91 protein-coding genes, 10 pseudogenes and 1 riboswitch (1 of these 102 running past the window's edge) are annotated in these 115,343 nt (G+C 38.2%); of the genes and pseudogenes, 57 read left to right on the top strand and 44 right to left on the bottom strand.

Annotation, left to right across the window (positions count from 1 at the left end):
* Positions 1-803 carry the 3' portion of a molybdenum ABC transporter ATP-binding protein ModC gene (gene modC / locus PVK70_RS04975; protein ID WP_130047627.1) on the top strand. Its footprint begins 292 nt before the window's first position, so only the last 803 of its 1,095 coding nucleotides appear in the window; its start codon lies off the left edge, out of view; its stop codon occupies positions 801-803.
* A gap of 37 nt (positions 804-840) precedes the next feature.
* Entirely contained in the window at positions 841-1,521 is a 681-nt protein-coding gene (yjjG, locus tag PVK70_RS04970) for a pyrimidine 5'-nucleotidase (protein ID WP_130047628.1), read from the top strand.
* A gap of 91 nt (positions 1,522-1,612) precedes the next feature.
* Here yjjG and PVK70_RS04965 read toward each other — a convergent pair whose 3' ends face one another.
* Positions 1,613-1,801, bottom strand: a complete 189-nt coding sequence (locus PVK70_RS04965) for a DUF2986 domain-containing protein (protein WP_130047629.1) — start codon at positions 1,799-1,801, stop codon at positions 1,613-1,615.
* 4 nt (positions 1,802-1,805) lie between these two features.
* On the bottom strand, positions 1,806-2,324 hold the full coding sequence (locus PVK70_RS04960; RefSeq protein WP_130047630.1) for a DUF2058 domain-containing protein: 519 nt from the start codon (positions 2,322-2,324) through the stop codon (positions 1,806-1,808).
* An 86-nt stretch (positions 2,325-2,410) separates the two neighbouring features.
* On the opposite strand from PVK70_RS04960, the gene PVK70_RS04955 reads away from it, so the two are divergent.
* The 6 genes from PVK70_RS04955 to PVK70_RS04930 all read left to right on the top strand — a co-directional run bounded on the left by PVK70_RS04955 (position 2,411) and on the right by PVK70_RS04930 (position 11,097).
* Positions 2,411-2,719 (top strand): cysteine-rich CWC family protein, encoded by a 309-nt coding sequence (locus PVK70_RS04955; RefSeq protein WP_130047631.1) that lies wholly within the window; start codon positions 2,411-2,413, stop codon positions 2,717-2,719.
* Between the two features lie 329 nt (positions 2,720-3,048).
* The gene (torE, locus tag PVK70_RS04950) at positions 3,049-3,225 is read left to right on the top strand and encodes a trimethylamine N-oxide reductase system protein TorE (protein WP_130045382.1); all 177 of its coding nucleotides are present in this window, start codon (positions 3,049-3,051) and stop codon (positions 3,223-3,225) included.
* 57 nt (positions 3,226-3,282) lie between these two features.
* A complete protein-coding gene (gene torC / locus PVK70_RS04945) occupies positions 3,283-4,461 on the top strand; it encodes a pentaheme c-type cytochrome TorC (RefSeq protein ID WP_130047632.1) in 1,179 nt (392 codons plus the stop codon).
* A 23-nt stretch (positions 4,462-4,484) separates the two neighbouring features.
* A complete protein-coding gene (gene torA / locus PVK70_RS04940) occupies positions 4,485-6,947 on the top strand; it encodes a trimethylamine-N-oxide reductase TorA (RefSeq protein ID WP_130047633.1) in 2,463 nt (820 codons plus the stop codon).
* A gap of 243 nt (positions 6,948-7,190) precedes the next feature.
* Positions 7,191-9,176 (top strand): methyl-accepting chemotaxis protein, encoded by a 1,986-nt coding sequence (locus PVK70_RS04935; RefSeq protein WP_130047634.1) that lies wholly within the window; start codon positions 7,191-7,193, stop codon positions 9,174-9,176.
* A gap of 181 nt (positions 9,177-9,357) precedes the next feature.
* Positions 9,358-11,097 carry a glycoside hydrolase family 36 protein gene (locus PVK70_RS04930; RefSeq protein WP_130047635.1) on the top strand — a complete coding sequence of 580 codons (1,740 nt, stop codon included), beginning with the start codon at positions 9,358-9,360 and terminating at the stop codon, positions 11,095-11,097.
* Between the two features lie 251 nt (positions 11,098-11,348).
* Here PVK70_RS04930 and PVK70_RS04925 read toward each other — a convergent pair whose 3' ends face one another.
* The 6 genes from PVK70_RS04925 to pspF form a co-directional block, all read right to left on the bottom strand.
* Entirely contained in the window at positions 11,349-12,173 is an 825-nt protein-coding gene (locus tag PVK70_RS04925) for a peptide ABC transporter ATP-binding protein (RefSeq protein ID WP_130047636.1), read from the bottom strand.
* Positions 12,157-13,170 (bottom strand): peptide ABC transporter ATP-binding protein, encoded by a 1,014-nt coding sequence (locus tag PVK70_RS04920; RefSeq protein ID WP_130045388.1) that lies wholly within the window; start codon positions 13,168-13,170, stop codon positions 12,157-12,159. The genes PVK70_RS04925 and PVK70_RS04920 overlap by 17 nt, the downstream gene beginning before the upstream one ends.
* Positions 13,170-14,057, bottom strand: a complete 888-nt coding sequence (gene sapC / locus PVK70_RS04915) for a putrescine export ABC transporter permease SapC (RefSeq protein ID WP_130047637.1) — start codon at positions 14,055-14,057, stop codon at positions 13,170-13,172. Before sapC ends, PVK70_RS04920 begins: the two co-directional genes overlap by 1 nt.
* Positions 14,044-15,006: an ABC transporter permease gene (locus PVK70_RS04910; protein WP_130045390.1), complete on the bottom strand. Its 963-nt coding sequence runs from the start codon at positions 15,004-15,006 to the stop codon at positions 14,044-14,046. The genes sapC and PVK70_RS04910 overlap by 14 nt, the downstream gene beginning before the upstream one ends.
* Positions 15,006-16,631, bottom strand: coding sequence for an ABC transporter substrate-binding protein SapA (sapA, locus tag PVK70_RS04905; RefSeq protein WP_130047638.1), 1,626 nt, complete (start codon positions 16,629-16,631; stop codon positions 15,006-15,008). The genes PVK70_RS04910 and sapA overlap by 1 nt, the downstream gene beginning before the upstream one ends.
* An 85-nt stretch (positions 16,632-16,716) precedes the next feature.
* The gene (gene pspF, locus PVK70_RS04900; RefSeq protein ID WP_130047639.1) at positions 16,717-17,733 is read right to left on the bottom strand and encodes a phage shock protein operon transcriptional activator; all 1,017 of its coding nucleotides are present in this window, start codon (positions 17,731-17,733) and stop codon (positions 16,717-16,719) included.
* Between the two features lie 191 nt (positions 17,734-17,924).
* Between pspF and pspA the strand changes: the two genes are divergently transcribed.
* The 6 genes from pspA (at position 17,925) to thiD (ending at position 22,899) form a co-directional block, all read left to right on the top strand.
* Positions 17,925-18,590, top strand: a complete 666-nt coding sequence (gene pspA / locus PVK70_RS04895) for a phage shock protein PspA (RefSeq protein ID WP_130047640.1) — start codon at positions 17,925-17,927, stop codon at positions 18,588-18,590.
* A 45-nt stretch (positions 18,591-18,635) separates the two neighbouring features.
* Positions 18,636-18,860, top strand: a complete 225-nt coding sequence (gene pspB, locus PVK70_RS04890) for an envelope stress response membrane protein PspB (RefSeq protein WP_012551815.1) — start codon at positions 18,636-18,638, stop codon at positions 18,858-18,860.
* Complete coding sequence (pspC, locus tag PVK70_RS04885) at positions 18,860-19,246, top strand: envelope stress response membrane protein PspC (RefSeq protein WP_130047641.1); 387 nt, start codon at positions 18,860-18,862, stop codon at positions 19,244-19,246. The genes pspB and pspC overlap by 1 nt, the downstream gene beginning before the upstream one ends.
* Before the next feature lie 88 nt (positions 19,247-19,334).
* On the top strand, positions 19,335-20,732 hold the full coding sequence (locus PVK70_RS04880; protein WP_130047642.1) for a YcjX family protein: 1,398 nt from the start codon (positions 19,335-19,337) through the stop codon (positions 20,730-20,732).
* The gene (locus tag PVK70_RS04875) at positions 20,729-21,766 is read left to right on the top strand and encodes a YcjF family protein (protein ID WP_130047643.1); all 1,038 of its coding nucleotides are present in this window, start codon (positions 20,729-20,731) and stop codon (positions 21,764-21,766) included. The genes PVK70_RS04880 and PVK70_RS04875 overlap by 4 nt, the downstream gene beginning before the upstream one ends.
* A gap of 62 nt (positions 21,767-21,828) precedes the next feature.
* A riboswitch (TPP riboswitch) is annotated at positions 21,829-21,926 on the top strand.
* 103 nt (positions 21,927-22,029) lie between these two features.
* A complete protein-coding gene (gene thiD / locus PVK70_RS04870; RefSeq protein WP_130047644.1) occupies positions 22,030-22,899 on the top strand; it encodes a bifunctional hydroxymethylpyrimidine kinase/phosphomethylpyrimidine kinase in 870 nt (289 codons plus the stop codon).
* An 11-nt stretch (positions 22,900-22,910) separates the two neighbouring features.
* On the opposite strand, the gene PVK70_RS04865 is transcribed toward thiD, so the two are convergent.
* The 5 genes from PVK70_RS04865 to PVK70_RS04845 form a co-directional block, all read right to left on the bottom strand.
* On the bottom strand, positions 22,911-23,726 hold the full coding sequence (locus PVK70_RS04865) for a GGDEF domain-containing protein (RefSeq protein ID WP_130047645.1): 816 nt from the start codon (positions 23,724-23,726) through the stop codon (positions 22,911-22,913).
* 180 nt (positions 23,727-23,906) lie between these two features.
* On the bottom strand, positions 23,907-24,632 hold the full coding sequence (locus PVK70_RS04860) for a DsbA family protein (RefSeq protein ID WP_130047646.1): 726 nt from the start codon (positions 24,630-24,632) through the stop codon (positions 23,907-23,909).
* A 13-nt stretch (positions 24,633-24,645) separates the two neighbouring features.
* The gene (locus tag PVK70_RS04855; RefSeq protein ID WP_130047647.1) at positions 24,646-25,170 is read right to left on the bottom strand and encodes a protein disulfide oxidoreductase; all 525 of its coding nucleotides are present in this window, start codon (positions 25,168-25,170) and stop codon (positions 24,646-24,648) included.
* Positions 25,170-27,275 (bottom strand): protein-disulfide reductase DsbD family protein, encoded by a 2,106-nt coding sequence (locus PVK70_RS04850; RefSeq protein WP_242504762.1) that lies wholly within the window; start codon positions 27,273-27,275, stop codon positions 25,170-25,172. The genes PVK70_RS04855 and PVK70_RS04850 overlap by 1 nt, the downstream gene beginning before the upstream one ends.
* Before the next feature lie 64 nt (positions 27,276-27,339).
* Positions 27,340-27,726 (bottom strand): hypothetical protein, encoded by a 387-nt coding sequence (locus PVK70_RS04845; RefSeq protein WP_130047649.1) that lies wholly within the window; start codon positions 27,724-27,726, stop codon positions 27,340-27,342.
* A 232-nt stretch (positions 27,727-27,958) separates the two neighbouring features.
* On the opposite strand from PVK70_RS04845, the gene PVK70_RS04840 reads away from it, so the two are divergent.
* Positions 27,959-29,620, top strand: a complete 1,662-nt coding sequence (locus PVK70_RS04840; protein WP_165367146.1) for a methyl-accepting chemotaxis protein — start codon at positions 27,959-27,961, stop codon at positions 29,618-29,620.
* A 76-nt stretch (positions 29,621-29,696) separates the two neighbouring features.
* Here the strand turns inward: PVK70_RS04840 and PVK70_RS04835 are convergent, their stop codons facing one another.
* A complete protein-coding gene (locus tag PVK70_RS04835) occupies positions 29,697-30,395 on the bottom strand; it encodes a metal-dependent hydrolase (RefSeq protein WP_130048287.1) in 699 nt (232 codons plus the stop codon).
* A gap of 56 nt (positions 30,396-30,451) precedes the next feature.
* Here PVK70_RS04835 and PVK70_RS04830 point away from each other — a divergent pair, with 56 nt between their 5' ends.
* A complete protein-coding gene (locus PVK70_RS04830) occupies positions 30,452-30,622 on the top strand; it encodes a hypothetical protein (RefSeq protein WP_122032018.1) in 171 nt (56 codons plus the stop codon).
* Positions 30,623-30,766: 144 nt separating this feature from the next.
* Here the strand turns inward: PVK70_RS04830 and PVK70_RS04825 are convergent, their stop codons facing one another.
* Together PVK70_RS04825 and PVK70_RS04820 are read right to left on the bottom strand one after the other, a co-directional pair.
* Positions 30,767-31,435, bottom strand: coding sequence for an OmpA family protein (locus PVK70_RS04825; RefSeq protein WP_130045401.1), 669 nt, complete (start codon positions 31,433-31,435; stop codon positions 30,767-30,769).
* A 113-nt stretch (positions 31,436-31,548) separates the two neighbouring features.
* Positions 31,549-32,025 carry a MarR family winged helix-turn-helix transcriptional regulator gene (locus tag PVK70_RS04820; protein WP_130048288.1) on the bottom strand — a complete coding sequence of 159 codons (477 nt, stop codon included), beginning with the start codon at positions 32,023-32,025 and terminating at the stop codon, positions 31,549-31,551.
* Positions 32,026-32,170: 145 nt separating this feature from the next.
* Between PVK70_RS04820 and PVK70_RS04815 the strand changes: the two genes are divergently transcribed.
* Both PVK70_RS04815 and PVK70_RS04810 read left to right on the top strand, forming a co-directional pair.
* Positions 32,171-32,593 (top strand): organic hydroperoxide resistance protein, encoded by a 423-nt coding sequence (locus PVK70_RS04815; protein WP_130048289.1) that lies wholly within the window; start codon positions 32,171-32,173, stop codon positions 32,591-32,593.
* Positions 32,594-32,611: 18 nt separating this feature from the next.
* Positions 32,612-33,010, top strand: a complete 399-nt coding sequence (locus PVK70_RS04810) for a DoxX family protein (protein ID WP_130048290.1) — start codon at positions 32,612-32,614, stop codon at positions 33,008-33,010.
* Between the two features lie 82 nt (positions 33,011-33,092).
* Here the strand turns inward: PVK70_RS04810 and ygjK are convergent, their stop codons facing one another.
* The 8 genes from ygjK to PVK70_RS04770 form a co-directional block, all read right to left on the bottom strand.
* On the bottom strand, positions 33,093-35,474 hold the full coding sequence (gene ygjK, locus PVK70_RS04805) for an alpha-glucosidase (RefSeq protein ID WP_130048291.1): 2,382 nt from the start codon (positions 35,472-35,474) through the stop codon (positions 33,093-33,095).
* Positions 35,475-35,705: 231 nt separating this feature from the next.
* On the bottom strand, positions 35,706-37,127 hold the full coding sequence (locus tag PVK70_RS04800) for an amino acid permease (RefSeq protein WP_130048292.1): 1,422 nt from the start codon (positions 37,125-37,127) through the stop codon (positions 35,706-35,708).
* A 239-nt stretch (positions 37,128-37,366) separates the two neighbouring features.
* On the bottom strand, positions 37,367-38,794 hold the full coding sequence (locus PVK70_RS04795) for an amino acid permease (RefSeq protein WP_130048293.1): 1,428 nt from the start codon (positions 38,792-38,794) through the stop codon (positions 37,367-37,369).
* A 92-nt stretch (positions 38,795-38,886) separates the two neighbouring features.
* Positions 38,887-39,339, bottom strand: a complete 453-nt coding sequence (locus PVK70_RS04790) for a beta-galactosidase subunit beta (protein WP_130048294.1) — start codon at positions 39,337-39,339, stop codon at positions 38,887-38,889.
* Positions 39,339-42,440 (bottom strand): beta-galactosidase subunit alpha, encoded by a 3,102-nt coding sequence (gene ebgA, locus PVK70_RS04785; RefSeq protein ID WP_130048295.1) that lies wholly within the window; start codon positions 42,438-42,440, stop codon positions 39,339-39,341. Before ebgA ends, PVK70_RS04790 begins: the two co-directional genes overlap by 1 nt.
* 336 nt (positions 42,441-42,776) lie before the next feature.
* Complete coding sequence (ebgR, locus tag PVK70_RS04780; protein ID WP_130048296.1) at positions 42,777-43,772, bottom strand: transcriptional regulator EbgR; 996 nt, start codon at positions 43,770-43,772, stop codon at positions 42,777-42,779.
* A 164-nt stretch (positions 43,773-43,936) separates the two neighbouring features.
* Entirely contained in the window at positions 43,937-44,947 is a 1,011-nt protein-coding gene (locus PVK70_RS04775; RefSeq protein WP_130048297.1) for a substrate-binding domain-containing protein, read from the bottom strand.
* A 174-nt stretch (positions 44,948-45,121) separates the two neighbouring features.
* Positions 45,122-48,214, bottom strand: a complete 3,093-nt coding sequence (locus PVK70_RS04770; protein ID WP_130048298.1) for a beta-galactosidase — start codon at positions 48,212-48,214, stop codon at positions 45,122-45,124.
* Positions 48,215-48,551: 337 nt separating this feature from the next.
* Between PVK70_RS04770 and PVK70_RS04765 the strand changes: the two genes are divergently transcribed.
* The 7 genes from PVK70_RS04765 (at position 48,552) to PVK70_RS04735 (ending at position 59,867) form a co-directional block, all read left to right on the top strand.
* Positions 48,552-50,666 (top strand): alpha-galactosidase, encoded by a 2,115-nt coding sequence (locus tag PVK70_RS04765; RefSeq protein WP_130048299.1) that lies wholly within the window; start codon positions 48,552-48,554, stop codon positions 50,664-50,666.
* 272 nt (positions 50,667-50,938) lie between these two features.
* A complete protein-coding gene (melB, locus tag PVK70_RS04760) occupies positions 50,939-52,318 on the top strand; it encodes a melibiose:sodium transporter MelB (RefSeq protein WP_130048300.1) in 1,380 nt (459 codons plus the stop codon).
* Between the two features lie 191 nt (positions 52,319-52,509).
* Positions 52,510-53,520, top strand: a complete 1,011-nt coding sequence (galE, locus tag PVK70_RS04755) for a UDP-glucose 4-epimerase GalE (RefSeq protein WP_130045414.1) — start codon at positions 52,510-52,512, stop codon at positions 53,518-53,520.
* Positions 53,521-53,659: 139 nt separating this feature from the next.
* Positions 53,660-54,712 (top strand): UDP-glucose--hexose-1-phosphate uridylyltransferase, encoded by a 1,053-nt coding sequence (locus tag PVK70_RS04750; RefSeq protein WP_130048301.1) that lies wholly within the window; start codon positions 53,660-53,662, stop codon positions 54,710-54,712.
* 177 nt (positions 54,713-54,889) lie between these two features.
* Complete coding sequence (galK, locus tag PVK70_RS04745) at positions 54,890-56,050, top strand: galactokinase (RefSeq protein WP_130048302.1); 1,161 nt, start codon at positions 54,890-54,892, stop codon at positions 56,048-56,050.
* Between the two features lie 9 nt (positions 56,051-56,059).
* Positions 56,060-57,121 carry a galactose-1-epimerase gene (galM, locus tag PVK70_RS04740; protein WP_130048303.1) on the top strand — a complete coding sequence of 354 codons (1,062 nt, stop codon included), beginning with the start codon at positions 56,060-56,062 and terminating at the stop codon, positions 57,119-57,121.
* A gap of 187 nt (positions 57,122-57,308) precedes the next feature.
* Positions 57,309-59,867 carry a sensor histidine kinase gene (locus tag PVK70_RS04735; protein WP_242504790.1) on the top strand — a complete coding sequence of 853 codons (2,559 nt, stop codon included), beginning with the start codon at positions 57,309-57,311 and terminating at the stop codon, positions 59,865-59,867.
* Positions 59,868-59,930: 63 nt separating this feature from the next.
* Here PVK70_RS04735 and PVK70_RS04730 read toward each other — a convergent pair whose 3' ends face one another.
* On the bottom strand, positions 59,931-60,944 hold the full coding sequence (locus PVK70_RS04730) for a substrate-binding domain-containing protein (protein WP_130048305.1): 1,014 nt from the start codon (positions 60,942-60,944) through the stop codon (positions 59,931-59,933).
* A 148-nt stretch (positions 60,945-61,092) separates the two neighbouring features.
* Here PVK70_RS04730 and PVK70_RS04725 point away from each other — a divergent pair, with 148 nt between their 5' ends.
* From PVK70_RS04725 to brnQ, 10 genes are all read left to right on the top strand, one after another.
* A complete protein-coding gene (locus tag PVK70_RS04725) occupies positions 61,093-61,425 on the top strand; it encodes a tRNA-binding protein (protein ID WP_130045420.1) in 333 nt (110 codons plus the stop codon).
* A gap of 216 nt (positions 61,426-61,641) precedes the next feature.
* Positions 61,642-63,150, top strand: coding sequence for an alanine/glycine:cation symporter family protein (locus PVK70_RS04720; protein ID WP_130048306.1), 1,509 nt, complete (start codon positions 61,642-61,644; stop codon positions 63,148-63,150).
* A gap of 136 nt (positions 63,151-63,286) precedes the next feature.
* On the top strand, positions 63,287-63,823 hold the full coding sequence (locus PVK70_RS04715) for a DUF924 family protein (protein WP_130048307.1): 537 nt from the start codon (positions 63,287-63,289) through the stop codon (positions 63,821-63,823).
* 267 nt (positions 63,824-64,090) lie between these two features.
* The gene (locus PVK70_RS04710) at positions 64,091-65,323 is read left to right on the top strand and encodes a hypothetical protein (protein ID WP_130048308.1); all 1,233 of its coding nucleotides are present in this window, start codon (positions 64,091-64,093) and stop codon (positions 65,321-65,323) included.
* 197 nt (positions 65,324-65,520) lie between these two features.
* Positions 65,521-65,832, top strand: a complete 312-nt coding sequence (locus tag PVK70_RS04705) for a type II toxin-antitoxin system HigB family toxin (protein ID WP_130048309.1) — start codon at positions 65,521-65,523, stop codon at positions 65,830-65,832.
* Positions 65,829-66,257: a helix-turn-helix domain-containing protein gene (locus PVK70_RS04700; RefSeq protein ID WP_130048310.1), complete on the top strand. Its 429-nt coding sequence runs from the start codon at positions 65,829-65,831 to the stop codon at positions 66,255-66,257. Before PVK70_RS04705 ends, PVK70_RS04700 begins: the two co-directional genes overlap by 4 nt.
* Positions 66,258-66,414: 157 nt before the next feature.
* A complete protein-coding gene (locus tag PVK70_RS04695) occupies positions 66,415-67,068 on the top strand; it encodes a class I SAM-dependent methyltransferase (RefSeq protein WP_130048311.1) in 654 nt (217 codons plus the stop codon).
* Positions 67,069-67,205: 137 nt separating this feature from the next.
* A complete protein-coding gene (locus PVK70_RS04690; RefSeq protein WP_130048312.1) occupies positions 67,206-67,601 on the top strand; it encodes a DUF3465 domain-containing protein in 396 nt (131 codons plus the stop codon).
* A 200-nt stretch (positions 67,602-67,801) separates the two neighbouring features.
* Positions 67,802-68,254, top strand: coding sequence for a hypothetical protein (locus PVK70_RS04685; protein WP_130048313.1), 453 nt, complete (start codon positions 67,802-67,804; stop codon positions 68,252-68,254).
* Positions 68,255-68,546: 292 nt separating this feature from the next.
* On the top strand, positions 68,547-69,863 hold the full coding sequence (brnQ, locus tag PVK70_RS04680; protein ID WP_130048314.1) for a branched-chain amino acid transport system II carrier protein: 1,317 nt from the start codon (positions 68,547-68,549) through the stop codon (positions 69,861-69,863).
* A gap of 110 nt (positions 69,864-69,973) precedes the next feature.
* Here the strand turns inward: brnQ and PVK70_RS04675 are convergent, their stop codons facing one another.
* Positions 69,974-71,872 carry a fructose-specific PTS transporter subunit EIIC gene (locus PVK70_RS04675; protein WP_130048315.1) on the bottom strand — a complete coding sequence of 633 codons (1,899 nt, stop codon included), beginning with the start codon at positions 71,870-71,872 and terminating at the stop codon, positions 69,974-69,976.
* A 247-nt stretch (positions 71,873-72,119) separates the two neighbouring features.
* Between PVK70_RS04675 and PVK70_RS04670 the strand changes: the two genes are divergently transcribed.
* Together PVK70_RS04670 and PVK70_RS04665 are read left to right on the top strand one after the other, a co-directional pair.
* A complete protein-coding gene (locus PVK70_RS04670; protein WP_122031986.1) occupies positions 72,120-72,419 on the top strand; it encodes a PTS fructose transporter subunit IIB in 300 nt (99 codons plus the stop codon).
* Positions 72,419-73,204: a PTS sugar transporter subunit IIA gene (locus PVK70_RS04665; RefSeq protein WP_130048316.1), complete on the top strand. Its 786-nt coding sequence runs from the start codon at positions 72,419-72,421 to the stop codon at positions 73,202-73,204. The genes PVK70_RS04670 and PVK70_RS04665 overlap by 1 nt, the downstream gene beginning before the upstream one ends.
* A gap of 61 nt (positions 73,205-73,265) precedes the next feature.
* Here the strand turns inward: PVK70_RS04665 and manA are convergent, their stop codons facing one another.
* Both manA and PVK70_RS04655 read right to left on the bottom strand, forming a co-directional pair.
* Positions 73,266-74,465 carry a mannose-6-phosphate isomerase, class I gene (gene manA / locus PVK70_RS04660; protein ID WP_130048317.1) on the bottom strand — a complete coding sequence of 400 codons (1,200 nt, stop codon included), beginning with the start codon at positions 74,463-74,465 and terminating at the stop codon, positions 73,266-73,268.
* 93 nt (positions 74,466-74,558) lie between these two features.
* Positions 74,559-76,460 (bottom strand): PTS fructose transporter subunit IIABC, encoded by a 1,902-nt coding sequence (locus PVK70_RS04655; protein ID WP_130048318.1) that lies wholly within the window; start codon positions 76,458-76,460, stop codon positions 74,559-74,561.
* Positions 76,461-76,758: 298 nt separating this feature from the next.
* Between PVK70_RS04655 and PVK70_RS04650 the strand changes: the two genes are divergently transcribed.
* The 6 genes and pseudogenes from PVK70_RS04650 (at position 76,759) to PVK70_RS04625 (ending at position 85,312) form a co-directional block, all read left to right on the top strand.
* On the top strand, positions 76,759-77,613 hold the full coding sequence (locus PVK70_RS04650) for a helix-turn-helix transcriptional regulator (RefSeq protein ID WP_130048319.1): 855 nt from the start codon (positions 76,759-76,761) through the stop codon (positions 77,611-77,613).
* Positions 77,614-77,716: 103 nt separating this feature from the next.
* Positions 77,717-79,003: a GGDEF domain-containing protein gene (locus PVK70_RS04645; protein WP_242504791.1), complete on the top strand. Its 1,287-nt coding sequence runs from the start codon at positions 77,717-77,719 to the stop codon at positions 79,001-79,003.
* Positions 78,967-79,374 (top strand): GGDEF domain-containing protein, encoded by a 408-nt coding sequence (locus PVK70_RS04640; protein WP_242504792.1) that lies wholly within the window; start codon positions 78,967-78,969, stop codon positions 79,372-79,374. Before PVK70_RS04645 ends, PVK70_RS04640 begins: the two co-directional genes overlap by 37 nt.
* 456 nt (positions 79,375-79,830) lie before the next feature.
* Positions 79,831-80,244, top strand: a pseudogene (locus PVK70_RS04635) (PTS sugar transporter subunit IIA); the annotation flags it as partial.
* Between the two features lie 195 nt (positions 80,245-80,439).
* A complete protein-coding gene (locus tag PVK70_RS04630) occupies positions 80,440-81,831 on the top strand; it encodes a fructose-specific PTS transporter subunit EIIC (RefSeq protein WP_130048321.1) in 1,392 nt (463 codons plus the stop codon).
* Positions 81,832-82,045: 214 nt separating this feature from the next.
* Positions 82,046-85,312, top strand: coding sequence for a M66 family metalloprotease (locus PVK70_RS04625; protein WP_130048322.1), 3,267 nt, complete (start codon positions 82,046-82,048; stop codon positions 85,310-85,312).
* Between the two features lie 102 nt (positions 85,313-85,414).
* Here the strand turns inward: PVK70_RS04625 and PVK70_RS04620 are convergent, their stop codons facing one another.
* Complete coding sequence (locus PVK70_RS04620; RefSeq protein WP_130048323.1) at positions 85,415-85,978, bottom strand: HdeD family acid-resistance protein; 564 nt, start codon at positions 85,976-85,978, stop codon at positions 85,415-85,417.
* A 269-nt stretch (positions 85,979-86,247) separates the two neighbouring features.
* Here PVK70_RS04620 and PVK70_RS04615 point away from each other — a divergent pair, with 269 nt between their 5' ends.
* On the top strand, positions 86,248-87,513 hold the full coding sequence (locus tag PVK70_RS04615) for a mechanosensitive ion channel family protein (protein ID WP_130048324.1): 1,266 nt from the start codon (positions 86,248-86,250) through the stop codon (positions 87,511-87,513).
* Between the two features lie 691 nt (positions 87,514-88,204).
* Here the strand turns inward: PVK70_RS04615 and PVK70_RS04610 are convergent.
* The 6 genes and pseudogenes from PVK70_RS04610 to PVK70_RS04585 all read right to left on the bottom strand — a co-directional run bounded on the left by PVK70_RS04610 (position 88,205) and on the right by PVK70_RS04585 (position 93,771).
* On the bottom strand, positions 88,205-89,437 hold the full coding sequence (locus PVK70_RS04610) for an OmpA family protein (RefSeq protein WP_130048325.1): 1,233 nt from the start codon (positions 89,435-89,437) through the stop codon (positions 88,205-88,207).
* 60 nt (positions 89,438-89,497) lie between these two features.
* A complete protein-coding gene (locus tag PVK70_RS04605; protein WP_130048326.1) occupies positions 89,498-90,334 on the bottom strand; it encodes a hypothetical protein in 837 nt (278 codons plus the stop codon).
* A 4-nt stretch (positions 90,335-90,338) separates the two neighbouring features.
* The gene (locus PVK70_RS04600; protein WP_242504793.1) at positions 90,339-91,847 is read right to left on the bottom strand and encodes a hypothetical protein; all 1,509 of its coding nucleotides are present in this window, start codon (positions 91,845-91,847) and stop codon (positions 90,339-90,341) included.
* A gap of 180 nt (positions 91,848-92,027) precedes the next feature.
* Positions 92,028-92,515 (bottom strand): annotated as a pseudogene (locus PVK70_RS04595) (IS1 family transposase); the annotation flags it as partial.
* A gap of 5 nt (positions 92,516-92,520) precedes the next feature.
* Positions 92,521-92,853: a hypothetical protein gene (locus PVK70_RS04590; RefSeq protein ID WP_130048327.1), complete on the bottom strand. Its 333-nt coding sequence runs from the start codon at positions 92,851-92,853 to the stop codon at positions 92,521-92,523.
* A 357-nt stretch (positions 92,854-93,210) separates the two neighbouring features.
* Positions 93,211-93,771: a DUF6538 domain-containing protein gene (locus PVK70_RS04585; RefSeq protein WP_242504794.1), complete on the bottom strand. Its 561-nt coding sequence runs from the start codon at positions 93,769-93,771 to the stop codon at positions 93,211-93,213.
* An 857-nt stretch (positions 93,772-94,628) separates the two neighbouring features.
* On the opposite strand from PVK70_RS04585, the gene PVK70_RS04580 reads away from it, so the two are divergent.
* The 3 genes from PVK70_RS04580 to PVK70_RS04570 all read left to right on the top strand — a co-directional run bounded on the left by PVK70_RS04580 (position 94,629) and on the right by PVK70_RS04570 (position 95,813).
* Complete coding sequence (locus PVK70_RS04580) at positions 94,629-95,219, top strand: hypothetical protein (protein WP_130048328.1); 591 nt, start codon at positions 94,629-94,631, stop codon at positions 95,217-95,219.
* Complete coding sequence (locus PVK70_RS04575; RefSeq protein WP_130048329.1) at positions 95,206-95,388, top strand: hypothetical protein; 183 nt, start codon at positions 95,206-95,208, stop codon at positions 95,386-95,388. Before PVK70_RS04580 ends, PVK70_RS04575 begins: the two co-directional genes overlap by 14 nt.
* Before the next feature lie 227 nt (positions 95,389-95,615).
* Positions 95,616-95,813, top strand: a complete 198-nt coding sequence (locus PVK70_RS04570; RefSeq protein ID WP_130048330.1) for an MbcA/ParS/Xre antitoxin family protein — start codon at positions 95,616-95,618, stop codon at positions 95,811-95,813.
* Between the two features lie 91 nt (positions 95,814-95,904).
* Here PVK70_RS04570 and PVK70_RS04565 read toward each other — a convergent pair whose 3' ends face one another.
* From PVK70_RS04565 to PVK70_RS04540, 6 genes and pseudogenes are all read right to left on the bottom strand, one after another.
* The gene (locus tag PVK70_RS04565; protein ID WP_130048331.1) at positions 95,905-96,411 is read right to left on the bottom strand and encodes a hypothetical protein; all 507 of its coding nucleotides are present in this window, start codon (positions 96,409-96,411) and stop codon (positions 95,905-95,907) included.
* A 429-nt stretch (positions 96,412-96,840) separates the two neighbouring features.
* Complete coding sequence (locus tag PVK70_RS04560; RefSeq protein ID WP_130048332.1) at positions 96,841-97,794, bottom strand: hypothetical protein; 954 nt, start codon at positions 97,792-97,794, stop codon at positions 96,841-96,843.
* A gap of 109 nt (positions 97,795-97,903) precedes the next feature.
* The gene (locus tag PVK70_RS04555) at positions 97,904-99,382 is read right to left on the bottom strand and encodes a hypothetical protein (protein WP_130048333.1); all 1,479 of its coding nucleotides are present in this window, start codon (positions 99,380-99,382) and stop codon (positions 97,904-97,906) included.
* A gap of 169 nt (positions 99,383-99,551) precedes the next feature.
* Positions 99,552-100,646 carry a tyrosine-type recombinase/integrase gene (locus PVK70_RS04550; RefSeq protein WP_130048334.1) on the bottom strand — a complete coding sequence of 365 codons (1,095 nt, stop codon included), beginning with the start codon at positions 100,644-100,646 and terminating at the stop codon, positions 99,552-99,554.
* Between the two features lie 664 nt (positions 100,647-101,310).
* Positions 101,311-101,697, bottom strand: a pseudogene (locus tag PVK70_RS04545) (transposase); the annotation flags it as partial.
* A gap of 215 nt (positions 101,698-101,912) precedes the next feature.
* Positions 101,913-103,661 (bottom strand): methyl-accepting chemotaxis protein, encoded by a 1,749-nt coding sequence (locus PVK70_RS04540; protein WP_165367182.1) that lies wholly within the window; start codon positions 103,659-103,661, stop codon positions 101,913-101,915.
* Between the two features lie 307 nt (positions 103,662-103,968).
* Here PVK70_RS04540 and PVK70_RS04535 point away from each other — a divergent pair, with 307 nt between their 5' ends.
* Entirely contained in the window at positions 103,969-104,208 is a 240-nt protein-coding gene (locus tag PVK70_RS04535) for a hypothetical protein (RefSeq protein ID WP_130048336.1), read from the top strand.
* Positions 104,209-104,247: 39 nt separating this feature from the next.
* On the opposite strand, the pseudogene PVK70_RS04530 reads toward PVK70_RS04535, so the two are convergent.
* A pseudogene (locus PVK70_RS04530) lies at positions 104,248-104,389 on the bottom strand (DUF4277 domain-containing protein); the annotation flags it as partial.
* Positions 104,390-104,539: 150 nt separating this feature from the next.
* Between PVK70_RS04530 and tnpC the strand changes: the two are divergent.
* Positions 104,540-105,661: pseudogene (gene tnpC / locus PVK70_RS04525) on the top strand (IS66 family transposase); the annotation flags it as partial.
* Between the two features lie 459 nt (positions 105,662-106,120).
* Complete coding sequence (locus PVK70_RS04520; RefSeq protein ID WP_130048337.1) at positions 106,121-106,501, top strand: YgiW/YdeI family stress tolerance OB fold protein; 381 nt, start codon at positions 106,121-106,123, stop codon at positions 106,499-106,501.
* A 286-nt stretch (positions 106,502-106,787) separates the two neighbouring features.
* On the opposite strand, the gene PVK70_RS04515 is transcribed toward PVK70_RS04520, so the two are convergent.
* Both PVK70_RS04515 and PVK70_RS04510 read right to left on the bottom strand, forming a co-directional pair.
* Entirely contained in the window at positions 106,788-108,122 is a 1,335-nt protein-coding gene (locus PVK70_RS04515; RefSeq protein WP_242504795.1) for a methyl-accepting chemotaxis protein, read from the bottom strand.
* A gap of 36 nt (positions 108,123-108,158) precedes the next feature.
* Positions 108,159-108,626, bottom strand: a complete 468-nt coding sequence (locus tag PVK70_RS04510; RefSeq protein ID WP_130048338.1) for a PDC sensor domain-containing protein — start codon at positions 108,624-108,626, stop codon at positions 108,159-108,161.
* A gap of 174 nt (positions 108,627-108,800) precedes the next feature.
* Between PVK70_RS04510 and PVK70_RS04505 the strand changes: the two are divergent.
* From PVK70_RS04505 to PVK70_RS04475, 7 genes and pseudogenes are all read left to right on the top strand, one after another.
* Positions 108,801-109,564, top strand: a pseudogene (locus PVK70_RS04505) (IS5 family transposase); the annotation flags it as partial.
* A gap of 39 nt (positions 109,565-109,603) precedes the next feature.
* A pseudogene (locus PVK70_RS04500) lies at positions 109,604-109,830 on the top strand (ISAs1 family transposase); the annotation flags it as partial.
* 154 nt (positions 109,831-109,984) lie between these two features.
* A complete protein-coding gene (locus tag PVK70_RS04495; protein ID WP_130048339.1) occupies positions 109,985-111,601 on the top strand; it encodes a methyl-accepting chemotaxis protein in 1,617 nt (538 codons plus the stop codon).
* Positions 111,602-111,850: 249 nt separating this feature from the next.
* Positions 111,851-112,522, top strand: a pseudogene (locus PVK70_RS19065) (methyl-accepting chemotaxis protein); the annotation flags it as partial.
* A gap of 6 nt (positions 112,523-112,528) precedes the next feature.
* Entirely contained in the window at positions 112,529-112,933 is a 405-nt protein-coding gene (locus tag PVK70_RS04485; protein WP_242504796.1) for a CZB domain-containing protein, read from the top strand.
* Positions 112,934-112,963: 30 nt separating this feature from the next.
* A pseudogene (locus PVK70_RS04480) lies at positions 112,964-113,584 on the top strand (IS5 family transposase); the annotation flags it as partial.
* 733 nt (positions 113,585-114,317) lie between these two features.
* Positions 114,318-115,226 (top strand): annotated as a pseudogene (locus PVK70_RS04475) (IS5 family transposase).
* Positions 115,227-115,343: the final 117 nt, after the last annotated feature.

Genomic DNA, 115,343 nt, shown 5'->3' with positions numbered 1-115,343 from the left:
TGTATGGATGCAATGGAAAAAGAACGCATTTATTTGATGATGTCGTAAAGCTGTTAGACATTGAATCTCTGCTGCAACGTTATCCGCATTCATTGTCTGGTGGTGAGAAACAAAGAGTGGCGATTGGCCGAGCTATCTTATCAGAGCCTGCATTACTTATTATGGATGAGCCATTAGCCTCTTTAGATCTACCAAGAAAACATGAAGTAATGCCTTATTTAGAAAGGTTAGCAAAAGAAATCCAAACCCCAATTATTTATGTCACCCACAGTTTAGATGAAATTTTACGTTTAGCCGATCACATGGTTTTATTGAACCAAGGTAAAGTGAGTCTATCTGGAGACATTACTGATGTATGGGGATCGCCATTAATGCGCCCTTGGTTAAATGCATCAGAACATTCTGCATTATTAGAAGGATTTATTACTGAGTTACATTCAGATCACCCTATGACATTAGTCACCTTAAATAATTCTCAGCAGGGTATCTGGGTTAAGGCGCCTTGCAAGTGTACGGAAGAAGGGCAAAAAATTCGATTACGTATTCGAGCTAATGATGTTTCTTTAATTAAACAGCAACCAGAACAAAGTTCTATTCGTAATATTCTTCCAGTAATCATCGACAGTTTAACGGAAGATAAAGAAAACGATGTAGTGGCAGTTAAATTGAATTTATCTGGACATATACTGTGGGCCAATATTACACGTTGGGCACAAGAAGAACTGGCATTAGACGTTGGGCAACACTGGTTTGCACAAATTAAAGGTGTAAGTGTGACTCAATCAGACTTATGCTCAAAATAAAGATCTTGAAAATATAAGCCTCATAAAGGAAGTAAATATGAAGTACCAATGGATATTATTTGATGCCGATGAAACACTCTTTCATTTCGATGCGTTTGCAGGTTTGCAACGTATGTTTGAAGGATACGGCATTCATTTCAGTAAAGAACAATTCATTGAATATCAATTGGTAAATAAACCATTGTGGGTGCAATACCAAGATAATGAAATTACCGCTCAGCAGCTACAAGAAACGCGATTTGAAGAGTGGGCAAAGAAAGTCGGCGTTACACCAAAAGCGATGAACAGTGCTTTTATGATGGCAATGGCAGATATTTGCACACCATTAGATGGCGCAAGAGAATTACTTGATTCTTTGTTAGCGAATAATGTGAAGATGGGGATCATAACTAATGGATTTACTGAGCTACAGAAAATTCGTTTAGAAAAAACAGAGTTTAGCCACTACTTTGAGTTGATTATTATCTCTGAACAAGTTGGTGTAGCGAAACCTGATAAGCGTATTTTTGAGCATACGTTTTCTCAAATGGGTGAAGTAAACTTACCTGGAGTATTAATGGTAGGGGATAACCCAGACTCAGATGTTCTTGGTGGTATGAATGTAGGTATTGACACATGCTGGTTAAATGCAACACAACAAGCGTGCCCTGAAGGGGTTAAACCAACCTATACAGTTAAGAACCTGAATGAGTTACAAGTACTGTTACATAATGCTTAGAAGGCTTTTGATGCAGTAAACTGTATTATTATAAAGCACCTCATTGTTTATTATAGCAATGAGGTGTTTTTGTATCACTTGACCAGAAATATTACTCTTCTGATGGTGTTACTTGTTCTGTGTTTTCAGGCTCTACTGTTGTTTGTTCTGCTTCAAGAGCCATTTTTTCACGATCAGCTTTACTGATGTATTTTGGCTTATTATGCGAACGGCTATTTTTTGTTTGGGTTCTGCGGTGTTTCTTTAAAAGAGTCTCTTTAACTTTGTTTTTACGGCTCATTGTATTACCACATTAAATCATCAGGAATAACGAATTCCGCATACGGGTCGTCTTCATCCTGTGCATCTTCCGCTATTACGTTGTTAAGCACAACAACTGATTCATCACGCAAGGTAATCTTATCAGCCACACCAGCAGGGACAATTTCATAATCGTCATTAAAGTGCACGATAGCAAGACGGCCAGCAACTAATTGCGTTTGCATTGTTTTATCAACATACATTTTTTTGACTAGTGTACCGTCAGTAAAGTTATAACCAATGTCACCGTGAGAGCGATCTAGTTTATTTGCAGTGATCAATTGTTTGATTTGAGCGGTTAATTCTTTCTGATCTTTCTCGGCTTTGTGTTTCAAGCTTAGTTCTTTGTCTTTTTCAGCTTGAGCTGCTTTGTTCAATTCTACAGCCGCTTTTGCTTCACGATTTTGAACGCGTGATTTTTTTGAAGCTTTTTTTGCTTTTGCTACTTTCTTTTGGTTCACTAACCCAGCTTTTAGCATTTGCTCTTGTAAGCTTAGTGCCATAAATCATTCCTAATAATAACGATATTGAATTCCAATGATTATCCCATGACTTGTATGGGATTTAAAGGATATAGAGAGAAGTAAAGATGAAAACACCCTGTATTGCAGCTTGTAAAAACGAAGATGGCATTTGTATTGGTTGTAAACGTACCATTACTGAGATCATAGAGTGGAAATCAATGACTGATGAAGAAAGAGACAGAGTAATGGATAGATTATCAGGAAAAACAACAACACATACTTGTCCCGAATGCACAAAGCCAGCTCAATGTGATATCAAAATGGGTAAAGAAACGTGTTGGTGTTTTGAGGTCGAAACTCGCGATGTAGGTATTGTTTCTGAGAATTCTGAATGTTTATGCCAAGATTGTTTAACAAAGAAACCGATAGCGTGATATTTACGTGCTACCTTATAAATAGGGTCCTAAATTTGATATAGATCAATTGGTAAAGTTATCAAAGTTACCTATCCTTTAGAGGTATTTAACATCGTTAACAATATTTACATAAAATTAATTTGTCACAAGTATTAATATTTTTATACATTATTTTTCAATTAAATACATCTCTGGATGAACGCAAAAAACTAGTCAATAAAAGGGTTTATCTTAAAAATTTAATTGAAGCACTATTTGTGAGGGATTAAAATCTATGTCAGATAGGTTCGACAACTTGTTAACATTTTCTATATTTATAAAGTAGAAAGATAACTAGGAATAAAATTATGAGCAATGCAATAAAGCAAAACGATGGAGCAGAACGTTCTTCTGAATGGAAAGCATTTTTCTTCATTACGGTTGTTCTTTTCCCAATTCTAAGTGTGGGTGTGGTTGGTGCTTACGGTTTCTCTGTATGGTTCATGCAGATGCTGTTTTTTGGTATGCCAGGTCACGGTGGTTGATTCTTTTTTAAGTATCACCAGCTATAACAAATTAGAATTATTTAAAGAGAAGCAATTATGATGTCATTACTTAAAAAAGCTTGGTCGGTTTTTGCCCGTCCGAGTGTTCATATCAGCTTGGGTGTACTTACCCTTGGTGGTTTCATCGCAGGTGTTATTTTCTGGGGTGGCTTTAATGTTGCGTTAGAAGCAACGAACACTGAAGAGTTCTGTGTAAGCTGTCACGCTGATAACATTGTACCTGAATACGCAGGTACTATTCATGATAAAAACCGTTCAGGTGTTCGTGCTACATGTCCTGACTGTCACGTTCCTCATGAATGGACTTCAAAGATTGCTCGTAAAATGCAAGCAAGTAAGGAAGTATTCGCACACGTATTCGGTTTTATTGATACTCCAGAGAAATTTGAAGAGCGTCGTATCGTTTTAGCCCAGCATGAATGGGATCGCTTTAGCGCAAACAAATCTCTTGAGTGCCGTAACTGTCATGACTATGACGGCATGGATTTCTCTAAAATGCAACCTACAGCACGTATTCAAATGCAAGGTGCAAAAGAGCGTGATCAAAGTTGTGTAGATTGTCATAAAGGTATTGCACATAGCCTTCCTGCAAATATGGATAGCTCTGGCGGTATGGTTAGTGAGTTAACTCAACTAGCAAGCAACACTAAATACGAAGATGGCCAAACTTATGTTTCTGTTCGTCACCTTCCAATGTATGAAGACGCTAAATTAACAATTGAAGCAGGCCTATTAAATCCAGCCTCTCAAGTAACTGTACTTGAAGAGAAAGGCGATGCAATGAAAGTTGCCATTGAAGGTTGGCGTAAAGTTAAAGGCTTCGGTCGTGTTATCCAAGAAGATTTTGGTATGAACATTGCGGTAGGTGCTTTACTTAAAGATGCAGCTCAGAACGATAAATTTGTTCAGAAATTTGAAACTAAAGAAGATGATCTAACAGGTCTACCTTGGCAGCGTGTAACTGTAAATCTATGGATGAAGAAAGAAGACTTCTTACCTGATTACACTACAGTTTGGCAGAAAGCGGAAGAGTCATACAAAACAAACTGTTCTGTATGTCACACACAACCAGCTGAAGCGCACTTCGATTCTAACACATGGCCTGGTATGTTTGACGGTATGATGGCATTCGTTAACTTCGATACAGACAGTAAGTCACTTGTATTGAAATACCTACAAAAACACTCTTCAGATTTTTCTGACGAAAAACACTAAGAATTAATGGAGTAGATAGAATTATGTCTATTAGCAGAAGAAGTTTTCTAAAAGGTGTTGCAACAACAAGTGCAGTATCTTTAGTAGGTCCAAGCCTACTAATGTCTTCAAAAGCCAATGCTGCAGAAACAACTGGCACATGGCGTACATCTGGCTCACACTGGGGTGCGTTCCGTGCGCACATCTATGGTGGCAAAGTACAAGAAATTACAGCGCTAGAAATGGATAAGCATCCAACAGATATGTTGAATGGTATCAAAGGGATTATTTATAGCCCAAGCCGTGTACGTTACCCAATGGTACGTTTAGATTGGCTGAAAAAACATAAGTACTCAGCTGAGACTCGTGGTAACAACCGTTTTGTGCGTGTAACTTGGGATGAAGCGTTAGATTTATTCTACCGTGAGCTTGAGCGTGTTCAAAAAGACTACGGTCCATGGGCGCTTCATGCTGGTCAAACTGGTTGGAACCAAACAGGTTCTTTCCACAACTGTACTGCTCAAATGCAACGTGCTGTTGGTATGCATGGTAACTTCATCAAGAAAGTAGGTGACTACTCGACGGGTGCAGGTCAAACAATCATGCCTTATGTTCTTGGTTCTACAGAAGTATATGCACAAGGTACTTCTTGGTCTGAGATCATCGAGCATTCAGATAACATTATTTTATGGGCAACGGATCCAGTTAAAAACCTACAAGTAGGTTGGAACTGTGAGACTCATGAATCTTACGCATACCTTGAAAAGCTAAAAGAAAAAGTAGCTGCAGGTAAAGTAAATGTGCTTTCTGTTGATCCAGTTAAAAACAAAACACAGCGTTACCTACAAAATGACCACATGTACTTAAACCCACAAACTGATGTGGCGTTCATGCTGGCTGTGGCTTACACGCTATATACAGAGAACTTGTACGACAAAGCATTCATTGATACTTACTGCCTAGGCTTTGATGAGTTTATGCAATACGTGCTTGGTGAAACTAAAGATAAAGTAGTTAAAACTCCTGAGTGGGCTTCTGAAATCTGTGGCGTATCACCTGAGCAAATTCGTGACTTTGCAAAAATGATGGCAACTGGTCGTACACAGATCCTATTTGGATGGTGTATCCAGCGTCAGCAGCACGGTGAACAACCATACTGGATGGGTACCGTTCTATCTGCAATGACGGGTCAAATTGGTCTTGCTGGTGGTGGTGTATCTTACAGTCACCACTACTCAAGTGTTGGTGTTCCTTCTACTGGTTTTGCAGGTCCTGGTGGCTTCCCACGTAACGTGGATCAAGGTCATGAGCCTAAGTGGAATAACAACGACTTCAATGGTTACAGCAATACTATTCCTGTAGCACGTTGGATCGACTGTCTATTAGAACCAGGTAAAGAGATCCGTTATAACGGTTCTAAAGTTGTACTGCCTGATTTCAAAATGATGGTTATTTCTGGTAACAACCCTTGGCATCACCACCAAGATCGTAACCGTATGAAGCAAGCATTCCAAAAACTTCAAACGGTTGTAACGATTGACTTTGCTTGGACGGCAACATGTCGTTTCTCTGATATCGTACTTCCAGCATGTACGCAATGGGAACGTAACGATATTGACCAATACGGTTCATACTCTGCACGTGGCTTAATTGCAATGCATAAGCTTGTCGATCCTTTATATCAATCACGATCTGACTTTGAGATCATGACTGAACTGACTCGTCGTTTTGGCCGTCATAAAGAATATACTCGTGGTATGGATGAAATGGAGTGGGTTCGTTCACTTTATGCTGAATGTCGTACAGCAAACGAAGGCAAATTTGATATGCCTGAATTTGATGTATTCTGGGAAAAAGGCGTTCTAGACTTCGGTGAAGGTAAACCATGGGTTCGTCACGCTGATTTCCGTAAAGACCCAGAAGTAAATGCACTAGGTACACCTTCTGGTTTCATTGAAATCACAAGCCGTAAGATTGCACGTTTTGGCTACGAAGAATGTCAAGGTCACCCTATGTGGTTCGAGAAATCAGAACGTTCACATGGCGGTCCAGGTTCTAAAGAACACCCATTCTGGATGCAATCTTGTCACCCTGACAAGCGTCTGCATTCACAAATGTGTGAATCTGAAGAGTTCCGTGCAACCTACGCTGTTCAAGGTCGTGAGCCTGTATACATTAACCCTCAAGATGCTAAAGAAAAAGGCATTAAAGATGGTGATTTAGTTCGCGTATTTAATGGCCGTGGCCAGCTTCTTGCTGGTGCTGTTCTTACTGATAGTTACCCTCGTGGTGTTATCCGTATCGAAGAAGGTGCATGGTACGGTCCATTGAATGAAAAAGTGGGCGCAATCTGTACTTATGGTGATCCAAATACACTAACACAAGATATTCCATCATCTGAGCTTGCTCAGGCGACATCAGCGAATACATGTCTAGTTAACTTTGAGAAATTCAAAGGTAAAGTACCACCAGTAACTTCATTTGGCGGCCCAATTATTGTTGAATAAGACAATAAAAGTAAATTAATTTAAAAAGCACCTATGTTTGGGTGCTTTTTTTATATATATATTTTATATATTACTAATTTATATATTTAAAAGGTTGCCAATATATAAAATAAATATAAAAACAATACTATTTTATAATAAGAGCGTTCTATTTTTTATTGATTTTACTATGAGAAAATCAAAATATGTATTATCCTCTCGCCGAAAATTTCACATAGGTGAAATCATTAGGATAATGCAAGAATGCTGCAAAAGTTACTTTCAAATTTAAAAACAAAATATCAAATATTAGTACCAGTTCTAGCTACTATCGTGGTAATGATGTTAGCTATCTATTTGGTTAATTCAAAATTAGAATCAACTAACCGTAATGTTCAAATATCAGATCATCGAAGTTATCAACTGAGTAATGTTTCTATTGCTGAGTCACGCTTACTGTTTCTTCGATTAAGTGTATCTGCAGGATTTACAAATATTGAATCATTAAAAACAATCGATTTTGATGGAATTAATTCTGAACTGAATTCTAATTTTACTAATATGGTAAATCAACAACGAACGTTGCAAAATATGGGGGCAGCCGTTAAGACTCCTGAGCAGCTTCAATCTGAATTGAATTTATTAATATCTCAATTGAATGATTACAAAAAGTACTCAGATGAGATTGTAAAATATAATGATAAAAAGATAAAAGAATGGGGCAACTCACTGTATCTAACGACGCCAATTCAACAGGCAAGTGAGCTAATATTCTCACAATCACAAAGTGAAGAATCACAGCTATATTGGGGAAAGGTAGTACCTGAAGTATACAATAAAGCAAGTAGCATCGAAATTCAGATGACTTCTCTATTTAATGACGATTTATATACATCGGTAAGTAAAACACCAAGAATAGATATCGTTAATAGAGACTTTGATGCATTAGCTAAACTGATTGAACCATTAGAGAATGAAGAAGCTAAAAGTATTCTTGTTTCTGCATTCAAGTCTCAATCTGAAATGAATATTGTATTATGGAATGCGACTAACGAAATAAATAAAAATAAGAAAGCATTAAGTACTCTTGGAAATACAATATATCAAGAGTTAAATGATGAAAGAGTTCGTCTAACTAAGATGAATGGCAGTATTTCAGAAGACAATATGGCATTAATTTCTGAAAGTCAGACATTACTGTTAACTGCTCTAATGGTTACTGTAATTATTTCTTTAATTATTGGTGTTGTTATTGCTCAGATCGTAACTAAACCAATTTTAGTACTTCAAGAGCAGATGTCAGATATTTCAAATGGCCGTCTAGATTCATTGAATAATCAATCAAGTGACAATGAAATTGGTGAGCTATGTAAAAATACAGACAGCACAGTAGTTCGCTTACAAGATATGATTAGTAGTTTACGTAACGTTGGTGAAGAAGTGTCTTCATCGTCAACGGAACTCGCTGCAATTATGGTACAAAGTGAAGCGAATGCATCAGATCAAAAATCTCAAGTTGATTTGATTGCAACGGCAATTACTGAATTGGCTGCTTCTGCAAATCAAGTAGATGCATCTGCAAATCAGGCGGATATTAAAGCTAAAGAAGTATTAGGAATGAGCAGAGATGGCGCTCAATCTGCTGCAGAAGGCGTGAAATTAAGTCAAGATCTTGCGATTCAGATGGATGAAACCTCTTCTGAAGTAATGATACTGAAAGATCAAACGGATCGCATTAGTGAAGTGATTACGGTTATCGATTCTATTTCTGAGCAAACGAATCTACTAGCATTAAACGCAGCGATTGAAGCGGCACGTGCTGGTGAGAGTGGTCGAGGTTTCGCGGTTGTTGCTGATGAAGTTCGCGTACTTGCTGCTAAGACTCAACAATCAACTCAGAATATTCAAGATATCATTAATAACTTGCAGCAAAAATCATTGACTGTGGTTGATTCAGTTAATCAGTCTATTAATATGATTCATAAAACTGCTCAGATGAGTCTTGATACTAATAATCAATTATTAAGTATTTCTGATTCAATAGAGCTTATCTCTCAAACTAATGCAGAAATGGCAACAGCTGCCAACGAGCAAAGTAGAGCGATAGAGTCTATTAGTGAAAACGTTAATGTGATCACTGAGAGTATTAATCAGAACGTAGAAGGGATTAAAGAATCTGCGCAAGCTAGCCAGCATTTATCTGAACTTTCTGAAAACCAAAGAGAACAATTGTTATTCTTTAAAGTATAAATTTATTGATTAGTTTACCAAGTCAGTATGAATGATACTGGCTTGGTATTTTTAATATTTACCCCCTCCAAACTCTCGCCCTTCATCTGTTATTGTTGCTTGTATCTTGAATAGTAGTATTCTATGGAAATTACACAGTTATCTGATTAATTTCGTTATAGAAACGAGCAGTAGGAAGTGCATGATGAACCCATTATTTTTCTTATGCGGACAAGAAACCATTCCTGTTCAAACCGATTTAGTTTATGAACTGCAAGACGACCAAGTTACTATGTGTTTTGCTGGCATTCATAACCTGCCTATCAATGATCATTATCTTGTTTTACAGTTCCCTACACAATTAGAGCATAACGCTAAGATTTTAGGTGATGGCTTTCAAATGCTATCTCAAACGGGTGGTCAGGTTAGCTCTCCTCAAGATATAGGTCGTTGCCCAGATAATAACGCCAGTTATCGTTTATATTCAGAAAAAGCCAAAAAACGTTTCTACAATTATTTAGTCATTGAGCAGTCCGATGGTTTTACATTATTTGGGTTCACGTCGTGCTATCGCTTTGCTGGTTATTTTGAAATCCATCAACATCAAGGTGAAATGAACGTAATGGCATTTCTTGATGGGGAACATACTCACCCTCAGGATTGGGCGAGTAATGAAATGGAAGCGGTTACCGTTATTCAAGCGGATTCACTTGATGAAATGTATGAACTTTATGCCGCAAAAGTACAGCAACAGCACCCGATTAGAGCAGGAGTAAAGCAAAATGCGCCTGTCGGATGGTGTTCATGGTATGCCTATTATGCAGATGTAACCGAACAAAACGTCTTAGATAACCTTGAAGTGATGAGTGATGAACAAGCTGAGCTTGAGTGGGTCTTACTGGATGATGGTTACCAAGCATTTATGGGGGATTGGTTAACACCGTCAAATAAATTCCCTAATGGCATTGAAAGCTTATTAGCGGCAATAAAAAGTAAAGGTAAAAAGCCCGCTATTTGGATTGCTCCGTTTATTGCTCAACCAGAGTCAGAGATCTTTAAAAATCATCCAGATTGGTTTGTACGTCATGAAAACGGTGAGTTATTAAAAGCGGAAGATATCACTTATGGAGGTTGGCGTTGCACACCTTGGTATATTCTTGATACTTCAAAACAAGCCGTGCAGATTCATTTAACAGAAGTGATTCGAACCATGAGAGAGGAGTGGGGAGTTGAACTTTTCAAATTGGATGCAAATTACTGGGGCTCATTAAAAGGTGCTCGTGTTCAGTCTGGGATCACAGGAATTGAAGCCTATCGTTTAGGTATGCAAGCCATTATTAATGGTGCTGGAGAGGCGTTGATTCTAGGGTGTAATGCGCCAATGTGGCCATCCTTAGGTCTTGTGGATGCAATGCGCGTTTCTGATGACGTAGAAAGGAAAGCTGAGCGATTTGAGCAAATTGCAAAAGAAACATTTTATCGTAGCTGGCAACATCGTAAATTATGGCAAATTGATCCGGATTGCATCACGTTAGTTTCCTTACCTAATCAAGGGGCGGAACGAAAAGATTATGAATTTCACCGCAATGTGATCTTAGCCGCTGGCGGATTAGCCTTATCTGGAGATCCGTTACCTGAGTTGAATAACTTTGCGAAGAAGACATGGAAGAATCTATTGTCACGTCATCGCCTAACACAAGATTCAGCCCAGTTTAAATCATTATCGAATCGTCACTGTACACTTCGACTTAATCATCAGCATGAGCTCCATTGTGTCTTTAACTATGATGATGAGCCAATGGAGCACACGTTAGTGGCTGATCAGCCTTCAATTTGGCGTGATTTTTGGACCGGTGAGCAACTGAATGACGAGCCTGCGCAGATGTTATTACTGACCTTAGAAAGTGGCTTAAGTAGCCGCGCAATCTTGGTATCGATCTAAATAACCTCAACTCGGGATAATCTAAGCCATTCAGTACTGTTTCTTTAGCGCCTAACTGCGTTAAAATCAACGTAATAGGCAAGCTATTGACTTGTGATTTTGCCTTGTTATGCATCTAAATTAACATTACTGACTTATTGGTTTAATTTAAGTGCATGAAAAATTTACTACTCGACTTTCTTATCCCGAGTTGAGGTTACATAGTCCCATCTTTATTATTGATAATAGAGATGGGATTTATTTAGTCTAATCTAGCACTCAATTTTAGGTGTCGCTGCACTAATACGCTGTTTTCTATCATGTGTAGGGGCATCAAAATGGCTCGCTAAAAGGCGCTGTGTAATAGAGTGTTGAGGGTTTGCAAAGATCTCTTGGGTTGGACCTTTCTCTACCACTTCCCCTTCATGCATCACCATCACTTTGTCGGTAATATGTTTTACTACACCAATATGTTGCGATACGTAGATAAATGAAATCGCCATCTCTTGTTGAAGCTCTAAAAACAGGTTAATGATTTGAGAACGCATCGCCATATCGAGTCCATTCAACGCTTCATCTGCAACAATAATAGACGGCTGTAAGATTAGAGCACGAGCCAAACAGACCCGCTGTTTTTGGCCTGTCGCCAGCATTTGTGGGTAGAAGTAAGCGTGTTCAGGTAACAAGCCAACACGTTGCAGAGTATCTTTAACACGGCGTTCTCTTGCTTCTGGAGGCATGCTGGTATTACGCTTCAATGGACCTTCTAGAATTCGGCCTATTTGAATTCGAGGATTTAACGATGAGTTAGGGTCCTGAAAAATCATACGTATTAATTTACAACGAGTTTGAAAATCTTTGTAATCTAAAACCTCACCATTAACTTTAATGATGCCAGAAGTAGGTTCTACGACACCTGCAAGCATTCTTGCTAAGGTTGATTTACCTGAGCCGTTCGCACCAATAAAACCTATTGTTTGTCCTGCTTCTAACGAAAAGCTGACGGGTTTAACCGCTTCTCGTACTTGTTTGCGAAATAACCCAGTACGAAAAACGTAATCTTTTTTAAGATCAGTGACCTCAAGAAGCGCAGTCATTCTTCTTCTCCTCAAAGTTTAATGGGAAATGGCAGCTAAATTTGTGATCTTTCACTTTACGACCTTCAGGGACTTGCACGCATTTTCTTTGAGCATAAGGACAACGAGGACCTAAACGACAGCCAATAGGTAAATGCTGTAATGGTGGAATTGTTCCAGGCAATGATTCTAACTTGGCCTTATGGGGGATCCCATCTTTGCTAAAATCAGGCATGGCCCGTAAAAGCGCATTAGTATAAGGATGTTTTGGTGCTTCTAAAATATCTTTACGACAAGCAGACTCAACCGATTGACCGCAGTACATTACGGTGATTCTATCTACCCATTGCGTTAAAGTGATTAAGTCATGACTGATTAGCAGAATCGTTGTGTTATTAACTTGATTCATGCGGCTTAATAAACGGAATATTTGTGACTGGGTCACAGCATCCAATTCATCGGTTGGTTCATCAGCAATTAAGATACGAGGCTTATTGGCAATAGCCATAGCGATCATTACTTTTTGACATTCACCATCCGTTAACTCATATGGATAACATTTCATGATGTGTTTATGATCTTTGATCCCTACTTTATGAAGTAGAGCAATAGCGCCTTTCGTACGCCAATTCCAACGCTGCCACCAACTGCCAGTAAAGTACTTTGATGGAATTGCTTCTTTTAATTGGTTACCTACTTGCTCTGATGGATCGAGACAGGTCGACGGTTCTTGAAAGATCATCGCCATTTCACGCCCAATTACTCGGCGGCGTTCTTTTGGAGACAATGCAAGAAGGTCAATATTACCTAATCGCATTCTATCAGCACTGATCTTCCAGTTATCTTTGGTGATCCCTAAAATTGCTTTAGCGACAAGAGACTTACCTGAACCTGATTCACCTACCAACCCACGAATTTCACCTTCATTAAGTGTTAGGCTCATACGGTCGACAGCTTTTACCATACCTTGGGGCGTTTCAAGCTCAATGGTTAAGTGACGAATATCTAATAAAGGCATTACTCAGTCCCCGCATTTAGTGCACGCTGAATACCATCACCAACTAAGTTAATGATAATAACCGTAAAGGTAATGACGATACCAGGTAACGTTACTGTCCACGGAGCGGTATAAATTAACTCAATAGAGTCACCTAACATTACTCCCCATTCAGGACTTGGTGCTTGTGCGCCTAAACCGAGAAAACCCAGAGCGGTAATATCTAAAATAGCCACTGAAATCGCTAATGTCATTTCTGCGACGATAACAATGAGAATATTTGGAAGTACAGAATTCCATAAAAGGTAGAAGTCGTTCGCACCATCAAGTCGGGCAGCAAGGACATAATCTTTTTCTACCTCATTATGAACCGCAGTGTATACAGCGCGAATAAAACGAGGAATGAGAGCTAACCAGATTGCCAACAAAATATTAAATTCCCCAAACCCTAAGAAAGCAACAAAAATAATAGCGAGCAATAGGGAAGGAATAGAGAGAATGGTATCTAATAGGTGATTTAAAGCACTTGATAATAACCCTTTAGTCATACCAGCAAAAATACCAATGGTGCAGCCAACAAAGCCAGAAAATAGCGCCACAATTACAGCATAGCCAAAAGTTAATTGTGATCCCATTAATAAACGAGAGAGAATATCTCGACCTAAATCATCGGTACCCAAGAAGAACGCAACATCGCCTTCAGAACTCCATGATGGCGGCATTAATAGATTCTCTGATTGCCATTGAGGATCATAAGGACTCAGCCATGGTGAAGTGATGGTTATTATAATAATTAATAATAAACACCAAAATCCAAACATAGCTAAGGAATTCGTTCGAAAACTTAACCAAAAACGTTCCATTTGCGTTGGAATATGTTCTTCTTGATAAACACTATTTGAGAGCATAGAACTCTTTCCTTACTAATGGATTTACTGCGGCACCTAATAAATCAGACAGAATATTTGCGAATAAAATAAATGAAGCAACAGTAATTACCCCTGCTTGAACAGCAACAAAATCTTGATTAATAATAGCATCCAAAAGCCAGCGGCCAATACCAGGCCAGTTAAAAATAGATTCAGTTAAAATAGCCGCAGTAAATAGGCCTGATAGTTGTATGCCTAGTTTCGGGATAATAGGCGGGAGCGCATTACGAATAATATGCTTAATCATAATTTGAAATTTAGACAGCCCTTTTGTATGAGCGACTTTAATGTAATTTTGAGTAATTACCGTAGAAACAGAAGAGCGCATCAAGCGAATGACCTCTGTCATTGGTGCAATTGAAAGTACCAACGTAGGCAATATTAAGTGCTGAATAATGTTTTCGAGCATTTCTGCACGGTACGGAGAGTTAGAAGCTAATACATCGATAAAGGCAAACCCTGTTTTAGTATCAAATTCATACAACAAACTGTAACGACCAGAAACAGGAGTAATACCAAGCTGCAAGCTAAAAAACATGAGTAATATTAATGCTATCCAAAACAAAGGCATAGCGTAGCCAAGTAAAGCAATGGATGAAATAAAGGTATCCATTGGTTTACCTTGACGCATACCTGCAATGGTCCCAACAGGGGTCCCTATGATAAGGGCGATAAAAAAGGCAAAGAAGCACAATTCAATGGTAGCAGGGAAAACACGCAGAATTTCATCTAGCATATTTACACCGTATTCGTTCACACCAAGGTTTCCGCTAGTTAATTGGCCCAAGTAGGTGAACCAGCCAGAGAAGAAAGAGGTTTGCGCCCATGCAGAGCTATCGTCAAGACGTAGAATATTGAAACCGATTAAGGTTAGGATCAATAGCGTAATAATGAATAAATTAAAACGTCGTATCGTGTAAATCCACATTATATCTCCTCCTTAATTCTGATAATGTTATGGAATGGATAGGTATTGAATGGACTTAATGTAAAACCGTGTAACGAAGATTGGTTCGCTTGATATTTTACGCCATGTGCTAATGGTATTATTGGCATTTCTTCGCTCAATAGATTTTGGATCTGACGATATAAGTTAATACGATAGCGAGGTTGATTCGTTTCTTTTGCTAAATCAAGCAAGAAATCAAATTCCTCATTACACCAATTGGCAACACCAAATCCCGCTTGTTTTGCGTCACATGAAAGCAATGGTCGAAGCATAGTATCAGGGTCTGAGCTGTTAGCATTCCAGCCTGTTAATACTAAATCGATGTTATTCTCTGCGAGTTCATTACGGTTTAACAAATCGCTAGTAATTAATTTAAGCTTAATCCCGATGTCTGAAAAATTGCTCTGAATAATTTCAGCTGACTTTTTAGGGCTTGGATTATAAGAGTTATTATCAAGAGGCACCCACATCGTCAGTTCAATTTCATCTTCTATACCAGCTTCACGTAATAATCCTTTTGCGTAATTTAGGTTATAGCGAATAAAAGAGCTGTCATTACCATAAGCCCAAGAAGCTGGAGGTAAGATCGACTTTGCCTCAATACCTGAATTATAGTAAACCGAGTTAATTAAGCTTGAACGGTCAATCGCAAAATTGAGCGCTTTACGCACACGTTGATCTTGTAATAATGGGTTTTCTGTATTAATAGCAATAAAAGCAACGTTAGTTGCCGTTTGTGAATACAAAGTCAATTCGTCATTTTCAATAATAATAGGTAATTGACTGGATATAGGGTTTGCTACCACATCGCACTCTTGGCGCAGTAGTTTTGCTAATGAACCTGTCCCTCTACTTGATATATCAAATACCACTTGCGACATCTTAGCCTTACCTTGCCAGTAGTTGTCGTGTCGTTTTAAACGCACCATTTCACTTTTTTGAAATTGCGACAGTTTAAAAGGACCAGTACCGACAGGTAGTGAATCAATTAGGTTTTTATCGTCAGAGGCCGCAAGTTGCTGGGCATATTCTTTTGAGAGAATAACCGCGTAAGAGGTTGCTAAAGAAGATAAAAAGGTATTATCAGGTGAAGAAAGCGTGAATTGAACCTGATGCGGGTTAATGGCTTCTATTGAGGTCACTGTTTGAGGGAAATTGATACTATCAAACCATGGGTAATGTCCTGAATTGACATTGTGATATGAATTATCAGGGTTTATTATGCGCTCAAAACTAAAAACAACGTCATTTGCATTTAAAAAGCGTGTTGGTGTAAATAAGTCAGTAGTATGAAATGCAACGTTAGGTTGTAAAGTAAAAGTGTAAACCGTTCCAGTCTTATCAACTTGCCATTCGCTGGCTAAATTTGGCGATGGCTTTTGCGTAACGGGATCAATTATAAGCAGGCGATCATAGATCTGAGCGCTAACGGCTTCCAGAATGCTGTTTTCATCAGAGATTTGTGGATTAAAAGTATCCAGATTTCCTGACTCACAGTAAACGAACCCTGTTTCATGGATTGTTTGTTTAATCCCCGCATCATAACAACCAACAAGACTAAATAATCCTGTTGCCGTTATGAGTATGCGCGCAATAATTTTCATAATGACCGCAGCTTTTTATCGATTTTAATTAATGAACCTGCCATTTTATACCCAAGTGACTGGTTCTGCACTTAAATATCTAAGATTATCCCTTGATTGTGGTCAAGAGTTGGTGCTTTTTCAATAATCCACGAAATTGATGGTAAGTAATGCCTAATTCTTCAGCAGCTTTTCGTTGATGATGTTGTGATTTTAATAGCGCTTGTTCAAGTAGTGCTTTCTCTTGATCTATTTGAAATTGTTTTAAATTCAATGGTAGCGATATCGCTTGTTCTTCTCTTTCTTGAGCATTGAGTATAGCTGAAGGAGAAGAGGTTAACTGAGAGTCTGCCCAGGGAGAAACAAAAGGGTTGAGCTGAATTGACTCGATTTGAGCCTCTTCATGATTATGCTTAAACACGGCTCTTTCAATACAGTTTCTTAACTCACGGACGTTACCGGGCCAGTCATAACCTAAGATTTGATGCTGAGCATAACGTGAAAATCCTACAAAATACGTTAAGTTCATTTCTTGGCACATCTTTATTGCAAAATGTTCGGCAAGTAACAGTACGTCTTGCTCTCGGTATCGTAGCGGGGGTAAATGAATCACATCAAAAGATAATCGATCTAATAAATCAGCTCTAAATTTATTTTCTGCTATTAAGTCTTGCGGGTTTTGGTTGGTCGCACAAATCAAGCGAACGTCTGCTTTTAAGGTTTGAGATCCACCAACGCGTTCATATTCACCATACTCAATCACTCGAAGCAACTTTTCTTGTACGGTTAAAGGCGCGGTTCCTAGTTCATCTAAAAAGAGGGAACCACCATCAGCACGTTCGAATCGACCTTGGTGACGCTGTTTTGCTCCCGTAAATGAGCCTGCGTCATGACCAAAAAGTTCAGAATCTAATGTGCCAGAGCTTAAGGCGGCACAGTTTAAACTCACTAGTGGCTCATCCCATCGCTTTGATAGAAAGTGAAGTCGTTGAGCAATTAACTCTTTTCCGGTTCCGCGTTCACCAAGAATTAGGATTGGTCTATCTATCGTCGCCAATTGAGATGCCTGGTCTAACGCAGATAAAAACGCATCCGATTCGCCGATTAAGCTGTCTTTTCTCATGCTTTACCTTAACTTAATTGGTCAATATTACTAAATAATGGTTATTTTAATCATATCCTAAAATGGCACACTCGTCGATTTGTTGTAAGTTATTGATTTTTAATGAGTGAAAACTTGGCATGTATTGTGTAATAGTCATAGTAGATTTAAAAATAGTTATCTAAATTGATATTAATTGAGAGGAATAAATTATGGGTATTTTTTCACGCTTTGCAGACATCGTTAATGCCAATGTAACTTCTTTACTGGATAAAGCCGAGAATCCAGAAAAAATGATCCGTTTAATTATTCAAGAGATGGAAGACACATTAGTTGAGGTTCGAACTGCATCAGCAAAAGCAATCGCAGATAAAAAAGAGCTGACACGCAAAATTGGTTCAATTGAAGCGCAAGTGATCGATTGGCAAGAAAAGGCAAGTTTAGCCTTAGTTAAACAACGTGAAGACTTAGCGCGTTCAGCATTGATTGAAAAACAAAAAGTACAAGACGTACTATCAAGCCTAAAAACAGAATTCATCCTTGTAGAAGAAAGCATTGAGAAGTTGACCACAGAATTAACTGAGTTAGAGACTAAACTGACAGAAACTCGTGCGCGTCAACAAGCGCTTGTTATTCGTCAACAAACGGCGCAGCATCGTAATGATATTAAAGCCCATACACATTCAGGAAAAACAGAACGTGCAATGGCAAAGTTTGAACAATATGAGCGTCGTATTGACGAATTGGATGCAAAGGCAGACACTTACTCAATGGGTAAAGCAAACTCACTAGAACAAGAATTTGCAGAGCTGCAAGCGCAAGATGAAATTGAAAAAGAATTAGAGCGTCTAAAAGAACAAATGAAAAAAGACGCATAATAGATTACAAGAGTTGATCGAATTTGAATTACTAAGGAGAAAACAATGAGCGGCTTTTTTGCTTTCCCATTGGTTATATTTTTTATTTTTGTTGCCCCGTTATGGCTGTTTTTACATTACCGAAGCAAAGGTAAAACAGCACAAGGTCTGTCACATGAAGATACACAGTTATTAAAAACAATGACAGAACGTGCGGATAAAATGCAACGTCGTGTTGAAACATTAGAGAAAATTCTGGATGCAGAATCCCCGAGTTGGAGGGAGCGCTAATGTCAAAAGAACTGTATAGAGATACTCGAAATGGAAAGATTGGTGGTGTCTGCGCAGGTATCGCTCAGTACTTTGGTATTGAACCTTGGATAGTGCGTATTTTGGTGGTATCCGCGGCATTGTTTAGCGCAGGTTTTTTAGTCATGTTGGCGTACTTTGCAGCCATGCTGTTTTTAGATAAAGCACCGGTTGAAATGTACTACCGAACAGAAGAGAAGCGTGAGCACACAGTAAAAAGTAAACCATGGCAAGCGGGTCAATCAGCATCAGAAGTGATTAAGCGTGTTGATAAAGACATGGCCAGAATGGAAGAGAAGATCCGCCGAATGGAAGGGTATGTTACTTCTTCTGAATACAAGGTTCGCCGCGAATTTCGTAACCTTTAATTAAGCAATAACTAAGACCTTGTTCATGGGGTGTTCAGATTCAGTTCTGTACACTCCATTTGTTGTTTGTAGAAAGAGAGAAATATGAATGAGTAGATTAACCAAAGAAATGAATAAATTAGTCAGCCGCAGTATGGATCGTCACGTCAAATTGGCGGTTACAGGGTTGTCGCGCGCAGGTAAGACGGCGTTTATTACCTCTTTGGTTAATCAGTGCTTACATGCCGCTTCAAGCGATAAATTACCTTTATTATCAGTGACCCGTGAAGGGCGAATGATTGGTGCGAAACGCATACCGCAATCAAATCTTTCTATTCCTAGTTTTACATATGATGAAGGGATGGATTCATTACTTGCTGAGCCGCCAACCTGGCCTGAACCTACACGGGATGTGAGTGAATTACGTTTAGCTATTAAATTTAAACCTAAATCGGGGTTGTTAAAACATTTGCAAGACAGCGCGACTTTATACGTTGATATTGTCGATTATCCGGGAGAGTGGCTATTGGATCTTCCATTACTGGATATGGATTATCTTGAATGGTCAAAGCAACAGCAGGTTAACTTAACTGGGCATAGAAAAATACTCTCTGAAGCATGGCTAAAAGAGGCGAAAAAGTTAGATCCTTTAGCGCCTGTCGATGAAAAACAAATCAGTCATATTGCAGAGTTATTTACTCAGTATCTTCATAGCTGTAAAGATTCTCAGGGTCTGCACTGGGTACAACCGGGGCGTTTTGTATTACCTGGAGAACTAGCGGGTGCACCGGTCTTGCAGTTTTTCCCATTTATGTTTTTGCATAAATACACAGAAGAAGAGCTAGCAAAAGCGAAGAAAGATTCGAATATTTCGATACTAAAAAAACGCTATAAACATTATCAACAGCACGTTGTGAAGAAGTTTTATAACGAGCATTTTAGACATTTTGATCGTCAAATTGTCTTGGTCGACTGTTTACAGCCATTAAATGCAGGTGAACAGTCATTTAATGATATGCGCCAAGCGGTTGATCAACTGATGCACAGCTTTCAATATGGTAAAAGTTCGATGTTAAAACGTCTGTTTTCGCCAAAAATTGATAAGGTACTATTTGCGGCAACCAAGGCAGATCATGTGACACCAGAGCAACACCCAAATATGGTTTTGTTACTGCAACAGATGATCCATCAAACATGGCAAGAAACGGCGTACGAAGGCATTAAAATGGAGTGCATGAGCATTGCGTCCATTCAGGCGACAACGGCCGGTATGATTGAAGATAATGGTGAGTTATGTGCTGCAATTTCTGGGATTAACAGTGAACAAAAACCATTAATGATGTTCCCGGGAGAGGTGCCAAAACGCATCCCGAGTAAAGCCTACTGGGAAACAGAGCCATTTAACTTTATGAGCTTTCAACCGTTGCACAATGAGAATGACAAACCGCTGCAACACATCCGAATGGATAAGGCGATGCAATTCTTGTTAGGGGATAAATTAGTATGAGTGAGTTAAAAAAACAGCGTATCTTTCAAGCCTCGTCTCAAGAACTAGAGCAAGATACCGAAACCCTTGATAACCTTCAAACTCAAAAGCTATTTGAAGAGAATGTTAAATTTGTTCCTCAAGCTATCGAAGAAGAGGAATTGGATGGTGTGGATATTGAAACGCCATTAATCAAAAAGAAAACCCATTGGAGTATTAAAACGTTAATTGGTGGCTTCCTTGGTTTAACGGTGTGGCAAAGTGTTGATCATGTGATTACTGCCATTCAATCGGCTGATTTCTTATCGCTGGGCTGGGCTGGGTTAATTAGTCTGGCGGCTGTTATGGGAGTGACAGCGATTGGTCGTGAATTATGGACATTACATAAGCTTAAAAAACGAGCAGAAGTTCAACAGCAAGTGACTGAATTAGTCGAAGGTAATGGTATTGGGCAAGCCAAATCGTTTTGTGAAGATTTAGCGAAAAAGGGCTCAACGGCAAAAACAGCTGAGTATACTCGTTGGCAAAACAGCATTGAATCTCATCACAATAACGCTGAAGTATTTGAAATGTATGACAGCATGGTGGTGGCAGAGCAAGATAAACGCGCAAGAGCTTTAATCAGTAAACACGCAGGTGAGTCAGCATTAATGGTGGCATTAAGCCCATTAGCTGTCGTCGATATGCTATTAGTGGCATGGCGAAATATTCGATTAATCGAGCAAGTGTCCCAAGTGTACGGAGTAGAGCTTGGTTACTGGGGACGTTTACGTTTGTTCAAAATGGTTTTGCAAAACATGGCTTTTGCCGGGGCAACAGAAATGGCGACCGATGTTGGTGTGGATATGTTATCAACGGGGTTGGCAGGCAAGCTCTCTACTCGTGCAGCACAAGGATTGGGGATTGGTTTATTAACGGCCCGTTTTGGATTAAGAACAATGAGTCTAATGCGTCCATTACCATGGCAAGTGGGTGAAGCACCAAAGCTCTCAGATATGCGTAAAACCATCGTTAGTCAATTAGCGTCTAAATTGGGTTCTCAGCATAAAAATTAATCCATACAGATAACATTCTTATAAAAATCATATTATCTCAAAATTAATTAGTGATAGTATGACCTCATTAGTCGGGGAGCCAATAGGCTGAGATCGCAATAGCGAACCCGTTGAACCTGATTCAGTTAGTACTGACGTAGGGAACTAATGGTCCTCTTGACTCGATCGCCTCTGATCCGTTTCTTTAGGTGAGATCTTGCGTACCAACGTAGAGATATTCTCATTCGACTGTTTTTCCTGAGCGTTAGTTAGGGAAAATAATTATGTCTACATTCGTTACTACAGCACCTTTGGCATCACCTGTTTTAAATAAGTTATCTACTATTACTCCTATTGTATTAACTATTGCAGGGTCTGATAGTGGTGGTGGCGCAGGGATCCAAGCTGATATTAAAGCCATCTCAGCAACTGGAGGCTATGCGTGCTCTGTTATTACCGCATTAACGGCTCAAAACACCCAAGGCGTTACGGGCATTTATTCAATCAGCAGTGAATTTGTAGAACAGCAGCTTGATGCCGTTTTTTCTGATCTAAATGTGATTGCCGTTAAAGTCGGAATGCTAAGTGATTCTGATGTCATTCATTCTGTCGCAAAAAAAATCAAACAATATTCTCCTCAATACGTGGTGGTTGATCCCGTAATGGTCGCCACCAGTGGCGATTTGCTACTTCAGGCATCTGCTATTGATAGCCTTAAATCTGAACTTCTTCCTCTTGCTGATGTGATCACACCAAATCTTCCTGAAGCTTCGGCATTAATTGGTGTTAAAGTTCCTAAAAATGAAGGTGAAATGACAGCCATCATTGATGAACTTCGTCAATTAGGTGCAAAATCAGTGTTACTAAAAGGAGGGCATTTAGAGGAAAGTACCAATAGTACGGATTTATTTATTGGTGCCGATTCAGTTGAGCGTTTGTCGGCGGCACGTATTAATACTCATAATACACACGGGACAGGTTGCACTCTATCTTCAGCCATTGCATCTTATTTGGCTCAAGGTTATGAGCTGCATGCTGCAGTTAGGCTAGGTAAGGAATATATCACCCAAGCAATTGTTCATGCAGATGAGTTAATTATTGGGAAAGGGCATGGACCAGTCAATCATTTCTTTGATAGAAATAAAGCAATTTAAATTATATAAATTCAATAGGTTGTCTGCTGTTGTACGAGGTGTTGTTGGCGGTTTTTCTTCTGTTGGGCTTTCATCTCATACATATGTTTATCTGAGTTTATAAGTGCCTCTTCTAGTCCTTCTCTTGTTGTTGATTTTATGCCATACGCAAAGGAAATTTGTTCATTCTCTAGCTGTTTACAAACATTGTTAATAAATGGCATTGAGCGATCTTTATGAGTGATGACAACAAATTCATCTCCTCCAACTCGAAGAGCCATTTCTTGCTTAATGCATGAGTTTCTCAGCACCTGAGCAAATCGAATAATCATTAGATCTCCTACTTGATGCCCTTTTAAATCATTAACTTTTTTCAAGTCATTTAGATCAAAATAAATAAGATCAAATGCATCTAATTCGATTTCAGAGAGTTTTCTTCTGTTATATAAATTAGTCAGTTCATCTTTCATGTTTTGTTTAGCCAATCTTTTCATCATATGAGTAATGCCAATAGCGATGAGTAGAAAAGCAATAAATAGAGAACCGTCGTCCAATAAAGTATCGATGATTTCGAACTTATCAGCGTGATATTCTATTTGAGGGAATTCTGTTAGTAGGTCATAAGCTTTATTAAATAGTAAAAGTGCGCCACCAGCAGTCAGAAAAGCATAAGGTGTTAAAAACTGGTAGGCTGTTAGATAGATATAGACCAATAAAATAAGTGTTAAACCTTCAAACCAAAGATCAGAAGCTGACTCAAAACCGATAACGTCATAGAGAAATGCGCAGAGAGCAAGAAGCGAAGAAAGAATAGCAACCGCAATTCGTGGCGTTGTTTTGTTCTGCATTATATTCATCCAGAGTTAATGGGACGTCATTCAGATAAGGTACTTAATTTTCAGATAAAAATAAATAGCCCTAAAGAAATAAATTAGAAGCATTCGACTAAAAGATAACTAACATGTATTAAAAAGCCACTATCTCTAATATTAGATAGCAGCTTTTTATTAATATATCTTTATTGCGATTTATAACTGTTTATCAATAATGGCTTTTAAGTCCTCAGTAGGTATAAATCCTGGAATGATTTCGTTGCCAATAATCAAACTTGGAGTTCCCCTTAAGCCAAGTTGAGTAAAGATCTTTTCATTCTTTTCTACCATTTTTACCTTTTCTTGATTTGGAGTCAGTTCTTGCTGTGTTCCTGTTAACTCCGCTATTTTCAGTATGGATTTACTGTCATGACGGGATGGTTTTGCCATCATTAAACGATGTACTTCAGCGTATTGGTCTGGTTTTTTCTCCCAAACATTTAAGGCATACCAAGCTGTATTAGTTTTAAGCCCTGGAATCATTCGTTGTTGGAAAGGTAAAAAGACATTTACAATGCGGATTTCTGGATACGATTTAAGCACATCAATTAAGCCTGACTCTAAGCGTTTACAGTAAGGACAATTATAGTCAGTAAAATTGATAATGGTTAATTTCGGATTTTCAGCACCAAAATAAGGATGTTTAGGGTTGTTGTATAGATAGTCATGATTCAGCGTCAAGATGCTGCTTAGTGACTGTTGGCTATCAAGATATTGCAATAAATTACTATGTAGTCCTTCAATGATTTCGGGGTTTTCACGAAGTAAAGCAGAGATCTTCGCTAATTGTTTTTCTTGAACAGAAGAAATAGTTTCTGCAGTGACAAGCGGTGATAGAAATAAACTTGCTGCGATTGATACTGATAATAATAATGATTTCATGAGAATAGTAACCTTAAGCAAAAAATAAACGTAACCACAGACCAATAGGGGTCGTTACGCCAGTTGTGATAGACGATATTTCACCGTTTTTAACGATGACGATAGATGGGGTTGCGGTGACTCCCCATTCTCGGCCAATATTTCCCGTAGAATCATTAATAACAGGGAAATCATAATCTTTGTAATTCATATACTTAACTAAGCGGTTATTATCGCCAGAGGTAATCGCAACAGAAACGACTTGATGGTCGTTAGCTAACCAGCTCACACTAGGGCTTACCATGGTGCAAACTGGACACCAAGTCGCCCAAAAATAAACTAGAACAGGTTCTTTATAGCTCATTTTTGTAATATCAACCCATTCTCCACCTATAGTGTTAATAGACAGTTTAGGTGGGATTTCTGATGGCATATCTTGGCTTCGCCAATAATCTACGGCAACAGAAAATAGTGTAATAAAGACCGTGAATTTTATGATCTCCTTTAGCCAGTAAATGGCCTTTTGTTTTTTTCCTGTAGCTATCTTCTTTGCCGTCATTAGTTTGCTCTCCCTGCATATTCAATTGCTTGAATAACATCGTTACTCGTTAAAATAACAGGTAAAGGTAACCCTCGCGGTGCATTCGGCCCATAAACAACATTAAGTGGAACCCCAAAACGTTGATGACTTTTTAGGTAATTGGTTACCTTTTCACTTGGGTGAGTCCAGTCTCCTTTCATCGCAATAACGTTTTCTTGATGCAGTGTTGAATAGACTGGATCTTGTAAAATTACACCTATCTTGTTGGCTTTACAGGTAATGCACCAATCGGCGGTAACATCGACAAAGACGGTTTTCCCTTGAGCTACATATTCATTTATAGAGTGTTGTTCCAAAGATTGCCAAGGGATATCGTCGACAATAGGTGTAACCCAATGCTTTGTTGTCATACTGCCAATAATCAGTAATGCGCTACTAGAGAAAACGATAATAGCTAAGATAGCAATAACGGTATTCTTGCCGTGTTTTTTACCTACTTTATATAATAAGAAAATAATTAGTAATGCAGTAATAATCCAAACAGTAGTGCTACCGAGAAAGGGAGAAAGTAAGCTAAGTAACCATAAAGTTGTTACTAGCATCATCAAACCAAAAATAATTTTGACCTTGTTCATCCACATTCCAGGCTTTGGCATAAATGAAACGAGTTCCGGAAATAAAGCGAACAGTATCCAAGGAAGAGCCATTCCAAGCCCTAGCGAAGTAAATATCACCCACATTTCAAAAACATTAGCACCTAATGCGAAAGCAACCGCGGTACCTAAGAAAGGTGCACTACATGGAGTCGCAAGTAGTGTTGCAAACATACCCTGAACGAAGTGTCCAAGTGTTGTGTTATTGCCTTTACTCGCAATAGAGGTTGAGAATCGGCTTGGTAATTGGATCTCGAATATGCCAAATAAATTAGCGGTAAACAAGGCGGTAATGATAACCATAAAGCCAATGAATATAGGGCTTTGGAACTGGATCCCCCAACCAATGGCACTGCCTGTAAATTTTAAAATAAGCAAACCAGTCGCAAGTAACCAGAAAGACGTTAAGATCCCTGCGGCAGAAGCAAAAAACTGTAAGCGAATAGAACGTTTACTTGAGGTTGATGAAGTAACCATGCTGTTGAGTTTCATGCCTAATACAGGCAACACACACGGCATAATATTAAGAATTAATCCGCCTAAAAAAGCAAAAACAATCATGGTAATAATGCTGGTGTCTTTACTTTGGATTAGAGGTTTTGTATCGACAATCGCTGTTAATTCATGAGCAAATAACTCATCAGACGCAGTAATTGAAATTGTTTTTCCAGCTAAATCCGTATCTCCTAACCAATTCGTAACGTTATAGGTTGCGGTAATTAAACTACCATCAACCTCTACTACCGGTTGAGAGAAGTAATCATCCGTTATTTCTGGGCCATCAATTAGAATTTGAGGGGTTACCCAGCCTGCATCATGATTAAGTTGAACTTGCAGTTTTTGTGATAAAGCATCAAATGAAGCACTAACTAGTGTTGTTGAATCACTTTGTTTTGGAACAGAAGCTAACCCTTGCTGGAATAAGTGCTGAGCGCTTGCTTCGGTTTCTAGCTTATTAATCTCGATTGGAGGTAGCTCTAAATCGTAATCAGTAAGAACACAGATATTAGTACACGTTGGCAAGGTTAATTTTCCTGAAAAATGTAACGGTTGATTGATATCTTCAAACGTTAATTCCATTGGAAAAACAACATTATGCTTATAGCCAAGGGTCATTAATCCCGATTGCTCATAAAAAGCAGGGGTTGGCCAAAACCATTCTAGATTAGATAGGTTTTGAGATTGACTCAAATCAAGAACAGGAGATACACCTCCTTCACCAGGTGATCGCCAATAGGTTTTCCACTCATCATCGAGTTTTACCTCTAATAAACCTTGTGCTTTATTATTTGATTTATCTACTTCACCAGTCAGCATAAAACGAACTTGTGCTGGAGGATGATCAGGATGAGTTAACCAACCTGTAGATATTGATTGCTCTGTAGCAGATAAAGAAAAAGCAGACAACAGCAACGCTGATGCCAATAGCACCGCAGATCGAAATCGAGCGATGACTTTAATTTGTTTAATTGTAAACACGGTTTTACTCCGAAAATAATTATATTAAGTAAAGATATAAGTACTTACGGTGTGGTTATTCTTGGAAGGTACAAAACGCGAGATGTCGCCGAACACCATAAGAGGTGGGCGGTTCTGTAAAAAAGTAAGTTGATCCAGCTTGTTTAAGGATCGCCGCAACAATAAGAAGGGCTAAGATAAACATCGGGATAGCAAAATCTAGATGAATGGTGTGAGCATTAACTAATTGTTCACTACTACTGCATTGTGAAGCATCATCGTTCTGAACTTGGTTTGAATTGACAGTGTGGATTTGCTCAATATTGTCAGGTTGAGATGATAAAGGGCAGGTTTTTGATAAACCAAGATTTTGAGAAAAACAAACAAATAGCACAATACACACTAACAATAGTGACCACGAAGCGATACTTTGGCGCTTGTATTGTAATAATGAAAATCTCAAAGAAGTCAGCCTATTTTCAAGTGATAGATATCTCTCATATTTTATTGATAAAAGCAAAAAGGTCAATGCCGGTTCTCAGTGAACCGGCTCTTTAAATGTAAGGGTAAATAAATAGTAGTGGTGTTTTTATTAATAACTGGCATAGAAATTGATACATTAAAAAAACAATAATAATTACATTTTTGATAAACGTATTAATTGAAGATATAACTTGAGCCTAGAGAGAATACAAATGAACCTATCAATTAAAGCAAGATTGTACTTACTTGCGATTCTGCCTATTGTATTAACATCATTGTTGATAATGGCGATGACCTATAAGGAAGCCAGATCATTAAACCAAGCTCAAGTGGACATGACACGTTCGCAGATGATGCAAATGAAGCGAGTCGAGCTGAAGTCTTATTTGGATATTGTATCGTCAGAGTTAAAGCATTTTGCTGAACAAGATAAAACCAAAGAAGAAGTGTTAGAGTCATTAAAGCCAGTACAATTTGCAGATACAGGTTATTTATTTGGCTTTACCTCTAATGGTGTTCGTATTTTGCAAGGAAATACCAATGATATTGGTAATAATATGTGGAATATGAAAGATAAAAGGGGCAATTATTTTATTCAAGATATTATTACGGCGGCCAAAAAATCTTCTGGTTACTCTACGTATTATTATCCTAAATTAAATGAAACAGTGGCATTACCAAAATTGGCTTACAGTGTTTATTTTTCAAAGTGGGATCTAATCGTGGGCACTGGTTTCTATACCGATGACGTCGATGCTGTGATTAATAATATGAAAGCGTTAAGCGATAAACAGTTATCAGAGAGTATGCAAGTTATTGTTTTGTTTACTCTTGTTATTATTGCGGTAGTTACAATACTTGGCTCATTGATTAATAAAAGTATTATGACCCCAATCCAGCAGTTTGATGCATCAATCAAATCGTTTGCTTCAGGCGATGCCGATTTAACAGCACGTATGCCTCACTTTACTGTTTCTGAGTTCAATCAACTAAGCACGAATTTTAATTTATTTGTTAAATCACTGCATGAAATCATTACGAATGTATCGCACGTAAGCCGTGATGTCGTAGCTGAAACAACCAATATGTCAGAGCGCTCTTCTCAAGTGAATGCCGTTGTTATTAATCAGCGCTCAGAAACAGAGCAAATTGCGACGGCGATGACCGAGTTAACTACATCATCGCATGAGATTTCTTCAAATGCAGAGCAAGCGGCAAACTCAGCTCAAGATGCGGATAATAATGCTCAAGTGGCAATGCAAACCGTAAATGAAGCGTCAGAGTCAGTGAAAACATTAGCAGCAGAACTCGATGAAGCAAGCAATGTTATCTCGAAACTAGAAGGTGATGTGCAGAACATCGCAAGCACCTTATCTGTAATTCAAGATATTGCAGAGCAAACTAACCTATTGGCTCTAAATGCGGCAATTGAAGCGGCAAGGGCAGGTGAGCAAGGGCGTGGTTTTGCCGTTGTTGCCGATGAAGTTCGTAAGTTAGCGAGTCGTACTCAAGAGAGCACTGCGCAAATACATCAACGTATTGAGGCGTTGAAGTCAGGCTCTGATTCTGCGGTTCAAGTCATGGAATCTAGCAAAAACTTCAGTACACTGACTGTAAATAAAGCGGTGGCTGCGTCTGAATCATTAGGTCACATTTTAGTATCAGTAAATACTATTATGGAAATGAACTCATTAATTGCAACGGCTACTCAAGAGCAGAGCATTGTAGGCCAAGAGATCTCTGAGCGTATTGTTTCTGTATCAGATCAAAGTTCAGAGTCAGCAGAACTAGCGAGCCAAAACCGTGCTGGTGGTATTTTGTTGAATCAGAAAGCAAACGAGTTATCTGAACTAGTCGCTCGATTTACTTTGTAATTACATACAGCAATAAATTGATTAAAGCACAAGAATTGAAAAGTTCTTGTGCTTTTTTATGTGCGCTAGTGGCTTATTACCATAATTTAAAGAAACGCCAATCACTTAGTGCGATAATAGTGGAGTGAACAGGTGGTGCAAACCAAAAGAGTATCGCGTTGGCTATAATAAACAAAGCAGATAAAGGTCGATTAGAAAAATCGGTTAGTTTTAAGGCTGAGCCAAAGGAACGTTTGATACGAACGTTTGCTAAATCAACACTGTAGAGCTCATCTAAAAGCAAATGAACTACCCCTCCAGCGAAAACAAATGCCCCAGAAAGCCAAGCAATATGATCCCAGCCTTTAACATCATCACTCAGAATAAAACACGTAATATTCGTCGTGAATAGTCCACAAAATAACAGAAATAATAAAGAGTGACAGATACCACGATGAATAGTCTGCCATTCAAATACATTACGTATGCCGAATTTGATAAACAGATGAATCACAACAGGTAAACCAATGAGAAGTAAAAACTGCCTTTCATCGATAGCATCACTAGTAAAGTAACGTATGCTCAGTAGTACTATACAAATAGTAAATAGATTAAATATGATATCTAACGAGGTTGAATTATCAGAGTCGATATCAGGTAATAGGCCACCAATAGTGCCTAAAAACCACAACCATAATGCGGTATTAAGTTCGATGTGATTCGCTGACAATAGGGCAGCGGAAGTCACACCTGATGCCAATGCGGCAACATTTAAATGAGTACTGAAATTTGCCATAGGTTTTCTAAGAATTCTTTTGTAAAATGAAGGCTGAATTATTGAGATAAGTGATTATGTTTAAAATATTTGCATTACTGTTCATCGCGTTAGGAATTTATATTGGTATGAACTATGGCGATGAAGTTCAAAATGTTATGGATTCGGATGCCTTTGAGAAAGTACAAGAAACTATCGTTGATGGGAAAGATCTTGTTGTCGATAAAATAGAAGACGCAGTTCAATAAGAAATAGAATTTAGCCTTCAAATAAAAATCCCCCTTGATGCTTAACATCTCGGGGGATTTTTGATTCTATAACAGTAAATACTGAAAGCCAATAAATAACTGTGTTTATATACAGTTACCTTGTGGTTTTATTGTTATTAACAATTATTTAAGTGGAAGAATGGTGATTTCTACGCGGCGGTTACAAGCACGGCCTTGCGATGTAGAATTATCACAAACAGGGTAACGCTCACCGTAGCCACGGGCATGAACACGTCCAGCGGCTACTTTTTGTTTGATTAGGTAAGTACGAACAGAATCAGCACGTTGCTCTGATAGTGTTTGGTTTTTTGTTGCATTGCCAGAACTGTCTGTATGACCGTCAATTTGAAGAGCTGTATCTGGGTATTCAACAAGAATACGAGCAACACCATTTAATGTATTGTAAATACTAGAATCTAATTGGTAAGAGCTTGATTGAAAACCAATGCCGTTATCCATTACTAGCTTCAACTCGTTTTCACCCACACGTTCAACTTGAACACCAGAGCTTTTTAGCTCGTTACGTAATGCTTTTTCTTGGCTATCAAAGTAATAGCCAACACCGCCTCCAACCGCGCCACCAGCTGCAGCGCCAATAAGTGCATTTTTACGACGCTCTTTTGCGTTGTCGCCGCTAGCAAGGCCAATAGCAACACCCGCAAGAACACCAGCAAGAGCGCCTTTGGTAGCTGAGTTTGTTTCTGTTTCACCGGTGGTTGCATTTTGACGTTGAGTAGCCTGACAACCAGTTAAAGTGATAAGTAGTGCAAGCGCAATAGTGATTTTTTTCATTTTTTTCTCTAGTTATATACATCTGTGTCGCGCAGTGTACTCCTAGATGATCAAAAATCAATGCCTTGAAAAGCTCTTTATTGATAGAAGAGCTTATAATTATGTGAAATAAGTCACTTAAAATTATTTTCTAGATTTATTAGTAACGCTTCACAAGTTGCTTTTAATTGTTGTAGCTCTTCAATCTCTAATTGGCTTTTGCAAAAAATAGCATTAGGAACAGTGAGTGCTTGCTCCTTTAACTTGACGCCTTTAGTTGTGAGAAACACTTGTCGAATACGTTCATCTTGAGTGCTGCGTTGGCGAGTAATGATTTCTTTCACTTCTAGACGTTTTAATAAAGGCGTTAAGGTTCCTGAGTCTAGGTGCAGCTCTTGACCTAATTCTTTTACATTGATGCCATTTCTTTCCCAAATAACCATCATTGCTAAGTATTGTGGATAAGTAAGATCCAGTTTGCTTAGGAGTGGGCGGTAAGCTCTGATCATTGCGTTTGAGGCGCTATAAAGAGAAAAACAAACTTGATTTTTAAGCAATAGTTGGGGGGAATCACTCTCTTCTTGAATAGATAGTTCAAGGTTATTATTCATATTCATACCAAAAATAAAACTAGATTGTGCACAATATACTTGTTTTTTATCTTTAAATCGACTTATACTTACCGAAAGAAAATTGTGCACAATTTAATTGTGGTCAATTAAATTTCTCAGTGCTATTCGATAAAAGGACATCATTATGACAACGTTATACACAACAACAGCAACCGCTTCAGCAGGACGCAACGGTCAAGTAACAACAGACGATAACATGCTTGATCTTGCGCTAAGTTACCCAAAAGAGATGGGTGGAACCGGTGAAGCAACCAATCCTGAACAGTTGTTTGCAGCTGGTTATTCTGCGTGTTTCTCAAATGCGATTCTGCACGTGGCTCGTGAGATGAAAATCAAACTGACTCAAGCGCCAGTATCAGCTGAAGTGGGTATTGGTCCAAATGCAACTGGCGGTTTTGCATTAACCGTTGCTTTAGCAGTGACGTTAGAATTAGATGAAGAACAAGCTCAACAATTAGTGAAAACAGCACACCAAGTTTGCCCGTACTCAAATGCCGTGAAAGGCAATATTGATGTGAAATTATCAGTTAATGGTGTTGCACTTTAATTCATAGGGATTGATTAAATGAATACTCTATTACTAACCGTAGGGCGTGTACTTCTGGCACTGTATTTCTTGGTTCCAGGTATCATGAAATTTGTGTCGTGGGATATGCACATCCAATTAATGGAAAAGCATGACATGCCATTTGTTCCTGTCCTATTGGGGCTTGCAGGTATCTTTCAAATTGGTGCTGCTATTTTATTAATAGCAAACCGTTTTACATGGATAGTTGCCTTACTACTGGCAGGATTAGTATTAGTCATTAATGTATCGCTGCATGATTTCTGGAATTATTCAGGATTGGAAGGCGCGCATGAGATGCAAAATTTCATTAAAAATCTAGGTATTTTTGCTGGTTTGTTAGTACTTTCAGGGCATTCAATGCCGGAGTGCTGTAAAGCAAAATCAGTATCACAATGATGAAATAATATAGAGTATAAAAGCAAAAGGGATATGAGGTGATTCATATCCCTTTTTTTTATTTGTTATTTAATACATTCAATTACTTTTCAGAAGTAAAGAAATCATTATAAAGCATGTAAAGGTGAGCTGAACTCCAAGAGAAATTTGGTGCACCTTGCTGATCGCCCGTTAATGGATTGTAGTTTTCACGGATTGGACCGTCACCAACTAGACCATCTGCGTGATCAAAGAATGCGCCTGCCATTTCAACCGCATCATCACGGTAGCCGTAGCTTTCCATGCCTTTTAGGCCAAAGTAGAACTGGTCAACCCAAACGCGCCCGCGCCAATAGATATCAGGACCAAATGCAGGGCTAGATAGTGCTGCCGTACCTAGTGGAATATAAGTATTGAATTCAGAGGTATCCTTCATCACTTTAACAACAGCGTCAGCGTTTGCTTGGGTTGCCGCTTTATTGAAGAGTGGTGACCAACCTTCAGGGCCTTTGCCACGCTCAACAATTGGTTTACCTGCACAGCCGTTTGCTAATGGTTTGTCTTCAATACGGATATCGTAGAAGAAGCCAGTACCTTCATCAAACATACAAGTGTTGATGTAACTTGCTAACTTATCGGCTTTTTCACGGAACTCTTTTGCATCAGTATCTTTACCTAGAATATCGGCCATTTGAGCTAGATACTGGTTGTCACTGAACATGTAGCTTGCTTGGTCAACAGACTCTTGCAGTAGAGAATAACCCAGTAGCGTGCCATCTTTATCTCGGTTTTGTGCGAATTTCACTTCCCAATCCGAGCGTTTACCACCATTTGCAACATAAGCGTCTAATTGATCTTTATCGATAAAACCAAAGGCTGCGGCATCATCACGACCAGACTCCCAAGACGCTGCCGTTTGTGCAGGGATCTCAATGTGGTCATAGTTACCAGATTTTATGATCTCTTGGTATTTATCCAAGCCTGCAAGTTCTTCTTTCTTATCACCACGCTCAACCGTAAACAGCATATCGCCATTATCTGTATTGTGCGCCTTATCGCGTGAAGCGCCATACTCAGGCACACCGTTACCATTGTTATCACGATTACGTAACCACCAATCATGATAAGCAACCAATTTAGGGTACATTTCTTCTAACCACGCTTTATCTTCAGTGGTTTTGTATACTTCCATTACTGCCCATGCAGCAAGACTTGGTTTTGTGTTTCGCTCATTCCAGTTACCACCGTCACCACCACGCTCAGGGCTTGTGTTGTAGGCTAATAAATCAGGAATAAAACCGGCATCCCAAGGGCGAACAGCATCGTCAGCTTGGATTTGGTAAGCAAACATAGCGCGAATATTATCTTTTGCTACTTCAGGGTTGAAGTGTGCCATTGCATACGCTTGTTTCCACGTATCCCAAGGCCATGTTTGGTTACCTGAGAACCAACGAGCGGTTACAGATGGTGTTACTGAGTCAAACTCCATTGCACCAGCCGCACCGCGCCAGTTACCATTAAGCGTTTCCATTGCTTTTACTGCAACGCGCTCTTGTTCAGGGGTTGCATTTGGGTTGGTTAAACCTTTATCAAGGTATTCTTCCCAACGTTTTTCAGTCGCAACTAAATATTGATTCGGATTTGCTAGAATGTCAGTGATTTTAGCTTGCTCTGCTTGGTTCTCTTCAGCGGTTAATATATGAGAATACGTAGTATAAATTGTGGTGGATTGCTCAATGTTTGCTTTAGAGGTAAAGCTTAAGCCATCAACGGTAGTCGTCGTAGGAATAGATTTATGAACTTGGTACTCAGAGTCGCCAGAAGTTAATAATGACCATGTCGCGCGAACCTCACCAAAAGTCACTTTTAGACCATCATCTGTTGCTTCAATGTGACGATCATAATTAGGGTATGCTTCAGCAATGGTTTTATCTGATTGAGATTTTTCTTCTTTTGCGTGATTACCTTCGATTAGCTCACCATCCCAAACAAGCTCAACAGGTGAGTTGGTTGTGATTTTAGTTTCAACTAAAGAAGTGCGGTTTGTTGCAAAGCGCAGTGTCATTTCTATTTTTACGCCATCAGAGCTTAATACTTGCACTAATGCACCAGGAAGGCTGTACGCTTCCATAGTAAATTCAACTTTCTTGCCATCTTTAAATACACTTAGGCGATCGAAATTGTTTGCCATGAAATTAATGTATTCTTCGGTAAGTAAAGCCGTTCCAGGAAAACCACCCATACCATCATCGTTGTCTGGTAGTAGATGGCCGTGCCAAGAGCCCATGTCAAAGAATGGGTTAAAACGTTGGTGATCATCAAAATCGTAATCACGCATATATTCAGGGGAACCCGTGCGATCAATCACGTCTTTAAATTGTGCCGCTTTAAGCTCAGTAGAGTTAAGGTCTGTAGGTGATGTTTGTGCGCAGCCCACAGCAAAAAGGGCAGTAGCAACAGCAAGTGCAGAAATTTTTAAATTCATAATTAAATTCTTATAATTGATTTAGTAAAGGTTTAGTAAATTTAACTTTGTGCATGGTATTAATAAATAGAGTGACTGTCCGTGAACTCAGTCTCATTTAATAAGGTGATATAAAGATGGAGTGTGATTCAGTTGGCATAACGAAAGTAGATATTAAAAAGGCACTGAGGGGGATCAGTGCCTTTTGCTTTAGGTATGGTATGGAAAACTAAATGCTAATTTGATTTCTACCTATTTTACTGTAGCTGTTTTTGGTTCAATGGCTTTTGCTTGCTTCTTTTCAAAGCGAGAGATCCACCAGTATGCAAGAGCGGAGAATACCATCGTCATAAATACATTAATGAAGAATGCTTGAACTAAATCAACACCCGTTGGGAAGGCTGATGCTGTCATACTTACTACAAAGATAGTGATAAGCACAGACACAACACCCATGCCTACTTTACGCGAGCCCATACGGAAATCACGAGGAGTATCATCATGCTTCAAGCGGAAAACAAAGTAAGCAACCATGATGAAGATTGGTGGAAGCATTGCTGTTCCGGCTGTTAGGTTAATAGCCGTGCTCATCATTTCTTGTACTGACTCAGAACCAAAGCCGTTAACAACTAGCATCACAACTACAAAAGCAAATTGCCACCATGCTGCACGAACAGGAACACCGTGTTCATTTAGTTCTGTCGTTTTTTCACCGTATACACCTTGAGGGATTTCAGAGAAGTGAATTTTAACAGGCGCTGCAGTCCACATCATCATAGAACCAAACATTGCGATGAAAAGAACAATACCCACAAAGCGACCAACTAATGATTCAGAGATATTGAAGAATTGAGCCATACCCGTAAATATTTCAACCATACCGCCTGCGTAGGTTAGGCTTTCGCGTGGTACGAATACGTTGACAAGTAAAGAGCCTACAGCGTACATAGCACCAATTAAGATACCTGCTGCGATGATAACTTTAATAAACGTCTTTTGACCGCCTTTTACATCTTTCAAATAAGCAGCGGCAGTTTCTGCACCACCGGCGGCTTGGAAAATCCAACACATAATACCCAGTGTTGCCCAGTTAATCGTTGGGGTCATGGCTTCCATTGTGATTGGTTGAGCTGGAGTATGGTCGCCTCCTAGTGCCATTAGTGCACCGATAACGTAAATACCAAATAGAGCAAAGACACCATAAGCAACCATTTCAGATATCTTACCTAACCAAGATGCACCTTTGGTGGAGATATGCGTCGCAGCTGCAAATAAAATAATCGAGATAACAGAAGTGACAACAGGAGAGAAAGCATACTCATAACCTAACATTGCATAAGAAGCATAAGCAATTACGTTAGGAAGTAGAGAGACAAACCAGAATAGATTTACAAACCAATAAAGGAACGAGCCTAGGTAAGCCATTTTGGTACCAAGAGGTTGCTTTAACCAATCGTACATTCCAGATTCTGAGTTTTTATTGGCAGACACAAATTCTGCAATGATAAAAACAAAAGGGATAAAGTAAACTAACGTTGCGAATAAAAAGATAGGAGCAGAGCTTAATCCTAGCTCAATATTGTTATTAACAATGTTACGAACGTTGAATACCGCCGCCATTGTCATCGACAGCAAGGCAAATTTGCCAATTGTCCCTCGTAAAGAATCAGACATAATAATTGTATCCCTAGTATGTTTGCGTTTGGGTTATGAGTTTATAATTTTAGTTAATAAAATTTGGGTGTTTTTAGTAAAATTATAGTAATAAGTTTTACTAAGGGTTACTGTGAGATATGTCATTAAATCAAGATTAAGAAAACAGCAAAATGTGATGGTGATCTACTCTGGTGTTGTTTTTATTTTAGACAAAAAAAACGCCCATGACGGGCGCTTCAATTATGTAGTTTCTTTAATTACTGAGCCGCAGGTTTTGATTCCTCAATAAGCTCTTCTTTGCTTAGTGATTTCTCGTATTGGCTGTATTTCCACCATGCGTAACCAAGGAAGATAACAATGCCGCCAACGTTGTAGAAGATAATCGTCATGATATCAGCACCTGTTGGGAAGGTTGACGCAAAGAAACCTACCGTGAAAATACCAATTAGAATAGAAACAATCGTGATACCAGTAAGACGAGATCCCATTCTAAAATCACGCTCTAGGTGATCCAGTTTTAAACGTAGATTCAAGTATGCAATCATGATGAACAGTGGTGGAAGCATAGAAGCCGCCGCTGTCATGTTAATGATAGTACTCATTAAATCTTGTACCGTATCAGACGCTAATGTAGGAATAAACATCAGTGGAATAACGATTAAGAACTGAATCCATGCTGCACGCTCAGGCACACCTTGTTTGTTTAGTGCAACCGTCTTTTCACCGAAGATGCCTTTTGGAATTTCAGAGAAGAAGATCTTAACTGGAGTTGCAGTCCACATTAGAAGAGAGCCAAGCATTGCCGTAAATGAAACCACACCAACAAAACGGTTCATTAAGATTTCAGATAAACCATAGTGTCTTGCTAAACCTTCAAATACTTGTACTGAGCCACCTGTAAATTTCAATACTTCACGAGGGACAAATACGTTCGCTAAGATAGATCCCACAGAGTAAAGCGCACCAATGAAGATACCCGCAATGATGATAACCTTCACGAAAGACTTGTGACCGCCTTTAATGTCGTTTACATAAACCGCTACCGATTCTGCACCCCCAGCCGCCATGAAGATCCACGTGATTACGCCAAGAAAAGCCCAGTTAAATGATGGGGTCATTGCTTCGATTGTGATTGGATCTGCTGGCTCAATACCACCAATTAACGCGCCGCCTGATAACAGAATGTAAGACAGAGTAAGCAGAAGCATTAATGATGAGGTTAGCGAGGTAATTGGACCTAGTAATTTCGCACCATTGTTTGATACATGAGTCGCTACCGCAAACAGTAGGGTACTTAATACCGCGGTCGTTAATGGTGTAAAAATGTATTCAAACCCTAAGAATGCATAAGAGGCATAAGCGATGATTCTTGGCAGCAAAGAGGTAAAGAAGAATAGATTAACGAACCAGTAAGTATACGCGGTGATGAATGCCCAACGACCGCCTAATGAGCTTTTTACCCAAGCATAAACGCCAGCCTCAGAGCTTTTATTAAGCGATACAAATTCAGCAACAATTAAACAGAATGGAACAAAGTAGAACAGGGTAGCCAAGAAGAACATAGGTGCAGAAGATAGCCCGATTTCAATATTATTATTGATGATATTATTGAAGCTATAAACTGCAGCAAAAGTCATAGACAGTAAGGCGAACTTGCCTATTGTGCCTCGAGTTGATGTAGACATAAGGTACTCCGATGAATCACATATTGTAGGGTAGGAGGGGTTTGGTCGGTTAAGATCCAACCCCTCTCATAGTTTTTTATTTCAGGTATTACTTATTTATTCAGGAAGTAGCCATCTTCGATAGTGACTTTTAGAACCACTTTACGAACACGACTATCGCCATGGAATTTATAGGCTTTGCTGTTATCAAATACAGCAACTTGACCTTCACAAAGTTGGTGTATTTGACCGTTGCCATTTAGGTGTTCACGATCCGTTTCATCGGAATACGCTTGCACGCTTTCTAGTTCAGACTTATTTGCAACCTCTACGGTTTCACGGCCTTCTAGGTAGTAATGAATATCAAAGTATCGGCGGTTACCAACAAAGGTTTCTGTGTTTTTAGCCACGCCATCTTCAATCATGTACACCAGAGAATCACCAATTGAATACATGATCCCATCTCTTAGGTTGCCAATGTTTTCAATCGCTTCAACACAACGGTTCCATTTACGACCGTCACGATATACCACTTTAAATTGTTCTAGATTGTCTAAAATGATCATTACTTTTCTCCGCCTTCAATTGTTGTTTTTGAAGTGAATGCTGTGTTTGAGATGAATGTGTGGTTTGCCAATGCTTTTGGTGAACAGCCACCTTGTTGAAATGGAACCAAAGTCAGTGCGTATTGGAATTTATCCATGTAAACACGGTATGAATCCAACACCTCAGAGCCCCAAGAGTTTGAGCCTAAGCCCATTAGTTTATGGTCAAGGTTAAGTGTGATGTAACCACTCTTCTCAAGTTCAATCGTGTGCTGCGCTTCATGAATGTTCTGATTAGTGTAGAACCAAGCGCTAAAGTTAATCTCTTGCTCAGGTTTAACAAACAGACCACTACCATGTCGGTTAGCTAGCGATGCCCAACGAACATGCTGACGGTTACCATTGTTTTGTGGGAACGGGTAGTTCTCAAACATATCAGCAACGGTGGTTTGGTATACATCAATCATGTTTGCTTGTTGGCTGTCTTGATAATTCTCTTCTGGGCCACGACCATAATATTGAACTTGGTCAAACTCATTATTGATGCCAAGATCTAAACCAATCACAGGGATAACATGAGGGTAATCACCGTAACGTTCACCAGATAACTGAATATTTAACTGGCCTTCTTTATTGATTTCATAAACGTAAGTACAACGCATACCAAAATCAAACACAGGTGGCGCAATAATGCTGGTTACCGTGAAAGTGGCTTTACCGTTTGAGGCATCAAGTTCGATAGAGCGGAAGTGCTCTTGCATGATTTGAAGGTGTGCAGGCTCCCATAGACCTTCATGCTCTTGCTTATGGTTATCCACCATTGGTTTGAAGAAGTTCAGTTTAGGTGCGCTGGCAATTAACTCATCACCGTTTACAACCCATGAGGTTAATTTACCGTTCACTTTTGAGAAAGTAAGCGCAAAGTTCAACCCTTTTACCACATAATCTAAACGAGATGCTGTGATATCAAGAGCGATTGCATTACTGTTAGAGAACACAGGAAGATGCTCTGTGTTTTCTTTTAACTGAACTTGATAAACTGCAATATCGTGATTCGCTTCGCTATACAGAGTGCGAGAATCTTTACGTACTGTGAAATTAACGAATGTTTCGCGTCCATCCAATTCTGGTAGTGTGATTTCAATATCACGGCTGGAGTTTTCAGTTAAGCCTTCTACTTTGAATGTTGTGCTTTGCAGAGTTTCGCCTTCAGCACGGATCTCAGCGGTAATGGTGTAGTCATCAAGGTTTGTGAACCATAGTTTGTTATCTACTGTGAAAATGCCGTTTGCTGCATCTTTAGCGTGGATCTTAACCGGTGCGATAACTTGCTTGTATTCTTTTAAGCCTGGGCCTGGAGTTTGATCCGAGTAAACCAAACCATCCATACAGAAGTTGTAGTTGTTTGGATAATCGCCGTAATCGCCACCGTATTTTAAGAACTCAGTGCCGTTTTCGTCTTTCGCTAGGATGCCGTGATCACACCATTCCCAAACATAATGCCCTTGAATTGAGTCATGTTTGTAGAATACGTTTTGGTATTCAGTTAACCCGCCAGGACCATTACCCATTGCGTGTGCGTATTCACAAATGATGCGTGGTTTATTGTGCGGATGCTCACCAAAGGCATTCATTAGTTGAGCACGAGAGTACATAGTACTGATGATATCAACCACTTCAGCATCACGATCTTCTTCATAATGAACCAGACGCGTGTCATCAATTGCTTTTGCTGCATCATACATAGATTTGATGTTACAGCCGTAGCCTGATTCATTACCTAGCGACCACATGATGATAGAAGCGTGGTTTTTCTGAGCATGAATATGACGCTCAATACGCTCGACAAATACGTGTTCCCATGCAGGATCATTGGTGATGCGGCTTAAATCACCGACGTTAGCAAAGCCGTGCGTTTCTACATCAGTTTCACCCATAACAAACAGACCGTAAACGTCACACAGTTCATAAAAGCGTGGATCATTAGGGTAGTGAGCAGTACGTACAGAGTTGATGTTGTGTTGTTTCATTAATACGATGTCTTTCTCAACACGATCCATGCCGACAGCGCGACCCTTTAGGTGATCGTTATCGTGACGGTTTACACCATGAAGCATGACGTATTTGTTATTGATGTAGAACAGGCCATCTCGCACTTTAATATCACGGAAACCAACACGGTTCGGGATGATTTCTAATGTTTTACCATTCTCATCTTTTAGAGTCAGGATAAGTTGGTACAGGTAAGGATTTTCTGCCGTCCAATGCGTTGGGTTTTCCATATCAATCTTGATATCTACATTATGGTTTGCATCAAAAGTGAGTGAATTTACGGTACCTTCAGAGATGACAGCCTTACCATCAAATAGTGCATAATCAAGTGAATAATTAGATACTGAGTTGTTTGTTAGGTTTTCTAAATCTGCCTTGCAAGACAGTGTCGCGCTTTGGTAATTTGCATCAAAATCAGTGCGGATAGTAATGTCTTGAACATGAACTTGCTCTTTACCAACGAGGTAAACATCACGGAAGATACCGCCAGTCCACCACATGTCTTGGTCTTCAATGTAAGTTGAATCAGCCCATTGCATTACACGAACAGAAAGCAGGTTTTCACCTTGTTGTGCAAATTCAGATATATCAAATTCAGCAGTTAAACGGCTACCTTTACTAAAACCAACGTAGCTACCGTTTACGTACACTTCAAAGTAAGTTTCTACGCCATCAAATTTAATAATGGTTTGTTTGTTGTTCCAAGTTTCGCCTAATGTGAAGGTTCGTTGATAAGCGCCAGTAGGGTTGTCACTTGGTACAAAAGGAACATCGATAGGAAAAGGAAAGCCTTCATCGGTGTATTGAAGATCGCCATGACCTTCCATTTGCCACATGTTTGGAACGGTAATGTTGCCCCAATCGCTCATGTGCTCAGAGTAGAACTCATCAGGTACAAGCAGTGGGTTAGTGAAGAAGTTGAAAGTCCATTGGCCACTTAATAACTGGTAGTGGCTGCTTAATTCACGTTGGAATGTCTTTGCAGACTGAACTGAATCGTATGAGAAAAAGTAAGCACGCGGTGCCATTCTGTTTTCATTAAGGCGGAAGAAGTTTTCCCAATTGTTCACGTGTAGCCTCCCGGACGATGCCGATAGTTCTTATAAATAGGTAATTAATAACTCTCTGGTAAAAGATATTAACTAAAGTTTTAGTAAAACAAATCGGTAAATTGTTTTACTTTTAACTTGGTCACATATTGAACTGAGCTTTGTGAGCTTGGTAACGTTAATAAGAGTTGTAGAAACAATTCATTAACCTTAATTGATTAATAAATAGATAAAATAATCGTGAAGTGATGGTGTATTGTGCAGAAATAGAAAAGAGTAGAGTAAATCGTTAAAATTTAGGTGCAAAAAAAGCAGCGTGATAAACGCTGCTTTTATTAAAATAAAAAAAGTTTTTAGTTATTTTTTAGTGGTATCACGCAAGCGTAATTTACTTGGAATATACACACGAACAGGGATAACTCGTTCATCACGACGGCGTTCAAGCAATAAGTTGACACCTTGGCTTCCCATTAGCTCTGAATGAATGCGAACGGTAGAGAGTGACGGGAAGGTAAACTTGGCAGTTGGTATGTCATTGACACTGATTAAAGCAATGTCTTCAGGAATGCGTAACCCTTTTTCATGAATCGCACGCAATACACCAATAGCTATAGAGTCTGAAGCAATAAACAGCGCATTTGCATGGTCGGTTTCTAGCATTGCTTTAGCCAGTTTATAACCTGATGAACTTGAGAAATCACCACGGTAGAGATCGGATTCTGAAACCACGCCTTTTAGCTGGCCGTATTCTGCAAACACTTCTTCACGAATGTCTGAACAGTTTTCATCATCCTGACCACCAATAAAGCCAATGCGTTGATAGCCTTGGTTCATGAAATAGTTAATCACTTCTTTACTGATACGAGCAAGATCAATATCGACAGAATCAAAGTTTTGATCGTGATCGGTATAATCAATATAAACAATGTTTTTGCTGATCTTTTGAATTGCTTTTAGTTGTTCTTTTGTTTGACGACCAACAAGTAAAATACCATCTACCTTTGGGTTCTTTATCTCTAGGCTGCTTTCATAACTGTTGGTTAATGTGATATCAAATTTATCACATTGAGTTTCAATACCATGACGAATCGCAAGGTAGTAAGGATCATTCACTTCAGTTTCTTGTTTGTAATTATATAAAGCAAGGAAGTGCAGTTGTTCTTTTGCTACTTGAGGTAAAGCACTGGCCAGTTTACGGGTCGAACTGGTTTTGTACTCAAGCTTTTCTGCTATCTCGAAAATACGTCGCTTGGTTTCTTCTTTTACACTTAGTGTTGGATCTTCGTTTAATACACGAGATACCGTTGCCAATGAAACTTCAGCTTCGCTGGCTATTTCCTTTAACGTTGCCATTCATCCTCCAGCCAAAACGTCTTGTTATTTGTTCTGTCGTTATAGTACTGAATTAACACTTGCTACGATACTCAAATTATAACTAATTTAGTAAAACTTTTAGTATTTAGAAACAATCGTCGCATTTTATCGAAAATCTTTTGGGTTTGTTGGCTTAATGGTTTTTATTTCGATGAAATACAACCAACAGAAGAGCGACGAACTAAAATTGGAATAAATAATTTATGCTCTGTTTGTTCTTCTGTATCGCGACTGGCTAACTTGAGCGATAAGTTTACCGCTTGGTTTGCCATGATTTGGATAGGATAACGGATAGTCGTTAATCGAGGATAAATATAGCGAGCAATATGACCATCATCAAAACCAATGACTGACATGTCTTCAGGGATACGAATTCCGTTTTCTTGCAATAATGCCATACATCCTGCCGCCATATAATCGTTATAAGTAGCGATAGCTGTAATGGGGGTGTTCTTAGCAATCAAATTGATTACGGCTTGTTCTCCGCCTTCTTCATCGGGTTCGCCATATTCAATATATTCTTCTTTTACTTTAATATTATTATCTTCTAATGCTTGTAAGTAACCGGCTTTACGATCATAAGCATCATCAATCTCATGACTTGAGCAGATATAACCGATGTGTTGGTGCCCTTGGCGGATCAAGTGCTCTGTTGCAAGGTAAGAGCCCTTGTAATTATCAAGTGCAATGCAGCGAGAGGAAATTTCAGGAATAAAGCGATTAATAAGAACCATTCCTGGAACTTCATCCGCTAATTTAATCAGAACGTCATTACTTAACCCTTTACTGTGCACCACTAATGATTCACAACGGCTATTAATTAGTAAATCAATGGCGTTTTTTTCTTTGGTTGCATCATGATACCCATTACCAATAAGAACCTGTTTTCCTTGTTCGTTAGCAACCGTATCAATGGCTTTTACCATAGAGCCAAAGAAAGGAGCAGAAACGTCATTTACTAACACGCCAATGGTATTTGATGTTTTACTTACTAAAGCACGAGCGTTTGAATTGGGGCGATAACCTAAGGTTTCCATGGCTTTTTTGACTGCAACAATCGCTTTCTCACTGGTGTGTGGGGCATTGTTGATGACTCGTGATGTCGTCGCAATCGATACGCCTGCTTCTTTTGCTACGTCTTTAATGGTCGCCATAGAAATCTCTTATTCTTATTTGTGCTGTAGGGTGTATTGGTTTGTGATGAAGTAACTTGTTTAATATAAAGGATTTTATCTTTAAATAAAGCAATGTAATTAACATCGCGATAAGAAAAACAAAAAAAATCCTCAGAACGGCGATTCTGAGGATTTGATTTGAGAGTAGTGAGTTTACTGCGTTTTAGGTTTAAAACTTAATTGATAACGGTAAGATTTATCGGTCAACTGATATTCCTTATGAACACTTGGGCTCCATGAGTCATCGCCGCCAACGCCCATGTGCTTATGATCGATTCGTAAATAGACCTTATCTTCTTCATACAAATCATTAGTGTGTTTGGCTTTTGTTAGTTGAGCTAAGCTGTATCGACTGACATTGAATTGATAGTCTCCCATAATTTCAATATTACCTGCTTGCAACCACTTAGTATCGCAGCGTAACCCACTGTCTGTCGGGAAAATATACGGTGTATGCATCGTTTCTAGTGGTTGAGTGTAGTGACCAAAACGGGCAGCGGCTAAGCGATCTGGGTAGTTCTCAAATGGCCCTAATCCTTTCCATGAAATGTTGGTATTATTATGTTTTAGTGGCAACTCAAGTTCTAGCCCAATACGTGGCATTGGTGGTAAGTGATCTGCCAATGTTACTGAGATATCAAGCGACATTTCACCATCATCACAGAAGGTATAATTCCAAACAGAGAGTGCTTGAATTTCATTGTTGTGTTGGTATGCAAACGTTGAACTCACCATGACAGAATCAGATGAGACATTGGCATGACTCTTTATACACTCTTGCTTCCAGTGACCTATACCGGCTTCTTCCCAGCGACATACCCACGCATTTGGGTCGACAAAATCGACTTCACTCACACCAATGTCATTATCTAATGGCGCACGGAAAAAGTTATCTTTTGGTGATGCTAAAAACTGAGGCTCATCGTTGACTTGCCAATCAGTTAGAAGACCCGTCGCACGGTTTAATTGCCATTGATGCACTTCGTTATGACTGGTAATAAATATGTGATTGTCATCTTCTGTTAATAAAGGAGCAATAAGAGCATTGGTAGCAGGAAGCGTTAACCCATTTGGATTGGTTAATACAAACTGCTCAGTTGTCATCACATGACCTGTGGATGCCCATGGCGTATCGCTGAGTAACGTCACATCGATGGATAAGTGGTACTGCGCTTGTGGTTTTGTGGTGAATGCAAGGTCTAGATTAACGGTTTCGTTATCGTTAGCCTCGATACTTAATACGTGATCACCTGTTAATACAGCAACGCCATTTTCTAATAAACGCCATTGCAATACTTCATTATCAGCCGCACGGAAAAGGTGCTCATTATGAATGCGTAAAGTGCATTGATTTGATGTTTGATTTATCAATTCAATGTTGATCATTCGTTGACTGTATTTTGCTTCTTCTAGCGTAGGGTGTGGTGTTCTGTCTGGGAACATCAATCCATTAATACAGAATTGACGATCATTAATGACATCACCAAAATCACCACCATAAGCCCAGAAGTGTTGTCCATTTTCATCGTGTTGAGTGATCCCTTGATCAACCCAATCCCAAATGAAACCGCCTTGAAGGCGAGGGTATTCGCGGAAGGCTTTCCAATAGTCATCAAAACTACCTAGGCTATTTCCCATCGCATGTGCGTATTCACATAAGATCAATGGGCGTTGTTCATTAGGTAATGAAACCCATTTTTTTATAGGCCATTTCGGAACAGCTTCATCTTCAATGGTGGTATCTACACGGGCGTACATTGGGCAAATGATGTCAGTGGCTGTGCTATTTGCGCCACCGCCTTCGTATTGCACAGGACGAGAGGGATCAAACTGTTTTGACCAAGCGTACATCGCATTGTGAGTACTGCCATGGCCTGATTCATTACCCAGCGACCATAAAATAATAGAGGCGTGGTTTTTATCTCGCATCACCATTTGTGTATAACGACTCATGTAGGCGTGGGTCCACTGAGGATCGGTTGATAAGCGATTCATTGGGATCATGCCATGTGTTTCGATATTGGCTTCATCACACACATACAAACCGTATTGATCACACAGTTCATACCATCGAGGGTGGTTAGGGTAGTGTGCGGTACGTACGGCATTGAAGTTATATTGTTTCATCAGACAGATATCGCGGATCATATCTTCTTCTGTCATCACATGCCCAAGCTCTGGGTGGTGTTCATGACGGTTCACGCCACGGATCAACAAAGGCTGGCCATTTAGCTTTAGCTGACTATTGTGGATTTCGACTTTACGAAAACCAACGTGATAGGCTTCACTTTCAATATGTTGTCCGTCTTCGTCTAATAATGAAACAACAAGGCGGTATAGATTTGGTGTTTCAGCGGTCCATTTTTTTGGATCACGAACTGACAGTGTTTGAAAAATAACATTGTCATACGAGCCACGCTCATCGATGCGTTTGTTATGTGGTGAAGCAATGATAGCGTCAGTAATGGCACCGTTTTCATCAAAAAGCTGAGTTTGAATTTGTGATGTTACTGGAGCATTAATGGTCGTGACAATCGATAAGCTGCCATCACGATAACAGGCATCTAAATCAGGGGTAATAAATACGTCTTCAATGCACTGTTTTGGTTTTGATAATAAAGTGACATCGCGGAATATCCCACTTAGCCACCACATGTCCTGATCTTCTAAATAGCTGCCATCACTCCAACGGATCACCATGACAGATAAGGTATTGCTACCAACATGAAGGTGCTCTGTTAGGTCAAATTCAGTAGGTAAACGGCTGTCTTGGCTATAACCAATCCACACACCGTTACACCACAGATGAAAAGCCGAATTAACGCCATCAAAAATAATACGCTGTGTTTCTGTAAGATTTTCTTCTGTTAATGACAGTGTTGTTCGGTAGCAACCTGTTGGGTTCTCTTGTGGAACATAAGGAGGATTGACATCAAATGGGTATTTTACATTGGCATAAATAGGTTTGTCATAACCCTGAAGTTGCCAATTTGAAGGCACGGTAATGTCATTCCATGTCGTATCATCAAATTCAGGTTGAATGAATTCACCATTGACGACTTCTGGTGCTGAAAATAAGTGAAATTTCCATTGTCCGTTTAATGAAGTGCGTTGAGAACGCTGATTTTCTTGTGCGTCAGCAAGAGAGCGAAAGCTGGCTAATGGACTGTGTGCTTTTAAGCAATGAATATTAACCGACTGTGGGTTTTCCCAATCGCGTCGTTGCAAAATGGCTGAAAATTCCATCGTGATATTCCTACGTACTGATTTAATGAGGGTGCGAAATGAGCAACAAAAGGGGGAAATCGTTACCCTTCGCACTAATATGAAGGCAGTGTAAATAATTTCTGGAAACGTTTACATGACGGAGTCGTCATTTTTAATTTATCTTCCTTTTTATCCTGTCAATCGTGATCTTTATCACATTGAATGCTTTGTTTTATCTGTTTCTTATCCGATTTACTGGGTTTAAAAGTGAAACTTTATTTTCTGTAAACGTTTCCATAAGTTTGCGGTAATTCACAGAAAAATTCATTTTTTTCTTTATTATAGAGGGCAATTAAAGCTGCTTACGGTTTATCTCATGACGCAAAAAGAAATCATTGTATTAACGGGTACAAATAGCCAAGTGATTATTGACGTTGGTGAATGTGCAGAGATCCTACATTGGGGGAAGCCTGTAAGTGGTGATATCACTTCTTTCTGTTCTTCACTTTTGCGTCCAGTTCCTTACGGTCGTTTGGATAATGATGTCGCAATGACGCTGGCGCCAGAGTTAGGCCGAGGCGTATTCAGCAGTCCATGCCTTGAAGGGCATCGCAATGGTGCGGATTGGGCTCCTGTATTTGTAATCACAGAGGTTGAGTCAAATGCACACAGCGTCACTCTAACAAGTGAAGATGCACTTGCTGGATTACGAATGATAACGGAGCTGAGTTTAGATAAACAAGATGTAATCAAAACGCGTCACTCTCTTATTAATATAAAATCAACACCTTACCAAGTTAATCGATTAGCAAATACCTTACCGTTACCCGTTCGTGCTGCGGAGCTAATGACGTATTACGGTCGCTGGGTTCATGAATTTCAAACGGTTCGTCAGCCATTACAACAAGGTGGATACCAACAAGAAAACCGTCGTGGACGTACCTCTCATGAGCATTACCCGGCATTAGTTGCAGGCACCCGTCACTTTGATGAAATGCAAGGCGATGTGTATGGATTTCATTTTGCATGGAGTGGTAATCACCGTTTGCGTGTTGATGTAAAAGCCGATGGCCGTCGTTATATGCAGGCCGAAGTGATATATCTTCCGGGTGAAATTAGCTTGCAACAAGGTGAGGAATTAACAACACCGTGGTTATATGCAAGTTACAGTAATCAAGGATTGAATAGCATGAGTCATCAATTTCACTCTCATGTCAGAGAATCAATTCTTGATAAGCAAATCATAAATACGGCACGACCAATTCACCTTAATACGTGGGAAGGGATCTATTTTGAGCATGATCCTGACTATATTATGGAAATGGCAACGCAATCGGCTCAAATGGGCGTCGAGCGTTTCATTATTGATGATGGTTGGTTCAAAGGTCGAAATGGCGATAAAGCCGCGTTGGGAGATTGGTTTTTAGATGCAGATAAATACCCAAATGGATTAGCACCAATTATTGATCATGTACGCGAATTAGGAATGGAGTTTGGTCTCTGGTTTGAACCTGAAATGATCAATAAAGATTCTGATTTATATCGTCAACACCCTGATTGGTTGCTGGCAGTTGAAGGTTATGATCAGCCAACAGGACGTAACCAATACGTTATTAACCTGCAAAATGATGACGCGTTTAACTATCTTTACGAACGATTAGATCATTTCTTAACCCAATATGCCATTGATTATATTAAATGGGACATGAACCGTGAGGTGGTGCAGCCAGCTCATAATGGTCATGCTGCAGGGCATCAACAAGTGGTGCGTTACTATCAATTGGTCGATAAGATCCGTACGGCACACCCAAAGGTTGATATTGAATCATGTGCGGCAGGGGGAGGGCGTATTGATTTTGAAGTGTTAAAGCGTACGCATCGTTTTTGGCCATCGGATAATAATGACGCGTTAGAGCGACAACGTATTCAACGAGGCATGAGTTATTTCTTCCCTCCTGAAGTGATGGGCAGTCACATTGGTTCAAGCCATTGTCACAGCACTCGTCGTCGCCATAGCATTGAGTTTAGAGGGTTAACGGCGATATTCGGACACATGGGTATTGAGCTTGATCCGGTTAAAGAGCTGCAAGAGGAAAAACAAGGGTTTGAGCACTATATTAAGTTGCATAAAACCTTACGTCCGTTATTGCATACAGGTCGAACATGGCGAATTCCATCGGATGATGAGGCACATCAAATTCATGCGGTAGTGGCGAATGATCACTCTGAAGCCATCGTTTTGTTGGCACAATTAGCAATGCCAACCAATTCGCTAAGTGGACATTTACGTATTCCCGGCTTAGATCGTAGCGCGATATATCAGGTGAGCATTTTAGATAAACCCGCCAATTATAATGAGATTGTAAATTATCAGCCATTTTGGACTGAAGGTGATTGCCAGTTATCAGGTGAATGGTGCGAAGACGTGGGGCTGACTATGCCCATTCTAGATGCTGAAAGTGCTATGTTAATCAAATTAAAAAAACTGTAAACGCTAACAATAAAGCGTCATTTGCTAGGTAAGCCTTTGTTTATTTGTAATTTATTTGCATTTAAATAAAGGCTTTTTTTATCTTTAAAAATAACAAGATGGGGTAGATCAGCGTTAAGATCTCATTTTTGGAATATAACTGGAAACGTTTCCATAAAGTGGTTTTTGGTCACGGAATAATGGTTGCGGAGTGGGTAGCATGGCATCATCAATTAAGTAGGAATGAATCTCTAGTTAAAAAGAGAACTTCCACCATCGGAAAGGAATATAAGATGTCTGAAAAAATTACTCTACAAACTAAACTTTCTTACGGTCTTGGTGCATTAGGAAAAGATTTTGCCTGTGCGCCGATTTATATATTTTTAATGTTTTATTTTACCGACGTGGCGGGCTTATCTGCGGCGTTTGTGGGAACGATCTTTTTAGCTGCCCGTATTATTGATGCTATTACTGATCCGATGATGGGCGTTATTGTTGATAATACCCGTTCTAAATTTGGTAAGTTTCGCCCTTGGATTGTGATTGGCACGCTCTTAAATGCAGTTGTCCTTGTTGGTCTTTTTAGTACACACATGTTTGAAGGCACTACGTTATACATTTATGCAGCAGCCGCTTATATCCTTTGGGGTTTAACTTACACCATTATGGATATTCCTTATTGGTCAATGATCCCTGCGTTATCTAGTTCTCGTCAAGAACGTGAAAAGTTGGTGGTATGGCCTCGCTTGTTTGCAAGCCTTGCATGGTTTATTACCGGCACTTATGGCCTACATATTGTGGGTGAGTTAGGCAAAGGCAACCAAGGTGATGGTTTCTTTAATGTTGCGATGTTAATTGCGGTTTTATTTGTATTCAGTGCCTTCTTAATTGCTCGTAATGTAAAAGAACCAGTTCGAGAAACAAGCGTTAAAGCAGAGAAATTTAGCTTTAAAGATGTACTGATTATCATTGGTAAAAATGATCAATTAAAGGCGTTGATTGGTACGGTATTATCTTTTCAAATTGCGAATTTATTAGTCGGCGGTTTTGCTATTTACTACTTCACTTACGCGTTAGGTAATCCTGAACTATTTCCGATTTATATGATGGTTGCAGGTATTGCTGAAGTGGCTGGTGTCTTTTTATTCCCACGTTTAGCGACACTTTTCCCTCGTAAATATTTATGGTTAATGGCGTGTGGTTTCCCTGTAGTGTCTTGTGTGCTTCTAATTGTTATGGGTATTGTTTCTCCTGGTAATGCTTTATTAATTGGTTGTGCTGGTGCAGCAATTAAGTTTGGTGTGGGTATTGCAAATGCTTTGCAAACCGTAATGCTAGCGGATGTGGTTGATTACGGTGAATATAAAACCGGTCGCCGCAGTGAGAGTGTTATTTTCTCAGTTCAAACAATGCTTGTAAAATTTGCAGGTGCAGCAGGTGGCTTTATCGTTGGTATGGGGTTATCGATTGTAGGTTACATTCCAAACGTAGCGCAATCAGCAGAAACTATCATGGGACTTCACTTTATGATGGCAGGTGTTCCGGCGATACTTATGACAGTGAGTGGCTTGGTGTATCAGCGTTATTATCGTTTACATGATGGCTTTAATCCTGAATTAATTGAGAGTGAAGATACAGTGAAGACTACTACTCAAAAATCTGTTACAGCTTAATCATTAAGTAATCTAAAAATTAAAGAAGGTCGCTACTGTCAAAGGTGCGGCCTTTTTTGTTATTAGAAGAGTGTGTAAATAGCGTATGATTTAATTTAGTGTAAACGTTTACATTATTTGAAAGTGATCACGATATCACTTTAAATTCACTGATAAACTGCCTGAAAATTCAGTAGGAAGAAGAGTTAATCATGAAAGTATTAGTAACTGGCGGAATGGGCTATATCGGTAGCCACACATGTATTCAAATGATTGAAGCAGGCATTGAACCTATCATTTTGGATAACTTGGGAAACAGCAAAGTCGCAGTGCTTGATCGCATTGAAGCGTTAACTCAAGTTCGTCCTGTCTTTTATCAGGGAGATATTCGTGATGAAGCCTTTTTAGATAGTATTTTTGCTGAGCATTCTATTTCATCGGTTATTCACTTTGCGGGATTAAAAGCCGTCGGTGAGTCTGTTGCTAAACCTCTAGAGTATTACGACAACAACGTAAATGGGTCATTGGTGTTAGCTCGTTCAATGCGAAAAGCGAATGTAAAGAGCATCGTATTTAGCTCATCGGCAACCGTCTATGGCGATCCTGCTATTGTTCCTATTACTGAGAACTCACCAACTGGCGCAACCACAAATCCTTATGGTCGCAGTAAATACATGGTTGAAGAGTGTTTCTCTGATCTGTTTGATGCAGAGAACGATTGGAGCATTACCTTACTTCGCTATTTCAACCCAGTCGGCGCGCATCCATCAGGCACTATGGGGGAAGACCCTCAAGGTATCCCAAATAATTTAATGCCATTTATCGCACAAGTTGCGGTGGGCCGTCGTGAATCACTGTCTGTATTTGGTAATGATTATCCGACACCAGATGGAACAGGCGTTCGTGATTACATTCATGTGATGGATTTAGCTGATGGGCACATCGCCGCATTAAAAGCGGTGGGTGAAAAATCAGGCCTTCATATTTACAACTTAGGCACAGGTAAAGGCTCAAGTGTTTTAGAAATGGTTGAGGCATTTGCTGAAGCTTCAGGTAAGCCGGTTCCTTATACCTTATGTCCACGTCGTGCGGGTGATATTGCTGAATGTTGGGCAAGCACTGAAAAAGCAGAGAAAGAATTAGGCTGGAAAGCGACTCGTAATGTGATGGAAATGAGTGCGGATACATGGCGCTGGCAGTCGAATAATCCAAAGGGTTATTGAGAGCTAAAAGATTAAGAGTTCAGAATTCAGGTCAGTCGCAAGCTCTTTGAAAGAATTTAGAGAAGAGCATGGTTAGAGCGACAAATATAAGTATCTGGGTTCATCTGTATTTTATTAAAAAGAATTGAGTATAAAAATTATGTCAAATGTTGAGTTTAACCCAGTAGATCATCCGCATCGTCGTTATAACCCATTAACGGGTCAGTGGATTTTAGTCTCACCACATCGTGCGAAACGTCCGTGGAGTGGTCAAGATGAAAAACCATCAACGGCTGAATTACCACAATACGACAAAGGCTGTTTCTTATGCCCAACCAATGATCGTATCTCTGGTGACACCAATCCAGATTACAAAGGCACTTACGTATTCAGTAATGACTTTGCCGCACTAATGACGGATTCACCAGAAGCGCCACAATCAACAAATCCGTTATTTAAAACACAAGGGGTTCGAGGATTAAGCCGAGTGATTTGCTTCTCGCCAGATCACAGCAAAACCTTACCAGAGCTGCCAGTTGGTCAAATTCGTAATGTGATTGATACATGGAACGATCAAATTGAAGAGCTAGGTAAAGAGTACGTTTGGGTTCAAGCGTTTGAGAACAAAGGCGAGACAATGGGGTGTTCTCAACCGCATCCACACGGTCAAATCTGGGCAAACAGTTTCCTACCCAATGAGATTGAGCGCAAAGAAAAACATCTTAAAGAATATTACCAAGAACACGGTTCAAACTTGTTAGTTGATTATGTTGAATCAGAACTAAAAGATGGAGAACGTACGGTAGTAGAAACGGAACATTGGATTGCAGTAGTCCCTTATTGGGCAGCATGGCCGTTTGAAACCATGCTATTACCAAAAACACACATTCGCCGCATGAGTGAATTAACGGACGAGCAACGTGATGATTTGGCGTTAGCAATCAAAAAACTAACCAGCCGTTACGACAATTTGTTCCAGTGCTCATTCCCATACTCAATGGGTTGGCATTATGCGCCTTTCTTTGAAGAGGGCACAGGCGTTGATCATTGGCAATTACACGCACTGTTTTATCCGCCACTGCTTCGCTCTGCATCGGTACGTAAGTTTATGGTGGGCTACGAAATGTTAGCCGAAAGCCAACGAGATTTAACCGCTGAGCAAGCCGCGCAAAAACTGCGTGATGTGAGCGATGTGCATTATAAAGATCTTTAAAAGAGCAGATCGCTCCGCTTAAAGAGTTCAGAAGTGCTTGTGATGATATAACACTCACAAACAATGATTCTGAACTCTGCAAGGGAGCTTGCGACCGATCTGAATTCTAATTAATAAAAATATTTGAAGACATCTTTGAAATAACAAAGATAACAACTCTAAAATTTGGAAATAGCCATGACAAACTTAATTAAAAACGTAAAAGACGCATTCAACTCAGTACTTTCTTACGCTCCAACACATATTGTTCAAGCGCCGGGCCGTGTGAACTTAATTGGTGAACATACCGACTATAACGACGGTTTCGTATTACCTTGTGCGATTAATTACCAAACGGTCGTTGCAGCTGCAAAGCGTGATGACAACATCGTTCGTGTCGTATCGGTAGATTATGGCAATGAAACCGACGAGTTTGATATTACTCAAGAGATCACATTCCAAGAAAACAAAATGTGGGCAAACTACATTCGTGGCGTAGTGAAATGTTTAATTGGTCGTGGTTTTGAATTCAAAGGCGCAGATATTTCAGTCTCAGGTAATGTTCCTCAAGGTGCAGGTCTTAGCTCATCAGCTGCATTAGAAGTGGTTATCGGACAAACCTTTAAAGAGCTGTATAGCTTAAACATCAGCCAAGCAGAAATCGCGCTAAATGGTCAGCAAGCAGAGAACGAATTTGTTGGTTGTAACTGCGGCATTATGGACCAAATGATCTCAGCAGAAGGCAACGCAAACCACGCAATGTTATTAGATTGCCGTTCATTAGAAACCACTGCGGTATCCATGCCAGAAAACATGTCAGTAGTGATTATTAACTCAAACAAAAAACGTGGCTTGGTTGATTCAGAATACAACACTCGCCGTGAACAATGTGAAGAAGCCGCACGCATCTTTGGTGTAAAAGCACTGCGTGATGTAAGCATTGAGGAGTTTAACGCAAAAGCACATGAATTGGATGAAATGGTCGCAAAACGTGCGCGTCACGTGATTACAGAAAATGATCGTACCGAAGAAGCCGCAAAAGTGTTAGCGTCAGGGGATATGAAACGCATGGCTGTTCTTATGGCTGAATCTCATGCCTCAATGCGTGATGATTTTGAAATCACAGTAAAAGAAGTCGATACCTTGGTTGATATCGTTAAAAACGTGATTGGTACAGAAGGCGGCGTTCGTATGACAGGTGGTGGTTTTGGTGGCTGTATCGTGGCTTTGGTTCCGCCAGTATTAGTGGATGAAGTTAAAGCGGCGGTTGAAGAACTGTATGAAGCGGCAACAGGCCTAAAAGAATCAATTTATGTGTGCCAAGCAAAAAATGGTGCAGGTTTAGTAGAAGTGCTGTAAGGAATACACATGACAGAACAATCAACATTGTTCGAAACCATGACACAGGAGGCGGCCAGCGATGGTCGCCTTGCTCAGTTATTCGAACTCAAAAATCAACATGGAATGCGCGCTGTGTTTATGGATATTGGTGCGACGTGGTTAAGTTGCAAAGTGCCAGTAAAAGGTAAACTACGTGAAGTCTTGCTGGGTCAATCAACAATGGCTGGTTTTAAAAAGCAAGCAAGTTATATGGGTGTTACTGTAGGTCGCTATGCCAATCGAATTGCGGATGGTCAGTTTAAAATTGATGGCACTAAATACCAAGTGGATACTAACCAAGCAGGCAATACTTTACACGGTGGTACAGAAGGGTTTGATAAGCGACGTTGGTCAGTCGTAAAAGAAACGACAAACAGCATTGAATTTAGCTTAATTTCACCTGATGGCGACCAAGGTTTTCCGGGGGAGCTAACGGTTTTTGTTACCTACCAATTGACTGATGATAATCAAATCGTGATCAGTTATAACGGACAAACGACTAAATCAACCCCGGTTAATTTGACCAATCATGCTTATTTCAATTTACTTGGTGCAGATACTGAACATCTGAGTTTAGATCATATCTTAAGCGTTAATGCTAATGAGTACGTACCAACGACTGATGTAGGCATTCCAAAAGGCGCATGGAAAAAAGTAAAAGACACCAACTTCGATTTCACCGATCCTAAAGTGATCTCACAAGATTTTATGCTAGACAAAGACCAAGATAGCGCCAAAGGTTATGACCACTCATTTGTGCTAGATAAAGCGTGTGCAAAAGGGGAGTGCGCAGCAAGCCTAACCTCTCCTGATAGCTTAGTTACAATGCACGTAGTTACCACTAAACCAGCGATGCAGTTATATACTGGAAACTGGTTAGCAGGCACACCAAATCGTATTGATGGTGAATATCAAGACTATTCAGGCGTGGCATTAGAAACGCAATTCTTGCCAGATGCGCCAAATCACCCTGAATGGCCTCAGCCAAGCACTATTCTGTCACCGAGTGATACCTATCAGCATGAGACACGTTATCAATTTATCGTCTAGATAGCGTGTGGCTAGTAGCATAATAATAGAATCCCTACTCATTCATTGGTTAGGGATTTTTTGTTTTAGAAATTAATGCGGAGTAGATCATAAATTAATATGACTTCTCAGCTAAATCTACCTATGCTGATTATAGTTAATTAATAAATCAAGAAGATAAGTGGCTAGGTTCTGTATGGCGAATAACATGTCTCTCAAGAAAAAAAGCATGCTAGCATTGGGATGCTACGTTTGTTTCTTAATTACTATTATCGGTAGTGTTACTTATTATGTTGTCCAATCTCCTATTCGTACAAACTTAGAGAATAATCTTGATTTAAGAACTCAGCTTCTGTCACGAGAAATAGATGCACCCCTGAATCATTCCCTTTCTACATTGCATGCGTTGGTAGGTGTTGCTGTTAGTGGCAATACGCCAGAGAACATTCAAAACATGCTTTCTTCCGTTCTCAAAGAAAGCGATGACATTATTATTAGTGGTGGTATATGGCCAGAGCCAAACACTTTTATCCCATCTAAGACTCTCGCTAGTTTGTTTTTTTCTCGTGATGAAGAGGGCAAAATTGCACTGATCAATGATTACAACATTCCAAGTGAATCGCCTTATCAAAACGAGTCTTGGTATGTCTCTGTAGCCCATGAAAATAGCACTAATCATATTTCATGGTCTGATGTTTATATTGACCCCTTCACGAAACAAAAAATGATCACAGCTTCTCAACCCTATTTTAATCAAGGGCAGTTCGTTGGGGTGGCAACCATAGACATTTCTTTAAAAGGGCTAATCAGTGTCATTGAAGCGCAAGCAGAAAAGAATAAATTAGGCATCGTCATTAACAATGGCGACACCATGATTGCGGATTATAAGTTTAATGCACAAGAAGACATGTATGTTGTGACGCATCAGATGGAAGCCTTTAACTGGCAGATAAAAGTAATTAATTCTTATCGAACCGTGTCAGATGAAATCTACGCTCAAATTATCAATATAGAATTAGGGATAGTTCCTATTTTATTATTGTGTGTAATTATAGCTTATTACTTTATTAACCGAAGTTTGATTAATCCTATTGCATTGATTTCAAAGCAAATTGATGAGAGTGCGTCTAACAAAAAAATAGACATCAATTACGAATACAATGACGAGATAGGGGCTTTGATCTCGTCATTTAATAAGAAAACAGAATCTCTTGAAATCGAGAAAGTTAAAGCGGAATCATCCACTAAAGCCAAAAGCTCTTTCTTAGCGAACATGTCTCATGAGATCCGAACACCGCTAAACGGCATCATAGGTATGTCTGATATTTTAGCCGAAACGGATCTAAACCCAGTTCAATCCGAATATTTGAGTACCATAGAAACGTCTTCTCAGGCGTTGCTCTTACTTATCAATGACATTCTTGATTTATCTAAAATAGAATCAGGTAATCTTGTGTTAGTGCCACAGCAATCTCATGTGGCAGAAGTCGCTTACGACACATTAACCGTCGTATTAAGTAAAGCCTCTGATAAAGGGCTGGCTTTGCAAATAGAACTGGCTCCAAACCTTCCAGATACGGTAATGCTAGATGAGCACCGCTTACGCCAAGTATTGATGAATTTAATGTCTAATGCCGTTAAGTTTACTCAAAATGGGGCGGTTATTTTATCAATCAATTATGAAGAAGAAACGAAGACTAGAGGTAAATTACTCTTCTCGGTAAAAGATACTGGCATCGGTATTCATAAAGATAAACTCCAGCAGATATTTGAACCATTTACTCAAGAAGATAGCTCAATTACTCGTCAGTTTGGTGGTACCGGGCTAGGGCTTGCAATTTGCCACCAGTTAGTGAAATTACTTGGCGGTGAGATTAAGGTAGATTCACAAAAAGACTTTGGTAGTAAATTTTATTTTATGCTGGATGTTGACGTTCTGGGATCAGCCGCGTCAAAAGTTACTAAATACAACGGAACTCAGTGTTTAATCATTAGCAACAATAAAGCGTATGCGTCTCAATTAAATACGGAATGTAATCAGCTAGGCCTGTCGACGACAATACGTGAGAATAGTGATGAGCTTGAATCTCAAGCATTAAATTATGATGTGATTATATATTGTCAGCATTCATTGGTTCTAACGCATAACGATATCAATAGAATTAATGCCTTATCTCAGAAACCGGGATTGGTTATTTGTCGAAAACACGGAGATGAAAAAGCCGATTTTAATCATACTATTGATGGGCTCGTGATTTACCCTCTGTTAGGTAATCGTTTCTGTAATGCAATAAATCAGGCTCTAAAATCAAATAAGAACAAGCATGAAGTGGTATTACCTCTCGACTGTCTTGATGATGTGCCTATGAGCACTCAAGAGGAAAATGCAGAAACCAAAACCATTCTGATTGTTGAAGATAATTTAGTGAATCAAAAAGTGGCTTCTTTACTATTGAAAAAAGAAGGGTTTAATGTCGATTTAGCCAATGATGGCCAAGAAGCCGTGAATATGGTGACAGCGAAAACCACAGTATATTCACTAATATTAATGGATTGTATGATGCCAGTGATGGATGGATTTGCTGCAACAGAAGCAATAAGAGCGTGGGAGCAAGAGCAAATGGTTGCACGTTTGCCAATCATTGCCTTAACCGCCAGCGTATTTGTTGAAGATATCGATAAGTGTTATCAATCTGGCATGGATGATTACGTAGCAAAACCGTTCAAGAAAGAGTTGATGTTAGAAAAGTTGGAAGCGTATACATAAGCAACTTACTGCGATTACATATGATTAAGTAATCACAGTAAGTTGATTGGAAAGGGATCGAGATTAAGAATCAGGGCTCTCTTGCTTTATTACCGACGAACGCTCAATTAAAGACGCTTGGAAAATGGTGCCTTTAGTCATGCTTGAATTACCAGACACTAGTGCTAATGAAAGTTCAGCCGCTTGTTTTGCCATGGTTTGGATAGGGTAATCAATTGTACTGAGCTTTGGATGTAAATATTTAGCAATTAAACCATTATCAAACCCCATTAAAGAGATGTCTTTAGGAACCGCAATCTCTTGTTTCTCAAGCGCGGATAACGCCCCTGCGGCCATATAATCGTTATAGCAAACCACCGCCGTAATAGGTAAATTACGAGATAATAGGTCAATCATTGCTTGCTCACCGCCTTCATCCGTTGGCTGTGCTTCGGCGCAATACTTTTCATTAAAATTGATCCCATGAGCGTGCAATGCTTGCTGATAGCCGGCTTTACGGTGATGGCTATCATCAATATCATGTTCAGAATTAATATAAGCAATTTTCGTATGGCCTTGAGCTATTAAATGCTCTGTCGCTAAGTTTGCACCGTGTTGGTTATCTAACGAGATACAACGGTCGGCTATTTCAGGGATATGGCGATTAATAATAACCAGTCCTGGGACTTCTTTCGCAAATTGCAGCAGCTCTTGATCACTTAACCCTTTTGAGTGGATCACCAGAGACTCACAACGGTTATTAATTAAAAGATCGATAGCTTCTTTCTCTGTGGTCGCATCGTGATAGCCATTGCCAATCAGTAAGTGTTTTTGATGCGCTTGAGCAACGGTATCAACGGCTTTAAGCAGTGATCCAAAAAATGGGTCAGACACATCACCCACCATTACGCCAATCGTATTGGTACTCTTACTGACCAATGCTCGAGCGTTTGCGTTTGGGCGATATCCCAGTTTTTGCATCGCCGCATTAACCGATTCGATAGCTGCTTTGCTTGCTTTTGGTGATTTATTTACCACTCTAGAAACCGTGGCAACCGATACCCCTGCTTCTTTTGCAACGTCTTTAATGGTTGCCATAATTAAGTTCAATCCTGTGATGTGGTCGAGATAAAATAGTTGATCGAGTTAAAGTTTTAGTAAATATTTAATTGCTGTTTACTTGTTCCATAGCGTATTGTTGATAATGTAAACGTTAACACTAACTTAGAGCTAAGGATAAAGTAAAATGGAAACAATTGCATACGGTGATTTCGCAAAATTAGATATTCGTGTTGGTAAAATCACAGACGTTAAACGTCATGAAAATGCAGACAAACTTTACATTGTTCAAATCAATGTAGGAGAGCAGAGCCTTCAAACCGTTACGAGTCTTGTCCCTTATTACACTGAAGACGAGCTTTTGGGTAAGCAAGTGGTTGTGCTGTGTAACTTAGCAAAAGCAAAAATGCGCGGTGAAACCTCAGAGTGCATGTTGCTATGTGCAGAAACAGAAGATGAAAGCGAAAGCGTATTATTAACTCCAGAGCGATTGATGCCTGCTGGCGTTAAAATTGTCTAATTGGATAAAATAAAGCGATTCTTCAATACCAACACAAAGCATTGTTATTTTTTATCTTGTTGGTTCTTTGTATTGTACCTGTCAATGAAAATTGAAATATAGTGCTTTGATTCACACTTTTCTATCTTTCAGAAAGGTTGTTGTTAACTTGTTGTTAAATCTTACTGTATGGTTGGTTAAATAAAAAATCAGTCCATAAACTAAAAAGGATTTTATATGCAAGGTATCGTTGATTTTCTCAATGGCATAATTTGGAGCCCAGTATTGATTTATCTCTGCTTGGGCTCAGGTTTGTTTTATTCTATACAAACTCGCTTTGTGCAAGTTCGTCACTTTAAAGAAATGTGTCGTTTGCTGGTATCAAACAAAGAATCAAGTAAGGGGATCAGCTCATTCCAAGCGTTGGCAGTATCACTGTCTGGTCGTGTCGGTACGGGTAACATTGCAGGGGTTGCGGCAGCCATTGGTTTTGGTGGTCCGGGAGCCGTCTTTTGGATGTGGGTCGTGGCTTTCTTAGGGGCAGCAACCGCTTATGCTGAATCAACCTTAGCGCAAATCTATAAAGAAGAAGACGAAGGCCAGTTCCGTGGTGGTCCGGCTTATTATATTGAAAAGGCGATGGGTCAAAAATGGTACGCGTGGATCTTTGCCATTGCGACTATCTTTGCTTGTGGTGTGTTACTTCCAGGTGTGCAATCAAACAGTATAGGTAATGCAGTAGAAACCGCGTTTGGTACTGGCGGCATGATTGATACTGGCTTAGGCGTATTTAGTTTTGCGAAGATCTTAACGGGTTCAGTGATTTCTATCATCCTTGGCTTTATCATCTTTGGTGGTGTTAAACGAATTGCTCACTTTACTCAAATTGTGGTGCCGTTTATGGCATTGGCATACATCATTCTTGCATTCGTTATTATCCTACTTAATATCTCAGAAGTACCTACTATCTTTAGTATGATCATCGGCGATGCATTCACACCTATGGCAGGCTTTGGTGCTGCAATTGGTTGGGGTGTAAAGCGTGGTGTTTACTCAAACGAAGCAGGTCAAGGTACGGGTCCTCATGCCGCGGCAGCAGCAAGTGTTGATCACCCAGCACAACAAGGTTTAGTTCAATCGTTCTCTATCTACATTGATACGTTACTGGTTTGTTCTGCTACCGCGTTTATGATCCTTATCACAGGTGCTTATAACGTTCATGGCAGTGGTGAAGAGGTGTTCTTAGTACAGAACCTTGCAGCAACCGTTGGCGCTAATGGCCCAATGTTTACGCAAATGGCGATTGAAAGCACACTGCCGGGCATTGGTAAAATCTTCATTGCTTTTGCACTGTTCTTCTTTGCTTTTACTACCATTCTTGCTTACTACTACATTGCAGAGACAAATATTGCTTATATCCGTCGAACTCTAAAAATCGATGGCATGATGTTTATTCTTAAAGTAGTTCTAATGTCAGCGGTGTTCTACGGCACCATTAAAACCGCCAACCTTGCGTGGGCAATGGGTGATGTTGGTGTTGGTTTAATGGCGTGGTTAAACATTGTCGGTATTTTGATCATCTTCTTTATGTCTAAGCCAGCACTAAAAGCGCTAAAAGATTATGAAGATCAGCAAAAACGCGGTGTCACCAACTACACGTTTGATCCAGTAAAATTGGGCATTAAAGGAGCAACGTATTGGGAAGGCAAGCTAGAGAGAAACAAAAATAAATCAAAAGAGAAGTAATCATCTAGTTTGATAACCAATAAAATAACGCCATCCTTTGTGATGGCGTTTTTTATAGATATAGAGGGTGCAAATTATATAGATCTGAATTACGTGCTATGTTGATATACAAGTATGAGCATAAAAGGAGAATAATATGTATCAAGAAGTCATAAGTTTCTGGTTTAACGAGCTTGAACCGCCGCAGTGGTGGCAAAAAGACGAAGCGTTAGATGCAATCATTAAGGTCCGTTTTAGCTCATTGCATCAACAAGCAAAAGCAGGTGAACTCTCTGAATGGCGTACAACGGCATTGGGAAGTCTTGCTGAAATTATCCTGATTGATCAGTTCTCTCGTAATATTTATCGTGATACGCCTGACTCATTTGCGAATGATCCTCTTGGCTTGGCGCTTGCCCAATTTGCGATATCAAAAGGCTTTGATGCTGAGTTATCTCAAACTGAGCGTGGTTTTATGTATCTGCCATTTATGCACAGTGAATCTCAGGCGATTCATATTGAGGCGGTAAAGTTATATGAAAAGCTCGGTAATCCATACAACTTAGAGTTTGAGCATAAACATAAAGAGATCATTGACCGTTTTGGCCGCTACCCACATCGAAATGCCATTTTGGGGCGAGCATCAACCGATGAAGAAATTGAGTTTTTACAACAACCAAACTCGAGCTTTTAAACCAGTACTATAAACGTTAGTTTGTGCAATCTATGTACTAAATTAATTACAGAACTATCAATAAATTAAGCGCTAAGTAGACATAAACTGCTTGGCGTTTTTTTTGTTGGATTTATAAAGAAAGTATAACGAAATAAGACAGCGTTCTGGTATGCTATGTGGCATAGAAATACGAACCACTTTCTGGTTATTGGTTATATCCGCTTTGTTTGTTGGGTATAGGGGAAGAGGGGGATGTATTTAAATGTTAAGCGGTAGGAGTTTAATTTGAAAGCAACGTGGAAAAAAAATAAAAACTTAAAACCAAAAGTTATTTTTGAGAAAATTGATAATCTTAAAACAGTTGTCGATGGAAAGGTTACATTTACTGGGTTTGAACATAGGGGGGCAAAAGTTGCTTTAGAAACAATGATTGACTTTCCATCTATTTGTAATGATTTAGATAAAGAACTTATTTTAACAAAAGCATTCTGGGAAGCGGCAAAAAGTACACCTATTGAACAAAATAATTTTATTGATTTAATTAATAAGAATATTAAGGAAGCATTGGAAAAAAGAGATGAAACATATTTTCTTCTTACGTCCTTATCTGTAGAAGAAATAGGAATTCGTTCATTAGAATTAAATAACTGTGTTATTCGGTTTTATAAATCTTCATTCCCACGAAAGTTTAAAGGTAGAAAAGAATTAATAGAATCAAAGAAGAAATGTAAAGAATCTGAATCTATAGGTTACACAAAAGTTGTTGTTGAATTAAAAGCCAAGTCAGAATACATGGCAGCAAAAAAAGCCCTAAGAGCTTTAGATCTATTGCGAAGTATGTTTAATTTATTTTCGAATAGTAAATCGGAATTTTTAGGTAATGAATGGCAACCTATTAATAAAATTAGGTCTGGAGAATTTCATACTATTCATAATGAAATTGGTGAGATTTTTCCTGATGTTTTCTGGTTTGATCCTAGCTATTCGTCAGCTATGCCTTATTATTGTGATCAAATATCGATTACAGTAAAAAACGTTAAATTTATAATTAATCATTTAAATAAATTAAATAAGCAATATAAGTCAATAATAATTGATGGCCTTCTTCGGTATGTACGTGCATTTGATGAAAAAGACCAAAATGTAGCAGTAATGAGAGCTTGGAGTGCCCTTGAAAGCATAGCTGCACCAAATGAAAGTAATTGTGATTCAGTAACTAGAAGGTGTGCATTTTTGTTTCATGAGCATGAATATCACAAGCAAATATTAGAACACTTGAGAGAGTATCGAAATAGAAACGTACATTCAGGTGAGGAGAGTAATAAAGCAAAAGATCATGGTTTTCAAATTCAGTTCTATTTTAAAGAGTTAGTATTATTTCATATGAGGAATGTCGGTTATTTTAATGATATTTTTGAAGCTAACAAGTTTTTGGATTTATCTACAGATGAAGTAACTTTGACTTATAATAAAAAAATAGTAGAAAGAGCATTGAAATTTCGTGGATATACCGCTTAACAAAGCAATCAACACGATTTACTACATTCGGCGTTGTAGGTTTGCCTTTAGTTTTAGTGATTAAGGCGTTAAAATTCAGCAAAGTCTATGTCGTAGTAAACGTGTTATGCCAGCGTTAAACTCTTCTTTATAAATTCACATCTTGTGAACTTGGTTTGTAGGTGCTATATTCACATATAGTGAACTTAGAGGCGTTTATGCACGTAATATCAAGAAAACCATTTAGTGATGCAGCAAAAAAATATCCAAATGATGCTGTGGCAATTGATGCGCTATATAAATCATTAAAAAATAATAACTTTTCAAATCCACTGGATATGAAAAATGTTTACCCAAGCTTAGATAACTTTAAGTATAAAGATAAATGGTATGTTCTGGACATCGGTGGGAATAATTTACGATTAATGACTTTTATCGAATTTCGAGATAATAGAATGTTTGTTAAGCATATTGTTCCTCATGCAGAATATGACAAGTTATGCGCCAAATATGCAAAGGAGTCGAAATGAAAAATTTTAATCAAGTTAAATCAACAGCATTACAATTATTTTCAATGGCTAGTTTTGTTGGTCATATTTCAACAGAAGAAGAATATGCTGAAGCCTTGGAGTTAATGGAAGAGCTTATTGAAGAATACGATATTTACAAGCCATTAATTGAGGTTTTGGAAGTATCTATCGAACGTTGGGAAGAGAGTGCCGATGAATTTGCAGAGTTTAATGCTCGTATTGAGAATTTAGATGATGGAGTGACAACACTGCGTGTATTAATGGATCAGTATCAACTTAAAGCTGATGACCTAAAAGATGTCATTGGTGGTAAAAGTTTGGTTTCAATGATCCTTAATGGTTCTCGTAAGCTGACGAAAGAGCATATTCAAGCTATTTCATCTAAATATAATATCAGTCCTGCATTGTTTTTTGGCTGCGTTTAACAATCGCATCAATACAATTTACTACACTCGCGTTCTAAGTTTCTTTGAGTATACAGCTTTAAGATGGGCTCCAGTTTTTTATCTCTGGTAAGATTTGTTATCTTTATTTTTTAGTATAAATTGACGGCTAATAATTTATAACTATATGAAATTAAAAATGAATAAAGAATCCACAGTTGCTGGACAAGCTGTTTACTCGAAGAAAGTACTCTCAATATATGATTTCTGGGTTTTAGGAGTTTCAAATAACTACTTTTGGAAATGCCCAACCAGATTTATTAGCGAGCAGTTTTCAATGTTAGTTTCATCTAACCACTTAGATGTAGGTGTTGGCTCTGGTTATTACCTCAAGAATTATCTGCCTCAATCAACAAAACGTATTGCTTTACTGGACTTGAATCAAAACAGTCTTGATACAACGTCAAAAGCCATTAATTATTTCCAACCGGAAGTCTACTGCGGGGATGTGCTTGAGCCTCTTGAATTGAATATCGATAAATTTGATTCAATTAGTGTTAATTATTTACTTCATTGCTTGCCTGGAAACTTAATGGATAAAGGCATTATGTTTAAGCATCTAAAGGATCATCTTAACGATGGCGGTGTATTGTTCGGTAGTACCATTTTAGGTAAGGGAACAAAACTAAACTTTTTCGCTAAAAAATTGATGGGTGTTTACAATAAGAAAGGGATCTTTAGCAATAACAACGATGATCTAGACTCATTGCTGTCATCGTTAAACGAACACTTTACTGATGTAAAAGTGGAAGTTGTAGGATGTGTTGCGCTATTTTCAGGCAAAAAAATATAACAAATACACCAAGATAATAACTACACTCGGCAGCTCAGGTTGTCGGGTGTTTCTCATTTTTATATGCCAAATTCAAGTATATTTGGATAATAAATATGTATTTACATTGTGATGTTAAAATAGAGGTTCATAGGTAAATGAAACGTTTTATCGTTCTTTTGGTTGCTGTATTCGGCATTATTTCATTTAATGCACAAGCTAATGATTATCAACTTAAGAAAGCATTTGAAAATCATCAAAGTGATCTTCAAATTAAGGGGCAAGGGAAAGTTGTTCATATTTTACCAGATGATAATAAAGGGTCTAGGCATCAAAGATTTCTACTAAAACTTAATAATCAGCAAACATTACTGGTTGCTCATAATATTGATTTAGCACCTAGAATACCGAACTTGAATGTTGGTGATACCGTTCAGTTTTATGGTGAATATGAGTGGAATAAGAAAGGTGGGGTAATTCATTGGACTCATAAAGACCCACGTAATAGGCATGCTCATGGGTGGTTAAAACACAATGGGCGTGTGTACGAATAAATTACACAGAACAAAAACACCAAGATAATAACTACACTCGGTAATTCTGGTTGTCGGGTGTTTTTTATTTTATGGCGTCAATATAAGCATAATTTAGACCGTCGCAATCGTATTGTTTAGACGTAAACTGTTGCCGAAACAATTTAACTCATGTAAAACAACTTCAGATAATATGGGAGTGTAATTTAAGAGGATAAAACATGAGATATTTAATATTGTGCCTGTCTTTTGTGATTTTTGGGTGCAGCAATCAAGCAGATCTAAAACCTGATTTACAGCAATCAGTCTCTGAAGCTACCCAAGAAAATGAGCCAGTATTCTCTACCGGATACGCAGATCTAAACGGTGATGGTTTAGAGGATGCCGTGGTTTTTCTTAAAGGAATGCAATGGTGTGGCTCTGGTGGTTGCACGCTTATGATTTTTGAAAATCTGGGTGATAGCTATCAATTGATATCCAAATCATCCGTAACGAGCACTCCAATTAGTGTGGCTAAAACCGAAACTAATGGATGGAAAGACTTAATCGTGTGGTCGCGTGGTTCAGGGTTGGTTTTAATGAAGTTTAACGGTGAACAATATCCTCGTAATCCATCTTTAGAACCTGCAGCTAGTGAGCCACAAATGTTAGAGGCACGTCTGATTTTAGAGTGATAATTAACAAAGTTATAATTAGGCTTTACAATCCTCGGTAATTCCTTTAGCTTAAGGACAATTATTTTTTCTAGAGTGTGTAAGTTATGTCTACAGGCATCAAAAAACATCAAGCAGCTTTACTGACTGCTTCTAAGCATCATGCTTATGCACTTGTCTCTGTCGTCGTTGTCATTAACTGATACTGACGATTGTGTTATTCGTCAGTTAGGCTGGCGGATAACTAAGACCCTTTCTTTATCATCTTCTAGCCAAATTGACACCCTGTTTCATTTTATAAAAGGTATGTCGTTTGAACAGAAGAGATCTCGCCGCTATCGGCTTTATGACATTTGCACTCTTTCTTGGTGCAGGTAACTTAATCTATCCACCCTTGATGGCACAGCAAGCGGGTGAGCATTGGCTTATCGCGATTGGTGGCTTTCTATTAACTGCTGTTGGTCTTCCTGCTATTACTTTGGTCGTGTTAGGGCGTTTATCTTCTGCGGATAAGCTGACATCAGCCTTACCAAAGTGGATGGACCGTTCATTCTGGTTCTTGGTATTAACCACATTAGGTCCTGCGTTTGTATTGCCTCGTGCTGTTACCGTTGCTTATGAAATGGGCATTAAGCCTTTCTATTCAGGTAATGGGTTAATGGTGTTCTCTGCTTTATTCTGTGCTCTGACGTTATGGTTAGCATTAAAACCGGGTAAATTAGTGGATTACATTGGTAAAATCATGACACCCGCGTTAATTGGCATGTTAACTATATTGGTGGTCGCTGCATTATTAAATCCATTAGGCTCTCCAAGCCAAGCTATTGAGATTTATGAGCAAGCGCCTGCGGTAAATGGGTTGATTCAAGGTTATATGACATTGGATGCCATCGCAGCGGTAGCCTTCGGTTGGGTGATTATACAAACTATTCGTAGCAAAGGTGTTGAGAGTAAAAAAGCCATTTCTTACTACACGTTACGCATTGCCGTTATTTACTCTGTATTAATGTCATTATGTTACTTAGCAATGGGCTATTTAGGCTCAACCTCGTCTGAGATTGCACCAAGTGCCAGTAATGGTGGCGAGATCTTAACGCGTTATGCCGCAGGGGAGTTTGGGGTATTAGGTCAACTTCTATTGGCAGCCATTACCTTAATGGCGTGTTTAACGACTACGATCGGCTTAACCAATGCGAACTCTGAGTACTATAAAAATACTTATGGCATCACGTTTAAAGTAAGTGCTACCGTTATTATGGTATTAACAGCGATCATTTCAAACGTAGGATTAGAGACGATCATAGAGGTGAGCTTGCCTGCCATTCTGATCTTATGTCCGATTGCGATTGCGCTTATCATTGCGATGATCTTGATGCCAGAGAAAACAAGCACAGACAAACCTGCGATTTCAATGAGCCACACTACGGTAGTATGTATCGCTGCTCTGTTTGGTACGATTGATGCGCTGCATATTTTGGATAAATTACCAGAGGGCATGAACGCGTTTTGTGAGCAATGGTTACCCTTGTATGCTTCTCATACTTCTTGGTTGCTTCCTGTATTTATTACTATTTTTGTTAATAAAGCCTTCAGTAAAGCAATGCCAAAGCGTGTGGCGATAAATAATTAGTCCTTAGTAATAGACTAGATCAATTTTGTTAAATTGTGATTATGGTTATGGGATGCAAATTGCCAGCTTAGGAGATAAGCTGGCTTTTTATCTATTGTGAAATTACTTTTTTATGAATGTGAAAAACGTCTGGATGTGGAATTAATTTTATGTGATTTAAGTAGTGCCTCCCCATTATACATTGCTTCTTTAGTGCTGATATCTAGAGTACGTTTTCCTGCAAATCTAAGCGGTTCTTTTATTGCTACATCATGAGCAAAAATAATCAATTTAGCGTTCTTAATATCTAATGGGGTAATGCGGTTATTAATGCCATCGGCCCCTTGAGTTTCTACCTTTATTTTAATGCCTAATCGTTGTGCGGCTTTTTCTAAACTCTTGGCAGCAAGGAAGGTATGAGCCACTCCTGATGGGCAGGCTGTCACTGCTAATACATCAGCTTCGCCTTCATTTTTGACGGCAGTTAAGATAAGTTCACGGATCTCTTTATCCTCATCTTCAACGGCATTTTTCTTCAATGAAATAACAATGAGTGCCGTGGTTAATGCACCCAGTAGCGTACCAACCACATAACCAAATTTCCCATCAACAACGGGTAATACAATCCAGCCGCCCCATGGCGCATGATTTAATACGTTGAACAAAAATCCAGTAACGTTGCCCACAATACCGCCGGCAACAATGGCTGGGATAACACGAGCAGGATCGGCCGCTGCAAATGGAATTGCGCCCTCAGTGATCCCAATCATTCCCATAATACCTGCCGCTTTACCTGCTTCACGCTCTTCTCGTTTGAATTTTTTAGGGGATAAGAAGGTCGCTAACGCCATGCCTAATGGTGGGGTACAAATCGCAATGCCGACACCGCCCATTAACCAAGGTTGCGTATTCACTTGAGTTTGAGCAAATAAGGTAGCAACTTTATTGATTGGCCCTCCCATATCAAAGGCCGCCATTGCGCCAAGAATAGCGCCTAAAACCACTTTTCCTGAACCTGCCATACTTGCAAGCCATTCATTTAGCAGCGTCATTGTATTAGCGATTGGTGCGCCAATAACCCACATGACAGCCGCACAAGTGATGAAGGTGCCGATAAGCGGATAGATAAAAATAGATCCAAGCGAGGTCATGCTTTCTGGCAGCTTAATTTGCTTTAATGTACGAACGACAAACCCTGCAAAAAAACCAATGATGATCGCCCCTAAAAATCCAGTATTGTATTGCTGAACAGCGATCCAAGATCCAATCATTCCTGGAGCCAATCCCGGTTTATCAGCAATGGAATAAGCGATATAGCCACCAAGCACCACGGTAAATAAGGTTAATCCGGCAATGCCCATTTGCGCAATATCAGCCAAGACCCCTTCTGTGGGTACGGCGCCATGGCCTGAGATCATGACAGATAAAGAGAGTAAAACCCCACCGGCAACAATAAAGGGGATCATGTGTGAGGTACCAAAGAGTAAGTGTTCTTTAGCACGACCTAAGCCGCGAGAGAGTTCACTTTTTTCAGCTTGTGGTTCAGCTATGGTCGTTGAAGTCAGTGCTTCTTCTGGTTGAATTGAATCAGTAAACAAGGCTAAAGCTTCTTCTTTACTTTGCGCGGCTTTTAACTTGTCGGTAAAACCATCTTCAATTAATCGAATGGATATTTGTGATAATACTTCGATGTGTTGATTGTCGTCACCATCTGTCGATGCAAGCATAAAAAAGACATCAGATGGAAAACCATCCTCAGCACCATAATCAATACCTGTGCGGCTAATACCAATAGCGACGGAGGGCGTAATGACAGCGGTACTTTTGGCGTGAGGGATAGCAATACCGTCTTCAAAACCCGTATTCCCAATCGCTTCTCTCGCCCACACATCGTTTAGAAACTGTTGTTTATTCGACAGTTTTCCAGCATCGTTTAATATATTAACCATCTCTTCAAGAATGCTTTCTTTAGACGTTGATTTTAGGTCTAAACAGATAACATTAATGTCAATAAGAGAGGTGATATTCATAACGATTCCATTTTTTATCGATAATTTGTTGGCCATGTTAGTGGATCTTTGGATTTTAATAACTGGATAAAAAAGGCATTTACTGGATTATTGTACCCTCTGCAGTAAAGTGTGAGTTTGCTCCTTATTAATTGATGCTAAAGCACTTTATGATAAATGAGAGAGAAATAGCCAATGTATTGTTATTTAAATTAGTATCTTGTGAATACATTGAGTTATTTGAATTTTTACCAGTTAAGAGTAAATCATGAAAATTGTGGCAGTAACAGCGTGTCCAACCGGAATTGCACACACTTACATGGCAGCTGATGTGCTTAAAAAGGCGGCTGCGAAATTGGGAGTGTCAATCAAAGTGGAAACTCAAGGCGCAATGGGTGTCGAAGAAGTACTCACACCTGTGGATATTGTGAATGCAGATCTTGTTATCATTGCATCAGATATCGAAATTGAAAATAAGAGTCGTTTTTTAGGCATTAATACTAAGCAATACAGTATTGAATCTATATTGACAGATGTAGACACTATTTTGAGAAAACACCTTTCATAATGATGTCGACAATTATCGACTATCGCATTACCTTCTTTGTGAAAGAGCAAGGCTTGCCACCTCAAGTGGCGAGCCAACTCACTCGGCTTGCTAAAAAGTTTCAGAGCCTTGTATATATCGATAATATTACTCAAAACCTCAGTAGCGATGCCGAGAGTCCATTGGGTTTGCTAAAAATAGGGTTAAGACCGGGAGATTTTTGCCAATTAGTGACGGTAGGAATTGATGCTGAGTGGGCTAACTTTGTTCTGACTGACTTGCTTGCTTCCACCTTTGATTTTGTTGCTTCTGATAAACTGTGTGATTTCTCAGAAACTATTATTAATACCCGCCCGCAATTAACCCCTAATTGTGAAGTTGATTTCCATTATGTAAAGGCACAAGCCACCTTATCTAAATTTGAGATTTTAAAAGGCCTGTCGCAGCTCATTTACCCACAAGAGTCTGATGAATTGTTGCTGTCTTTGATAAAGCGAGAAGAGCGCTCATCAACGGCAATGGCAAAACAAATCGCCTTACCTCATGTTATTTCTCCTTATGTTGAGAAACCGACAATTGCGATCATTCGCAGTGATTACTCGGTGGATTGGGCATCAAAAATGGGAGAGGTAAACTTAATTATTGCCTTAGTTCTGCCTGAAAAACCAAGCAAGCCTATGATTATGGCCGCGACCTATTTAACTCGTAATATGTTATCTGAAGAGTTTAGCCAACGCTTGGTAAATACGAGACAACCAAAAGGGTTACAGGCGTTGATTCTATACGCCATGTGCCAGCTGTTATAAGTAAAAAAGCTGACTTAACAACAGTGCTAAGTCAGCTTATTTCTATCTTTAGATCTAACCGTTAGTTATACGCTCTTGCCACTTTCCCGCTAGATTTTAATGTGTATTGGTGCGCGTAAGCTGGAACAAAAATAGAATGCCCTTTAGGTACGTTAACCGTTTCCCCTGTTGAGTGATTCAGTGTCATGTCACCATCAATCGCAAACAAGATCTCTGCGCTGTGTGTTTCTAATTGTAGGTCATCAGCGGGTGCAAATACTGAGAATTTAAAATCGCTCACAGGGATAGGGTAATTCATCCCTCCATTAATAATGTTAGGTTGCATAATCAAGGAGTCTGCTGGAATGCTTACAAACTCTGTGCAATCCATAAGCTCATCAATATCCATGAATTTTGGGGTTAACCCTGCGCGCAGCACATTGTCTGAGTTCGCCATTATCTCTAGCCCAGTTCCATTAATGTAAGCATGAGGCGTACACGCATTTAAGTACATGGCTTCACCCGGCTGCAGAGTAATGACATTAAGAATTAATGGAGTAAATAAGCCAATGTCATTTGGGTACTGAATTGATAAATCATCAATTAAAGCAAATAGTTCACTCTGTTTATTATTGCTGGCGAAGTGACCTAACTCTGCTAATGCTGACTCTTTTGCCTCATCAGTTAATGAAAGAATCGCTTTAAAGAAGCACTTTAGCCCTTGTGAGTTTGGTTGTTGTTCAAAACGTGTGATGATTTCTTCAAGAGAAGGCAGAGCCATCTGGTTAAATAGGCTGATGATCTCGTTATATTCTCTAAAACCATTCATCGCTTTGTAAGGTGTTAACGCGTATACCAATTCTGGTTTGTGGTTGCTGTCTTTATAATTACGATTAAAGGCATTAAGCGCAACGCCTGATAGTTCTTCCTTATCGTAGCCAGCAATAGCCTGTTGTTTATTAGGGTGAACTTGAATTGATAATGCTTTTTCTGCCGCTAATACTTTGAATAAATATGGTAACTCACCAAAGTGGTCTGCCGTTAACGAAGATAAATAGGCGGTTTGATCTTGATTGATCAGCTCAGACAATAAGGTTGGTTGCCCATTAATGGTAACGGTAGAGCAGCCATTTGGGTGAGCGCCCATCCATAATTCAGCTTGTGGCTTATTGCTGGTGTTTTTTATATCAAATAGAGCTTCGATAGAGGTGAAACTTCCCCATGCATAATCTTGAATTACATTGGTCATTGGGTAAAAGAATTGTTGAGTTGATTTATTCATAATGCACTCGATGTCATCAATGGAAAACTTCTCCAGTGCGTTTCAAATCTTGTTTTACTGAATCAAGAGAGAAAACACTGGAGAAAGGGAAGGTTAGGCTGCCGCTACAGAAAACGATTTAGCTTGGCGAGCTTTTTTAATAGAAACACAAACCAATGCGGTTACGGTTGCGCCCGCTGCCATACAAGCCAATGCTAATACCGGTTTATTCATTGCACCAAGTAGAGCAACAACAGGACCGCCGTGAGCAACGCTGTTTGTAATGCCAAATGAGAACGCCATTACTGCGGCAACCATAGAACCAAGGATGTTGGCAGGGATAACAGAGATCGGATCTTGTGCTGCAAATGGAATGGCACCTTCAGAAATACCCACTAGGCCCATGGCACCAGAGGCTTTACCTGCTTCAATTTCAGACTCTTCAAAGATATTGAATTTGCGACCAATAACCGTTGCTAGTGACATACCTAGTGGAGCAACAGGGATTGCACACGCCATCGCGCCCATGAATTGAGTTTGACCACTCGCAATCATGCCGACAGAGAATAGGAAGGCAACTTTATTGAATGGACCACCCATATCAAAGCCTGCCATGCCACCAAGAACGATACCAAGTAGAACAACGTTACCTGTGCTCATGTTGGTTAGTAGTACGTTTAGTGAATCCATCAAATCAGCAATCGGTGCACCAATAACAAAAATGAATAATGACGCGATGAATAGTGAACCTGTAATAGGTGCAATTACGATAGGCACAAGAGGTTGAATGAACTTGTGGTAGTTGATGTTGGCAATAAACTTAACAAAGTAACCAACAAGTAAACCCGCAATGATAGCGCCAATAAAACCAGTACCGGCTTCAGCACCATAGAAAGAACCGTTATTTGCAATCCAACCACCAATTAGGCCCGGTGCAAGTGCAGGGCGATCAGCAATTGCGTACGCAATGTAACCGGCAAGAATTGGTATCATTAATGTGAAGGCAACAACACCAACATCTAATACTTTGTTCCATAAACTACCCGGAGGGATAGCCATACCGCTTTCTGTCGGTTGACCACCTAGAGCAAGTGCCAGTGCGATTAATAAACCGCCAGTGACAACAAATGGGATCATGTGTGATACGCCATTCATTAGGTAACGATAAATATCTGAGCGGGTTTGAGAAGCACTGCCTTTGTTATCTGAGCTTGATTTAGTTGTATCAGCAACAAAAGGAGGCTGTGTAAGAGATTGAGTAATTAAGCCTTTTGCATCTTTAATCGGTGCTTTAACGTTAGTCTGGATTAGCTTTTTACCTGCGAAGCGAGTCAGATCTACTTGTTTGTCACACGCGACAATAATTGCTTCCGCCTTTTCGATTTCTTCTGCGGTAGGGCTGTTTTTAACGCCAATAGAGCCGTTAGTTTCTACCTTGATGGTGTAGCCTAATTCTGCCGCGCCTTTTTCTAGTGCTTCAGAGGCTAAGTAGGTGTGAGCAATGCCAGCAGGGCAGCCTGTGACACCAATTAAAAAACCATTGGTTGCTTCACCAGTGTTGGTGTTTTCTGTTTTTTCAAGCAGTAGCGCTAACGCTATTTTTGGTGATGTTGCGGCTAGGAATTTTTCAATAAATCCATCTTCAATGAGTTTACAAGAAAGTTCAGCCAGTACTTCAATATGATGATCTGCACCGTTTTCAGGAGAGGCAATCATAAAGAACAGTCGAGACGGTAGCCCATCTTCAGCGCCATATTCGATACCTTGCTTGCTGATACCAATCATGACTGCAGGGGAGATAACCGCCGAGCTTTTCGCATGTGGCAGTGCGACGCCTTCTTCAAAGCCTGTATTTCCTAATTCTTCTCTTGCGTAGATATCATTAAGAAATACCTGTTTGTCATTGATTCGACCTTGTTGCAGAAGATGCTCTGCCATTTCAGAAAAAACGTCGTCTTTGGTTTTTGCTGCAAGATCTAAGCAAATTAGCTGTTCGTTGATTAAGTCAGTAATCATAAGTTATTCCCATTTGGGTGGATGTCTTGTGTGGGAATAGTGTGATTCTGATGAGATAGATTGGTAAGTGTGCGAGAAATGCATTTACTGGATTTTTGTATCCTATAAAGCCAAGTGTGATTCAGCTCTGATTTTTATAAATCCAAAAAGCTATAATGCACAAGTCAAAAAAGTACTTAATAAATAATGACTTACATTGTTATTTTTATGTAATTATTGATGGGTTATTTATCAATAACGTCCTGATCTTGATGGGGTTGGTGGATAAAAGTGTGGTTAATTTTAGTAAGTGATGAGCATGGGTTTAGTATTTAATGCTGTTTTAGAGGCGCTACTGTCAGAAAGAGAAAGCTTTAATCAGATCTGGTTTGCAGGCGATAAAGTCACGCCTCCATCATGCTGTTATCAAGTTAACTTTCCTCGTTTAGAACTAGTGATTAGCGGTGAATATCTAAATCAAATCGAAGATCCAGACATTGGCATTAGCGAAGTTAAAATCATGGCGGGTGATGCGCTCTATATCCCACCAAACTGCTGGAATAAACCCGTTTGGAGTGAAGATTGCTCAGTGCTTAGTTTACTATTTGGTCGCAGACAAGTGGGCTTTAGCTTAGTGAGTAAGCGCAAGGGCGAGGAGGGTTTCTATGATGTGCAAAAGTACAGTATTCAAACTCGAACTGGCCATGCGATTGATAATATTTTAGAAGCGCTAAATGCCCTTGCTCGTGAACCGAATAAAAATCAGATTGATGAGTATCTGCTTTTGGCATTACTCAGTTACAGTAAATCAATGTTAGGTGAACCAAATGAGGTAATTTCACCGAAAAAGCGCAGTGAAGATCTTTATCAAGGGATTTGTATTTATATCCAAGAAAACTTTCATCGAAGTATTGATAGAAATAACATAGCTAATCGATTTAATATCTCGCCAAACCATTTATCTCGTATGTTTAGGCAGCAAGGACATATGACGCTAGCTGATTACATTACTTGGGTGCGCATTGAACGTGCGAAATTCATGTTGAAGAAATATACCTTCCGTTTAACTGAAGTCGCTACGCGTTGCGGTTTTCAAGATGTGAACTACTTTTATCGTGTATTTAAAAAGAAAACCAGTTATACCCCATCGGATTATCGAACAATGGTGAAGTAAAAGGGGGAGGTAGGGTATTTTTGATTAGGAATAATAAATGCATTTAACAGATTGTGAATAGAAGTTTTAGGTGTATACTCCTCTCTTTTTTATAATAATCAGAATGAAAAAAGTAATCCTATTTATCACTGGAATAATCATAATTTCCAATGCCATTGTTTTTATTGTTAATGAGTTATCTCATAATCATGATGATAGTGTTAGTTTGACGGATTACGAGCAGCAATTAGTATCGCTTACTCAGAATTGTGAGCCATTAGAATGCCGTATTATTGATGATTTTAATCGTCTTAATAAAAATGAATATAGTGAGAATATTAAAGCGATAGCAGAAAGTATTCGTCCTATTCTTGCTTATACAAACGGCCCTAAAATAGGAATTGCAATTTTAAATATTGTTTCTGAAAATGGCTCATTTAGTTGTGATGATAAGCTGTATTTTTTAGATAAAATATCGACGTTAAAATACAAAGACAATGACCTATTTGGAATGATAGATCCTATTCTTAGCTATATTAATATAGCAAATGAGAGTGGTGATGATTTTAAAATAGCATCAGGCGAATTAAGTTTAGCATTGGTTACTAGTTATTTTAAAGAGTATGAATTTTCTAATAATATTATTGAGGAGATTATATATTCTGATAAATCTAACGATTGGTATAGATTAAAAAATCAGGCAAGATTAAGTTTTGCTGAAAATAAATTAGCGATGAATAAGCCCCAAGATGCATTAAATATGCTTGAGATGGTAAAGCCACACCAAGCTTCTTACACTGAAGAAGATTGGCGTGATTATTATATCTATACGCTTGCCTTGAAGGCAGAGGCTTACACTTATCTTGGGCAACTTGAACAAGCGAGCCAATGCTTGTCGGTAGCGAAAGAGGAGTTAGAGAAAGATCAGCTGCGACTTTTGTTAGGGAAGGATACGCTTGTTTCTGTTGCGGAATTTCAATTATCATTTAGAAAAAAAGATTTTTTATATATAGAAGAAAAAAAAGAAGAATTACTTTCTATAGTAGATCAGGATAATCAGGCAAGATACGCAAAAATTGTGTATAACACTTTATTTGATTATTATCATCAAACAAATAATATATCAGAACTTTATGATATTAATCATCGTTATTATGCCTTAATAGATAAAAGGCAAAATAATTATTACCAGTTGTTGATTTCTAATAAATTAAAACAAAGTGAGAATGATCATTTAAGTGATGATCATGAAAAATCAGTGTTTTTCTTAAAGATATCATTTAGTGTGTTGATGCTTATATCGATATTACTCTTTTTTACGATTGTAAGAATAAAATACTTAAATATTGAAAATTTCACAGATCCACTAACAAATTGCTTAAATCGTCGACAGTTGAGCATACGTTTTTAATTTTAGATATTGATAACTTTAAATCAATTAATGACAATTATGGTCATGATTTTGGTGATGAAGTATTGGCAAGAGTCGCTAGCGTGCTTACTAGAATTTTAGGTAGTGAGCATAAATGTTATCGTATTGGTGGCGAGGAGTTTGTGGTTATTTTTGATACCATTAGTAAAACTCGTAGTATAGATATTTCTGAGAGTATTCGAAAAGCGATAAAAGAATTAGTTTGGGATAATGGAATATCCGTTACCATTAGTGGTGGATTAAGCAGTTACTCTCTAGGAAAAAATACTTATAAATCGGCAGACGAATTATTGTATAAAGCCAAACACAGTACAAAAAATATCATTATCAATGATATTGAGTCAGCTTAGTTTGCTATAGATTTATTATTACCAAGCATCTAAAAATCTGAACGGGTGCTTTTTATTTCTGCTTCTATGTTTTAAATAAACCACATTAGATGACACATATTTAATGTGGTTTAGTTCTCATTTTCTCCCTTTATGCCTTCTCCTTTTTTATTTTTACGCTCGGTTCTGTTTGCTCTTAAAATCTTATTTTAAATTAAGTTGTTGTTAGTTATCGATTTTGTTGTTCGATAACTTTGCTTTTAGTTTTCTGCTTTCTTTTTATAGCCTTAATTGTTACTGCCATCACACTTTGATTTTGCGGGTACAAAAGTCCAGTAAATGCTTTAAATGTCAACTTACTAAATGTCACTTTAATTCATATTATTCCCTCATCAACTTAATGCAGTTTGAATTAAGTAAAAATTCTTATTAAGGGAAACATTATGATTACCACACTAGTAAATACCAATTTAATTAAATACCAATTTAATTAAATTGAACTTAGATGCGACAACGAAAGATGGCGTATTTTCTGAGTTAGCTGAAATGCTATTAAAAAATAACCGTATCGATAATAAAGAAAACTTTTTAGCGGGTATTTATGAGCGTGAGGCACAGTGTGTGACTTCTGATATGGGTATTGCTTACCCTCATACAAAAAATGCCGCGGTTATTGAACCAGCTATTGCGATTGGCGTATCAAAAACGGCGATTGAATACGGTGCTGATGATGACCAACCAACCGTATTTTTTATGATTGCATCACCTGAAAGCGGCGATCACCACATTTATGCACTACAAGCGTTATTTGAAAAATTCGGTGATGACTTAATTGCAGATATGCAAAAAGCGACGACCGAGCAAGACATTTTAGATTTACTGATTAATTAATACCAATCGTAGTAAATAACTGGTCATCCTAGCTGGTTAAAAGACTTGATAACTGCGTTATAATTTTTGATTGTAGAATAACTACTTATCGAAAAATTCTGCCTTGTTTTCAAGCCTTTTTCCTTCGCTATTTCTGAACACTTACTTACTGTGATTGGCATAACTTTTAGTTTTACTCACTTTAGGATTACTTTTATGTCAACGATGACTGCAACAACTCAACCATCTGGTGATTGGAAACAAACACTATCAAAATTAAAAGGTCACCTGCTTTTTGGTACTTCTCACATGCTTCCATTCGTGGTCGCTGGTGGGGTTCTTTTGGCTCTAGCGGTAATGGCAACCGGTAAAGGTGCCGTTCCTGATACGGGTATCTTAGCGGATATTTCAACTATCGCGATTAAAGGTCTTGTACTTTTCCCAATCATTTTGGGTGGCTTTATTGGTTACTCTATTGCGGATAAACCAGCGTTAGCACCTGCATTTATTGCATCAGGCATTATGGCTGATTTAGGTGGTGGTTTCCTTGGTTGTATCGTCGCTGGTTTCATTGCTGGCGGTGTGGTTCTTCAACTTAAGAAGTTGCCTATTCCTGCTCATTTAAGCGCACTAGGCGTTTACTTTGTCTATCCTCTTGTTGGTACACTAGTGTCTGCGGGTATCGTAATGTGGGGCTTAGGTGCAGCTATTTCTTCTTTCATGGTTGGCATGAATGAATTCCTAGCATCTATGGCGGGTTCTTCTAAGGCAGTTCTAGGTGCGATTCTTGGTGGTATGACGGCGTTTGATATGGGTGGCCCAATCAACAAAGTAGCAACGTTATTCGCTCAAACACAAGTAAATACACAACCATGGCTAATGGGTGGTGTTGGTATCGCGATTTGTACTCCGCCTCTAGGTATGGCTCTTGCTACTTTCATGTTCAAAAAGAAATTCTCTAAAGAAGAGCAAGAAGCAGGTAAAGCAGCAGCAATTATGGGCTCAATTGGTATCTCTGAAGGGGCTATCCCATTTGCAGCAAATGACCCAATGCGTGTTCTTCCATCTATCGTAATTGGCGGCATGGTTGGTTGTGTGTTTGGTTTCATGACTGATGTATTACTTCATGCTCCTTGGGGCGGTTTAATTACAGCTCCTGTATCTAGCAACATCCCAATGTATGTTGTAGGTATTGCACTAGGTTCATTAACGACGGCGCTAATTGTAGGCTTCTGGAAACCAGTAGTTGTAGAAGATGAAACAGCAGTAGCAACACCAGTACAAGCTCAAGCAGTACCAGTAGCTGGCGAAGGTGAGTATGATGTTCTTGCGGTTACTTGTTGTCCTTCAGGTGTAGCGCACACGTTCATGGCAGCAAAAGCACTAGAGAAAGCAGGCGCAGCAGCAGGCATCAAGATTAAAGTTGAAACACAAGGGTCTAATGGCTTGGTAAATAAACTGACAGCAAAAGATGTTGCGAATGCTAAGTTCATCATCCTTGCTCATGATATTCTAGTAAAAGAATCAGACCGTTTTGCTAACATTCGTCAAGTTGAATGTTCAACAAAAGAAGCAATGAAAAACGCGTTAACACTGATTCAAGGTTAACTGTAAAATACAGAAAAGATTAACTATCTTCTCTGAATAAAATCTCCTAACTCAAAGCCTCTTAATCCCCCAAGAGGCTTTTTTTTGTTTTATGTAACACGTGAATTACGTTTTTTTTGCGGGGTTAGTTCAAAAAAATGAAAATCCAAATAACGAATATCTTGAAGTTAAAATATATTTCAGATCAATTAATCGTGTAATTATTTGGATAACAATGAAAAAATCATATCTTGCTTGCTTAATCCCTGCCATTTTAGCCAGTGGATTAGCTGTTGCTGCTCAACAAGATGTAGAGAAAGTTTACTTTAGCCAAAAAAATCTGGGCTCGGACATTCAGGGAAGCCTGCTTGGCAGTGTCAGTTTGGCACAAAGTTTAACGCTGCCAACAACGAACAAAATTCCAAATGATCGTCATCCGCACCTGGTTTCATTACGTAAAACATTGGTTATTTTTGAACCGCTAGCGAATGAAGTTGATCTGAATGAATCAATCACGCTTATTGCAAAAAATGCGCAAGGTGACATCGTATATCAAAGCGCAATGCAACTGCCTGCTGAGCAACCGAAAATTGCCAGCCAACTTGATTTTGAGATTAATGCAGTAAAACCAGATCACTTTGATCATAAAGTAATGGGTAACGGCCCGTTGGCAAGCATTGCTGAAGCTCAGGGTGAAACGGAATTTAGAAAGTTGCTTGCAGAGCACGATACCATTCATGTAGAAACCGCTGATGGTAGTTGGGCGAAGAATTTTATTCTTCCTGAAGGGGAAGCGTTTGATGATAAACGTATCACTTTTAGTTCATATGCTGGTTATAACTCATTTATTACTTATGCATCAGGCACTGATACATTAAGCTCGGGTAATGAGCTGACATACCATAATGTCGATGGCAAATGGTATAGTAAAGGTGACATGGACATAAAACGAGTGGCTTATAGTGACAAAGCGTACACAGTAGCACTTCCTGCCGATGTCATGAAACCAGGCTTAACTTTAACCTTCTCGACTGATGAAGGTAAAGAGGGGTTATTAACGGATATTAAACTTGGTGCGAACACCAACTTCGTGCTTAATGCGGTAGACATTGGTTTATTAACAGAGCCTCGTGATGCGTTCGTATTTACAAAAGATCGTGAATTACAGCGTCAGTATTTCCAAAACATTCAAGTAAGTAAATTGACGGTAAACCCGTATGAGTCTATTCACTTCCCTGAAATCATGTTACCGGATGGCCGTTTACTACAAGATTATGACCCAAGTACCGCTGATGGCTACGGTAGTGATTCACATTATCGTGTTGCTCGTGAGTTAGTGTCTGCGGGCATTAACAGTGCAAACTATGGTGTAAACTCATCTAATGTACGTAGTGGTACCGCTTGGAATATTGATAACCCATACCATGCTGTACAAGTAACGGTAAATATGTCTGTGGGCAAGTATAGCGAAGGTTTAATTAACCATGGCATGCTAGGTTCTTATGTGGGTGTTGCCTCCGTTGTTAACTCAACAGGTAACGAATTTAGCCATGAAGTAGGTCATGAGTTTGGCGTTGGCGCTCACTACCCTGGTGGTTTTAACGGTGCAGTACATAACCGTTCAACTGAGCGTAACTCAGCATGGGGATGGGATGCCAATAAGAATATCTTTATTCCAAACTTCACTCGTGAAGCGAACAATCAAAGTATGTGTGCTGAAGGTGGGTGTGCAGAACCATTTGCTGGTCACATGTTTGGTAAAGGCACCATGTCTGGTGGTTGGCCATTATATCCTTCGCAAAATGCATACACGCTTTTAGCGCCTTATGAATCAAGTGTGTTCCAAGATGCAATGGAATCAAAAGCGAACTTTGATCTAAATTCATCAACTGGCTACAGTAAATGGGATCATGAAACACAAAGCATGGCACCATGGACGTATAGTGTTAATGATGATCTTGGACGTCGACTCGTAACATTCTCTGATACCGATTCATTGCATCAATTTGGCCCAGAAGATACAAAATTACAAGAACTGTATGCAGAGTATAATGTCATTCATTTCAACATGGATGATGGCCGTTGGGCGAGACATCTTCATTTAACCAATGATCCTATTTTTGAAGGAAAAATTGCATTGGTTGAAACATGGGCAGCATGGACAGGGTACTTACACCTAAATGGTACAACCATTTCATTACCAATGGGCAGCAAGTTTGCTTACCAATACACTAATGGTGAATGGGTTGAGATTGAAAACGATGTGTTAAATAAGAAGGTCGACTTAACACCATATAAACAAGGCGTAGCGGTAACAACACTTGTGGGCTACTACGATCCTGAAAATACATTACCAAGTTATATTTACCCAGCACTACACGGTGCTTATGGTTCGGTGTATGAAGATAAGTTCAGCCCATCTTCTTGTCAGTTAGAAGTGATGACACAAGAAGCGGGAGTGAAAACGTATAATCTACATAACCGTCGTTTAACAACAGGTAAGATGAACCGTTTCCACGTTAACGTTGAGACTGCTCTGAAACCATATCAAGCGAATGTCGTGTGTAATGATGAAACATTAGATAGCATTGAACTAGCAGCGCCAAAAGCACCACTAAAAGTAAGCATTATTACTACTGAATCAGGTTTTGCGCCTGAGATTATCGGTGCAGATAATGTGGTTCTTGCTCAAGGTGCCGAGTTTGATCCATTAGCAGGTGTAAAAGCGACCGATGACTATGATGGTGATGTGACAGCATCGATCACCGTTGATGGTGTTGTTGATACCAATACGGCGGGTCGTTATACCTTAACTTATAAAGCGTATGATAATGCCGGCAGTGAATCAGTTGTCACTCGTCAGATTGATGTACACAGTGAAAAACCAGTATTTGCGGGCGTTAATGATCTAACGATTGATGCAGGTACAGCGTTTGATCCAATGTCTGGAGTGTCAGCAAGCGATGCAGAAGATGGTGATATTTCATCTAAAATCCAAGTATCAGGAAACGTAGACATTAATACAGCAGGTATCTACACACTGACTTACCGCGTTATTGACAGTGCGAGTCAAACAGTGACTGCTACCCGTAATATTACGGTAGTTGCAGAAGTTGAAAACTGTGAAGATGCCTGGACAATGAACGGAACGTATGTTGCTGGTGATCTTGTTGCACATAATGGCGCAGTATGGCAAGCGGGTTGGTGGACAAAAGGTGAAGAACCTGGCACAACAGGTGAATGGGGCGTTTGGACAAAAGTATCAGACAGTGATTGTTCAGTAGATAAGCCGGTTACACCAGATCCAGAGCCAACGCCACCACCATCAGGTGAGCACCCACTTTATCAAGCAGGCACAAGCTATAAAGAAGGGGATATCGTAATGGGTAAAGATGAGCAATTATACCAATGTAAGCCATGGCCTAACTCTGGTTGGTGTTCAAACCCAAGCTATGAGCCAGCAGTGAGTGCATTCTGGCAAGACGCATGGAATAAATTATAATTTTAATTAAATTATTTAGTTAAAAGATAATGATTGAAAATGCCACTTATCTATAGGTAAGTGGCATTTTTTTAAAACTACTTTCTATGAACCGCTTAGAAATTATTGATTATTAGCCACTTTTTTCATTCGTAGACCAAGAAAAACAAAACTGATACCTTCTATTAGTAGCGATACACCAACAAAAGTGCCGAGTAATGATAATGAAAACTCAGGATTATCTAATAGGCTAAAGAAGTAACCACCAATAGCAACAGAAAGCAATCCACTCAATATAACCATGCCGCTACCAGGTAGATTTTTATTGGTAAATCCAAAAATCATGCGTGTTAGGCCGTTAAAGATCATAACTACAACCATGATGGTAGTGATAGTCATAAGCCCTTCTAGTGGCTTAAAGAGAATAAATACAGCGCCAACAATATAAAATAAGGCACTTAATACATACCATAGCTTTTCTTTCCAAGAGTGAATGTGAAAAGTATGATAAACCTGAACCAAGCCTGTGATTAATAATAGCGTGCCAATGATCGTCGAAATCGTCACACCAGCCATCACAGGTAAGCTAGTCGCTCCTAATCCTGCGACTGCAACTATTACACCTACAGTAATAAAGTATTTCCAACTTTTTGAAATTAAAGCCTGACTTAGTGTTTGATTTTCCATTTTAACCTCTGAGTTAAATATAAGAGACGCTTTGATTGTAGTCCTAAATGTAAGATTTAACTGGAAAGCAAACTAAGTTTTCAAATTTTGTGATCATGTGCATATTTTGGTCTCTTTGTATAAGAAAAACACCGTTTCTTAGAGGGAATTGCGTCATCAGGCATTTTGTACAGTTATAGAGCCTATACTAAAAATAGTGCTTGTAGAAACAAGCTAAAAGTCTATGATTATTAACATATTAAATGTCCTAGGAAATTAAGGGTGGCTGCGTGTTAGAGCATCATGTTCGAGACTATATTTCAGATAAATTAAGCGCCTTAGGGATCAACAGTGATCCTTATGGGATTGAACTTACTATCGTATTTGTATCGGTGGTTATCGGCATTGCTATTATTGGTCACCTAGTTACTCATCATATTATCGTTCGCACCATTAAAAATGTACTGCATCGAACAAATGAACCCTTATTTGATGCGTTTGCTAAATATAAAGTACTGGAAAAATTAACGCTTCTTGTCCCTGTAATGGTATTGGATCTATTGATCCCATTGGCACTTGGGCATTACACATTACTATCAGCCATTGCAGATAAAGTTCTCAGTATCTCTATTCTCGTCAGTTTTATAAGGTTAGTTTTTGCCTTACTTGATGCGCTTAATGATGTTGCTACTTTCAAAGGCATTACCCGTCGAATGCCAGTTAAGAGCTTTGTTCAACTGATTAAGTTATTTACCTTTTTTGTTGGCCTTGTGGTATCCATGTCTATTCTTGCCAATGAATCACCGGTTATTTTCTTGAGTGGGTTAGGAGTTGCTACCGGTTTTGTGATGTTGGTCTTTAAAGATACGATTTTAGGTTTCGTGGCAGGAATTCAGCTTTCAGCAAACCGAATGATTACGTTAAATGACTGGATTGAAATGGATTCGTTTAAAGCCAACGGTTCAGTTGAAGAGATTTCATTAACCACCGTAAAAGTACGAAACTTTGATAATACCGTGAGCATGATCCCAGCTTATGCACTGGTTCAAAACGCCTTTATTAACTGGCAGGGTATGTCAGATTCGGGTGGTAGACGCATCATGCGTTCAGTGAATATTGATGTAAATTCAATTCGTTTTATGACTGAAGATGAAATTGAATCACTGAAAGGTATTCGAATTTTACGTGAGTACTTATTTGAGAAATCAAAAGAAATAGCTATATTTAATGAAGAGTTGGATGATATCCCTCATTTAGGTAACACTCGCCAAATGACGAATGTCGGGATTTTTCGTGCTTATTTGGCCGCTTACTTGCGTACCAATAAAGATATTCATTCTTATATGCTATTCATGGTGCGTCAGCTAGAACCAACCCCGGAAGGTTTACCATTGCAGATTTATGCGTTTACCAATAATACGGATTGGGTATTCTACGAAGGGGTACAAGCTGATATTTTTGACCATATTTATTCCATCATGCCACTGTTTGATTTACGCCCTTACCAAGCGTTAAGTGGCCACGATGCTGCAATGATTGGTAAATCGAAGGGGTAGAGTCGGTATTACTGAGGTAGTGGAAATCACTGCCTCAGTTCATTAGTGGAATAGTGTAGATTTCAAATACAAAAAAGCCCCAGCATTTCTGCTAGGGCTTTGAATGTGGTGGAGGGATAGGGATTTGAAGGCTACACCTATCAATTAAAAGTGCTGTAATTACAATGGGTTATCTGTTTTTTATCAACAATCAATTTAACCGTATGTCTGGTACATATTAATAACGATAAAATTGCTAACCGTCAAGAAAATCCGATTATTTATCTGATGTTTGTGGTGCTATGGGTAAATATAGATTATTTACATTATATGTTTGGGAAACTATCGGTCAATGTTAAGTTAATAATAAATGTTTTACCACCAACTAGCGTGAATTCCCTACAAACTGCTAGCTGATTCAAGTCTTTCATTTTGCTTTTTCGGCAAAATAAAAGACTTGAATCTCTTTGTATTGTTTATTTGATGTAGCGACTGAATACCCAGTACTATTTATTTTAATGACCAAGGATTAGTAACCAGCTACGTTGCTGTTCTGGCTTTGATAAGTATTTACGAGATCCTACACATCAGAAGCAGTTTTCTAGAGTTATCTAAGAGCGGATAAATCGGGGAATATCGTTATTATAGTACTGTGAAAACCTGATTATGACTATTTGAAATAAAGTTTGAACGCTGAATCTCTTATTTAGAATTAATTTAAATGAGGTAAAAAATCCCTCATTCTCACACCTTTTGATGTATGATAGTAGATCTTACCTTTGAGTGCTTTTGTTGTTTTACTTTCTCTTGATTTAGGTAAAACTAAGTCAATACATCGTAGAGAAACTTTATGTTTTTCTGGAAAAATACGATAAAGAATACTGTGCTCTCCTTCATAAGTTTTTACGGTTGACGGATAACTATAAGTTAGGAGGCTTTGGTCTGAATTATAGTTTTTATAGATTGATATTATTGGTGCCTCCACGGGCTCTGCATTCTTTCTTGCTACAGCTATAGGACCAACTGTAATAGCATGTCCATTAACCTTAGACCACCAAGTTACAGAATTCATTCCTGGTAAATATTTACTTGTTTTGAGTTTTTTGTATTTAACTGGATTTGGGGGCGAGTCATTGATACAAGACTCTGGAATGATTATGTTAGCATGCGCTTTTTTTATAGGAGACCATAAAGAACTCTTTTTCTGGATATCACCGACTATAGAAACAAGGTCTAATTTACTTTCATTATATGGGATACCGCCGAAACCTATAAATTCTTGTGTGTATGTTATCTTTCTTTTGGGAGGATATTTTTTTGCAGTTGGTGGTTTATTGGCTGCATTCTTTTTTGCAATAGCATAAGGAGATAAGTAAAACTCATTCATATACTGTTGAAAATCTTCCCTTGTATCAAACTCAAGTATTTCAATACGTCGATTTAAGGCGCGATTTACTTTAGATGTATTAGGATATTTAGGTAAATATTCACCAAAAGAATAAGTATAAAGTTTCTTTACTCCTCCTTCTTTTAGGAAAAGAGAGGCTTCATGTGCTCTTTTTTTTGAGATGTTGATATTCCTTGAAGCACTACCTGTATTATCTGTGTGTCCAACAACAGCAATATAAGAGTTTCTCGTTGATGCATTTTTCCCACTAAAATATAAATAGCCAATACCATGGTTATCAGACTCTATTTCAGTTTGCCCTGATTTAAAAAGAGAATGAATAATCACTCTTTTTCCAATTTTTTGCTGTTTTTTATTTACGAACAGGTATAAAGGCTCTTCTTTAAGATTTAGAACCTTTTGGTATGTTGAGAATATCTTTTGATCTGTATGACCAGAAACTGGTTTTGGTGTTGATGAACACCCTGATAATGCGAGGATACACAATATCAACCATACAGGTTTGCAGTAATTATTCAGGATGTATATTTTTTTCATGATGTATAACGTGCTTATTGATTAAAAATGGCAAATCAGAATGACTTGCCATTAAGTGTATTATTTAAATTGACTTAGTAGCATTGGTTTACCAAAAGCACGTAATTGTCCGTTACTTTTAGAGAAATAAAGCTGCCAAAATTTTTCAATTTTACTAATTTTATGAGAAGAAACATAATTTTTTCCACCAGGAAGTAGCCCCGTACCTATTACATAAATGTCGGCACCATTAAAATCAGACAACTGTTCATTATCAATAACTGTTTGAAGTTCAGAGTTCGGTTTAATGGTTTTTACGCTTCCTGAAGCATAAAAAGAAGTAAACTCTGAATTTTCTAACATATCACTAATAATCAGCACTATTTTTCGTTTTGCAGTGGAGTTTTTTAAAATACTATTTGAGATATCTTGTAAACTGCTCACGATTTCAGAGTGGCTTGTTGCTTTCTGTGGTTGAAAAGACTCCTTTAGCTCTTTTCCAATGTGGTTAGAAAAGTATATTTTTTGATTTTGTAAGCACTGATCCAGTTTTTTTAAGTGAGATTTTTTGATCTCTGCTCTATGACTGCTTAATAAAGGAACTTCTGTTTTTCCTTTAAAAGAAACATTGGTATAACCATCTTGCTGTAGTGATGAAAAATGAATGATTTGTACTCTATCGCCAGGCTGAATGAAGCGAATTATCTGTTGATAAGATTCTTTCATTACCGAGGCGTTGAGGCTGCTAGACATGCTTCTATCTACTATAACAAACAATTCACGCTCACGATTATCAATTACATATTCGTTATCTACGCTTTGCATACAACTAGGAATATCATTTCGCTCAACTGATGCGAAAGTTGTTTGAGAGATGAAAGTAAGAGCACATGCAAATACTGGTATTAGCTTTTTCATTCAATTAACTCTCCATGCATTCTTTTAGGCGAGCCATGCGTTCCTCTGATGTTTCTTTTTGTTTATTTTGTAGTGCTTTCATCGCTATTACTATGGTTGCATCATCAAGTTCGTCAATATCACCGCGTTTTACTTTATCTAATATTTCATCAGTTAGAACTATGTTTTTTTGCTGTACTTTTGGTGTTGGAGCTTTAGGGGTAATCTGTTGTGGCTGATGAATTAATTCCACTTCTTGAGTATGACGTAACAGTTCTAATTTTAAAAAGTTAATAAAGTTGCGATTTGTTGGGTTTGCTGTTGCTGTAAGTACTTTTTGTTCACCTGAGTTATGCTGTGCATACGTCGCTGTTTTTGCTTGAAGATGCGATAATACTCGTTGTGCAGTTCGAGCTACGGCTTCTTGTTTTGCTTGGTGATAAGCAAGATAGCTATTTATGTTATCAAACTTATGTACGGTTTGATAAGCAAGTTTAGACTCTTTACCAGAAAAGGTTTTTTTAAAACCTAAATAAATACTATAAAACTGCATAGCAAGGAAGATAACTGCTAAAATGATAAAGGTCGTCCAACCTGCTTTTTTGTGAGCTTCCATTTTTTCATTTTGTGCTAGTTCATCCGCTGCAGCGTTGTTATCTTTTACTGCTTGCGGGGAAGATTCAAATGGATTTTCAAAAGTGACAACACTTTCAGATAGCTCACCTTGAGTTGTTTCAATTGATAGCTTCTCTAATGCTTGTCCTCGAACGTATGTTGCACCCACGGCAACAATAGCAATAAACACAAGCGTAATACTTGTCATTATCCAAGATTTTACGAATTGTGCATTAATCTTATCTAGACGGTTTGCCATTTGTTGCCAACCTGGTTCATCATCATCAATGTGGTTTTTTTTGGATTGTAAACTAACGAGGTTGTTTGGTTCGATAATATTTAATTTTGATCGTGATGTGGAGTTTTTCCAACGCAAACGAACTTTATCAATTTGCTGATTTTGGTATAGCTCTGCACCCATTGCGTGTGTTAGAACTACAAGTAGAGCACTGATTAATACGGCGATCGCAATCGCGGCTTCTTTTTGTAAAGTTTCACTTGCATCTTGAAGGGTGAAATCAGCTAAAACGTAGGCGAAACCTGCGGCTTCGATAGTCACCAATACAAACAAGCCTATCCAATGATACCAAGTTAATGGCGAAACTCCCTTGTCTCCCACTTTATCTAAATATATGCTTGACTGCTGGTAGTGCTCTTCATCAGCATTGTGCTTAGTATAATCTACAATAAAAGCATTACATGCCTCTCTTTCAGAGTTAAACCAATTTTGGTCATCTAATCCAAGGCTTTTAGAAAGACCTTGATTTCGCCCTATAATAGGAAAACGGAAAAGTAAAGACTTTAACCATAATCGCAGCTCTTCTCGATTATAATATGAATATATTGTTAGAATGGTCATTAATGCTGATGAAATCAGCATTGTTCGATATTGAATTAAAAGTGGGATTATGTCGCTCATGTTTTTATTGCTCTTCTTTGGATAAAACAGATGTTTGTTTTGAATGTATTCTACATCCATATATACTTATTATTTCTGTTAGTAATATTATGATATTAAAAATATGTGAGTGATTTTGACCATTGGTTTTGAATATAAGAGATGGTTTCCCCTTTTAGTTGCGTTCCAATCTGTTGATTGCAGGTAATATTCAAGAGCTATAAACGTTTCAATAACTTTGTCGTGCATTTCTTCACTTTTAGAAAAACCTATTGTTTTACGCATTAATCGCTTGAGCCGAGTTCGTATCGTCAGGTTTATTTGTGTGTATATCTTTCCTATAATGTGTTTCTCTATTGGCTCCCATGTGTACCAGAGCCAATGTTGATTCTTCTTATTTCCAACAAATGACTATTGCTTATCGACTTCACATGTCAATTCAATATTAGCTACATCAAATGGTATGGTAGTTACTTGGCTAGGTGAGTCTTTTAAGGTGCGTATACCGTGTTAATAGCCGATGTTTAAGGCCAGCCTGTATCTCTAACGCCAGAGCTATTCATTGCCATATCAATAATATTATCTTTTACACCGATTTTCCAAGCTTCGTAAGCATAATCTAATTGGAATGAACACTTATAATCGAGATATCGAAATTTCTTAAAGCCAGCCGTGCCAGTAACATGTTTTCATGTTAGCACTTGCCAGCAGCTTTAAGCAGGGCATTACATTGTGATGTTGCAGGCATAGCCTTACCATCTGTTGCTGAACAAATAGCATCGCTTGTGATAATAACACCACCAGTATAATAACATTGGAATACACGTTTTTTAAAAGTAGCATTGAATGTTACTTTCATTATATCAGCACCGCGATTAGTGATTTTTATTTTCTCAGGTGTAGTCCCTAATGCAAAGGCCGCTTTTTTTTGAAGATCTTTATCTACTTTAATATTGTTATCAATAATACTACAGCCACTCATTGATAAACTAATAAATGCAATAAGAGCAACTAGATGCTTTTTCATAAATATCCTATTTTAGAATTGTTAGCAAAGGTCTTTTTTAATAATGTAGTTATATTAAGTAAGCCGATACTTAGTTTTATTTATGTGTACTGTAAGTTTGTCGAGCTACCATTTCAAGATACGGAAAATAGAAAAAAAACCGTAAATTATTTAGTTTCTTTTTAAGAAAGATTGATATCATTAGACGATTATTCACAAAATAGTAGAAAAAGACAGGATCACTACTGTAAGTTTATTTGTTACTAACGAATCAATACCAAATGAATCTAACAATGTTTGATGAATGGGCTCGGTTCTATTGGATAACTGGTTTTTCAGCTTCTGATGGCCTGCAACCTTGATAAAGCATCAATAAGGTTATCCACTTAAAGTCCGTGTTTTGTTGCTTAATTTTCGTTTGAGTAATCGATCTCTATAGTGCATTGCTATGCTATTGGTGGGCTTATCTGCATTTAGCTCTTTTAGATAGCCTAAAAAATCATTACATCGTTGCTCTAACTGAGTAAGGGTGAGTTGCGTGACACCTTCTAATTTCTTAGATTGGATAAATTCAGTGAGCGTATTTGTAGTAATACCAGGTGAGGGGGTAGTGGCGATTTTTATTTTTGGTGAAGGGTCTACCACAAGCTTAGGGGCTTTGGTTTGAGTCTCAGGTTGTGCGTTATAAGCGGCTCGTAGGGTGTTAATTGACTCAGCCAGTTCAGTTTTAAACTCGACAATCGTTAAAGAGAGCGCAATGGCTTTCTCAAACAATGCATGAAGCAATTGAACTTGCTCAACATTTCGACGATAAGCGGTTTTACGCTCACGAGTAAGTAGGGAGAATTTTAGTTCGTTAGGATAACCACTTTCACGGAGTGAAAGTGGAGTAGCGATACGAGTATAGTAGACGCTATTTGGGAGTCTTAATAAGTACATCTGTGCCACCTTTCTGTGCAAGGTGATTTTCGATAGTACAGATACAAAAAAACCGCTGTAAAAACAGCGGTTTAATCTTTTAATTTGGTGGAGGGATAGGGATTTGAAAACTATCCCTAACTCTTCTATCTGCATTAAGCTGATAAATTTCAATGGGTTCAATCTATATTACTTTTAAATGTTTGTCCAGTTGAAAATGACGATTGGTTAAGATGAAATTTACGCTAGTGCTCATACTTCATTCCACTTCTGGTGTTGTTAGAGGTGGAATGGGCACAATTTTCTTCCGTATATTTATGCCCGTAACTATTATTTTTAGCAGTTATGGCTTATTTAATGGACATCTATTGCGGGATGATAATCGATGTCCACATAGTTCTCCCATTTAGTGTACCGTACTCAGGAAAGATGATGATTAACTAGCCTGCCGTCTAAATAGAAAGACTCTCGATAATTACACTATTCACTTGTTCTTATTTTAATAATTCAGAGGTAGGTCACAAAATTTTTAAAAAAATAGAGAGTGCGTATTATACAAATAATAGCTGTTCGGACAAGGTTGATTGTTAGTAATTGAAATTAAATTTTCAAAATAAATATTTTATTTTTACTCGGATTCAGATTAAAAAAATGAATATTTAATATTCAGTATAAATAAGTGGTTATATTAATCAATAAAGCTGCACTTGCTGCAAGTTGTTGGTTTTTAACATCTTTTAATTTGTCAATCGTTAGTTTTCCTTGAAATTAATAATTTGATTCTTTCTGCTGATTGATGAAATACTTCTTTGGAAAGGTAAAGTTAGATTTAATTTTAACTTTTCACTATTTTCCCATATTCATAATGAGGTGTTTAATTGGAACAATTTATTGATTTTTTATCTAAAGATATAGCGAGAAAATTCTCTAAGTCAAAACTTGAAGGTGGGTTTAGGTATAAGAGTGAGCATATTGAATTGCTAATTGTTATCCCTGATACATACCCGCCAGCATTACTTTCAAAATTAGAGAAATTTGTATCTAATTCAAGTTCTAATGTTAAAGGTGAACTTGAACAGCATAATCTTTATCGTTGTTGTCCAGCTATTGAGCGAATAGAAATAGCTAACAGTCTTCAAAATAAAGGGCTTTTTTCGGCTATTGTATCTGAACTCTTAAAAGTGGACTTTGTTCAATACGTGTGTATTCAGCGTGTTGGTAATCCCCATTTATTAAATCATTTAACTCATAGTAAAAAGTGGAACTGGATATTGTCACGAAGTAGTACGATAGGGATCGATTCAATTTATCCATACTGTAAATCTTCTCCTGAAATGTATAGTTCGTTGTTAGTTACAATAAATGAATATTTAGAATTATGTACAACGACAAATTTTTTAGAGCAATTCAAATTAGATTTAGCTAACAGTTGTGAAAATATAAGAAAGATAAGTGTTGAAAAAAAATAAAATAACAGGAATACCTGGGTTAGAAGGAATTCCAGAATTAGCAGGCATGGCAAAAGTGCGATTATCTGAAAGAAGTGTTAAACATAATATGTCTGAAGAAGAGTTCTTATTTAAATTAGCTCTAAATACTTTTTATACGACAGAGGAATCATTTTTATCTTCTGAATGATCGACTCGAAATATAATAATTAGCTATAAATCATTACCAATGGGTTATTATGGGTTGTTACTAGGGTGATATGATTTTAGGTGGAATAATGAAGGTCATAAGCTGGATTGAGAGCCTATCCAATATTCTAAAGTAAGTCTCTATAAATAAGTTATTGGGAATTTAATTACTAATATGTTGTTATATCAATCACTTAATTGTTTTCAATACTAGCGAATGAAGAAAAAATGAAAGATGAATTAGATATCGAAATAAAGTTGCGGCTAATGGTTCTTTTTAATGATGAAGCATTATGTGAAGAGTGGCTAAAGAGCAGTAAAATACAACTGGGTGGCTTAAGTCCCTTAGAGGTTATTAAAACTGCTAGTGAAAAAGAAAAAATTCTAGATATGCTCGATAGGATCGAAACTGGGGACTTTTCATAGCTTCGTTTGCTATATACTATGTTGTGGTGTAGAAAAAACATACGAAGTTACTAAAATTAAGCTAACGCTTATTAGCCTAACAAACGTTAGCTTAACCATATTCAATGAATCCATGTTGTTTTACAGCAAACCTCAAAAGTGAAATCAACATCCGAAATCGGCAATTCATTAATGCTTGCTCTGATTGATAACAACGCTTAGTCACATGTTCAATGCTATCGAGAAATTCCTTCTTATCATCATAATCACTGTAATATGAGAAAGCGTATTCTTTCCATGTGATCGCTTTTATCTTATCCATATTTTTATCAATGACAGATAATAACTCTTGGCATTCATTGTTAGTAATCACACCTTCAGAGCCTAAAAAATGATGTTCAAAACCTTCTATATTTATCTCATTGCTTAAGAAATCTAGATAATTTTTCAAGTTAGAGTAAGAGCGGAATGATAATGAAAGAGATTCGTTGTTCTCGTTTATGGAATAGATTCTATCGACTTCTACACTTAGCTTTTCAGCGTCGAGTTTGCTAGAACAGCAATATTCTGAATTGAGATTATTACTTTGAAATGTAAAAGCTGAAATCGAAATACCCATAATAAGTTCCATAAAAATGAAAGTATAACAGCCTAGTTTTCATTGAGGGAAAATAGATAAAAATAAATTATCGATTTTATAGCGTAATGTAGTTATATACACATTTCGGGCGTAATACAGATTTCAAAAGAGAGTTACGCCGTTTTTGTGTATACACATTTCGGGCGCAATACAGATTTCAAAAGAGAGTTACGCCGTTTTTGTGTATATACATTTCGAGCATAATACTGATTTCAATAGAAGTTATACAGTTTTTGCTAATTACCAAGTTAGTATTGTAATTATGTACAATGATAAAAATAAGTTATCTATACAAGTGATCTTATTAGAATTTAAAGCAATATACACAATTTTCGTATATCCGAATATTTCAATTTCCATGAATGAATATTGAGCTAAAATTTATCCTGAACGATTAGGCTACCACAGCTAGTCCAGAGTAATAGGTTCATCTGATATCATGCGCTGATGCTTCTTTAAGTGCCTTATCTTTTCTGACAGAACTGCTTCTAACTTTTTTGACTCAGCTACTTCTGCTATAGCGCTTTCAAGCTTCGCTTGTGCTTTGGCTTCTGCTTGAGTTATTCCTTCATACTTAGTTGATAAAATAGTGAGCTGTTGTCTAACATGATCTAATTCAACAAGTAACCGAGATTCCGTTTCAATTTGTTTTTCTACCTCAGTTCGACAGTTATTCCACTGCGTTTCTAATACTGTATTTTGTTTAGTGAGAGCCAGAACCTGTTCATTTTGCAGAACTTCATTTTGTCGACCAATCTCCAATTCACTGAGCAGAGATGCATTCTCATTCCTCATTGATTTTAACGTCGCAAGATGTTCCGTACACTGTTGTTCTGCTGTACCTAGTTCTTCTTCTAATGCGATATTATCCTGCTCTAACTGTTCATTTAATTCGACTTGAACCTTCACGCGATCTTCAGTTATGAGAAGATTCTCCTCGGCTGCCACAAGTTTTTTGACGGCTTCCTCGGCAATTGTTTTTGACTCAAGAAGTCGAGCGCGTGTTAGGTGCTCGTAGTGAGTATCCGTTGATGCATTGAGTTTAGTGACGAGAGCAAAAAGTAATGAAGATAATTGCCCTTCAATTAGTTTAAGTGACTCCTGGATCTCGATGGGTAGAGGCAATACTTTAGGGTCTTCAAGTACAGCTATTGCTGGTTGTGGTACTTCAATACTAGACTTGTCAGGTAGATTTATATGTCCTTGTTCAATCAATTGTTTTAGATCTTTATATAACGTATCACATCGTCCATGTCCTATGATTTCTCTGAGTTGCCATCCCGAAATTTCAGTTCCTTTTTCAATTAACTGATTCGCTGCGTTGATAATATCATTTTGAGTATAGGATTTTGGTCTAGCCATTTTTTCACCATGATTGTTTTTATAGTTATTGGAGTTTGTTTGTTAGTAATGTTTGTTAGTAACAAACATTACTAACAAACAAATAGGGGGATTAATGCGACATAGATAGCTATCGCTCTTTTCTGAAATTATCTTCTTTTCTTGAAGGTGATAATTTATTTATTAATTCTTGAGCCTTGACTTTCAAAGGGGCAGGTAATTCCCAGAGAGTATTCATTGCCTCGTCAAGAAAGCGTATTGCTTTATGCTGATAACCAAGCTCTTTTGTATGTAACGCCATAAAAAAATGGGTACAGAAGATCGTTAGTTTGTTCATTAACTCATCATTAAATGTACGTAACATTATTAGAAGCGTTTGTTTCTCGGCACGTAACACCTGTACTTGATCTGATAGCGCGTAGTTTTCTTGTTGAATATTGAGTTGTTCTTCTTTTAGCATCAGCAATTCCCCAAGCATGATGTTGAGCTGAGTGTTTTTTTCATCAAGTTGAGTTTCTGCATCTGTCACTTGGTGATTTAGTTCCAATAGTTGCTCTCTTTTCTTTTTAATCATTAGATTATGGAAATTGAACTCCCGTTCAGATTTCGGTAGTTTGGCTTCCTGATTCATTTTTTGACGCTGTTTAGATCTACGTTCTGATTCTGGAGCAAGTTCTGCGATTAATCCTTTTTTGCTAAAAAGGTGCTCGTTAGCATACTCAAACACCATTTTCTGAAACATCTCCCCAAAAAACCGTGTTTGCTCTTTAGATAAATCGTCATTAACGGGGAGCACTTTATCGTTCAAATCAACCTTTTCGATGTATTGATTAACTACGATCTTTTGGTTTCTTAATAAGTCAAATTCACCCGTGTTTTTGTTCCTTCCTGACAAAAAGTAGTGCGTATGTGCTCCTGTATTGTCATCAATATCACGCTCATCATCGTGTCCAATCACTAATTGAATAGGATAATCAGGGAAATGATGTGTTAAAAAATTTACCGTGAACGTCATATATTCTTGCAACGAAACATGCTCATTGGTCACTTTCCATTTGTGGGGGATCTTAAATATTCCCTCTTGGATAAATGTGCAATTTAGGTTAGGGCGACTTTGCGTTTGGTTGTGCGCATCAAGATAAGTCTCTAACATTTTGACTCGTTGTGTTTTCCGCGACATCACCATCGTTTTGAACTTTTCAATATTGCTATACGAGACATGCCCTGATGACTCAAGGATTTCTTCTAGAAACGCAGCAGCTGCCTCGTTACCATTCTTGTATTCAGCTGCGATTGCTGTTTTCAGTTTCTTACGGTACTGCCGATGCTTCGTTTGTATTTTTGTGTAATCACGAATTAGTGGCGCTGGCGCGGTTGTAAAAAGTAATTGTTCTTTGTTCTCATCACTAAGTGAGTGCAACGGAAACGTTTCACCATTACGCCATAATAGATTTGTATCGGATAAGCGATCATTCCATTCAAATTGCTTCGTCGGTTTTGCTTCTGTTGCGAGGCGAAGAGAGTGCATCAGAGACCGATCACAACGAGAGCGATCTTTCTGATTTGATGTAAAATTGTATCTGCGATGAAAGAAGCGGATCGATTTCATGCTAGCTCCCGTGGGGAGCTAGCCAGGGAGTCAAGAGGTACTCCTCTTGCCCGCAGCTTGCGTGCATCTTTTTGGAACAAAAAGTGTGACGCAAGCGCAGCGGGTTGCGTTGTCGTCACATTTACCAAATGCGCGACTTTTGAATTGTTCTCAAGCGAAAAGACACCCATCACGCATCCTCCATCATTGCTTGGATTAACTGCATTAAATGCGGCTTTTTTGTAAGTTGACTTACTAGCAATGCAGAAGATGAGTCAGGTGCAGCAGGGAAGGATACAGTGCGCTTGACCACAGGCATTCCAAATGCATCTTGTAGATGCTGAGAAGCAAGTAAGGCACAATCTGGAGCATCTTCACGCAGCCATTTGCCATAATGGAGATCGACCATGTTTGTGCCAGTATGTCCCATCTGGCTTGATATCCACTCTTTGCTAATGCCTGCTGTTAAACACTGTGAAGCGAACGTGTGACGAAGCTGACCAGAACCTCTGTGTGCGATAGCAGCAGTTTCTAAAAAGGGATTAAAAAAAGTTTTACCAAACTGCTTGGCATTAAGAAACGGCTGACGTGTTTTACTGTTAATGAAAATAAACGTGATAGATTCTTTCTGATACGTTTTATTGTCTCGCTGTAAAACATCAACAGTTTTTCGACGACGTTTCCCTGTAAGTAACAACTGCTTTTTCAGAATATCGACAGCGAGAGGATTAAGCTCAACAGCACGTACAGAGCTTGACGTTTTTGGTACTTTATAACCGTTCAATACACGAGCACGTCGTACATAAAGAACATTGCGTTTCCAATCGATATCATCCCAAGAAGTAGCAATCAACTCACCAATCCGCAACCCTGTTAGCAAATTAAATAACGTAGCATTCTTACCCTGTTCACATACGTTACTGCACTCATACATGAGTGCTATTTCTGCTTTAGTAAATGGATTCGGTTCATTATGGGAGTTTTTGAGGTTATCAATTCCTTCCATTGGGTTACGAGCAATAATTCCATCGAGCATAGCTCGCAAAAAAATAGCACGAAGAATAGTTAAATGACCATTAATCGTCTTGTTGGAAAAGCGCTTGTGCCATTTCATTATTAATTGGCGAAGGTCACTATGAAGCACAGAATTGATCATTAGCTTACCGAGAGATTTTCTTACATTGTTTGTTTTACTTGCTTCTGATCTTAGCGTTGATGGAGATACGCTAAAACGCCTTTCTGCGAGGTAAGAATCTAGATAGTCGTTGATTGTTTTTATTTTCATAATTTACTCATTTGGCAGCCCAAATGCTGCGTCTTGAATGGAAATTACGATGAAGAAAACGTTACGTCAAATCCCTAAGTTGATGAAATTAAGATATAAATAATGACTCGTGATCATGGGTTATGTATAACAAGAACAAGAACAAGAAAGAGATGATATTTCCCCTAATTTTTCAATCGAGTTCAATTTAGAGTTTTACGTTTATTGGTGAGTAATTTAAGCAGTAAAAAGAATTTTTTGGAGTTTTACGTTTTGGAATCTTGATCACACTTGCGTACAGTGAAAACTGCCGTGAAATCAGAAAAATGGCGGAAAGCCAAAACTTTACAAAGAGAGTGCTGAATTAGTTAAGTGGAAAGTTATACTAACCATATGACGTATTAATCCGTCATTCCGCAGCCAATTCAGGCATTTTAAAACGTGACAAATTACTTAGTTTAAAGGTGTATGTTAACTGCATTCGTGATTTAGGTTCTGAATCATGCTATTAATGTAAGATTAAGTAAAAGCAATCCTAACTGCATGATATTACGGTGGATATTATTCGAGATTTGTTAGTGATTTTATTGAACAAGACGCAATCATCTAAAGGTGCACATTTTCTCCGAAAATGTCGCTAAATGCTTCGAAAATAAGCACAAAAATACCTGCGGAATCTCAGTTTAAACACTTTGTTCCTCGGAATACGTAAGTTATGACAGACTTTGATACTAGTAGAATAGATAAACTCAATGTCAGTGGGATCTCCTTTCACATGAGTGAAGAAAGAATTTAGAGGCGCGAGAACTGACGGCATCACTTCAAGAAAATGTGTATAGCTTAGTAGCGTAGGAAATTCACTTTTGTGGTATCTGTGAAATAGAAGTTCTTAAAATCGCGTTGATGCGACATATGAAAAGCAATAATGATGGTCATTATTTTACTTTCAGACATGCGTCCTTTACGGTTGCGCTTGCGTTCCCCATTCTCTAGTTGAAGTTTTTTCCATTGAGGTAGAAAAACCTGACAAAAGTCATTGACATGACAAAATAAAGTCTACTAGTTTATGCATAGTTGGTTTCTTTGCGATTGTTCTCTCTTGGTCGAAAGAGCTGATCGCAGAATCAGCTTTTAGTTCACTTCAATTTTTATCCCGAGTTCAGGTTAATTAGGTCATAGTCGCTTAAATCAAGAAAATTTTGTTCACAAATTGGGATCCTGCCCAGCCTTCCATGCGACATTGATGTCATGTCTCACGGAGGGGGATAATTCATAAATTGAGTATTATTACAATTTAAAATGTGCGATTTCTTGCTTTAAATTATTCGCTAAATCAGCCAATCTTGAAGACTGTTCTTCGGCATTTATTAAATCAGCAACTAGTGATACTGTTGAATCTCGAATCGCAAGAGTATTTTGATTAATTTCATTAGTAACCGCAGTTTGTTCTTCAGCGGAGGTGGCAATAGTAGTGGTCATATCATTAATTTGATCGATAACTTGATTAATTACAGTTAAAGATTGAGAGACATGTTGAACATTCGATACGCTATTGTCGGCAAGAGAATGGCTTTCATCTATGATATCAATAGCATTTTGAATGATTGCCTGTAAGGCTTCAATGGTTGTTTGTATTTCTTCCGTTGATGCATGTGTACGTTGGCTTAACATGCGAACTTCATCAGCAACAACGGAGAAACCTCTACCATGCTCTCCAGCACGAGCGGCTTCGATAGCTGCATTTAATGCTAATAAATTAGTTTGTTCTGAAATGTTTTTAATTGTAGATAATATTGTCGATATATTTTGAGAGTGGATGTTTAAAGTATAAACAACATCCATTGCAGTTTTAGTTTTATTGGATAGGTCATTAATAGCTTGCTGGCTTTCATTCATTTTTGACGCACTGTTCATTGAAAAATCAACCGCGTTATTTGCTTCTTTTGCTGCATTTTCTGTGTTGTATGCAATTTCTTGAGTGGTCGCTGCCATTTCATGTATTGCAATTGCAATAAGGTTAATCTCATCTTGTTGATCTTGGATATTAATTTTACTTAAATTTGTATTTTTAAGAGATTGTTGAGATTGAATTTCTAGTTCAATAGAAATATCACGTAAACGAGAAATCATGGTGTGCATACCTTCTATAAAGGTATTAAAATAGGTGGCAAGTAGACCAATCTCATCCATGTATTTTGCTGTAATTTTTTGTGTTAGGTCTCCCTCGCCTTCAATAATTTTCCGCAAAGAATTGGTGATGTCGTTTAATGGTTTAAGTAAAAATCCAATTAATAGTGCCGTGATAACAAGGCTAATTAATAGTAAGATCACTGCTGGTATTAAGTTATTAATTAATAAATCTCTTAATGGAGCATCTATTTTTTTTTGTTCGAGAATGTAAACTAGGCTCCAGTCACTATTAGGAATTTCACTTCCCCATACGCTTTTGTTTTCATGGTCACTTTGAAATGTAATGTTCAACATTTCATTTGCATTCATTATTTTATTTAATACTGTAGTTGTTAATGTAGGTTCAATTTCTGAAATAGGTTTTAAAGTATTGTCAGGATCGTAATGAGCTAAAATTATGCCATTGTTATGAATTAAAATAGTTTTACCATTAGCGGGTAATTGAATGTGATTCACTTTTTTAATCAATGAATCAATCGGTAAATTAGCGCCGACTACGCCATTTTTGCTTGGCGTAGGGGATACGATCATGATACGCAAAATATCTTTACTTGACGCACTATAGCTTGGGGTTGTGGTCATTAATGCATTTTTTTCTAAAGCGTTATTATACCATGATTTAGTTAATGGATCGTATGCGGTACGATCAATGCTCGTATCTGAGTCTCTCATTCGTCCATTATTTTCCGCAAAATAAGTTAGTTGTAATTCACCAATTTTCTGTGCTTGTTGTAACGCGAAAATAACATCACCATTATTAATGTCTTGAGCTAAAGAGTTTACGATGTCTTTATGTAATAGTAACCATTCACCAAATCGCTCAGCTTGAACTTTACCTATATTCATAGTTTCTGAATGAATTTGAGAATGTAAATTATTCTTTTGAGTTATATATGTAATAGTTGTGAGTGTTGTGATTATTATTGTTATGAATATAAATATTGAAAGGAGTAATTTTGCTTTTAAAGACATAGATGAACCCTGTATATTGAGTGAGCGCATTATAAAATGTAGATTCCAGGTTGCAATGTTGTTATTTTTAATTGATTACCATACATTCGGTGCTATAGTTATTTCTGGTGTATGGAGAGACATTACGATGTAATCGTTAATCGATCTTGGCTAGTCAACAACTAACAGGAACTACACCGCAATGAATGACAATAATAATATCATTTCAATGGATACTCCAGAGAATCCTTTACAAGAACTATTGAAAAAAGGGGGTCAACAGTTTTTAGTTCAAGCTATTGACGCTGAATTAGCGATATTACTAGAAAGTACGAGAATGAGACCATTAATGGTCTCAGACGAGTGGTCCGAAATGGCTATCAGCCTGAACGAAATAGTCAAACTGGGCTTGGTGATATCGAAGTTAAAATACCAAAAGTAAGAGACCGTAAAAATGAGGGTATTAAGTTCAATCGCTTAAAAAATCTGAAAACATGTGCAGTGTTCTGCTATGAAAACCAAGTCCATTAAGGAGCATGGCTAATACCACATCTCCATGAGAAACATGGGGCACTGAATACTTGAGATTACAGCATCAATCATTCATGGTAGAAAATGGCAATGAGTCCGAGGTGTGATCTAAGGTTTAATAACTGATTGGGTAGACATAATTTGAGACCGTCAAATAACAGTAATAGATCAAAACTACCGATCGTAGTCAAGATGGTATCGTAGATTTTATTGAAAAATGTTCGCTAGTTCACACAGTTTAAATTCTGGAGTTGGCTGCGGAATCTCAGCTTCATTACCAGAATGAAGTTAAAGATAAGTTACTTATTACCAAACAAGAAGAAGTCGCAGAATTAAAAATTCAAGTTGAACTCTTGGTTGAGCAATTAAACCTAAATAAATCCAAGCGCTTTTCATCACAAAGTGAAAAATTACCAAAAGGTACTTTTAATGAGGCTGAGCAGCAAAAGTCGCTCCCTAAATCTAATGATGAGAAGAAAAACAGGTCGCAAGTCTCTACCAAAAGAGCTTGAGCGTGAGATAAACCTGCATGAACTCAACGCACCTTATTTTGAGTGTTGTGATGAACCATTGCATGAATGTGGTGTAGAAACCTCAGAAGAGCTTAAAATCATTCCTCAAAGGTCTGTGTTATTCGCCACGAGCGCACTAAGTACGCTTGTCGCCAATGTGAAAAAACACAAACTCAATCCAAAATCATCATCGTACCAAAGCCCGCTAGCATGATCCCCAAAAGCATGGGAAGTGCTGAGGCCTTTGCGGCAGTCGTGACCGCTAAATACGTGGATGCCTTGCCATTGTATCGTCAGGTCGACATATTAAACCGCTCAGGCATTGATATTAGCCGTGCGACATTGGCTAAATGGTGTGTTCAGTTGGGTAACAAAGTACAACCCGTTATTGATGAGATGAAATCAAGGCTGTTTAATGAAAAGCTTATCTGTGCAGATGAAATCACAGTACAAGTGCTGCGCGAAAAAGATAGAAAAGCGCAAAGCAAATCTTATATGTGGGTTTACCGTAGTGGTGAGTTCATTAAAAATCCTGTTGTTATCTATGATTATCACCCAAGCCGTGCAGCAACGCGTGCAAAAGACTTTTAGGGTACTTGCTCTCTGGTGGCTACAGCGTAGATGCAGTGACACAAGCCGTGTGCATGGCACTCGTTAGTAGAAAATTCACCGATGCAGAAAAAGCATCCCCCTCTAAAAAAGCAGGAAAACCCGAAAGATGCCTCAACTTCATCGCCAAACTTTATGGCATAGAAAGAAAGACAAAGGGATTATCCGTAAATGAACTACAGAAAATAAGAAAATAAGAAAATAAGAAAACAGGAAGCTGAACCAATATTGGGTGAATTTAAATAGTGGCTGGATGTTCAACATGTCTTACCTAAGGGGGTCACTTCAGTTTAGTCTGGGCCAGTTTATTGGCCTTGATCATGAGGCGTAGTATCTCACTTCAAATATTGCCTTCAGTATCGTTTTTCAAAGCGGTCAACAATGTGGATTTATGGCTGTTGTCATTATTTTAGTTTGTCACAGGTAAAGAAAAGCCAGATAAAACAGTATTTTAGATTGACTTATGCAAATATCAATGCTTAAGGTTCAGTCTTGAATACTACATAACAAAGAGTTGATGACAAAGGATTTTAGGGCTCAAATTAACCCTATGACATTAGGGCTGACTCTAATGTAACTATGTAAATTACTTTATATTAAATGTGTATTATTGGATTAGTCTGAGTTTTTTCTGTTTGTTCATTTCTAGTTCATATTGACAGTGCAATAATGTTGTTACTAACTTTTAGGAAACTCATTCTAATGAAAAAATTAATTCTATTAGCGACATTGGTATCATCGTCTGTTTTTGCTAACAACCAAGTAATTAACCAAGCAGTAAATGCACAGCAAGGTGGTTTTTCGGGTCCGTATCAAGGTATTAATACTGTGAAATCAGTTTTAGATACGGGTATGTTTAGTGATGATACAGCAGTAATGCTTACTGGCTATTTAGTTGCATCTTTAGGCGGTGAAATTTATACGTTTAAAGATAATACAGGAACTATTCATGTGGAAATTGATCATGACAAATGGTTTGGTTTACAAGCAACTCCTACAACTAAAATTATGATTCATGGTGATATAGATAAAGAACTTAACTATACAAAGATTGATGTTGATCGCGTAAGTCTAGTTCAATAGTATTAACGTTATTGATTATGAAAAGGTCGCCAAATTTTAGGTAATGCCAGTCAGTTAAGCTAACATCAATAAAACTAAAGGCTCCAGAGATATGTATTACAATCTTTATGGAGCCTTTTCAGCTTCTACACTTAGCCTGTTTTTACAGATATGCTTCAACACTAGCTAAATATTGAATCAATTGTGACTAGCTATTCAATATTTAAAAATCCGTGATAATGATCTGATTACAAAATGTATGAAAGGCTCCCTAGTTTAGTAAATAGCAACAAACAAAATTATTCATTTAACTTATTTTAAAAAATGACATTCTTTTATTCTGTATTTCAGCTAATAATGTTAATTCTTGTGCTGCCTGTTGAGTTTGATTTACGGATACTACATTCTCATTTACTAGTTCAACCATTTTCGTTGTATTATTAGCAATTTCCTCTGTAACAGTAAATTGCTCTTGAGATGTTCTAGCGACTAAAGTGTTAATATCTGATATTGATTTAACTGATTGTGTTATGCTATCTAATGATAATTTCACATTAGTAGATAACAACACTGATTCTTGAATAGATGCAACATTGATTGTCATATTATCATTAGCTTTTACTGATAACTGTTGTAATGAAGATATAATTTCTTGAATATTTTTCGTTGATGATTGAGTCTTAGCTGCTAGATTTCTAACCTCATCAGCAACAACTGCAAAGCCACGCCCATGTTCACCTGCTCGAGCTGCTTCTATTGCCGCATTTAATGCTAACAAATTTATTTGGCTTGAAATAGTACTAATAACATTAGTTACTTCACTGATATCTATAGCTCTATTTTTTAACTCTTCAATAATAACAGCTGTATCTTTTATTGATTCATTAATGTTTTTAGTTAATAGTATTGAATTATATAAACATTCACTACCTTTATTAACATCACCAATTGCTTTTACTGTTTCACTCGTCGCTTCAGATGCATTAAATAATACTTCTTTTGAAGTGTTTGATAATTCACTAATTGCTGTTGAGATGTTTTCTATTTTAGCTAATTCACTATTGGTATTTTTTGCTGAATTTCCCATAATGAAGGTTAATTCAGCTGAAGATTTGTTTACATTATTAGAAATATCAACTGATAATTTTATTACATCTGATAGTTTAATCAAAAGTTGTGACACAGAATTAACAATTAAATCAAGCTCATTATTTGATTTGTTTATTTCTAATGTTGTAAGCTTACCTTCACTTATCTGATTTAACCATGATATTATGCTAGGGATGTTTTTTATTTCCTTTCTAACAAGGGATAATAGAATGCAACTTAATACAGCGATAACAAAAAACAAAATAGAAAAAGAGATACTTAACATAATATATTTTGACTTTACATTATAATTTTGGTCTGTAAATACAATTGATTCGCCATACGGTACATTCTCTTTATACAAAGATACCCAATTATTATCATAATAATACATATATATTTCTTTTGATTTAACATGATTAAAAACCTCATCGAGGTCATTAATATTTTTACCAACTTGGTTTTTATCAGAACTTAACCAAATAGTACCTTTGTTAAAATAAAATAAGTATTTAATATCCCCTACACCGTCCATAATATTAGATGTTGTCAAATCAATAGCTATAACTCCAATATCTCCATCCCCATATTAAATAGCTTTTGATAAAGTTATAACATAATCAGAAGTGATTACATCTTTATATGGGGCACTAACATATACACTTTTAGGTTTAGATTTAGCACCTATGAACCATGCTCTTTGAGATGCGTTAAAGTCAATAATTTCACCATTCTCAAGAGATGAGATCGCACGACCGTTAGATTCAGAAAAATATACATCGAGATAACGGAGGTTAGTTTCATGCACAGAAGTTAATAATTCTAATGTTGAGTTATCATCTGTAAAATTAATAATGTTACTTAATTGCATTAAACTTTGTTGATGAATTTTTACGTTGCTATCGAATATAGATGTGACCAGATTAGATTCTGAAATACTTAAGTTATTGGCTTTAATCTCAAGATCTTTTGTAATCAGGTTATTGGTAATATATAAAGCAAAAGCAAGGAGTATTAACGATGTTGCGGAAATATACTTTAGTAGTTTAGCGTTCATGATTTTAGATGTCTAAAAAAGAACAATATAACAAAATAGGATTTTTAAATATACTTTATTTTAGGGGTTTTGTTGCTTAAATCGATGGAACTAAATCACGAAGCTACGATCTGGTCGGTTACACCCATTAATTGTCGTAGCCTCATACCTAAACCTCATTAAAATACAACTAAATTGGAAGTAGTAGCCTTAATAAACCGTGGTTCTTTGACCTTTTGGATTGATGAGAAAGCGATAGCCGAGTAGAAGCAAAACAAACAAGGCAAACGTGATAGATCTCGCCGATTCAGCAACTTAGCCATTACTACCGCACTGATGGTGAAACGCGTTTTCTCTATGCCATTGAGAGCACTGTAAGGTTTTCTAGGCTCAGTATTTACATTAACTAATATCCCGCTTGTTAGTCCACACTATACCTGTATAGCTCGTCGAGCTAAGGAAATTGAAGTTTCATTTAAAACTAAAGCCAGAGGAGCAATATAACATCTGACCATTGATGCCACTGGTCTTAAGGTTTATGGCGTGGGTGAGTGGAAGGTCAAGAAGCATGGTACTGATGGGAGGCGCAGAGTCAGGGGTAAATTACATCTCGCAGTAGATACAAGCACACACAAAATAGTCGCAACGGAGTTGAGTCTATCTAACGTAATCGATGCTGAAGTGCTTCCCAACTTACTTAGCAGACACGTCGTAAAATTATTGAGATATCAGGTGATGGAGCTTATGACACAAGGACTTGCCATGATGCTATACGAATCAAGCGATCGGTTCCGACCATCCCGCCACGAAAAGGGGCAGCCGGTAACAAGGACATCTTCGCAACTTAGCGGTATGGCTACCATAAGCTCACTATTAGACACGCGAAATAATTGTTAGGTGGGAAATTAAGCCTGAAGAGCTACAACGCTCAGGTTGGTGAGACTCACGTAATGATCAAAGTTCAGAACCTAGGATTTAGGAAAGGTTCAAATGATTTGGTCAACAACGCCCATTGGATGTTAGATATGACGTTTAGAGAAGATGAATCTCGCATCCGAAGAGGTAAGTGAAGCATTAGCATTCAATGTATTGAGGAAAATGGCTTTGAGTATTTTCAAGCAAGATACGACTAAAAATATCAACATGGTGAGAAAAAAAGAAGATAGCAGCTATTGATGATAAGTACAGGTCAGTCTTTTTGGATGCGGGAATTAAAATGCTCTAGCCGCGGTATAAACATGCGTTAGTCGTGGTTATATACAAAAAATACAGTATAAAAATACATAGTTGGTGTTTAATTTGGTAAAATATAGTGATTGATTATTTTGGTCTTAAGTGAATTAACAAAGATGTCACTTATAGTAATGAGAGAGTAAAACGTGAATATAAATGCAAATATCAAAGTGTTCATAGCGTATGTTTCTTTTGTTTTGGTTATTTTTATGTCCATTATTATTGCAGCTTTAAATGTTAGAACTACAATGATAAATGGTAATGAAACGCGGTTAGAACATTTATTAACTAACGCAGTTAATATGGTCTCGTTTTTTGAAACGAAAGCAGACAATGGCGAGTTGAATGAAGGTATAGCTAAAAAACTTGCCGCAAATGCACTTCAAGAGCTAGTGTATGTAGACAATGAGTATATATGGGCAACAGATAAAAACTTAGATTTTATAGCTGCACCATTAGATCCGCAAATCATAGGTAAAAAATTTAGTGATATTATTGGAGTAGAAGCTGAAAATAATTTAAAAAGCCAGTTAGTTAATGCACCTGGTAAGGTAGTTACTTATTCATGGATATCAACTAATGGCGATGTTACTACTGAAATTAATTCAATAGCAGTCAAAAGCCAGCGTTGGCATTGGTATTTAGGTAGTGGTATACAAGATAAAGTCATTCAAGATATGTTCTATGCTTTTTTAACGAAAGGTATTGTTATCGGCATTGTAATTAACTTTTTTGTTGGATTATTGATTTTATTTTGTGTTAGAAAATATAACCTCATACTAGGTAATGATTTGAATAATATTTTTACCATTTTTGATACAATAGCTAATGGTGATTTATCCAATTCATTTGACGTGACAGGTAAGGAAACGGGCATTTATGCGTCAATGATTACACTTAATGAAAAACTCACAAGCGTGATTAATTCTTCTTTTCATATTTCTGAAAATGTAACCGTGTCTTCTGAAGAATTAACGGTGGTTATGAAAAATATAGCTAATAATACTCAAAATGAATTATCACAAGTGGAAACCATTTCAACGGCGATTAGTGAGTTATCAAGTACTTCAAAAGAGGTTTCTTTAAATGCCTTGCAAGCAGAAGATAAAACCAAACAAGCGATAGGTCACATTGATTTAGGAAATAAAGCATTAGAGCAATCGATAGTATTAACACAGACTATTAATGATTCCGTACAAGAAACGGCCAACATGATAGAAGAGCTTAAAAGCAGTGCTATTACTATTGGTGAAGTTACCAGTGTCATTAGTGCTATTTCAGACCAAACTAATTTATTAGCGTTAAATGCTGCAATTGAAGCCGCTCGTGCAGGAGAGCAAGGTCGCGGTTTTGCTGTGGTGGCGGATGAAGTTCGAAGTCTCGCAGCTAAGACCCAAGAATCAACAAAAAGTATCCAAAATATTATATTAACTTTGCAATCTAAATCAGAAAAAACGAATGACAATATGCGATTGAATGTAAATTCTATTCAAGAGTCGGTAATTTTATTAAGTAATGTTAAATCTTCTTTTGAGGATATTACCAAGTCTGTTAAATCTATCTCAGATATAAATACTCTTGTAGCAACCGCATCTCAAGAGCAATCCTCTGTTACAGAGGATATTGCTAAAAACACGATAAGAGTTTTTGACTTGGTTAATGAAAATATGGCGGCCGTCAATCAAACAGAGCAAGCGTCCCAAGAGTTAGCTTTATTGGCGGAACAACAGACTAATGAGCTGTCATTTTTTAAATTAGATTAATAATGGATTTATTATAGTCGTCGTTTTAAGTACCTAGCAAGAAGTTATTGGGAGTTGACGTTCTACCTTTCACAAAATATCAATAATTTAAGTTTTGATAATATTCCCATTGATATTTGCACACCAAGGTTGTTAATAATTTGTAAGCTCATACGGTTGCCCTGAATGATGAAGTGATGTCGTTTTCAATAAATTGTGCGAATCATTTAATTTATAATGAATTATGTATAAATAAGGTTAATATTTACAATGTTCTCTTTTTTATGTTCAAACCAAAAAGACTTAAATGAAGATAAAATCAATGGTCTTCAAAAGACAATAAAAAAATTGCTAGAGCAAATTACTAAGCAAGATAATGAATTTTATCTTCAAGAAAAAATGTTAGAAAAAAAAGTAAATCAGCTTAAACTACAACAAGCCTTTTCAGAGAATTTACTAAAAACAATATTGCCGATTGAACAGATACGAACTAATATGGCAACTTCTAGTGATAAGCTAAAAGAATATTTAGAACAGCATATAAAAGATAATCGTGATGGGTTCTCGATTTTAACTGAATTTAACCATATATTAAGTGATTTGATGGTTGAAGTTTCTAATAGTGGTAATTCACTTAACGTATTAAAAATAAACTCAACTGATATTGGTCGTTTTGTAACGACCATTAACTCTGTATCAGATCAAACCAATTTATTAGCCTTAAATGCAGCCATAGAAGCAGCTCGGGCTGGTGAGCATGGGCGTGGTTTTTCTGTTGTTGCTGATGAAGTTAGAAAATTAGCACAGAATGCAAGTGTGGCCGCTAGTTTAATCCAATTAGAAGTCAGCAATATTGCCGATAATACATCACAATGTGAACATAGCGCACAGTTAATTGATCAACAATGTTCAAAATTAAGTGGAAGAGTTAATGAATTAATAAGTATAGTGACTTCTTTAGTTAATAAAGCAGAACTATTATATAGCTTAGTTAGGTCTATTTATTCGTCAATTTTTTTAAGATTAGTACAATTGGATCATGTAGTATGGAAAGCTAATATATATCAACGGATACATACACAAGACTTTAGCAGCTCAGATGTGATTGATCATCATCAATGCCGCTTGGGGAAATGGTATTATATTGGGCGTGGAAAGCAACTATTTTCTAATTTACCATCGTATAAAGAACTTGAAATACCGCATAAAAATGTTCATAACGAAGGTCGCTTAGCGCTTCAAGCTTTTAATAATGATGATGAAATCACAGGTATCTATCATTTAGAATTGATGGAAAAATCGGCGGAGGTTGTGATTCGTTTACTTGATAAAATTGAAGGTGAAATAAATTGACGACTATCATGTAGTGGTCTTGCATTGTGTATTGCTATTGATTCCACTGGCTTACAAGTGTTTGGCGGAGGTGATTGAAAATTAAAAAGCATGGTACTAATGGGAAGTGACGAGCTGGAGAAGCTACATTTAGCTGTTGATACAAACACGCATGCAATCATTGCGGCTGAATTAAGTTTATCGAATGTAAGCGATGGAGAAGTTCAGCTAAACTTACTCAAATAGACCCGCCGAAGAATCAATGAAATATCTGGCGATGGTGCTTACGACACAAGGTCGTGTTATGAAACTATTCACATCAAACTAGCCGTCCCGCTCATCCCCCCGAAGAAAGGTACAGTCTTCGGGGAACAAGGTCACCCCTGCAATCTAGCGGTCGGTTGCCAGAAGCTATATGGTTCAAATAAGCATTGGAAAAAGAAGTACGGTTATCATAAATTTTCGCTCTCAGAGACGGAGCTCTTCCGTGTAACAACAGCTCGGTGGTACATTAAGCTTAAGAAATTACAATGCTCAAGTTGACGAGACTTACGCCATAATTAGATGTTAAACAAGCCCATAGGGCTTAATGCCGATCGCTTTGTAACTGGTTGTAATATCAGGAAGAAGCATGAGTCGATGCTTACTTTTAATTACCGATATTTAGTTTAATATTAACCACTTAATTTACCATTAAGAGTTGACTTTGCTCTATTTCCCATCGCTCCAAGTAGACGTCAACAATATCTTCAATGGGTAAGTCACTGGAGACTACAAATGAAGTAATAAACCCTTTACTCTCTCCCTTTGGCTCAGGAATTAAAACTAAACAAGCTTGCTAGCTATTATTCCCGAGGTGAGATATTTTCGTTTTGTATCAGGCGAAACTGGTATTTTAATAAGTTTATCGTAGTCTAAAAACTCTTCTAAAATTTAGTATCTAAATTTACTTTTTATTGTAATTAACTAATGAGTATTTTTTCCTGCATTACGCCATGATTCAAAAAGTTCAGTGGACATAAAACCACGGTTAAAAAGAGTTAATGAATTATTTTGAGCGGATCACAACTAGCTGTTGTGCATAAGATATTTCACAATTGTATCTGAAATAATGTGGGTGTGTGTGGATATAAGGGTAACAGTAAGAACTGAAGGAAATATAGTCTTATTTGTCGCGTAGCCAAACTTTTGGTTATCCTTAGTTTCAGGTGTTTTAAATTGAATCCCATCAACGCTCATGATTTTGAGTCCACAAATTAGATCAAACGATTCTTCTGTCTCCCATTAACTTGCAGTGGTATGAAATAGATAACGTAATGGTTTACAGCGGCGTTGTTGACTAAATCAGTTGAACCTTTCCCAAACCCTGCGATCTGATCCCATATAGCAGATACATGGTGATGGTATGGGTAAGTCGAAAAAGAAGATAACGAACTGGAGTGCATACAACAAAGCTCTATGCAAACGAGGGGCAGTTACGTTCTGGGTAGATGACTCAGCCATTGAGGCATGGCGATGCAAGCCCCACCATGGTAAACGAGGTAGAGGCTTTTAGTTTTCTGATCCCGCAATTGAAACAGCTTTAATGATTAAAGGGATATTCTCCCTACCATTACGTGCTCTTCAAGGCTTTATTGATTCAATATTTGCGTTAATGGAAGTCCCTTTAAGATCCCCTGACTATACCAGTATAAGCAAACGGTCAAAGACCGTTCAGATTAAGTATAAGAACAAATCCAAAGGTCCAGTTCGTCACATAGCGATAGATTCAACTGGTCTGAAAGTCTTTGGGGAAGGCGAATGGAAAGTTAAAAAGCATGGAGCCGAGAAACGTAGGACTTGGCGTAAACTGCATCTTGCGGTTGATGTTGATACTCATGAGGTCATTAGCGCTGAAGTAAGCCTCGTCAACGTTGGTGATAGTGAAGCTCTTCCAACATTATTGAATCCACTTCGCAGAAAGGTTCATGCGGTGTCAGGAGACGGAGCTTACGACACCAAAAAGTGTCATGAGGTACTGCGGACTAAGGGCTGCAAGCCTCTCATCCCACCTAGAAAAAATGCGGGTTACTGGAAAAAAGGCCATGCTCGAAATGAAGCTGTTGATGCGCTCAAAAACGATATGTTAGCTCAGTGGAAGACTGACTCTGGTTATCACGACCGCTCGCTCTCTGAAACGGCAATGTCTCGATACAAAGGACTGACTAGCGGTACATTGAGCTTGAGATGTTACAACGCTCAAGTTGGTGAGGCATTGGCAAATGTCAAAGCTATGAACAAAGTTCTAGGGCTAGGTATGCCTATTAGAAACTAGCAGGTATGTTGAGTTGGATAACGACACTCCTTACCTGATTTAGTCAACAACGCCGTTTACAGCCACTACGCTGTCTAGCTTTTACGATACTACTTGTGGTCAAGGGAAGGAGATCTC

Origin of the sequence: Aliivibrio sp. A6 (genome assembly GCF_028765505.1) — a bacterium.
Classification (GTDB): domain Bacteria; phylum Pseudomonadota; class Gammaproteobacteria; order Enterobacterales; family Vibrionaceae; genus Aliivibrio; species Aliivibrio finisterrensis_A.
This window is presented reverse-complemented; position numbering and strand designations above follow the sequence as displayed.

What these genes read in the sequence shown, in the direction of transcription:
- yjjG (WP_130047628.1), top strand. Translation starts at nt 841, where the DNA reads ATGAAGTACCAATGGATATTATTTGATGCCGATGAAACACTCTTTCAT.
- PVK70_RS04965 (WP_130047629.1), bottom strand. Translation starts at nt 1,801, where the DNA reads ATGAGCCGTAAAAACAAAGTTAAAGAGACTCTTTTAAAGAAACACCGC.
- PVK70_RS04960 (WP_130047630.1), bottom strand. Translation starts at nt 2,324, where the DNA reads ATGGCACTAAGCTTACAAGAGCAAATGCTAAAAGCTGGGTTAGTGAAC.
- PVK70_RS04955 (WP_130047631.1), top strand. Translation starts at nt 2,411, where the DNA reads ATGAAAACACCCTGTATTGCAGCTTGTAAAAACGAAGATGGCATTTGT.
- torE (WP_130045382.1), top strand. Translation starts at nt 3,049, where the DNA reads ATGAGCAATGCAATAAAGCAAAACGATGGAGCAGAACGTTCTTCTGAA.
- torC (WP_130047632.1), top strand. Translation starts at nt 3,283, where the DNA reads ATGATGTCATTACTTAAAAAAGCTTGGTCGGTTTTTGCCCGTCCGAGT.
- torA (WP_130047633.1), top strand. Translation starts at nt 4,485, where the DNA reads ATGTCTATTAGCAGAAGAAGTTTTCTAAAAGGTGTTGCAACAACAAGT.
- PVK70_RS04935 (WP_130047634.1), top strand. Translation starts at nt 7,191, where the DNA reads ATGCTGCAAAAGTTACTTTCAAATTTAAAAACAAAATATCAAATATTA.
- PVK70_RS04930 (WP_130047635.1), top strand. Translation starts at nt 9,358, where the DNA reads ATGATGAACCCATTATTTTTCTTATGCGGACAAGAAACCATTCCTGTT.
- PVK70_RS04925 (WP_130047636.1), bottom strand. Translation starts at nt 12,173, where the DNA reads ATGACTGCGCTTCTTGAGGTCACTGATCTTAAAAAAGATTACGTTTTT.
- PVK70_RS04920 (WP_130045388.1), bottom strand. Translation starts at nt 13,170, where the DNA reads ATGCCTTTATTAGATATTCGTCACTTAACCATTGAGCTTGAAACGCCC.
- sapC (WP_130047637.1), bottom strand. Translation starts at nt 14,057, where the DNA reads ATGCTCTCAAATAGTGTTTATCAAGAAGAACATATTCCAACGCAAATG.
- PVK70_RS04910 (WP_130045390.1), bottom strand. Translation starts at nt 15,006, where the DNA reads ATGTGGATTTACACGATACGACGTTTTAATTTATTCATTATTACGCTA.
- sapA (WP_130047638.1), bottom strand. Translation starts at nt 16,631, where the DNA reads ATGAAAATTATTGCGCGCATACTCATAACGGCAACAGGATTATTTAGT.
- pspF (WP_130047639.1), bottom strand. Translation starts at nt 17,733, where the DNA reads ATGAGAAAAGACAGCTTAATCGGCGAATCGGATGCGTTTTTATCTGCG.
- pspA (WP_130047640.1), top strand. Translation starts at nt 17,925, where the DNA reads ATGGGTATTTTTTCACGCTTTGCAGACATCGTTAATGCCAATGTAACT.
- pspB (WP_012551815.1), top strand. Translation starts at nt 18,636, where the DNA reads ATGAGCGGCTTTTTTGCTTTCCCATTGGTTATATTTTTTATTTTTGTT.
- pspC (WP_130047641.1), top strand. Translation starts at nt 18,860, where the DNA reads ATGTCAAAAGAACTGTATAGAGATACTCGAAATGGAAAGATTGGTGGT.
- PVK70_RS04880 (WP_130047642.1), top strand. Translation starts at nt 19,335, where the DNA reads ATGAGTAGATTAACCAAAGAAATGAATAAATTAGTCAGCCGCAGTATG.
- PVK70_RS04875 (WP_130047643.1), top strand. Translation starts at nt 20,729, where the DNA reads ATGAGTGAGTTAAAAAAACAGCGTATCTTTCAAGCCTCGTCTCAAGAA.
- thiD (WP_130047644.1), top strand. Translation starts at nt 22,030, where the DNA reads ATGTCTACATTCGTTACTACAGCACCTTTGGCATCACCTGTTTTAAAT.
- PVK70_RS04865 (WP_130047645.1), bottom strand. Translation starts at nt 23,726, where the DNA reads ATGCAGAACAAAACAACGCCACGAATTGCGGTTGCTATTCTTTCTTCG.
- PVK70_RS04860 (WP_130047646.1), bottom strand. Translation starts at nt 24,632, where the DNA reads ATGAAATCATTATTATTATCAGTATCAATCGCAGCAAGTTTATTTCTA.
- PVK70_RS04855 (WP_130047647.1), bottom strand. Translation starts at nt 25,170, where the DNA reads ATGACGGCAAAGAAGATAGCTACAGGAAAAAAACAAAAGGCCATTTAC.
- PVK70_RS04840 (WP_165367146.1), top strand. Translation starts at nt 27,959, where the DNA reads ATGAACCTATCAATTAAAGCAAGATTGTACTTACTTGCGATTCTGCCT.
- PVK70_RS04835 (WP_130048287.1), bottom strand. Translation starts at nt 30,395, where the DNA reads ATGGCAAATTTCAGTACTCATTTAAATGTTGCCGCATTGGCATCAGGT.
- PVK70_RS04830 (WP_122032018.1), top strand. Translation starts at nt 30,452, where the DNA reads ATGTTTAAAATATTTGCATTACTGTTCATCGCGTTAGGAATTTATATT.
- PVK70_RS04825 (WP_130045401.1), bottom strand. Translation starts at nt 31,435, where the DNA reads ATGAAAAAAATCACTATTGCGCTTGCACTACTTATCACTTTAACTGGT.
- PVK70_RS04820 (WP_130048288.1), bottom strand. Translation starts at nt 32,025, where the DNA reads ATGAATAATAACCTTGAACTATCTATTCAAGAAGAGAGTGATTCCCCC.
- PVK70_RS04815 (WP_130048289.1), top strand. Translation starts at nt 32,171, where the DNA reads ATGACAACGTTATACACAACAACAGCAACCGCTTCAGCAGGACGCAAC.
- PVK70_RS04810 (WP_130048290.1), top strand. Translation starts at nt 32,612, where the DNA reads ATGAATACTCTATTACTAACCGTAGGGCGTGTACTTCTGGCACTGTAT.
- ygjK (WP_130048291.1), bottom strand. Translation starts at nt 35,474, where the DNA reads ATGAATTTAAAAATTTCTGCACTTGCTGTTGCTACTGCCCTTTTTGCT.
- PVK70_RS04800 (WP_130048292.1), bottom strand. Translation starts at nt 37,127, where the DNA reads ATGTCTGATTCTTTACGAGGGACAATTGGCAAATTTGCCTTGCTGTCG.
- PVK70_RS04795 (WP_130048293.1), bottom strand. Translation starts at nt 38,794, where the DNA reads ATGTCTACATCAACTCGAGGCACAATAGGCAAGTTCGCCTTACTGTCT.
- PVK70_RS04790 (WP_130048294.1), bottom strand. Translation starts at nt 39,339, where the DNA reads ATGATCATTTTAGACAATCTAGAACAATTTAAAGTGGTATATCGTGAC.
- ebgR (WP_130048296.1), bottom strand. Translation starts at nt 43,772, where the DNA reads ATGGCAACGTTAAAGGAAATAGCCAGCGAAGCTGAAGTTTCATTGGCA.
- PVK70_RS04775 (WP_130048297.1), bottom strand. Translation starts at nt 44,947, where the DNA reads ATGGCGACCATTAAAGACGTAGCAAAAGAAGCAGGCGTATCGATTGCG.
- PVK70_RS04770 (WP_130048298.1), bottom strand. Translation starts at nt 48,214, where the DNA reads ATGGAATTTTCAGCCATTTTGCAACGACGCGATTGGGAAAACCCACAG.
- PVK70_RS04765 (WP_130048299.1), top strand. Translation starts at nt 48,552, where the DNA reads ATGACGCAAAAAGAAATCATTGTATTAACGGGTACAAATAGCCAAGTG.
- melB (WP_130048300.1), top strand. Translation starts at nt 50,939, where the DNA reads ATGTCTGAAAAAATTACTCTACAAACTAAACTTTCTTACGGTCTTGGT.
- galE (WP_130045414.1), top strand. Translation starts at nt 52,510, where the DNA reads ATGAAAGTATTAGTAACTGGCGGAATGGGCTATATCGGTAGCCACACA.
- PVK70_RS04750 (WP_130048301.1), top strand. Translation starts at nt 53,660, where the DNA reads ATGTCAAATGTTGAGTTTAACCCAGTAGATCATCCGCATCGTCGTTAT.
- galK (WP_130048302.1), top strand. Translation starts at nt 54,890, where the DNA reads ATGACAAACTTAATTAAAAACGTAAAAGACGCATTCAACTCAGTACTT.
- galM (WP_130048303.1), top strand. Translation starts at nt 56,060, where the DNA reads ATGACAGAACAATCAACATTGTTCGAAACCATGACACAGGAGGCGGCC.
- PVK70_RS04735 (WP_242504790.1), top strand. Translation starts at nt 57,309, where the DNA reads ATGTCTCTCAAGAAAAAAAGCATGCTAGCATTGGGATGCTACGTTTGT.
- PVK70_RS04730 (WP_130048305.1), bottom strand. Translation starts at nt 60,944, where the DNA reads ATGGCAACCATTAAAGACGTTGCAAAAGAAGCAGGGGTATCGGTTGCC.
- PVK70_RS04725 (WP_130045420.1), top strand. Translation starts at nt 61,093, where the DNA reads ATGGAAACAATTGCATACGGTGATTTCGCAAAATTAGATATTCGTGTT.
- PVK70_RS04720 (WP_130048306.1), top strand. Translation starts at nt 61,642, where the DNA reads ATGCAAGGTATCGTTGATTTTCTCAATGGCATAATTTGGAGCCCAGTA.
- PVK70_RS04715 (WP_130048307.1), top strand. Translation starts at nt 63,287, where the DNA reads ATGTATCAAGAAGTCATAAGTTTCTGGTTTAACGAGCTTGAACCGCCG.
- PVK70_RS04705 (WP_130048309.1), top strand. Translation starts at nt 65,521, where the DNA reads ATGCACGTAATATCAAGAAAACCATTTAGTGATGCAGCAAAAAAATAT.
- PVK70_RS04700 (WP_130048310.1), top strand. Translation starts at nt 65,829, where the DNA reads ATGAAAAATTTTAATCAAGTTAAATCAACAGCATTACAATTATTTTCA.
- PVK70_RS04695 (WP_130048311.1), top strand. Translation starts at nt 66,415, where the DNA reads ATGAATAAAGAATCCACAGTTGCTGGACAAGCTGTTTACTCGAAGAAA.
- PVK70_RS04690 (WP_130048312.1), top strand. Translation starts at nt 67,206, where the DNA reads ATGAAACGTTTTATCGTTCTTTTGGTTGCTGTATTCGGCATTATTTCA.
- PVK70_RS04685 (WP_130048313.1), top strand. Translation starts at nt 67,802, where the DNA reads ATGAGATATTTAATATTGTGCCTGTCTTTTGTGATTTTTGGGTGCAGC.
- PVK70_RS04675 (WP_130048315.1), bottom strand. Translation starts at nt 71,872, where the DNA reads ATGAATATCACCTCTCTTATTGACATTAATGTTATCTGTTTAGACCTA.
- PVK70_RS04670 (WP_122031986.1), top strand. Translation starts at nt 72,120, where the DNA reads ATGAAAATTGTGGCAGTAACAGCGTGTCCAACCGGAATTGCACACACT.
- PVK70_RS04665 (WP_130048316.1), top strand. Translation starts at nt 72,419, where the DNA reads ATGATGTCGACAATTATCGACTATCGCATTACCTTCTTTGTGAAAGAG.
- manA (WP_130048317.1), bottom strand. Translation starts at nt 74,465, where the DNA reads ATGAATAAATCAACTCAACAATTCTTTTACCCAATGACCAATGTAATT.
- PVK70_RS04655 (WP_130048318.1), bottom strand. Translation starts at nt 76,460, where the DNA reads ATGATTACTGACTTAATCAACGAACAGCTAATTTGCTTAGATCTTGCA.
- PVK70_RS04650 (WP_130048319.1), top strand. Translation starts at nt 76,759, where the DNA reads ATGGGTTTAGTATTTAATGCTGTTTTAGAGGCGCTACTGTCAGAAAGA.
- PVK70_RS04645 (WP_242504791.1), top strand. Translation starts at nt 77,717, where the DNA reads ATGAAAAAAGTAATCCTATTTATCACTGGAATAATCATAATTTCCAAT.
- PVK70_RS04630 (WP_130048321.1), top strand. Translation starts at nt 80,440, where the DNA reads ATGTCAACGATGACTGCAACAACTCAACCATCTGGTGATTGGAAACAA.
- PVK70_RS04625 (WP_130048322.1), top strand. Translation starts at nt 82,046, where the DNA reads ATGAAAAAATCATATCTTGCTTGCTTAATCCCTGCCATTTTAGCCAGT.
- PVK70_RS04620 (WP_130048323.1), bottom strand. Translation starts at nt 85,978, where the DNA reads ATGGAAAATCAAACACTAAGTCAGGCTTTAATTTCAAAAAGTTGGAAA.
- PVK70_RS04610 (WP_130048325.1), bottom strand. Translation starts at nt 89,437, where the DNA reads ATGAAAAAAATATACATCCTGAATAATTACTGCAAACCTGTATGGTTG.
- PVK70_RS04605 (WP_130048326.1), bottom strand. Translation starts at nt 90,334, where the DNA reads ATGAAAAAGCTAATACCAGTATTTGCATGTGCTCTTACTTTCATCTCT.
- PVK70_RS04600 (WP_242504793.1), bottom strand. Translation starts at nt 91,847, where the DNA reads ATGAGCGACATAATCCCACTTTTAATTCAATATCGAACAATGCTGATT.
- PVK70_RS04590 (WP_130048327.1), bottom strand. Translation starts at nt 92,853, where the DNA reads ATGAAAAAGCATCTAGTTGCTCTTATTGCATTTATTAGTTTATCAATG.
- PVK70_RS04585 (WP_242504794.1), bottom strand. Translation starts at nt 93,771, where the DNA reads ATGTACTTATTAAGACTCCCAAATAGCGTCTACTATACTCGTATCGCT.
- PVK70_RS04570 (WP_130048330.1), top strand. Translation starts at nt 95,616, where the DNA reads ATGAAAGATGAATTAGATATCGAAATAAAGTTGCGGCTAATGGTTCTT.
- PVK70_RS04565 (WP_130048331.1), bottom strand. Translation starts at nt 96,411, where the DNA reads ATGGGTATTTCGATTTCAGCTTTTACATTTCAAAGTAATAATCTCAAT.
- PVK70_RS04560 (WP_130048332.1), bottom strand. Translation starts at nt 97,794, where the DNA reads ATGGCTAGACCAAAATCCTATACTCAAAATGATATTATCAACGCAGCG.
- PVK70_RS04555 (WP_130048333.1), bottom strand. Translation starts at nt 99,382, where the DNA reads ATGAAATCGATCCGCTTCTTTCATCGCAGATACAATTTTACATCAAAT.
- PVK70_RS04550 (WP_130048334.1), bottom strand. Translation starts at nt 100,646, where the DNA reads ATGAAAATAAAAACAATCAACGACTATCTAGATTCTTACCTCGCAGAA.
- PVK70_RS04540 (WP_165367182.1), bottom strand. Translation starts at nt 103,661, where the DNA reads ATGAATATAGGTAAAGTTCAAGCTGAGCGATTTGGTGAATGGTTACTA.
- PVK70_RS04535 (WP_130048336.1), top strand. Translation starts at nt 103,969, where the DNA reads ATGAATGACAATAATAATATCATTTCAATGGATACTCCAGAGAATCCT.
- PVK70_RS04520 (WP_130048337.1), top strand. Translation starts at nt 106,121, where the DNA reads ATGAAAAAATTAATTCTATTAGCGACATTGGTATCATCGTCTGTTTTT.
- PVK70_RS04510 (WP_130048338.1), bottom strand. Translation starts at nt 108,626, where the DNA reads ATGAACGCTAAACTACTAAAGTATATTTCCGCAACATCGTTAATACTC.